We start from the raw sequence: 112025 nt of genomic DNA on the forward strand, positions 1-112025 counted from the left end.
GGGCATTGGCGTGATCCTGGCGGTCCTGAATCTGACCGGCATCGGACTGACCTTCGCCTCGCTGGTCAACGCCTTCGCCGGCGACAGCCTGCTGGTCGCGCTGCTGCTGACCGCGGCCGCGAGCCTGGTGCTCGGCATGGGGATGCCGACAGTGCCGGCCTATCTCGTGATCGTCCTGGTGCTCGGCCCGACCCTTCGCCAGCTGGGCGTCGAGATGATCGCGATGCATCTCTTCGTGCTCTACTTCGGCGTGATGTCGGCGCTGACGCCGCCGGTGGCGCTGGCCGCCTTCGCGGCGGCGCCGATCGCGGGGGCGAACCCCCTGCCCATCGCGGTGCGCGCCATGCGCCTGGCGCTGGTCGGCTTCCTGATGCCCTTCGCCTTCGTCTTCGATCCCGCGCTCCTGTTGATCGGCGACTTCGACCTGCTCGCCTGGGCCTGGGCCGGGGCGAAGGTGACCGTCGCCACCTGGCTGGTGGCCTCGGCCGTGGCGGGCTGGGACGCGGCGAAGCTGGCGCCGCTGGACCGGATCGCGGCGCTTGTCTCGGCGCTCGCCATCATTTCGGCCGGGACCATCGCGGCCCCGGTCGGCCTCGCGGCGGGGCTGGCCCTGCTGGCCCGCCGCCGCGTGTTCCCCGGCGCATCCGTGCGCGCGGGCGCAAAGCAACCGTCGCCCCAGACCAACGAGCGGCGGACACCCGGACAGGAGAGGAAAGGAGAAGCGACATGAATCGCATCGTGAGAGGATTTGCGGCCGGCCTGGTCGGCGCGGCGTTCGCCGCAGGCGCGGGGTCCGCGCAGGAGACGGTTCTGCGCGCCGACACGTCGGGGCAGGGCTCGGTGCCCGCGATCATGATGGTCACGCTGGGCGAGGTTCTTCAGGACCAGACGCCCTATCGCCTGCAGATCTCGACCGGCAAGGCGGGCACCCGCTCGGCCGTCGACGGGGCGAAGGGGAACGTCGACGTGTTCTCCAGCGCGCCGACGATCACCCACTACATGAAGACCCAGACGCTGATGTTCGCCAAGATGGACGACGCGCCGGAGCTGGCCACGCACATCCGCTCGATCGTCAACTATCCGTTCGGCGCCTACCACGCGGTGACCTGGGCGGATTCGGGGATCGAGAGCCTGAAGGACGTGAAGGGCAAGCGGCTGTTCGTCGGGCCGCCGGGCGGGGCCGCCGTGCGCTCCTCCGTCTCGATGATCGAGGCGGAGACCGGCTACAAGATGGGCGAGGACTACGATACCGCCAAACTGGACTGGAACGCCGGCTTCCAGGCCTTCCAGGATCGCCAGGTCGACGTCTACTTCATGCCCTCCGCCGCGCCGGCCGCGCAGTTCCAGCAGCTCGCCGCGATGGGCGAGATCCGCTTCCTCGGCCTGTCGGACGAGGCGGCCAACAGCGATCTGATCAAGGAGGTGATCAGCGTCGTGGGCCGCACGATCGAGGAGCTGCCGCCCGGCATCTACGGGCCCAACCAGGTCAACGAGACGCCCGTCAAGACGCTGGGCACCTGGGGCGTGCTGGACGTCGGCGCCCATGTCGACGAAGAGACCGCCTACCAGATCACCAAGGCGTTCTGGGACAACATCGACCGCTTCCACGAGGCCTCGGTCCCGCTGAAGTCGATCACGCGGGAGACCGGGATCAAGTATCTCGCCTCGCCCCTGCATCCCGGCGCCTACCGCTACTACAAGGAAGCGGGCTTCGACATTCCGCCCGGCGCGGTCCCGCCCGAGGTCAGCCAGTGAGCGCCGCGCTCGACGAAGCCGTCCGGACCCGGCCTGCGCCGGGTCCGCTGGCGGCGCTGCTGTCGCCGCGGTCGGTGGCGGTGGTGGGCGCATCCTCCGATCCGACGCGGATCGGCGGGCTGGTCGTCGACATCCTCAAGCGGCAGGGCTTCGCGGGGCCGATCCTTCCGATCAACCCGTCGCGCGACGAGATCCAGGGGCTGAAGGCCTGGCCCAGCGTCGCTGCGGCGCCGGGCGGCGCCGACCTGGCGGTGATCGCGGTGCCGGCGGCCGCCGCGATGCAGGCGCTGGACGACTGCGCGGCGGCCGGCGTCGGCGCGGCGGTGATGCTGACCGCCGGCCTCGCGGAAACCGGAGAGCCCGAGGGCGTCGCCGCGCAGGCGGCGCTGGTCGCCCGCGCGAGGGAGGCCGGCATTCGACTGCTGGGGCCGAACTGCGCAGGGCTCGCGAACTTCAACATCAACCTCGCGGCGAGCTTTCATCCCGCGTTCCGTCATGGCGGCGGCCGCGGCGGGCGCATCGCGCTGGCGGCGCAGAGCGGCGCCTTCGGCGGGCTCGCCCATCATGAAGCGACCCTGCGCGGCCTCAGCCTCGGCGCGATTGTTACAACCGGCAACGAGGCTGACGTGCAGATCTCGGACTGCATCGAGCACTTCGTTCGGGATCCCGCCATCGAGGTGATCCTGGCCTATGTCGAGAGCGTGCGGGACGGCCCCCGCTTCATCGCCGCGCTGGAGGCGGCGCGGGCGGCGCGCAAGCCCGTGGTGATGGTCAAGGTCGGCGACAGCGAGGCGGGGATGCGCGCCGCCGCCTCCCACACCGGGGCGCTTGCCGCGCCCTCGGCGGTGATGGCGGGCCTGCTTCGCCAGCATGGCGTGATCCGCGCCCGCTCGATCGAGGAGCTGTTCTCGCTCGGCTACGCGCTCGACCGGCTGCCCCTGCCGCGATCGCGCCGGCTGGGCGTCGTCACCGGCTCGGGCGGCGTGGGGGTGCTGCTGGCCGACGACGCCGCCTCGCGCGGGCTGGAGGTGGCGCCGCTCAGCGCCGAGGTCGGACGACGGATCAAGGAGATCGTGCCCTATGCCGGGGTTTCGAACCCGGTCGACGTCACCGGCCAGGTCCTGAACGACCCGGCGCTGTTCGAGCGGGTCATGAAGACCATCGCGGACGAGGACTTCGGCGCACTCGCCATCCACACCGGCATCTCGACCACGCTGCCGGCCTTCGGTCCGCCGGTGACGGCGATGGCCGAGGCTTTGCGCCTGCGACGGCCGGATCTGCCGCTCGCGTTCGTGGGTTACTTCACGGACGAATTGCGCGCAGCGCTGGAGGCGGCCGGCTGCGCCTGCTTCGCCGAGCCGACGCACGCCACCCGCGCCCTGGCCGCTCTCGCCGATGCGGCGGAGGTCTTCGCCCGCCCGGCCGCGGCTCCGCCGGCCCCGGCGGCGGTCGGGCCCCTGCCGTCCCGCCCGCGGGAGGCCGACGCGCTGCGCCTTGCCGCCGCCGCCGGGATTCCGGTCACCCCCTTCGCGGAGGCCGAGGGTCCCGACGAGGCCGCCGCCGCCGCGGCGCGGCTCGGCTTGCCGGCGGTCCTGAAGGTTCACGCCGCCTCCGTGGCGCACAAGTCCGACCTCGGGGGCGTGGCGCTCGGTCTGACATCGCCCGAGGCGGTGAGGGACGAGGCGACGGCGATGACCGCACGGCTGCGCGCGAACGGCGTGGCGGAAGCGGAAGCCTCGTCCTTCCTGGTCGCGCCGATGGCGCGCGGCGAGGTCGAGGTGATCGTCGGCATGCACCGCGACCCGGTGCTGGGGCCGGTGGTCATGGTCGGGCTGGGCGGCGTCGACGCAGAGGCGATGCGCGACGTCGCTTTCCGGGTCGGCGCCATCGGGCGGGACGAGGCGCGCCGCATGATCGCCGAGCTCGGCTCCTACCCCCGGCTGCTCCCGCACCGGACGCGGCCCGGGGTCGATCTCGATGCGCTCGCCAGTGCGGTTTCGGCCCTGTCGCGGCTCGCCGTCGGTCTGCCCGACCAATTCGACTCCTTCGAGATCAACCCGTTGTTCGTCGGGCCTGAAGGGGTTGTCGCCGTGGACGCGCTGCTGGGACTGGGCCGATCGGCGGATTGACGGCCGGGGTCCTGCCCGGCGCGACGACGGCGACCCCGCTGGGCGGGCCGTCGGCGACGCCGGCCCGGGGCAGGACCGACGCCGTTGCGACACGTGCGGGAGCGCCGGCCGGCCGCAATCGTCGCGCAGCCCGGCCCGATCGCGTCGCCTTGCGCGGTCGGGCGTCGCCCCTCGATCGACATCGTCCCCAGCGGACTGGGTCGTTGCGTCGCGCATCTCCGCGGTCGCGGGCGGGTCCGCGACGATCCGAGACCGGGGGGCGCCTCCTCCGGACCGCCGGTCGCGCGCATCCCGGCGCGCGCGGCCGCTCCGCGCGCGCCGGCGGCAGAGCGATATTGAAGTTCTTTCGGTCATCACCATTTCGCGCCGGAGCTGGACATGAGCCAGGGCTGAGAGGGCTGGAATGGTCGACACCTGGTTGCCGCTCGTCGCGGGGCTCGCGCTTCTCGTCGGCGGAGGAGACGTCCTTGTCCGCGGGGCGGTGAGGGCCGCCGAACGGATCGGCATCTCGCCGCTGGTGATCGGGCTCACCCTGGTCGGCTTCGGCACCTCCATGCCCGAGCTGGTGACCTCGGTGCAGGCCGGTCTGAACGGCTCGCCCGGGATCGCCTACGGCAATGTCGTGGGGTCCAACATCGCCAACATCCTGCTCATCGCCGGCGTATCCGCCCTGATCTGCCCCATCGTCGTGGCCCGTTCCGCATTGCGCCGAGACGCGGTCGTGATGCTCCTGGCCGCCGGGGCCTTCCTCGGCCTTGCGGCGCTGGCGCCGATGGGGCGGCCGACGGGCGCGGCGCTGGTCGTCGCCCTGGTCGGCTACATCTGGTTCGTGATCCGGCAGGAGCGTGCGGCCGCCGATGGCGGCGCGATCCATGACAAGAGCCTGGCCTTGTCGGAAACGGAGCCGGGCCTCGCCCCCGCGCACGGCGGCGGGAGCCTCGGCGTCTCCCTGCTGACCGCCGTGGCGGGGCTTGCGCTGGTCGTGGCGGGCGGGTCGCTGCTCGTCGACGGCGCCGTCGCCCTGGCGCGTGGCTTTGGCGTCTCGGAAACCGTGATCGGACTGACCATCGTGGCGATCGGAACCTCGATGCCGGAGCTGGTCACCTCGGTGATCGCCGCGCTGAAACGGCAGGGCGACGTTGCGTTCGGCAATATCGTCGGATCCAACATCTACAACGTTCTCGGCATTGGCGGCACGACCGCGCTGATCGCCCCCTCCGTCGTGCCGGAGGAGCTTGTCCGGTTCGACGCGCCGATCATGATCGGCGTCTCGGCCCTGCTGGTGCTGTTCGCGGCGACGGGACTGCGCATCGCGCGTCGCGAAGGCGCCGTCCTGGTCGCGGGCTATGCCTCCTACGTCTGGATCCTCTGGCCCTGAGCGCGACCGTCCGCACTCGACCTCTCGTCGTCCTGCTTCTGGCTGCGGCGTTGCCGGCCTCGGCCGAGACCGGCGGCTGGCTGCGGACGGTGCACGGCCTGTCGCGGGTCGGGGTTTCGCGGATCGAGATCTGCGGCGGTCACGGGCCTGAGGTCGTGACCCTTGATCGGGAGGGGCCACGGGTGGATCCCGCGCAGGCCCACTGCGGTCATTGCCCGGACTGCATGCAGCTCCCGCTCGCCCAGCCGCCGATCCCCGCCGCGCCGCCCATGCATGACGGGGTCGCGCATCGTTCACCGCAGCCGATCTCTGCCAGGAGGGCGGCGAGGTCGATGCGCCGCCCCACCGCCGTCCGATCGGGGGCCGCGCCCGCTTGCCAGGCGGCCAGCGCCTCTGGATCGGGAGCCTGATGCTCGAACCGGAAGCGGCGGCGCAGGGCGGTGCCGAGCGGCGCGATCGAGCGATCGGCCGTGTTCATCGTGCCGATGATGTGCAGGTTCGCCGGAAGCGTGAAGGCCTCGCCCGAATGGGGCAGCGTGACCGAGACGACGTTCGGCGCGCCTGTCTTCCTCTATCAGGGTGATCAGCTCGCCCATCACCTTGGAGATTCTGGCGCGGTCTATCTCGTCGATGATCAGGACATGGGGCGGGGGCGGACCGTCGCCGGGCGGGCACGCCGGCTTCCTGTGCGGCGAGGCCCACCTTTGAGCCGATCTGGGAGAATTCGTTGCGAGCCAAGGCATCGCGCCATCGGATCAGGTCTTCTTCATGCCGGCGACAGGCCTCTGCCGCGGCCAGCGCATTCTGCGCCAGCCGGGTCAGCATCGCCTGAACCTGCACCCTGTGGACCATCGTCATCCCGAGCTCGATCCTCACCAGAGCGAAGACTCGGTCTAGCGCGGCGCGCACGTGTGCGGCGACCCGCGAGGCTTCTGAGAAGCAGCGGGTGCGAGTCGAGACTCGAAAAAAATCTTTGTAGCGAAGTCTTCTTGGGTTCGAGCGCGGCGGGGGTGCGGATGCGCACTCGCCAGATCCTGTTTCGCAGGCAGAGCCCACAGCCCGGAGGGGCCGTCGCCGGCGTCGCCATGTGGGTCACATCCTGCGCCAAAGTCGGCGCCACAAGGAGGACGAGCGGAAAGGACGATCTTGCGATCGTCTTTTCAGGTCAACGGCTTGTCGGAGGTGTGGCTGGGGAACCTGGATTCGAACCAGGACCGACGGAGTCAGAGTCCGCTGTTCTACCGTTAAACTATTCCCCAACGGCGACGGGCGCTGAACTACCCTCGGCGGCGGGGCGGGTCAAGGGGCGACGGAGGGATTCCGCTGCGCAATCGGGCGAGGGAGGCCGAGGCGAGCGGCATTCGGGGAATCTCCGCGCATGCGGGGGCTTCTCAAGGCAGGGCGGGCGCACTATTTCAACGGTCAGGCGGGTGCTGTCCTTCTCGTCATGGGCCCAAATCCTGGTGGCCTATTCATTCTCGCGGGAGCTGGCTCTGCTTCGGGTCGTGGCCTGTGGCACCCGGCGCCCACCTGGTTATCCAGGCTCGCGAGGATTGGACGCCCGAACGGCCGCGACGGGCCCGCCGCCTTGAATTCCGCCTCCGGAACGGATGCGCCGCGCGACGACGCGCGGGCGATGGCCGGGAAGGCGGGTCCTGCGAGGCCGCCTTGCGGATTGCAGTTCGCGATCGCAGGATGCGGACCCGGCGCCTCGATGCGGGCTCGAAATCCGCGGATGAGGGCCGCACGTCAGGTTGCGGAACGGCCGCAGGCGCGGCCGGCGACTTGCGCCCGGGCGCGCGGCGGTGCATCGTTCGCGCGGTCGCGAAACGTGCGAAGCGGTGCGCGCCGCCCGCGTCCCGCCCGCCGGAACCGGCCGTCCCGAAACCGGGCCGGCCTCGCCCTCCGACCCCCGCCGCCCTTCCCGATCCCTGCCCGGAGCCCCTGCATGTCCGCCCCTCTCGACGGCATTCGCGTCCTCGATCTGTCCCGTATCCTCGCCGGCCCCTGGTGCACCCAGATGCTGGCCGACTTCGGCGCGGACGTGATCAAGATCGAGAACCCGGACGGGGGCGACGACACCCGTTCGTGGGGGCCGCCGTTCCTCAAGGACAAGGACGGCAACGACACCAACGAAGCCGCCTATTACATGTCGGCCAACCGCAACAAGCGCTCGGTCACCGTCAACCTCCGCTCGGAGGAGGGCAAGGAGGTGATCCGGGAGCTCGCCAAGACCGCGGACGTGGTGGTCGAGAACTTCAAGGTCGGCGGGCTGGCGAAGCTCGGCCTGGGCCATGAGGACCTGATGGCGCTGAACCCGCGGCTGATCTACTGCTCGATCACCGGGTTCGGGCAGACCGGGCCCAAGGCGCCGGAGCCGGGTTACGATTACCTGATCCAGGGGCTGGGGGGGATCATGTCGATCACCGGCAACCCCGACGGGACGCCCGGCGCGGGGCCCCAGCGGGTCGGCATCGCGATCTGCGACCTGACCACGGGGATGTATTCGACCACCGCCATCCTCGCCGCCCTCCAGCACCGCGAGCGGACCGGGCGGGGGCAGCACATCGACATGGCGCTGCTCGACGTCCACGTGGGGTGGCTGGCGAACCAGGCGATGAACTACTTCATCGGCGGCCAGGTGCCCGAGCGCACCGGCGCCTGGCACCCCAACCTCTCGCCTTACCAGCCCTTCCCCTGCTCGGACGGCGAGGTGATCGTGGCGTGCGGGAACGACCGCCAGTTCCGGATCCTCGCCCGCGAGCTCGGCGTGCCGGAGCTTGCCGAGGATCAGCGGTTCGTCACCGTGCCCGACCGCAACGCCAACCGCGTGGCGCTGGCCGAGATCATCTCGGAGCGGATGCGCCTCAAGCCGCGCGAGCACTGGCTGACCGGGCTGCCGGCGGCGGGAGTGCCGTGCTCGGGCCTCAACACCATCGACAAGACCTTCGAGGAGCCGCAGGTGATCGCCCGCGGCATGAAGGTCGAGGTGCCCCATCCGTTGTCGCCGACCGGCACCGTTCCCAATGTGGCGAACCCGATCAAGTTCTCGGACTCGAAGATCGCCTACCGCCGCGCCGCCCCGATGCTGGGCGAGCACACCGACGAGGTTCTCTCGGACGTGCTCGGCCTGGACGCGGAGCGGATCGCGGCCCTGAAGGAGGCGGGCGCGCTCTGAAGGCGCGCCGCCGTCGGACCCCGGGGGGGGACCATTCGAACGACGACCGGAGGGCGGAAGGGCCGCCCTTCGGCGCCCCGACCGCGACGGACAGGCCGATGGCGCCGCCGCGCGGATCGGGCGAAAGTCGATGACCGCTCTGGAGACCGCTGATGCCCCCCCATGCCGACGCGCCGGCCCTCGTGCTGGCAGGCCCGATCGCCCAGTTCAACATCGCCCGAATGCGCTGGCCCCGCGAGGACCGGCGGATGTCGGGGTTTGTGGACAACATCGACCGGCTGAACCTGCTGGCCGAGCGCTCGCCCGGGTTCCTGTGGCGCGAGACGGCGACGCCGGAGCTGTTTCCGGGCGATCGGCGGATGACCTGGACCCTGTCGGTCTGGGAGAGCCCGGACGCGCTGGCCGATTTCACCTTCCGAACCGTGCACGCCCGCTTCCACGCGCGCCGGCGCGAGTGGTTCGAGGAGCTGGGCGAGGCGTTCATGGCGCTGTGGCCGGTGCACTACGAGCAGTGGCCTGCGCCGCTCGAGGCGCTGGAACGGCTGGAACGGCTGCGTCGCGAGGGGCCGACCGAGCACGCCTTTGGCTGGGAATCGCTGCCCGCCGTGCGTCGGGCGCGCAAGGTCTCGCCCGAGGTGGCGCTGGTGGGGACCGGCGGGACGCCGGTCGAGCCCGAGGCGGAGGAAGAGGCCGAAGCCCGGGCCCGCAGCACCGGCCGCTCCGGCTCCGGCGGCGCGCCGGGCGATCTGCACGTGCACTGAGCTCGCGGCGGGAGCGTCTGGGGGGCGTCGGGCCGGATGCGGGGATCGCGGCGTCCTCGTTCGCGCGAGCGCCGGGGACGCGTGCGCCCCGGCGCCGCCGCTGCGCGTCGGCGACCGCCCCGCCCTGCGTCCCCGCCGAGGCGTCTCCTTCACGGCGGGCGGGCCTCAGGGGAGGGGGCGGCTTTTGCCCTCCTCGTCGATGGCGACGTAGATGAAAACCGCCTCGGTGACCTTGTGCCGCTCGCCCGAGGGCATGCGGGTGATCCAGGCCTCGACGCCGTAGCGCATCGAGGAGCGGCCCTGTTTCTGCAGGTCGGCGAAGATCGTGACCATGTCGCCCACCTGCACGGCGCGGTGGAAGGTCATCGCCTCGACATGCACCGTCGCCACCCGCCCGCGGGAGCGGGCGCGGGCGGGGATCGAGGCGCCGAGGTCCATCTGGCCCATCAGCCAGCCGCCGAAGATGTCGCCGTTGGCGTTGGTGTCGGCCGGCATCGCCAGCGTCTGCAGGGCGAGGTCGCCCTTGGGTTCGGTTGCGTCGGACATCGCTCTTCCCCGGTCTTTTCTGGTTTTCTCGGTTACAGGCCCGGGCCGCGCGGGCCGGGGTCGAGATCCTGGGCAAAGCACAGGACGTGGCCCTCGGGGCTCGCGACCTCGACCTCGCGGCAGGCGTAGGGGGTGTCCTCCGGCCCCCTGCGGATCGTCACGCCGTTGGCGGCGGCGAGCGTGGCGAAGTCGCGCGCGTCCTCGACGTAGATGCAGGCCGCCCAGGCGGTGGGGCCCTCGGCCCCGTTCGGCGCCGCGGGCGGGCCCTCGGCCCGGCGCAGGGCCAGGGTCGCGTCGCCCAGGCGCGCCACCCCGAAGCTGGGCGCGCCGGCCTCGTCGCGCCACCAGCCGGCAAGCGTGAAGCCCAGGCCCGCGGTCAGGAACGCGGCCACCGCCTGCGGATCGGCGCAGGCGAGCACCGGCATCGCTCGGATCCCCCCCATGACCGGCTCAGTAGAGGGTCTTGGAGAGGGCGCCGTGGATCTCCTCGGTCGACTGCGCGGGGCCGTCGAGCCTGAGGTGATCCTTGAACATTTCGCCGGGCTTGGGCAGCGCGGCCTTCTCGGGCCAGGTGTCCGCATCCCACAGGCCCGAGCGCAGGAAGGCCTTGGCGCAGTGCAGGTAGACCTCGCGCGCCTCGACCCGCATCACGGTGATCGGCAGGCGTCCCTTGTGCTCGAACGGGGCCAGGATCTCGGGCTCCTCGTGGATCGTGGCCGGGCCGTTGACGCGCAGGGTCTCGCGCAGACCGGGGATCAGGAAGATCAGGCCGACGTGGGGGTTCTTGAGCACGTTGCGATAGCCGTCCAGCCGCTTGTTGCCCGGCCAGTCGGGCAGCAGCACCGCGGCCGAGCCCTCGGCCTGCGCGAAGCCCGGCTGGTCGCCCTTGGGCGAGACGTCGAGCGTGGTCCCGTCGGAGGTGGCCACGAAGCAGAACGGGCTGAGCTCGAGGAACCGCAGGCAGTGGCGGTCGAGGTGGTTCAGCTCCTTGTCCAGGACGCGTTGCGAGGGCTCTCCGTAGACGTCGCGAAGGTGCTGGAGGTCGGTGATCATGGCGGGCTCCGGCCGGGGGCGAGGTGGCCGCCAGGGGCGGTCGGGGCAAGACTAGACCCGGTTTCCGTAGGGCGCCAGCGTCGGGAGGCGGGATGCGGCGGGCGGGCGCGGCCCTGCGCCGCTCCGCGTCCGCCGCGTCGCCGCGACTTCGAAACCCGGCGCCCGCGCCACGTCCCGCGCCAGCCCGGTCTGCATTGGGAAACCCCGCAGGGGATCGCGCCAGGGCCGGAACGGCCCTGGGCGGCCGAGGGGGCTCGATGCCCCCGAGGACGCCACCCGGCCCTGGGCGCGGCGGGGCCGGTTGTGCGGCGCCGTCAGAAACGAAGAACGGGCCCGAAGGCCCGTCCAGCGCGGTTCGCGATGGTCTCGCCTCAGGCGGGGGCGGCGGCGGCGACGCCGACCATGGCCGGGCGCAGCAGGCGGCCGGCGATGGTGAAGCCGGTCTGCATCACCTGGATCACCGTGCCGGGCTCGGCGTTGGGCACGGGCGCCTCGAACATCGCCTGGTGCACCTTGGGGTCGAACTTGTCGCCGACCTCGGGCGCCACCGCCTCGATCCTGTGCTTCTCGAAGGCGGCGAGCAGCGCCCGGCGGGTCAGGTCGATGCCCTCCATCACCGGCCCCGCAGCTTCCCTGGCCCCGTCGTCGGCGGCATCGAGCGCCCGGCCGAGGTTGTCGTAGACGTCCAGCACGTCGCGGGCGAGCTTCGTGCCCCCGTAGGCCTGCGCGTCCTTCACGTCGCGCTCGGCGCGCTTGCGCACGTTCTCGGTCTCGGCCAGCGCCCGCATCAGACGGTCGCGCAGCTCGTCCCGCTCGGCCAGCGCCTGGGTCAGCGAGGCCTCGAGGTCGTCCTGGGGATCCTCCTCGACCACGCCCGCGGCCTCGGCGTCCGAGACATGCATCGCGGCGTCCTCGGCCCAGGCCTCCTCGGTGTCGCCCGCGCCTTCGCTCACGGCATGCTCGCTCCAGGTCTCGCCCTGGTCCTCGGCGCGGTCCTCGGCGGTTTCGGTTTCGGTCTCGACCCGGCGGCCGCCCTGTTCCTGTGCGCTCATCGTCTCCGTTCCATGCGTTCAGCCGCGGCGCCGGTCGGTGACCATCCGCCCCATGAGGCGGGCGGTATAGTCCACGATAGGCACCACGCGGCCATAGTTGAGGCGCGTCGGGCCGATGACTCCGAGCGCGCCGATGATCCTGCGTTCCGCGTCCATATAAGGAGCGATCACCAGAGAGGAACCCGAAAGCGAGAAGAGCTTGTTCTCCGAGCCGATGAAGATCCGCACCCCCTCGCCGTCGTCGGCGAGCTCGAGCAGGTCCAGCAGGTCCTTCTTGCGCTCCAGATCGTCGAACAGTCGGCGCATCCGCTCGAGCTCGGCCTCGCCCTCCATGCCCTCGAGCAGGTTGGACTGGCCCCGGATCAGCAGCCGCTCGGGTCCGACCGTGCTGGCCTCGCCCGACCATACCGCGATGCCCTGCTCGACGAGCCCGGCGGCCAGCGCGTCCAGCTCCTGCCGGCGCAGGGCGATCTGGTCGGAGACGGCGCGCGCCGCGTCCGTCAGCGTGCGCCCGCGCAGCATGGCGTTGAGGAAGTTCGCCGCCTCCCGCATCGCCGAGGGGGTGACGCCGGGCGGCGGGGTGATCACCCGGTTCTCGACCGCGCCGTCCTCGGTGACCAGAACCACCAGGGCGGCGCCGTCGGACAGCGTCACGAATTCCAGGTGCTTGACCGCGGCCTCGGTCTTGGGCGCGAGCACCAGGCTCGCGGAATGCGTCAGCCCCGAGAGCAGCGCGCCGGCGCGGGCGACGATGCCAGCGACGTCGGAATGCTCCTCGCCCATGCCGCGCTCGATCCGCTGACGCTCCTCCTGGGGGACGTCGCCGATCTCGAGCAACCCGTCCACGAACATGCGCAGCCCGTGCTGGGTGGGAATGCGCCCGGCGGAGACATGCGGCGAGCCCAGCAGGCCGAGCTCCTCCAGGTCCTGCATCACGTTGCGGACGGTCGCGGCGGACAGCGGCTGCTCCAGCGCCTTGGACAGCGTGCGCGAGCCCACCGGGTCGCCGGTTTCCAGATAGGTCTCGACGAGCTGGCGGAAGATCGCCCGGCTGCGCTCGTTGAGGTCGCCAAGCGTCACGCTGTGCGTGGTCATGTCGGCGTCATGCTTCCTTTCCTGGCGCGCACATGTCGCGGCGCGCCGTCGAACGGGACTGTCAGAGAGGTATGGCGCAGGGGGGGCGAGGTCAATTCGCCTTGCGGTCGCCCTCGAGGGCCCCGGCCGCGACCCGCATGCCGGCGCCCCACATCAGGCCCAGTCCGCTCGCCGCCAACGGGGCGACGTCGAACGCCATGGTCCTGCCCGCCCTCAGCCCCCAGAGCCAGGTGAGCGCGCCGGCGACGAGCAGGGGCAGCGCCGCGGGACGCGAGCGACCAGCGCCAGCCTCCCGCAGCGGCGGACGAAGCGGGGGCGGGCATCGGGCGGCGCGCCCCGCAGGCATAGGCGTCCTGCGGGTTCATGGTCATGCCTCGGCCCTCGTCCGGCCTTTCGCGCCGGGCCCTCAGGATATCGCCGCTCGCGCGGGCGTTCGCAACGAAACCACGCGCTGGACCGCGTCGGCCGGGTTGCTCCCGCCCCGGCCGCAGCGGTAAGAGACGCGCCAGCAGATCGCTCCCTCCGGGGCGCCCACGACAACGAGGTCCCGACATGCGCCCATCCGGCCGCGCCCCCGACCAGCTCCGCTCCGTCGTCATCGAGACCGGCGCGACCAAGCACGCCGAGGGCTCCTGCCTGATCCGCATGGGCGACACCCATGTGCTGTGCACCGCCTCGATCGAGGGGCGCACGCCGCCGTGGATGCGCAACTCGGGCCTCGGCTGGGTCACGGCCGAGTACGGGATGCTGCCGCGCGCCACCCACACCCGCAACCGGCGCGAGGCCTCGGCGGGCAAGATCACCGGCCGCACGCAGGAGATCCAGCGTCTGATCGGCCGCTCGCTGCGCGCCGGGACCGACCGGGTGATGTTGGGCGAGCGCCAGATCACCATCGACTGCGACGTGATCCAGGCCGACGGCGGCACCCGCTGCGCCTCGATCACCGGCGGCTGGGTGGCGCTGCGCCTCGCAGCCCAGAAGCTGGTCGACGCGGGCGAGCTGAAGGAGAACCCGATCACCCAGCACGTCGCCGCGATCTCCTGCGGCGTCTACGAGGGCAAGCCGGTGCTGGACCTTGATTACGCCGAGGACTCCGAAGCCGGCACCGACGCCAATGTGGTGATGACCGGCGCCGGCGGGCTGGTCGAGGTGCAGGGCTCGGCCGAGGGCGCGACCTTCTCGCGCGCCGAGCTCGACACGCTTCTGAACCTGGCCGAGGCCGGGATCGCGCAGCTGGTCGCGGCCCAGAAAACCGCGGTCGGGGGCTGAGCCCATGACCCGCCGGCTGGACGCGAAGAAGATCGTCGTCGCCTCGCACAACGCCGGCAAGGTGGCCGAGATCCGCGCCCTGCTGGCCCCCTGGGGGATCGAGACGGTCTCGGCCGCGGAGCTGGACTTCCCCATTCCCGACGAGACCGAGGACAGCTTCGAGGGCAACGCCGCGATCAAGGCGCTGGCCTCGGCGAAGGCCGCCGACCTGCCCGCCCTGGCCGACGACAGCGGCATCGAGGTCGACGCGCTGGGCGGCGCCCCCGGCGTGCACACCGCCGACTGGGCCGAGACGCCCCAGGGCCGCGACTTCGGCCGCGCCATGGCCCGCACCCATGCGGCCCTGCTGGAGGTCAACGCCTCGCCCCCCTGGCACGCCCGCTTCGTCTGCGTGCTGGCGGTGGCCTGGCCCGACGGGCATGTCGAGCATGTGCGCGGCTCCGCCGAGGGCCGCGTCACCTGGCCCGCCCGCGGCGCGCAGGGCCACGGCTACGACCCGATCTTCGAGCCCGCCGCCGGCGACGGCCGCACCTTCGCCGAGATGACCGAGGACGAGAAGAACCTGATCTCGCACCGGGCCGAGGCCTTCGCGAAGCTCGCCTCCGAGATCCTGCCCGAGCAGGGCTGAAGCCCCGCGCCTCGCCTTTCACTGGCCGGGGAGCCGGACGCCCGATACGCGACGCGCCCCGGACTTGATCCGGGGCCTCCCGCGGCCGATGTGGGAGAGGCCCCGGATCAGGTCCGGGGCGCCCCCAGGAGATCCGTTTGCGCATGACCCCCAGCCCGGTTCCCGCCCGAAGCCCGGACGCGGCGACCCCCGCCGCCCCCGACTGGCAGGCGGGTGGCTTTGGCGTCTACGTGCACTGGCCCTTCTGCCTGGCCAAGTGCCCCTACTGCGACTTCAACTCCCACGTCAGCCGCGAGGTCGACCAGGACGCCTGGCGCAAGGCCCTGCTGTCGGAGATGCGCGCGGCGCGCGAGCTGACCGGACCGCGTCGGGCCCGCTCGATGTTCTTCGGGGGCGGCACGCCCTCGCTGATGCCCCCCGCAACGGTGGCCGCCCTGATCGAGGAGGCCGACCGCCTCTGGGGCTTCGAGCCGGACGCCGAGGTGACGCTGGAGGCCAACCCCACCTCGATCGAGGCCGGGAACTTCCGCGGCTACGCCTCGGGCGGGGTGAACCGGGTGTCGATGGGCGCGCAGGCGCTGAACGACGCGGACCTGAAGAAGCTCGGCCGGATGCACACCGCCGCCGAGGCGCGCGCGGCCTTCGACGTCGCGCGCGCCGCCTTCGCCCGCGTCAGCTTCGACCTGATCTACGCCCGCCAGGACCAGACCCCCGCCCAGTGGGAGGCCGAGCTGACCGAGGCGCTGGCGATGGCCATCGACCACCTCTCGCTCTACCAGCTGACCATCGAGGCCGGCACCCGCTTCGGCGACCTGCACGCCCGCGGCCGCCTGCGCGGCCTGCCCAGCGACGACCGCGCCGCGACCATGTACGAGATCACGCAGGGGCTGACCGAGGCCGCCGGCCTGCCCGCCTACGAGATCTCCAACCACGCCCGTCCGGGCGCCGAGAGCCGCCACAACCTCGTCTACTGGCGCTATGGCGACTATGCGGGCATCGGGCCGGGCGCCCACGGCCGGGTCACCACCCCGCAGGGGCGGCTCGCGACCGAGACCCGCCGCGCGCCGACCGCCTGGCTGTCGCAGATCGACGCCGCGGGCCAGGACCTCGCGACCGAGCCCGTCGCCTCCGAGGACCAGGCCACCGAATACCTGATGATGTGCCTGCGGCTGGTCGAGGGCGCCGACCTCGCCCGCCACGCCCGCCTCGCCGGGGCGCCCATCGCGCGGGACCGCATCGCCGCGCTCGAGGCGCAGGGTCTGGTGCTGCGTGAGGGCGAGCGCCTGCGCGCCACCGCCCGCGGCCGGGCGCTGCTCGACCACGTGCTGCGCGAGCTGCTGGTCTGACCCCGCGCGCCGGACGTCCCGCCGCATGACGCGATATGGCGGGGCGGCGGCCAAGTCCTTATGATCCGCCCCGGCCGCGCCCGCCGGGCGTGGCCCGCAGCAGCCGCAGCCTCAGGGGGAGCGCCGCGCCCATGACCATCGTCACCGACGAGACGGCTTCCGCGCCGCGCGCCGACCTGTCGGTCGACCCGCTCGCCGCGCGCATCGTCGTCGCGACCGTCAACTACCGCGCGGGCGATCTCGTGCTGCAGGGCCTGCCGGCGCTGATCGAGGAGCTGTCGCGCTTTGCGCAGGGCGTGGCGGTGGTGGTCGACAACGCCTCGCCCAACGGCGACGGCGAGCGGCTGGCCGAGGGGCTGGCGGCGATGGGCTCGCCCGCGGCCGTGCGCCTCGTCCGCTCCCCGCTCAACGGCGGCTTCGCGGCGGGTAACAACCTCGCCTTTGCCGAGGCCAAGGCGCTCGGCTGGATCCCCGACGCGATCCTGCTGCTGAACCCCGACGCCGAGATGCGTCCCGGCGCCATCGAGGAGATGGTGCGCGTCATGTTCTCCCGCCCCAGGGTCGGCGTGGTCGGCGCGCGGCTCGAGAACGAGGACGGCTCCACCTGGATCGCCGCCTTCCACTTCCCCACCCCGATGCGGGAGTTTGCCGGAGAGCTGGGGCTGGGCGCCCTCGTCCGCCGCTGGCCGACCCTGATCGAGGAGACCGGGACCCCGGCCGAGGCCGACTGGGTCTCGGGCGCCTGCATGATGATCAACACCCGCCTGATCGACGAGCTGGGCCCGCTGGACGAGACCTATTTCCTCTATTTCGAGGAGGTCGACTACCAGCTCCAGGCCCACCGCGCGGGGTGGGAAGTCTGGCATGTGCCCGACGCGCTGGTGATGCACATCGCCGGCGCCTCGACCGGGATCGTCGAGGGCGTGGCGAAGGAGGGGCCGATGCCGGCCTACTGGTTCGCCTCCTGGCGGCGCTATTACGTGAAGAACCACGGGCCGGTGCAGGCGCGTCTGGCGGCGGCGGCGAAGCTTGCGGGGATCTGGCTGGGCGATCTGCAGCGCCGCCTGCGCGGCAAGCCGCCGGTGCACCGCCCGCCCCGCTTCGCGCCCGATTTCGCGCGCGCCTGCCTTCTGGGGCGCGCGCGCGCCTCCTCCGACTCCTGACCGCGAGCCCGAACGCCATGCCCGCAGCGCCCTGTCCCGACGGCTCCCGCAACGCCAACCCGCCCGGGATCTCGTTCTGGGCGCTGGTGCGGGAGGATCTGGCGACGCATGGGGGAGACCTCTTCGCGCAGGGCTTCTGGGCGGTGTTCTGGCACCGCTTCGGCAACTGGCGCATGTCGGTGCGCCCCAAGCCGCTGCGCGCGCCGCTGAGCGTGGTCTACAAGACGATGCACAAGCTCTCGCAGGTGATCGGGGGGATCGAGGCGCCCTACTCGATCCCCCTCGGCCGCCGGGTGAAGATCGAGCATTTCGGCGGCATCGTCATCTCGGCCCGCGGCATCGGCGACGATGTGATCCTGCGCCAGAACACGACGCTGGGGATCGCCGACCTCGAAGACCTGAACGCCCGCCCGACGCTGGGCGACCGGGTGCAGGTGGGCGTCGGCGCCGTGATCCTGGGCGACATCGTCGTGGGCGACGACGCCGTCATCGGCGCCAACGCCGTGGTGGTCCGCGACGTCCCCCCGGGCCACGTCGCCGTCGGCGTCCCCGCCCGCAGCCGCCCGCGCAAGGGGTTCGAGGGCGCCTGAGCGCCGCTCAGCGCCCCTCCGCCTCCACCCTGTCCAGCAGCCCCGCCACCGAGGGCTCGAGCAGGTCGAGCACGTGCTCGAAGCCTCCCGGACCGCCGTAGTAGGGGTCGGGGACCTCCCGCTCGGGCAGGGCGGGGGCGTGGGAGAGCATCAGGCTCAGCGTGGCGCGGGCGTCGGCGGGGCGGGCGCGCTCGAGCGTCGCAAGATTGTCCTTGTCCATCGCCAGCAGGTGGTCGAAGTCGGCGAAGTCGGCGCGCCGCAGCTGGCGGGCGCGCAGGGACGCGAGGTCATAGCCCCGCCGGGCGGCGGCCTCGCGCATCCGCGGATCGGGGGGCTCTCCCGCGTGCCAGCCGCCCGTGCCGGCGCTGTCGATCTCGACCTTCAGGCCGCGCGCCTCGGCCATCGCGCGGGCCACGCCCTCGGCGGCGGGGGAGCGGCAGATGTTGCCGAGGCAGACGAAGAGCAGGCGGGTCATGGGACCTCCGGTCGTCGGTCGGATCGTGGCGCGGCGCAGGGTTCCGCCGGCCCATCGGGTCGTGCCAGTGTCCCAGCCTGAGGGTGGAAACGAAAGGCCCGGCTCGAGGGCTGAAACGGAAGGCCCGGCCCGAGGGCTGAAACTGAAGGGAAGACGCCGATGATGACGCCGCGAATCGTGGTCCTGACGGGGGCCGGCATCTCGGCCGAGAGCGGCATGGGCACTTTCCGCGACGTGGGCGGGCTGTGGACCCAGGTGCGGCTCGAGGATGTGGCGACCCCCGAGGCCTTCGCCCGCGACCCCGTCATGGTGCTCGACTTCTACGACATGCGCCGCGAGCGGGCCGAGGCCGCGGAGCCCAACGCCGCCCATTTCGCGCTGGCCCGCCTGCAGGCCGCGCGGCCGGGCGAGGTGCTGATCATCACCCAGAACGTCGACGGCCTGCACGAGAAGGCGGCCGGGGCCGAGGGCGCCGACCCCGCCGAACTGATCCACATGCACGGAGAGTTCGCCAACGGCCTCTGCGCCGGCTGCGGGCACCGCTGGCGGTGGCCGGGCGGCAAGATGACGGTCGAGAGCCTGTGCCCCGCCTGCGCCAGGCCCCGCGTGCGCCCCGACGTGGTCTGGTTCGGCGAGATGCCCTACCGGATGGACGAGTGCTTCGCCGCGCTCGCGATGTGCGAGACGTTCGTCTCGATCGGCACCTCCGGCGCGGTCTACCCCGCCGCAGGCTTCGTGGCCGAGGCGCGCGAGAACGGCGCCCGGACGCTGGAGCTGAACCTCGAGCCCTCGGAGGGCGCGCACCACTTCCACGAGGCGCGCAACGGGCTCGCCTCCGAGGTCGTGCCGGCCTGGGTCGAGGAGGTCCTGGCAGGCTGAGCGCCTGCGCCCCCGGGTCCCGTCCGCCGCGCGGGCGGACGGGCGCGGGCGGCGCCTCAGTCGGCGGGCGCCATGCCCTTCATGTCGCCGTGCCCGGACTTGCCGTGGTCCATGCCGCTCATGTCCTGGCGCTCGTTGTCCACGGGGATCTCGACCGCGATCTCCTCGCCGTCGTCGAACACCAGAGTGACGGCGATGGCGTCGCCCTGCGCGAGGGGCGCGTGCAGGCCCATCATCATCACGTGGTCGCCGCCGCGCTTGAGCTCGTGCTCGCCGTGGGCGGGGACCTCCATCGAGTCGACGGGCCGCATCTTGGCGACGCCGTCCTCCATGATGTGGGTGTGCAGCTCGACCTTCGCGGCGACGTCGGAGCGGACACCGACCAGCCTGGCGGGCGAATCGCCCTCGTTGGTCAGCACCATGAAGGCGCCGGCCACCTTGGGGTTGGAGGAGCGCGCGTAGGCGTCGCGCACCGAAACGTCGGCGGCGAGGGCGGGCAGGGCGACGAGGGCGGCGAGGGCCGCCGCGGAAAGGGTGCGGATCATGTCTGTCTCCTGGTCTCGGATCTGCGGAATCTGGGGCTCAGGAGGCGTCGGGCGGATCCCTTGCGCAGGCGAGCGGCGCGTCGTGGCCGTCGAGACGGGGCGCCTCGGGCAGGGCTCCGGCGCGCCCGGGCGCATCGCCGCGGGCGGGGGCCTGGAGCGAGGAGGCGGGCAGCGCGATCGGGGCGAGGCAGCAGTCGAGGCAGCCGAGGTGGGAGGCCTCCTCGCGCGTCGGCGCGTCGGCGCGCGGCGCGCCGTCCGGGCCGATGTCGATGACGCCGCCCGAGCACAGGTGCAGCCGGATCCCGCCGGCGGCCTCGCCGGCATCGACGAAGGGCGCGGCCCGCAGGGCGACGCCCTGCAGCGTCAGCAAGACGGCCAGAAGGCCGATGAGCGCGCCCCGGATCATGCCGGCTGTCTATCGCGAATGACGACCGGTCCCAAGGGCTTTCGCGCCGCACGCGGCCCACACCGAGCAGGCGCCGCGTCACGCGCCCGCCCGGGCCCGAGGGTCCGCCCGCGGCGCGCGGCGGGCGGGGCGCCGGAGGCGACCGTCGCCCGCGAGGGGCGGCGCGCGATCCTCCGCGGGAGGGCGCGCCCATCGCAGGCAAGCGCCAACGCGGAAAGGCCGGTCCCCGTCGAGGGGGACCGGCCTTTTCAGACGTGACGGACCCGCGTCCGACCCGGCGGATCGCCGGGCGAGAGAGATCAGGCCGCGGCCTGCGCCTTCTCGATGTCGCGCTTGACCTTGAGGGCCTTGGGCGACAGCTCGGTGTCGCGGGACTTCGCCAGGTAGGCGTCAAGGCCGCCACGGTGATCCACCGTGCGCATGGCCGAGGCCGAGACCCGGAACCGGAAGGACCGGCCGAGCGTCTCGCTCTGCAGGGTCACCTGGTTCAGGTTCGGCAGGAAGCGCCGGTTCGTCTTGATGTTGGAATGGCTCACGTTGTGGCCAGTCAGCACGCCCTTGCCGGACAGCTCGCAGCGACGGGACATCGGTTTCGCCCTTGTTTCAGTGCACGCAGGGGCGCGCGGACCTATCCCGCGCCGCGCCCGAATTCGAGGCGCGTTCCATATCGAGTCGCAGGGGAGGCGTCAACCGGCGCCGGTCGAATGATCGCGATCCCGACGCATCGGCGCAGCGCCCCCGGGGCCGCGCCGGACCAGCGTGACGCCCGCACCACGCCGTGCCGAAACCGTTCATCAACCCGCGCGTGTCACTTGTTCGCAAACGCCTTTCCGGTCAAGCCGGGGACCAGCAGCCCGTCCGCGCGCGCGTGCCCGGACCCTCCCAGCCCGAAGACCCGGACCCGCTCATGCCGAAGCTCGGACGCTTCCACGACAACGCGCTCGATTCGATCGACTGGGGCACGCGGGTGCGCAGCAACGACGTGACGGTCTATTTCGCCGACCGCGGCGAGACCTTCGCGCGCGAGACCTCCGAGGGCTGGTCGTCCTACGAGAAGAGCCGCGCGATGGCCGCGCTCGACACCTATGCGGAAGTCACCGACCTGACGTTCCGCGAGGTCTCAAGCCCCGGCCGGGCCGACTTCAAGCTGGTGCTCAACGACTTCGGCAGCCGCAACCAGCTGGGCTTCTTCTACCCGCCCAGGGAGCAGCACGGCGGCGTCGGAGTCCTGAACTCCGGCGGCGCCGGCTGGACGCCGGAGAACGGCGACCGCGGCGGGCTGGCGGACGGCGGCCTCGGGTTCTCGACCCTGGTGCATGAGTTCGGCCACGGCCTGGGCCTCGCCCATCCCCACGACCGGGGCGGCCGCTCGGAGGTGATGCGGGGCGTGCGCACGCCCTTCGACGACTATGGCCGCGACGGGCTGAACAAGGCCGTGTTCACGGTGATGAGCTACAACCAGGGCGGGCCGGGGGGCGACGGCGGCGTCGGCTCGACCAACGCCTGGGGGGCGCAGGCGGGCCCCGGCGCGCTCGACATCACCGTGCTGCAGGCCAAATACGGCGCCAACCGGGACTTCGCCGCGGGCGACGACGTCTATGTGCTGCCCACCGGCGACCGGCGCGGAACCTTCTTCCGCACGATCTGGGACACCGAAGGCGTGGACGAGATCCGCCACCAGGGCGAGCTGGGCGCCGTGATCGACCTGCGCCCGGCGGCCGAGCGGGGCGAGACCGCGGGCGGTTTCGTCTCCTCGGCGCGCAAGAGCCCGGGCGGCTTCACGATCGCGGCGGGGGTCGAAATCGAGAACGCCCGCGGCGGGCGCGGCCGAGACGTGATCATCGGCAACGACGCCGACAACCGCCTGCGCGGAGGCGAGGGGCGCGACGCGATGGACGGCGATTCGGGGCGCGACGCGCTGCTGGGCGGCGCGGGGGGCGACACGCTCTACGGCGGTCGCGGCGGCGACCGGCTCGACGGCGGCGCGGGGACCGACTCGGTGCAGGCCGGCGAGGGACGGGACCTGGTTCAGGGCCGCGCCGGGCGCGACGAGATCGCGGGCGACGCCGGCGACGACGACCTGCGCGGCGGCGCCGGCCGCGACCGGCTGTTCGGAGGCGAGGGCGACGACAGGCTTTCGGGCGGCGACCGCGCGGACCTGCTGCATGGCGATGCGGGGCGCGACTCGCTGCAGGGCGGCGGCGGCGCCGACCGGCTGCACGGCGGCGGCGGGGCGGACGTGATCGACGGCGGCGCCGGCAGGGACCGGATGTGGGGCGACGCGGGCGCCGACCGTTTCGTGTTCCACCGCGCCCCCGAGGCCGACCGGATCCTCGACTTCGAGCCTGGCCGCGACGTGATCGACGTTTCCGGCGCCGGCTACGTCGCCGCCGACCTGAAGCTGGTCGACCTCGGCGACGGCCGCGTTCGCGCCCGCTTCGACGACGGCGCGCACCTGGTCATCCAGGGCGACGACGGCGCGCCGAGCCCGGACGATTTCCTCTTCGCCTGACCCGACCGTCGCCGGGCGCGCCCAGGGCCGCCCCGGCGGACGCCCTCGCCGGCACGCCTCCCCTCGGCCACGCGCGGCCCCGGGTCGGACCGGAGCCCCGGCCTGCCGCAGGGGCTGACGCGCGACCCGGGCGCGCCGCGCGACCTCGCCCCCCGCGCCCCGATCGCCAGCCGGGAGACGCCCGATCCCCCTCGTCCCCGCCGGGCCGCGCCCGCGGGCGCGCCGGCCTGCCGCCGGAGACCGCGCGGCGCGGGCGCCTTCAGTCCTCGTCGCCCAGCCCGAAGGCCGCAAGCGCCCTGGCCGCAGCCAGTTGCGGGGGCGTCTCGCCCGCCGCCACCCGCTCCTCCAGCCGCGGCCACAGGTCGGCGACCGCGGGGCGGGTGCGGAAGCGGCGCAGCAGCGATTCCTCGACCTCGGCGCGGAACCAGGCCACCGCCTGCTGGCGCCGACGCGCCTCGAGCACCCCGGTCTCGCGCCGCCACTCGGCCAGGCCCGCGATCTCCTCCCAGGCCTTGTCGAGCCCCGCCTGGCTGACCGCCGAGACCGCGGCCGCCTTGGGAAAGCCGCCCGGATCCTGCGGCCGCCCGCGCAGCAGGCGCAGCGCCGAGGCGTAATCGGCCCGGGTCCGCTCGGCCGTGGTCTTCAGGTCGCCGTCCGCCTTGTTGACCAGGATCATGTCGCAGATCTCCATGATCCCGCGCTTGACCCCCTGCAGCTCGTCGCCGCCGGCGGGCGCCATCAGCAGCAGGAAGATGTCGGTCATGTCCGCGACCATCGTCTCGGACTGGCCCACGCCCACCGTCTCGACCATCACCAGATCGAAGCCGGCGGCCTCGCACAAAAGGATCGCCTCGCGCGTGCGGCGGGCCACGCCGCCCAGCGCAGCCCCCGAGGGCGAGGGGCGGATGAAGGCGTTGGGGTGGCGCGAGAGCTGCTCCATCCGCGTCTTGTCGCCCAGGATCGAGCCGCCGGTGCGGGTCGAGGACGGGTCCACCGCCAGCACCGCCAGCTTGTGGCCCTGCTCGGCCAGCTTCAGGCCGAAGGCCTCGATGAAGGTCGACTTGCCCACGCCCGGCGTGCCCGACAGGCCCAGCCGCAGGGTGTTGCGGGGCAGGGCGTGCAGGCGGCGGACCAGCGCGGCGGCGGCGCGGCGATGGTCGGGGCGGGTCGACTCGATCAGGGTCACGCCGCGGGCCAGCGCCCGACGGTCGCCGGCGGCCAGCCGCTCGGCCAGCGCGTCGGCCGTGGCCTCGGCCCTGGGGTCGGTTCTGGCCTCGTCCAGCGGGTCGGTGGGCGGGTCCGAGGCAAGGGGGGCGGGATCGGAAGAGGTCACGCGGCGGAGGCTCCTCGCGTCATTGTGACGAAATCGGCGCCGGCGCGCCTAGCTTCCGCCCGTGTCTAGCGCATGGATGGGGACCGTCGGAAGCCCTCCGGCCAAGGCCGGGCCCCGCCGCATGCTCCGCCCCTGCCAGCCGCGCCCCTTCGGCGCGCCAGCCCGGCGGAGCGAAGGGGCCGCAGAAGGCCAGGGATGACGAGGAGACGAGCCATGACGCGCGAACCCGCGCCCCGAGAATCCGTCCCGCGCGCAGGCCAGGGCGACCGCCCCGACCGCGCAGGGCCCCGCAAGCCCGCGCGCCGGCTGCCGATCCGCTCGCGCGCCAGCGGCATGGCGGTGACGGCGCTGTGCCTGTCGGCGCTGGCCGCCCTGGGCATGCCGCTGGCCGAGCGCTACGGCCCGCCCTCCTCGACGGTTGCCGCCGTCGCCGAGACCGTGGCAGACGCCGGCCGCTTCGAGGTCTGGTTCGGCGGCCTGCCCATCGGCTCGCTGGACTTCGCCCTCTCGGTGGACGAGCAGCGCTATTCCGCCCAGGCCGAGGCGCGCCCGACGCGCGCCATCGACACGCTGTTCGGAGCCCGGCTGGCCGCGGAGGGCGAGGGGCTGAACGACCCCGCGCTGCCCCGCGCCACCCGCTTCGAGCTCGCCACCCGCTTTGGCGGCGACCGCCAGAACGTGAGCGTGACCTACTCGCCCCCCGGCCGTCCGCAGGCGGTGCAGGCGAGCCCCGAGTGGAAGCCCCGCGACTGGGAGATCGACCCGACCGCCCAGCGGGACGTCACCGATCCGATCGGCGCCGCCGCCCTGTTCCTGACCCCGACGCCTCCCGCCGCCCTGTGCAACGGCGCGGTCGAGGTGTTCGACGGGCGCCGCCGCTCGCGCATCGAGCTCGACGAGCCGAGCGCGCGGGAGGACGGCTGGCGCTGCGAGGGTCGCTGGATGCGGGTCGCGGGCTTCCGCCCGCGGGACCTGGAGAAGGAGCCGGTTGAGGTGTCGGTCGACTTCGCCGCCTCGCCCGACGGGCTGGCGCGGGTGATGCGGCTCGAGGCCCGCACCGGCTACGGCCTGGCGGTGGCGACCCGCGTCGTGGCCAACTGAGGCGCCTGCGGCGGGCCGGGGAAGCGCCTGCGGCGGGCCGGGGAAGCGTCCGCGCCGCGCGGTCTCCTGGCGCGGACCGGCGCGCTCGCGGGCGCGAGGCGGGCCGGGCGCGGGGGTGCGGGCGACGCCTGGCCGGCGCCGTGGCGCGGGGTGACCGCGGTTGCGGGCGTCGCGCGCGGGCCGGATCGAGGATCCCGGGATCGATGGGGCGCCAGGGGGCGCATGGCCCGCGCGGGCGGCGCCCGCGGCAAGCCGCGGCGTCGCGCATGGCCGGCGGCCAGGCGCGCGGGTGGTCAGGCGGCCGGGCGCGCGGGTGACACGGACGCGCGCGGGCGCTAGGCAGGGCGCCCGCGCCCCTCGCCGCCGAGGCCCGCCTCTCGCCCCATGACCGACCCCTCCGCTCCTGACATCGCCCCCGGCGTGCCCTCCCAGGGGCTGCCGGCGGAGGCCGCGTTGCCGGCCCTGCGCGCCGCGCTCCGCGATCCCGGCGAGACCGGGGCCCGCGCCGTCCTGCAGGCCCCGCCCGGCGCCGGCAAGACCACGCTGGTCCCCCTGGCGCTGGCCGCCGAGCCCTGGGCCGCCGCCGGCCGCATCCTGGTGCTGGAGCCCCGGCGCGTCGCCGCCCGCGCCGCAGCCGAGCGCATGGCCGAGCTGCTGGGCGAGACCCCCGGCGCCTCGGTCGGCTACCGCATCCGCGGCGAGTCCCGCCCCGGCGCCCGCATCGAGGTGGTCACCGAGGGCGTCCTGACCCGCATGCTGCAGACCGATCCGGAGCTGAGCGGCGTCGCCGCGGTGATCTTCGACGAGATCCATGAGCGCGCCCTGACCGCCGATCTCGGCCTCGCCCTGACGCTCGAGGCGCAGGCGGCCCTGCGCCCCGACCTGCGCATCGTGGCGATGTCGGCCACGCTCGAGACCGGGCGCCTTGCCGCCGTGATGCAGGCCGCCGCGATCACCTCGGAGGGGCGCGCCCACCCGGTCGAAACCCGCTGGCTGGAGAAGCCCTGGCGGGCGCCGGCCGGCCGCCGCGGCCCGCGGGTCGAGGACGCCATGGCCGACCTGATCGCCGAGGCGATGGCGGCGGAGCCGGGCTCGGCGCTGGCCTTCCTGCCGGGGGTGGGGGAGATCGAGCGCACCGCCGCCCGGCTGTCGGGACGCCTGCCGCCCGATGTGGACCTTCGCAAGATCCACGGGGCGATGCCGCTCTCGGCCCAGCGGGCGGCGCTGGCCCCGTCGCCGAAGGGGCGGCGCAAGCTGGTGCTGGCGACCGCCATCGCCGAGACCTCGCTGACCGTCGAAGGGGTGCGGGTGGTGGTCGACGCGGGCCTCGCGCGTCGGGCCCGCTTCGACCCCGCCTCGGGCATGTCGCGGCTGGTCACCACGCCTGTCACCCGCGCCGAGGCCGAGCAGCGTCGCGGCCGCGCCGGCCGGCTGGAGCCGGGCGTCTGCTACCGCCTGTGGACCCGTGGCGAGGAGGGCGCGCTGCCCGCCCATCCCCCGCCCGAGATCCTCGAAGCCGACCTCGCCGCGCTCGCCCTCGAGCTCGCGGTCTGGGGCGCCGCGCCCGAGGACCTGCCGTTCCTCGACCCGCCCCCGGCCCCTGCAATGGCCGAGGCGCGCGCCCTGCTGCAGGGGCTCGACGCGCTCGACGCGGCCGGCCTGCCCACCGCCCACGGCCGGCGCATGGCCGCGCTGCCGGCTCATCCGCGACTCGCCCACATGGTGCTGACAGCCGACGACCTCGGCCTCGCCGCCGAACTCGCCGCCGCGCTGGAGGAGCGGGACCCGCTCCCGGTCTCGGCGCCCGCGGACCTCGTCCTGCGCATCGAGGCGCTGCGCGACCCCTCCCGCCTGTCGCGCGAGCGGGGGATCGAGGCCGACCGCGGCCGCGTCCACGCCCTGCGCGAAGGGGCCCTGCGCCTTGCCCGCGCCGCCGCCCGCGCCCTGGGCGTCCCGGCCCCGCGCACCGGCCGCGGCGCTCCTCCGGATGCGAGCGCAGTGGCCCGGCTCGCCGCCCGCGCCTACCCCGACCGCGTGGCGATGAAGCGGCCCGAGCGCAAGCCTGGCGAGGCGCCGCGCTACCTGATGGCCGGGGGCAAGGGGGCGGTGCTGCCGCCCGACTCCGGGCTGGGCGCCCCGACGTTCCTCGCCATCGCCGACACTGACGGCGACCCGCGCGAGGCAAAGATCCGCCGCGCCGCGCCCCTGACCCTCTCGGACCTCGAGGCGCTGTTCCCCGCCCGCATTCGCGAGGTGGAGATCTGCGAGTGGTCTCCGCGCGACCGCGCCGTGCTGGCCCGGCGGCGGCGGATGCTGGGGGCGCTGGCGCTCTCCGACCGTCCCTGGCGCGAGGCCCCGCCCGAGGCCCGCGCGGAGGCCATGGCCGAGGGGGTGCGCGCGCTGGGCCTCGACGCGCTGCCGTGGAGCGAGGCCGCCCGCCGTTTCCGCGCCCGCGTCGCCTTCGCGCGCGCCCATGGCGCCGATCTGCCGGAGGTCTCGGACGCCGCTCTGCTGGAGACGCTGGACGACTGGCTGACGCCTCTCATGGGCCGGATGCGGCGGGCCGACGACCTGGCCTCGCTGGATCTCGTCTCGGCGCTGGAGGCGCGGCTGGACTGGCCGGCGCGCCAGGCGCTCGACGCCGCCGCGCCGGCGGCCTGGACGGCCCCGACCGGCACGCGCTGCCCCATTGACTACGGGCGCGAGCCGCCGGCCGTCGCGGTGCGGGTGCAGGAGGTCTTCGGCCTCGACACCCACCCGTGCATCGGCACCGCGGCGGGGCGCGCGCCGCTGCTGATGGACCTGCTGTCGCCGGCCCGCCGCCCGGCCGCGACCACCCGGGACCTGCCCGGCTTCTGGCGCGGCGCCTGGTCCGACGTGCGCCGCGACCTGCGCGGCCAGTACCTGCGCCACCCGTGGCCCGAAAGACCCTGGGAAGCCGACGCCACCTCCCGCGCCAAGCCGCGGGGGAGCTGAGGACCGGGCTTCGCCGCCGCGCGGCGGGTCCGTGCTCCGGCCGCACCGGCGGAGGCGTGGCATCCTTGACGTAACGTCGAGCGCGGCGCTTGCGATGTCCGCCTTGATCGGGTCCGCCAGGCGGCCCGGCTCCCCCAGGACCCGCCGGATCTCGATCAGCGGCGCCTCGAACCCGTCGCGGGCGGCCGCCTCCATCGGCAGCGAGCTGCAGCCGGACGTCCCTTGCACGCCCCCCGTTCCGGGCGCCGATCGATGATCCCGCCGCATCCGCAAGACGCCGTCTTCACCGCCAACGGCGGCGATGTGGAGCGCCACGTCGGACAGGCCTCCAACGGCTGCCGTCAGGCGTTCGAAAGTCCAGGGGTCAGGGTCGAGAAGGCGCGCCCCATCCCCGGCCTCCCCTTGCGCGCCGACCGATGGAAACGCGTCGGGGCGAGCGGGTCGAGGACAAGGGCCGGACAGAAGCCGGCCGCCCGGCGCGACCGGGTCTGACGGACTTTGCGGGGCGACCGTCGGCCGGCCTGCGGATCAGCCCTCGACCTTGGGCAGGTTCTCGAGGTGGGGCATGCCGATGGCGTGGTAGCCGCCGTCGACGAAGATCACCTCGCCGGTGGTCGAGGCGCCGTAGTCCGAGCAGAGCCACATGGCGGTGCCGCCGATATGGTCGAGCGTGGCGTTGGCCCGCATCGGCGAGTTGTCGGCGACCGTCTTGTAGACCCGCCGCGCGCCCCCCACGGCCGAGCCCGCCAGCGTGCGCATCGGCCCCGGCGACAGCGCGTTGACCCGGATCCCCTCGGGGCCGAGGTCGTTGGCCAGATAGCGCACCGACGCCTCCAGCGCCGCCTTGGCCACGCCCATCACATTGTAGTTCGGCATGATCCGCTGCGCGCCGAGGTAGGACATGGTCACGATGGAGCCGCCGTCGGACATCAGCGGCAGGATCCGCCGGCTCATGTCCACCAGCGAATAGCAGGAGATGTCCAGCGACTTCAGGAAGTTCGAGCGGGTGGTGTCGGCGAAGCGGCCCTGCAGCTCGTTCTTGTCCGAGAAGGCGATGGCGTGGATCAGGAAATCCACCTTGCCCCAGGACTTGTCCAGCGCCTCGCAGACCGACTCGAGGCTCGCCTCGTCCTGCACGTCGGCGGGCAGCAGCAGCGCGGCGTCCACGCTGTCGGCCAGCGGCTTCACCCGGCGGCCGAAATTCTCGCCCTGGTAGGTGAAGGCGAGCTCGGCGCCGTGTTCGTGCAGGGCCCGCGCCACGCCCCAGGCGATGGAGTGGTCGTTGGCGACCCCCATCACCAGGCCGCGCTTGCCGGCCATCAGGCTGCTCTGCGAGCCTCGCGGCCCCACCGTGCTGTCGCTCCTGGCCATCGCTTGTCCGTCCTCAGCCGTGGTACCGGCTGAGGGCGAGCGTCGCGTTGGTGCCCCCGAAGCCGAAGGAGTTCGACAGCACCGTGTCGAGCCCCGCGTTGTCGATGCGCTCCATCGCGATCTCGGCCGGGTCCAGCTCGGGGTCGAGCTGGGTGATGTTGGCCGAGGCGGCGACAAAGTCGTTCTGCAGCATCAGCAGGCAGTAGATCGCCTCCTGAACGCCGGTCGCGCCCAGGCTGTGCCCGGTCAGCGACTTGGTCGAGGAGGTCACCGGCATCTCGTCGCCGAACACCCGGCGCATGGCCTTGATCTCGGTGACGTCGCCGGCGGGCGTCGAGGTGCCGTGCGCGTTGACGTACTGCACCTTGCGGTCGCCCAGGGTCTCGAGCGCCAGCTTCATGCAGCGCTCGGCCCCCTCGCCCGAGGGCGCGACCATGTCGTAGCCGTCCGAAGTCGCGCCGTAGCCCGTCACCTCGGCGTAGATCTTGGCGCCGCGGGCCTTGGCGTGCTCCAGCTCCTCGAGCACCACGACCCCGGCGCCGCCGGCGATCACGAACCCGTCGCGGGTGGCGTCGAAGGGGCGCGAGGCCGTCGAGGGGGTGTCGTTGTACTTCGAGCTCATCGCGCCCATGGCGTCGAAGAGGCACGACAGCGTCCAGTCCAGCTCCTCGCCGCCGCCGGCGAAGACGATGTCCTGCTTGCCCCACTGGATCTGCTCGGCGCCGTTGCCGATGCAATGGGCCGAGGTCGAGCAGGCCGAGGTGATCGAGTAGTTCACGCCCTTGATCTTGAAGGGCGTCGCCAGGCACGCGGAGTTGGTCGAGCTCATCCCGCGGGTGACCATGAACGGCCCCATCCGCTTGGGGGAGCCCTTCTCGACCACGATGTTGTGCGCGGCAAAGAGGTTCTTGGTCGACGGCCCGCCCGAGCCCATCACCAGACCGGTGCGGGGGTTGGAGACGTCGCTCTCCTCCAGCCCGCTGTCGGCGATGGCCTGCTGCATGGCGACGAAGTTGAACGCCGCCCCGTCGCCCATGAAGCGCAGGTTGCGCTTGTCGACGGCGGCGGCCAGGTCGATCTGCGGGGCCCCGTGCACCTGGCTGCGAAAGCCGTGCTCGGCGTAGTCGTCGGCCTTGACGATGCCGGACCTGCTTTCGCGCAGGCTGGCGAGAACCTCCTGCGCGCTGTTGCCGATGGAGGAGACGATCCCCAGTCCGGTGATCACGACGCGGCGCATATTCAGCGGCCTCCCTGTGCCTCGATCCTCGCGCGCGGCGCGGTCCTGGCGGGGGGCCCCCGCCACCGCGCCCCGAGGGCCCTTCAGGCCCCGGCGGCGTCCGGACTCAGCTGTCCTGAAACAGTCCCACGCGCATGTCGCTCACCGCGTAGGTGGGGTTTCCGTCCGCGAGAACCACCCCGTCGGCGATGCCCATCTTCAGACGGCGGTCGATCACGCGCTTCATGTTCACTTCGTAGCGAAGGCGCTTGGTTTCCGGCGTGACCATGTGGGTCAGCTTGACCTCGCCCACGCCCAGCGCGCGGCCGCGGCCCAGCATCCCGCGCCAGCCCAGGTAGAAGCCGGTCAGCTGCCACAGGGCGTCGAGGCCGAGACAGCCGGGCATCACCGGGTCGCCGAGGAAGTGGCACTGGAAGAACCACAGGTCCGGCGTCACGTCGAACTCGGCGACCACCTGGCCCTTGCCATGCTCTCCGCCGTCTTCGGTGATCGAGGTGATGCGCGAGATCATCAGCATCGGCGGCGCGGGAAGCTGCGCGTTGCCGGCGCCGAAGAGTTCGCCGCGCGCACAGGCCATCAGGCCGTCGTAATCGTAGCTGTTCGCCCGTTCGTCGCTCATGCCCTGGTCCTGCGCCCCCTGCGCGAGCCTCTCGCCATTGTCGCGCTCCCCTAGCACCGGGTTGGAGCGGGAAGCAAGCGCCGGGGCGGGGAGAACGGGGGGCTGCGACGTGTTCCGCGGCCATGACGCTCTTGAAATCAGGCGCTTTCGCCCTGTATGCAACGCGGTCATGGACAGTTTATCGACCGCAAGCGGACCCGAGGCGCGCACTCGGGCAGCCAGCTGGCTGGCGAAGGCCGGGCTTCGCCCGACCCGCCAGCGGCGGACGCTCGCGTTGCTGCTGAAGGGTGACGGGGGGGACCGCCACGTCACCGCCGAAAGCCTTCACGACGCCGCGCGCTCCGCCGGGGACCCTGTCAGCCTCGCGACCGTCTACAACACGCTGCGCAGCTTCACCGACGCCGGCCTGATGGCCGAGATCACCGTGGACGGCGCGCGCAGCTATTACGACACCCGGGTCGAGGATCATCCCCATTTCTACTGGGAGGCCGACGGCCGCCTGACCGACGCGCCCCGCGACTCGGTGCGCATCGAACAGCTGCCCGACGCCCCCGAGGGCACCGAGATCTGCAAGGTCGACGTGGTGATCCGCCTCCGCGCCCGCTGAGGGCCGCGGGGGACCGAGAGCGTGCGGACCCCGCGCCCCGTCTTCTGCAAACGGTCTGCAAACGGTCTGCAGGCGCCCTGCGGGCGGGCCTGGCTGGGACGGCGCCCGGGACGGGGGCCGGCGAGGCCCCCCCCGGGCCGGGCCTGCGGCGGGCGGGCCGGGGCTCAGGCGCGGCGCCGAAGGTCCTCCCACAGCGGGCCGGCCGCGAAGGCGCCGGCGATCGCGGCCAGCGGCAGCGCCGCCGCCACGCCGAAACGCTGGAAGGCCAGCGCCCCGGCCAGGCCCGAGCCGAAGAACAGCCCGATCAGCTCGCCATGGGTGCGCAGTTTCTCGAGGTCCGGGCGCACCGGCGGGGGGTCGGAAGGCGTTGCGGCCGGCGCAGGCCGGCCCAGCAGCGCGGCCAGTCTCCAGGCGGCCTTGCCGAGCTCGATCCCCAGGTCGGTGGCCATGCCGGTGACATGGGTGGTGCGGATGCGCGCGCCCGACAGCTTGCTGATCACCGCGTTCTGAAGCCCCATCACGAAGCACAGCAGCGCCACGGTCGCCGCCGCCGTCGCTCCGGGCGCCGCGGCCGCCAGCGGCCCGCTGGCCGCGAACCCCGCCAGCAGCAGCGACTCGAGCGCGAGCGGCAGGGCGTATTCCCCCTGCATCCCGCGCCGCCGCGCCAGGTTCACCAGGATCGCCGAGACCCCCGCCCCGGCCAGGAACGCGCCCAGCGAACCCAGCCCCGCCAGGAACGCCGTTCCCGCCGCCAGCGCCACGTCGTCGGCCATCGCCGAGACGATCCCCGTCATGTGCGAGGTGTAGCGCCCCACCGCCATGAATCCGCCGGCGTTGGCCGCCCCCGCGACCACCACCAGCCAGCGCGCCAGCTGCCGGTCCGAGACCGCATCCCGCCGCCGCCCCGTCGCCCGGCGCAGCCAGTGGCCCATGGCCGTCTCCTCAGGGTCGAGCGCCCCCGCCGGCCCTCCCGGCAGGACTCCGGGACCGGGCCGCGAGGCGCGTTTGCGGGAGGGCGCGGCGGGGAAGGTCGGGTCGAGGGAGGGCGGATCGGAGGTCAGTCGAAGACCTCCTCGGGGCCCACGCCCCAGAGGTCGGCCTTGGCGGCCCAGCCGTCGACGCCGTCCTTCTCGACCTCGCACCAGTCGCGCTGGCAGGCCTCGATCTCGAACACCACGCCCCGCTCGGCGCGGGCCGAGACCGCGGCGCCGGGCGTGGGCTCGAGCCGGAGGTCGGTGGTCTCGGCCGTCACCAGCGCCGTGCGGTTGCCGCGGATCATCGAGTAGTGCAGCCAGCCCGAGGCCCCCTCGGGGTCGCGCACGCGCCGCCAGTGGCCATACTCGGCGATCACCTCCAGCGGCATGCCCTGGCGCACGAACACCCAGTCGACGCGATGAGTCATGCCCGGGCCCCGCCGCACGTTGGCCTTGGTGGCCTTCAGCGAGACATAGCGCGGCATCGGCAGGCCGGTGATCGGCCCGGCGCCGTCCTCGCCGACGCGGATCGCCGAGACGGTCTGCGTCGCCTCGGCCTCCGATTCCTCGGCCGCCGCGGTGGCGTCGAGGGGCGCCAGCGCCGCCAGCGCCGCAGACAGCGCCAGGGTTAGCGCCGCAAGGCGCCGGGCCGCCGGGCGCGCGCAGAGGGCCCGGCGGCCGTCTCCGGCCCCGGTCCTGTCGGTAACCCGCGCGCCATGGCGCGCCCGCCGTGTCGTCGTCATCGGAAGCCTGCTCCGCCCCCGTTCCTCGTGGGCCGCGCCTGATCCGCCGGGCCCGGTCCGGACCTCGGCGTCCACCGGAACGCTTGCGACAGATCGTTGCGCCATCGCCGCGCGTTCCGCATTTTCTTTTCGCGGACGCGTTTCGGCGCCCGTGGACCCCGGGGGTCCTTTTCGCTAAGGCTACCGCATCCTCGCGGCCAGGAGAAGCCTTCGCCCATGCCCACTGACGCCCGTCCCTCCCCGTTTTCCGGCGGCCGCCCGAAGGTCGTCGTGACCCGCAAGCTTCCCGACGCCGTCGAGGCGCGGATGGGCGAGCTCTTCGACGTGGAACTGAACCTCGAGGACGCGCCCCTCCCGCGCGAGGCGCTGGTCGAGGCCGTGCGCCGCGCCGACGTGCTGGTCCCCACGCTGGGCGACAGGATCGACGCCGGCCTGCTGGGCCAGGCCGGGCCGAACCTGCGCCTGATCGCCAACTACGGGGCGGGCGTCGACAACATCGACGTCGAGACGGCGCGGCGGCGGGGGATCCAGGTCTCGAACACGCCCGGCGTGCTCTCGGACGACACCGCCGACATGACCATGGCGATGCTGCTGGCGGTGCCTCGGCGCCTGCAGGAAGGCGCCCGCCTGATGGAGGACGAGAGCGCCTGGAGCGGCTGGTCCCCCACCTGGATGCTGGGCCGCCGGATCACCGGCAAGCGTCTGGGGATCCTCGGGATGGGACGCATCGGCCAGGCGGTGGCGCGGCGCGCCTCGGCGTTCGGCCTCGAGGTCCACTACTCCAACCGTCGCCGCCTGCACCAGCAGACCGAGGGCGAGCTGCGCGCCCGCTGGTGGGAGAGCCTCGACCAGATGCTGGCGCGGGTCGACTTCCTCTCGATCCACTGCCCGCACACGCCCGCCACCTACCACCTGCTCAACGCCCGCCGGCTGAAGCTGATGAAGCCCGAGGCGGTGATCGTGAACACCTCCCGCGGGGAGGTGATCGACGAGAACGCGCTGGCCCGGATGCTGCAGGCCGGAGAGCTCGCCGGCGCCGCGCTGGACGTGTTCGAGCGGGAGCCGGCGGTGAATCCCAGGCTCCGCGGTCTGTCGAACGTGCTGCTGCTGCCCCACATGGGCTCAGCCACGCAGGAGGGGCGCGTCGAGATGGGCGAGAAGGTGATCATCAACATCAAGACCTTCGCCGACGGGCACCGGCCGCCGGACCTGGTGGTCCCCGCGATGCTCTGATCCGGGGTCGAGGCCCCCTCGGCCCCCGGCCGATCCGACCGATGCAGCGGCCCGTCCCGGCGACCCCGGGGCGGGCCGCGCGCGTTTCGCAGCCGGCGTCAGCGGCGCGGAGACCTCCGCGGATCGTCGTCTGCCGGGCGAACCTCCGGGCCCGGCCGCAACCCTGGCGGACGTTGCGGAAGGTCGGCGCGGGCGCCCTGTGATCGCCAAGTGATTGAATATGAACTCGTTGTCCCATTCAGAAACAGTTTATTTCTGATCGCTTGACTGTTCGGATTATCGATCAATACTGGAGACCACTGCATCTCCGCCGCGCGACTCGGCGGAAGCCGAGGGGCACGACCATGGCGTCGTCGCTGTCGCAACTGACGGGAGGGGGCGTTCGCGCCGCGCCGGGAGGCGGCGGCGGGTCGTTTCTCGACGGCGCAATGGCCACGGTCTACACCGGGGAAGTCGGGCTGATCCTCAGCGGCATCGCGGTGGTGTTCTGCCTCTACGTGATGGTCAGCGGCCGGGGCGCGACGAGCCGCGGCGCCGCGCGGCGGGCGCCGGAACTGCAGCGTCGCCGCAAGCTCGACGTCGCGAAACTCCGCCGCGCGCGGATGTCGTCGCCCGATCCGGACCTCGATCACTTCAGCTGAGGCGGGGAACCTTGGGCTGAGGCTCGGGGCGACGACGGGACGGAGGCCGGTTGTTGCGCGCGGCGCCGCGTCGCGGACCGCGCGGACAGGCCTCAGGCGGCGGCGCAGACCGGGCAGCCGGGGCGCTTCTTCACGCCGATGGTTCGCGCCTGCGCGTCCAGCGCGTCCCACAGCAGCAGGCGACCGTCGAGCGGCTCGCCCGCCCCCACGATCAGCTTCACCGCCTCGGAGGCCATCAGCGAACCGATCATGCCGGCCAGCGCGCCCAGCACGCCCGCCTCGGAGCAGGCGGGGACGAGGTCGGGGTCGGGGGCTTCCGGAAACAGGCAGGCGTAGCACGGGCCGCCGAGCCAGGGGCGGAAGACCGAGACCTGGCCCTCCCATCGGCCGATGGCGCCCGAGATCAGGGGGATGCGCAGGGCGGCGCAGGTCCGGTTGACCAGGCGGCGGGTCTCGAACGAGTCGCAGCCGTCCAGCACCAGGTCATGGCCTGCCAGCGCCTCGGTCGCGGTGTGGGGGAGGAGGCGCAGGTCGCGCGGGACGACCTTGACCGAGGGGTTGAGGGCGCCGAGCGTCTCGACGGCGCTGTCGGTCTTGGGGCGGCCGACGTCGCGGTCGCGGTGCAGGACCTGGCGCTGCAGGTTGGACAGGCTGACCCGGTCGTCGTCGATGACGGTGATCGTCCCCACGCCGGCGGCGGCGAGGTAGAGCAGGGCCGGCGAGCCCAGCCCACCGGCCCCGACCACCGCCACCCGGGCGGAGACGAGGGCCTGTTGGCCCGGGCCGCCGATCTCGCGCAGCACGATGTGGCGGGCGTAGCGCTCGAGGTCGTCGTCGGCCAGCGGCATGGGCGGTCCTCCATTGCGGAGGCAAGGACTAGAGCGACGCGGCCCCGATGCCAAGCGGCGCGCCTCCCCGCCGGCGGGGCGCCCCGAGCGGCCGTCGACCAACGCCTGTTGCGGACCCCGCGGTCCCGCGCGCCAAGGGCGCGCCCGGAGGCCGGGGGCCTCCGGCGCCGCGCAGGCGCGGCGGGGACCGCTTCGCGCGCCGATCCCGGGAGGGCGCCCGGTGGCCCGCGGGGGCGCGCGGGACGGATCGCGCGGGGAAACTCGGACCGGCCCGCGGGTGGCGGGCGGCGCAGGCGCGCGCGGCGGCGATCCGCGGGATCGGTCGAGGCGGGCGCGGATGCCCGGCGCCGGACGCTCACGTCCCGGCGAGGCGCCGCAGGGGCGCCGGCCCCGCGCCGACCGCGCCCGTTGCGCATCCGCGCGCGCCTCCGCTAGGGTCCGGGCGCAGCGCATCCGCCCAAGGCCCCCCATGCTCGACGTCGAGGCTCTCGAGACCTTCTACGGCCCCTCTCAGGCCCTGTTCGGCGTCGACCTCTCGGTGGCGGCGGGCGAGGCCGTGGCGCTGATGGGGCGCAACGGCATGGGCAAGACCACCACCCTCCGCTCGATCTGCCGGCTGACGCCGCCGACGCGGGGACGGGTGCGGCTGGACGGGCGCGACCTGGCGGGCCTGCCGGCGCATCGCGCGGCCCGCCTCGGTCTGGGTCTCGCGCCCGAGGGGCGGCGGTGCTTCCCCAATCTTTCGGTCGCGGAGAACCTCACGGCAACGGCGCGGCCCGGACCCTGGGACCGGGCGCGGGTCGAGGGACTGTTTCCGCGCCTCGCCGAGCGTCGCCGCCAGTCGGCGCGCACCCTCTCGGGGGGCGAGCAGCAGATGCTGGCCATCGGCCGGGCGCTGATGACCAACCCGCGCCTGCTGATCCTGGACGAGGCGACCGAGGGCCTCGCGCCGGTCATCCGCCAGGAGATCTGGGCCGCCGTCCACGCCCTCAAGCAGGCCGGGCAGGCGCTGCTGGTGGTCGACAAGAGCCTGAAGGAACTGCTGCCCGTCGCCGACCGCTGCGTGATCCTCGAGAAGGGCCGCAGCGTATGGACGGGCGGACCCGACCAGCTGACGCCCGCCCTGCGGGACCGCTGGCTGGGCGTCTGAGCCAAGGCCGGGGGCGGACGCCCCCGGCCCCGCCAAGCCGACCGCGGCCACGCCGCACTTGCCAGCCGCGGCCACGCCGCACTTGCCAGCCGCGGCCAAGCCGCGAGGGAGCCAGCCATGACGCTACTGATCCTCGGCCTGATCCTGTGGTGGATCGTCCACACCTATCCCCTGGTCGCCAGACCCTCGCGCGACGCGCTGGTCGCGAAGCTGGGGGAGAACCCCTACAAGGGCCTTTACTCCCTGGCGGTGCTGGTCTCGCTGGCGCTGATGGTGATCGGCTACCGCGGGGCGGAGTTCGTGAACGTCTGGTTCCCGCCGGCCTGGGGGATCCACCTGACCGACCTGCTGATGGTGGTCGCGGTGTTCCTGTTCGGCGCCTCGCACTCCAAGGGCAACGTGAAGCGCTTCGTGCGCCACCCGATGCTGCTGGGCACGATCGTCTGGGCGGGCGCGCACCTGCTGGTCAACGGCGACCTCGCCTCGCTGGCGCTGTTCGGGGGGCTGGGCCTGTGGGCGATCGTGGCGATCTTCGCGACCAACGCCCGGGACGGCGCCTGGGTCAAGCCCGCGCCGGCGCCGGCGAAGAAGGACCTGATCCTGGTTGGCATCACCGTGGTCGTCTACCTGGTCATCGGCCTGATCCACGGGCTGATCGGCCCCTCGCCCTTCCCCGGCGGCTGACGCGGCCGCGATGAGCGCGGAACGGCCCGCCCAGCCCTCCCCTGCGGCGCTGGTGGCGCTGGGCGCGGCCCTGCGTCCCGGCGGCCGGCCGAGCCCCGCGCTGACCCGCCGGATCGAGACGGCGGCCCGCCTCTTCGCCGCCGGCCGCGCGCCCCTGGTGCTGGTGACCGGCGGCGCGACCGGCGCAGGGCCGCTGAGCGAGGCCGAGGCGATGCGTCGGGCGCTGGCGGCGCTGGGCGTGCCCGAGGCGGCGATCCTGGTCGAGGACCGCGCCCGCGACACGCTCGAGAACGCGCGCCTCTCGATCCCGATCCTGCGCCGCGCGGGGGTCGAGCGCGCGGTGCTGGTCACCGACCGGATCCACATGCCTCGGGCTCTGGTCCTGTTCCGCCTGCTGGGGATGCCCGCCGAGCCTGCCGCCTGCGAGGCGCCCGCCGGCTGGCGCGGCGCGATCTACCGGGCGCGCGAGGCCGTCTCCCTGCCGCTGCACGCCGTCCGCGCCGTGGGGCTGCGCCTGCGCGACGGCAGGGGTTGAGCGAGCCCGCGCCCACCGTCTTGCAGATCGCCCACAGGAGGCCCCGGGTCAATGCCGGCGCGCGCCTGGCCGCACCGTTCGCGACAGCCGGCGGGCCCGCGCGCAAGCGGCCGATCAGGTCCCGGACGGCGTCTCCAGCCGGAACTTTCGGAAGGCCGCGCCCTCATGCTCGACCACGCCCAGCGGATGGGCGCCGAGCCGGGCCAGCGCGCCCAGCCGGCGTCGCGACAGGGGCAGCAGGAAGGTGACGCGGGGGATGCGCGGGTCGGCGCGGGCGAAGGCCAGCGCGCGGGCGGCGATGCGCAGGCCAAGGCCGAAGGCCTCGGGGGTCAGCACCAGGCCGAAGTCCCAGTCCTCGCCCTCCTTCTGGAACCCGCCCCAGCCGACATAGGCGCCGTTCGCCAGGATCGCCCAGTGGCCCAGCCCGTCGCGCCGCCAGCAGGCCTCCTTGGCGGCCACCAGCGCCTCGACCGCGGCGAGGTCCCAAGAGGCGGACGCCAGCGGCATGTGCGCCCTCACCCGCGGGTCGGCCATCTGCGCGAGGATCGCGGCCGGCGGAACCTCGGTCAGGCGCAGGAAGGCAATGCTGGAGGCGGCGGGTCTTGCAGGCATGGGCGGGCTCCGGCGGGCGAGACGGCCCCGGGGGTCTATCGCGCGCGCCGCGCCGCGGCCCTCACGTTGCGGAGAGCGCCGGGGAACGCGAAACGGACGGCCGCGGGCGGCCGTCCGTCGAGGTCTCGTCCCGGCGCCCGGGGGCGCCCGCGCGGGGGCTCAGTAGAGGGCCACCGGGTTGATGATCATCTGCACCGCGCCGCGGACGCGGGCCTGGCCTAGGACGAACATGAACTCGTTCACCCCGTTGTCCAGCACCGGGCCGACGTTCATCGTCTCGAGGATGTAGATCCCGTTGTCCTTCAGCAGCACGGCATGGGCGAAGAACAGCTTGCCGCCCTCGGGCGCGGGAACCACGTCGAGGCCCCAGGTGTCGGCGCCCACGGCCATCACGTTCTGCTCGGCCAGGAACTCGGCCACGTCGGGGAGGATGCCCGGCTCGGTCGAGCCCCACTCCTGCGGGGCGCTCTCGAGCTTGGCCTCGGTCCAGCCGGTGTGGAACAGGACGATGTCGCCCTCGCGGATCTCGACGCCCTGCTGCTCGATGGCCTCCTGCACGTCGGAGAGGGGGATGGCGTGGCCGCCCTCGAGGAACTCGACGCCCGCATGGGCGGCCATGTCGATGATCACCGCCCGCCCGACCAGCGGCGGCACGTTGTGGGTGCCCATCTTGGTCAGGCCGGTGATCGGGGCGAAGTCGGCCCAGTCGTTGCAGTTGTAGAAGGCGCCGCCGACGCCGAAATGCCCCAGCCCGTCGAGTTGGCTGCCGACGCCGAACCAGATCTGCGCCAGGTCGTCGTTGGCCGTCGCCTCGTAGCCCAGATCGATGGCCCGCCCGCCGGTGTGGTTGGGCTGCACCACCTGCAGGTTCACGCCGCGGGGCGGATAGGCGGGGGTGTTGGCGTCGATGACGATGCCGAGCGGGGTGGTCTTGCCCTGCTTGATCAGCTGGGCTGCCATCTTCACCCGCTCTGCGGTGACGAGGTTCGCCGAGCCGATCTCGTCCTCCGCGCCCCACTGCGAGGGCGCGCAATCCTGGGCGAGCGCGGGGGCGGCTGCGGCGGCAAGGCCAAGCGTAATCAGCGCGCCGGCGGCGCGGATCGATCTGAACATCGGGTCCTCCCTGCGGGGCCGCATCGGGGCGACTCCCTTAATTAAGCAGTGAGTTAAGGTTAACGCAGCGTCTGGCGCCGATCAACCGTGACGTGCGCCCTCCGCGCCGCCGCTTGCCCCGGCGCGAAACGGCCGCTGGACCCGGAACGAAAAACGGACGGCCGAGGCCGTCCGTTTCCCTGTCCTGCGTCCGCCCCGCCGGTCGGCGGGGCGTCGCCGCGATCAGTAGAGGGCCACCGGGTTGACGATCATCTGCACCGTGCCGCGGATCCGCGCCTGGCCCAGGACGAACATGAACTCGGTCACGTCGGCCTCGACCAGCGGCTTGGTCTCCATCGTCTCGAGGATGTAGATGCCGTTCTCCTGCAGCAGCACGACATGGCCATAGAAGGCGCCCTCGCCTTCCTTGGGGGGCACCGGCTCGACGCCCCAGGTGTCGGCGCCGACGGCCATCACGTTCAGCCCGGCGAGGTAGCGCGCGCCCGAGACCGACAGCCCCGGCTCGCCCGAGACCCAGGCCTGCGGATCGCTCTCGAGCATCGCCGAGGTCCAGCCGGTGTAGAACAGGACCACGTCGCCCTCGCGGATCTCGACGCCCTGGGCTTCGGCGGCGGCCTTGACCTCCTCCTCGCCGAAGCTCTCGCCGGCGTCGAGATGGGCCTTGCCGAAGTGCTCGGTCATGTCGATCACCACGCCGCGGCCGACCAGCGGCGGGATGTCGTGCACCCCCAGCTTGGTCAGGCCGGTGATCGCGCTGATCTCCTTCTCGTCGAGGCAGTTGTAGTAGTAGCCGTGCTCGCCGAGATGCCCCAGCCCGTCGATCTGGCTGCCGATGCCCACCCAGGTCTGCAGGATGTCGTCGTTGTAGTTGCCCTCATAGCCGAAGGCCGACAGCTTCTGGCCGCCCTGCTGGTTGGGCTGCACCACCTGCAGCGACAGCGAGCGGGGGGCGAAGGCGGGCGTGTCCGGCCCGATGACGATGCCCAGCGGCACCGAGACGCCCTGCTTGACCAGTTTCAGCGCCTCGAGCGTGCGCTCGGGGGTCACGAGGTTGGCCGAGCCGTGGGTGTCGTCCTTGCCCCATTGTTCGGAGTGCACGCACTCTCCAGCCACGGCGCCGCCCGCAAAGGCGAGCGAGGCCAGCGCGACGACCGCGCCTCGGGCGTGAGTTGTCAGCGACATTCTTGTCCTCCCTGGTCCGGGGGCGACTGCGACGCGCCCCTCGTTGGTGAGCGAACAGTGTCGGGGCGGCCCGCGCCGATCAAGGAAAGATTTCGCAACGTAAGCTGAACGGGGCGGGGCCGCCGGGACGGGCGCGGCGCGGCGCCCCGCGATCGCCGCGATCGGCCATGGCCTTGCCGCGATCGCCCCCCACTTGATGCGGCGACCCTCCGACGCTCGCCCCGCGCGGCGCCGCTTCCCCGATCGCGTCTGTCCGCGCGGTCCCGACTTCAGACCGGAGCGCGACCCATGTCCGCCACCGCCCCCCTCGCCGCGGCCCGTCCCGGCGCCCTGCCGATCCTGTTGCCGGGCCTGCTCCTGGCCGCCGCGCTGGCCGCGTCCGGCCCCGCGCGGGCGCAGGAGTCGGGTCCGGCCTTTGCCGGGCCGCGGGTGGAAGCGGCGGGGCCGCGGGCGGTGGGCGCCGGGCCGCGGGCGGAGGGAGCCGAGCCTCTCGGGGCGGCCATGGGCCTTGCCGCCGCGCCGCTCGACCCTGCGCGCGAGGCCGGCGCGACGGCGGCGGCGGAGGCCTCCGAGATCCCGCCCGGCCCCGACGGCTCGCAGGAGCCGCCGGCCGAGGATCTGCCCCCCCAGGCCGACGCCGACGCGCGCGGCACCCTCTCGGTCACCTTCGAGAACGACATCTTCGGCGACGACGACAAGGACTACACCAACGGCGTGCGTTTCGACTACGTGACGCCGCGCAACAACCTGACGGGGGCGGGGCGACTGGCCAAGCGGGGGCTGTTCGGCTGGTTCTCGGACGCCGACGACTGGTACGAGTTCTACACGCTGGGCCAGAACATCTACACGCCCTCGGACATCTCGCGGCGCAATCCGCCGCCGGGGGACCGGCCCTATGCGGGGTTCCTCTACGGGGGCTTCGGCGTCTCGGCCGACCGGGGCGACCGGCTGGACACGATCGCGCTCGAGGTCGGGGTGGTCGGCCCCTCTTCGCAGGCGGACCGGACCCAGACGCTGGTGCATGACGTGATCGGCGCCCAGAAGCCGCGGGGCTGGCGCACCCAGCTCGAGGACGAGCCCGGCGTGCGGCTGGTCTACGAGCGCAAATGGCGTTTCGGCGCGGATCTGCCGCTGCCGGCGCTGGACCTGTCGGTGGACTGGGCGCCCTCGATCACCGCGAGCCTCGGCAATGTCGAGACCTCGATCGCCGCGGGCGGCATACTGCGGCTGGGCCAGGACCTGGCGGACGGCTATGGGCCGCCGCGGGTGCGGCCGGCGGTGGCCTCGCCTGGCTTCTTCCGCAACCAGGACGATTTCGGCTGGTATGTCTTTGCGGGCGTCGAGGGCCGCGTCGTGGGCCGCAACATCTTCATCGAGGGCAACACCTGGGGCGGCGTCGACGGGGTCGAACCGAACCGCCTGGTGGCCGACGTGCAGGCCGGCGTGGCGGTGCAGGTGGGCCGGGTGGAGCTGAGCTTCACCCAGGTCCTGCGCACCGAGGAATACGCCGCCCAGGACGGCCCGGCCGTGTTCGGCTCGATCAACCTGCGCACGAGGTTCTGAAGGACGGGGGTCCTGAGGGACGGGGTTCCGACAGGCGGGTGCGGCGCGTCCCTGCGCGGGGGGCGCCGTTTCGGCGATCTCCCCCCTTTCAACAATCGGTCTACAGGCGCCCTGCGGGCGGGCTTGGCTGGACCTGCGCGGGGGGTGGGGGAGGCGCGCCGCCCTGAGGGCCGCCTCCGGACGTCGCCTGCGGGGCCTCCGGACGTCGCCTGCGGGAGGGTGTGCTCGGACGTGGTCCCCGGAGCTCGCCCCCGGAGCCCGCCCGAGATCGTCCCCGGAGCTTAACCCCCGACCTCGCCCGCGCCGCGGCCTCTGCGCGCACGCATCGGCGCGGGTTGCGCCCTTGCCGCGCAAGATTATTGTGCGCCCCCGACAGGGCGCCCCAGCGACGCCGCCCCCTTTCCCCCAGCGACGGAGCCCGCGCATGACCGCCTCCAAGACCAACCCCGGGTATTTCTTCGAGGATTTCACGGTCGGGCAGGTGATCCGCCATGCCACGCCCCGCACGCTGACGGAGGGGGATCGCGCGCTCTATACCGCGCTCTATCCCACCCGCTTCGCGCTGCCCTCCTCGGACGCCTTCGCGCAGGCCTGCGGGCTGCCGCGCTCGCCGCTCGAGGATCTGGTCGGCTTCCATGTGGCCTTCGGCAAGACCGTGCCCGACATCTCTCTGAACGCGGTCGCGAACCTCGGCTATGCCGAGTGCCGGTTCCTCAAGCCGCTCTATCCCGGCGACACGCTCTCGACGCAGACCGAGATCATCGGGCTCAGGCAGAATTCCAACGGCAAGTCCGGCGTGGTCTGGGTGCGTTCGGTCGCGCGCACCGCCGAGGGCGAGGCGGCGCTGGAGTGGGTGCGCTGGGTGATGGTGCGCAAGAACGACCTCGACGCCCCGGCGCCCGAGCCGGTGGTCCCCGAGCTCCGCGCGGTCGTGCCCGCCTCTGAGCTGGCGATCCCCGCCGGGCTCGACTTCTCGCGCTACGACTTCCCCGCGGCGGGCGAGCCGCACCGCTTTGGCGACTACACGGTGGGCGAGCGCATCGACCATGTCGACGGCGTGACCATCGAGGAGGCCGAGCACATGATGGCCACCCGCCTGTGGCAGAACACGGCCAAGGTGCACTTCAACGCCCAGTTCCGCGAGGACGGCCGCCGCCTGATCTACGGCGGCCACGTCATCAGCCTGGCGCGCGCGCTGTCGTTCAACGGGCTGGCCAACGCCCAGACGATCGTGGCGATCAACGCCGGCTCCCACGCCAACCCCTGCTTTGCGGGCGACACCGTCTACGCCTGGTCGGAGGTGCTCGAGAAGGCCGAGACCACGGCGCCGGGCGTCGGCGCCCTGCGCCTGCGTCTCGCCGCGGTCAAGGACGACCCGACCCCCGCCCCCCTGCGCGGCGAGGACGGCAAGTATGCCGGGAACGTCCTGCTGGACCTCGACGTCTGGGCGCTCTGCCCGATGTGATCGCGGGGCGGCGGACGGGTTGCCGCAACCGGCGCCCTCTGGTGAAGTGGTCGGGTCGCCGTCCTGCGCAGGGCGCCCCCCGACCCCGCAGCCATGGAGGCCGCGATGCCCCGCCGCGCCCCGCCTCGCCTCGCTCTGATCCTCGTCGCGGGGCTGGCCGCCGCGCCCGCGGCCGCGCAGGAGGACGCGCCGACCCTCGATCTCGGCGTCGGCTTCACCAGCAACTACCTGTTCCGCGGCGTAACGCAGAGCGACGACAAGCCGGCCGTGCAGCCCTGGGCCGAGCTCGGCTGGCGCGGCGTCTACGGCAGCGTCTCCGCTTCGAACGTCGATTTCGGGACCCGCGCGGTGGAGATCGACCTCGCGGCCGGCTACCGCTTCGCCCTCGGCCCCGTCGACTGGGAGCTGCGCGCCGCCCGCTTCTTCTACACCGACACCGGCGACTGCTGCGGCGAGCTGGTGATCAAGGGCTACGCCTCGCCGCTCGAGCGTCTGCGCCTGGGGGCCGAATTCCACTATGACCGCGGCGACGCCGACCGCTACGGGATGCTGGCCGCCTCGGTGTCGCTGGGCGATGGCTTCTACGTCTCGGGCGTGGCGGGGGCCTATCTCGAGGACGACGGCGACGCGGACTGGAACCTCGGGGTCGGGCGGGCGTTCGAGGGCGGGGTCGCGGCCGATCTGCGGGTCCACGACACCACCGCGGGGGACCTCCGGGTCAACGCCACCCTCAGCTTCGCCACCGACTGGGAGAGCCTTCGCGGACGCTGACCGGCGGGAGAGGGCGCGAGGGGCGCGACCTGTGCGCGCGGCCGCCCCGGGGGTCGCCGCAGGGGGGTGTCGCGCGCGGGACGCGGAGGCTACGGTCCCGCGGACCCGGTGGTTGGAGCCTGTAACGTGTCGATCGATTTCCGCGCGCCCCTTCGCGGCGCGTTCCTCGCCCTCGCGACGCTCGCGGCCCTGGCGGGCCAGGGCGCGCCCGCCCGCGCCGACGGCCCGTTCACCGTGCTGCCCGCCAACGTCACGCCGCTCGCCGAGCGCCGCGCGGACGGCTACGCGCCGACCAGCTGGCTGAGCTTCTCGCAGGTCGACAGCGTCTGCGGCGGCGAATGCGCGGTGACCCTCTCGGTCGGCAAGTTCGTCGAGACCAACATGTCCGACATCTTCCTCTATGGCGAGCCGACCGGCCCCTGGGAGTACGAGTTCGCCGAGGACTACATCATCACGCTGGCCGGCTCGCGCCGGGTGGCGACGCTGTTCGACGTCATCGACCTCGAGGCCGAGGTCGGCGTCGCCCAGCGCTTCGGGCTGGAATCCACGGTGGAGTTCTGGGTCGGCGGCTATGCCCGCTGGACCGCGTTCCCCTGGAACGACCATGTGCGCACCTCGATCGCGATCAACACCGGGCTGAACTACGCCACCGACGTCACCGCGCTGGAGCTCAAGCGCGGCGACACCACCAACGGCAACAACCTGCTGCACTACCTCGCGCCCGAGATCACGCTGGCCCATCCCGAGTGGAAGCGCTCGGAGGTGGTGGTGCGCTTCCACCACCGTTCGGGCGGCGAGATGCTGTGGGGCGACAGCTGGCTGTTCAACGGCGTCTCGGGCGGGGCGCAGTATTTCACCGTGGGCCTGCGGCAGCGATTCTGAGCTGGCCGCCGGTCAGTCGACAATGCTCCTGGAATTTGTGATCACAACCGGAAATCCGTGATCACAAAACCCCGGGGAACCCCGGTCGCGACATATTTTTTCGTCCGCCAGCGACGTCGGGACGCTTTCATGCCGGGAAGCGACGCGGTATGCAGACGCCAGCCAGGGGTTGCGCGCCGTCGAACCGATGCCGTCCGCGCCCCCGCGCCGGGAGAAACGAAAGGGGTCGCAATGGCCGACGTGAACCGGGGCAACCGCCCGCTTTCCCCCTTCATGATCGGGCCGTACTATCGGCCGCAATGGACCTCGATGCTGTCCATCGTGCACCGCATCACCGGTTGCGCGATGGCGATCGGCGCCATCCTGATCGTGTGGTGGCTGCTCGGAGCAGCCACGGGACCCGAAGCCTTCGCCAGCGCCGACTGGGTCGTCACCTCCTGGCTCGGCCAGCTGGTGCTGTTCGGCTGCCTGTGGGCGCTGCTCTACCATTTCTGCAACGGCATCCGTCACCTGATCTGGGACACGGGCTACATGCTCGAGGTCGATCGGGCCGAGCTTGCCGGGAAGGTCACCGTCGCCGCCTCGGTGGTGCTGACGCTGATCGTCTGGATCTTCTGAGGGAAGGGGACGTCATGAGCTACAAGACCGACTTCGGCCGCGTCCTCGGCCTCGGCTCCGCCAAGGAGGGCACCGGCCACTTCTGGACCCAGCGCGTCACCGCGGTGGCGCTGATCCCGATCCTGATCCTGGCGATCTGGCCGCTCGACGCCGCCATCGGCTCCTCCTGGGAGGAGGTGCGCGCCATCTACGCCAGCCCGTTCAACGCGATCATGCTGATCCTGCTGATCGCGGTGGGGTTCCGCCACATGCAGCTGGGTCTGCAGGTGGTGATCGAGGACTACGTCTCGAACTCCGGCGTCCGCACGGCCGCGCTGCTCGCGAACACCCTGTTCTGCGCGCTGTTCGGCCTGATCGGCGTGTTCGCCGTCGCCAAGATCGCCTTCGCCGGCTGACGCCCGCCGCGCCTCCCGCAGCGGAGGCGCGCGCGCAGCTCGGCAAGCGCCAAAGCAGAGGACCAGCCATGGCCGCTTACGAATATGTCGATCACGCCTATGACGTCGTGGTGGTGGGGGCCGGCGGCGCCGGGCTCCGCGCAACGCTGGGCATGGCCGAGCAGGGGCTCAAGACCGCCTGCATCACCAAGGTGTTCCCCACCCGCTCGCACACCGTGGCGGCGCAGGGCGGCATCGCGGCCAGCCTGCAGAACATGGGTCCCGACCACTGGCAGTGGCACATGTACGACACGGTGAAGGGCTCCGACTGGCTCGGCGACACCGACGCCATGGAGTACCTCGCCCGCGAGGCGCCCAAGGCGGTCTACGAGCTCGAGCACTACGGCGTGCCGTTCTCGCGCACCGAAGAGGGCAAGATCTACCAGCGCCCGTTCGGCGGCCACACGACCGAGTTCGGCGAGGGTCCGCCCGTGCAGCGCACTTGCGCCGCGGCCGACCGCACCGGCCACGCGATCCTGCACACGCTGTATGGGCAGAGCCTGAAGAACAAGGCCGAGTTCTACATCGAGTATTTCGCGACCGACCTCATCATGTCCGAGGACGGGCGCTGCACGGGCGTCATCGCCTGGAAGCTCGACGACGGCACGATCCACCGGTTCCGCGCCAAGATGGTGGTGCTCGCGACCGGCGGCTACGGGCGCGCCTACTTCTCGGCGACCTCGGCCCACACCTGCACCGGCGACGGCGGCGGCATGGTGGCCCGCGCCGGCCTGCCGCTCCAGGACATGGAGTTCGTGCAGTTCCACCCGACCGGCATTTACGGCTCGGGCTGCCTGATCACGGAAGGCGCCCGCGGCGAGGGCGGCTACCTGACCAACTCCGAGGGCGAGCGCTTCATGGAGCGTTACGCGCCGACCTATAAGGATCTCGCGTCCCGCGACGTGGTCAGCCGCTGCATGACCATCGAGATCCGCGAGGGCCGCGGCGTGGGGCCGAACAAGGACCACATCCACCTGCACCTCGACCACCTGCCGCCCGAGACCCTGGCGCTTCGCCTGCCGGGCATCTCGGAGTCGGCGCGGATCTTCGCGGGCGTGGACCTGACCAAGGAGCCGATCCCGGTGCTGCCGACCGTGCACTACAACATGGGCGGCATCCCCACGAACTATTACGGCGAGGTCCTGACCAAGGGTCCCGACGGCGGCGACAGCATCGTCCCCGGCCTGATGGCCGTCGGCGAGGCCGGCTGCGCCTCGGTCCACGGCGCCAACCGCCTGGGCTCGAACTCGCTGATCGACCTGGTGGTCTTCGGCCGCGCCGCCGCGATCCGGGCGCGCGAGGTGGTGGATCCCAAGTCGGCGGTGCCCGAGCTGGACATGGCGTCCTGCGAGAAGTCGATGGCCCGCTTCGACCACCTGCGCAACGCCTCCGGTTCCCGTCCCACGGCGGATCTGCGCGACGACATGCAGCGCGCCATGCAGTCCGACGCCGCCGTCTTCCGCACCGAGGAGACGCTGCAGGACGGCTGCCGCAAGATGGCCGAGATCCGCACGGCGTTCTCGGACGTGAAGGTCTCGGACCGCTCGCTGATCTGGAACTCCGACCTGATGGAGACGCTGGAGCTCGACAACCTGATGCCCAACGCGCTCGCCACCGTGGTCGGCGCCGAGGCCCGCAAGGAAAGCCGCGGCGCCCACGCCCGCGAGGACTACGCGGACCGCGACGACACCGAATGGCGCAAGCACACGCTGGCCTGGGTCGCCGACGACGGCGCGGTGACGCTCGACTATCGCTCGGTGGTGCTCGACCCGCTGACCACCCTCGACGAGGGGGGCATCGACCTCAAGAAGATCGCGCCCAAGGCGCGGGTCTACTGAGGAAAGCTGACGTGGAAGCCTGGCGCGTGTCCCCCTCGAATCCGCCTGGAGTTGCGCGCCGCTTGCGCCGTCTCGCCGGACGCTTGGCCCGGGAAGCCGCGCTCTATCCGCATATGGTTCAGACTGGTGTGAAGGGCAGAGTGCTGTTCCTCCCGTCTGATGCTCCCGTGCAGTCGTCGCTCCTGCGAGCATACGAAGTTGCGAAGAGCCTCCGTCCAATGGGATGGAGCGTGCTGGTCGTGCCCAAACATCTGTCGCTCGCCCAACGCCGCCGCGTAATCGGGGCCTGGCGGCCAGATGTGCTCTTTGTTCAACAGTCGCGCCATCCGCTGAACAGAGTGGAATACCTGGGAGATATTCCGTTTCTCTACGATCTGGATGATGCGGACTTTGTTGACCCTGAATTTGAGGCTTCCATGCAGGCCTTGGCTCGGCAGGCAGACGCAGTCATTTGCGGGAGCCGCCACATCAGGGACTGGGCGGCGCAGTACAGCTCCAGAACAGAAGTCGTTTGGACGGGAACGCCGTTACCCCCCGATAGCCGGTTCATTCCAGCTCATACCGAGAGGAAGCCGCTTGTCGTCTGGGCGCAAACAAATCCAGCAAAATACTTGGCGGAACTTGCCTTTGTGACGGAGGTAATGGAGCAGGTGGCGGCTTCGCGGCCCGGGACTGCTCTTCGCCTCTATGACTGGCGAGAGGCTGAAGATGACCCCCGACTAGAACGGTTGCGACGTGCGGGCGTATCTCTAGAGTTATTGCCAGCTATGCCCTATGACTTGTTTCTTGAGTCTCTAGGCGATACTGCGGTTGGTCTATCCGCGATCCGTACTGTAACCCCGTTCAGCCGTGGCAAGTCGTTCGGCAAGGTGTTGGGCTATCTCTCGGCGCGGACTCCCGTGATTTGCAGCGATGAGGCGGATCACGCTTGCCTCTTTGACAATTCGTCAGGTGTCGTATCCAACGACGCTGCTGTTTGGGTAGCTGCGATCCTGAGACTGATTGACGATCCGGCTGCTCGCGAGGCGATTGCAGATGCCGCCGATGTCAAGTTCCGCGCGAATTTGACGACCGAGGTTGCGGCGCAATCAATCTCGTCGATCCTCGAGACAGTGCTCGCCTCGCGCAGGCCGAAGCCGGATGTGGCTCGCGCAGCGAGTTCTTTAGGCAGTCAAGAGGGCACGTAATTTCCATGGAAAGAGCCCAGCCCCTTGGACGCAGCCAGGCGGAGATCGACGAGAAGCTGGACCTTCGGGCCCGGCTCGCGGTCGAGCACCTGGCGCGTCTCGCGGCGCAGGGTCCGTCCCGGGACTGCTGCCTGTGCGGCTACCAGGGCCGGTTCAGCCCGGTGCGGACCAAGCCCGGCAATTGGTGCCCGTCCTGCGACAGCCGGCCCCGTCACCGGCTGTTCAAGCTGTGGCTCGACCGCGGCGGGGCGGCGGCGATCGAGGGCCGGCGCGTCCTCCACTTCGCCTCCGAGCCGGTCCTGACCGCGGTGGTCCGCCCGCTCGCCGGCGCCTACGCCACGGCGGACATCCTGCCCGGCCATGACCTGCATCTCGACATGGAGTCGATCGACCAGCCCGACGCGAGCTGGGACGTCGCCATCGCCAACCACGTGCTCGAGCATCTCGACGACCGCAAGGCGCTGTCAGAGCTGCGCCGCGTGCTGGCGCCAGGGGGCCTGTTCCTGGTGACCGTGCCGCTGGTCGAGGGCTGGGCCGAGACGCTGGAGAACCCCGCCTGGACCTCGGACGAGGACCGGCGCGCCTACTACACCGACCCGCTCCACCTGCGCTTCTACGGCCGCGACTTCCGCGACCGCCTCGCGCAGGCCGGCTTCGCGGTCGAGGATTTCACGGCGGTCGAACCGGACGTGCTCCGCTTCGGCCTTCAGCGCGGCGAGACGCTGTTCGTCGCGCGCAAGGGCGGGGCCGGGTCATGACCGCTCGTGGTCATGCCAGGGAGCTTCGGGACCGGTTGATGGAAAGCTATTTTGACGGAGTTCCACCCAGAAAATGACCGTGCCGTCTGAAGCTCAAGGGCCCGCGCTTGCCCACCCGGTGAATTTTGTGTGCGCATGGGATCGCGTCTGGCCAGAGATCCGGGAGAATCCGGACGCGAGGCTCGACGAGGCGACAATCGCCAGGCGCTGCATCAACTGCACCGACACCTGGGTGCTGCGCACCTTTTGCGTGATGCGCGCCGCCGGCTACCCGGTGACGCTGTCCGATCGCGTTGAGCCGAACCGTATCAACATCAGCTCGGTGCAGGTGATCGGCCGCAGGAACCGGTCCTTCGACGCCTTCGTCGTGCTGGCTCGCTGCGATCACCATGAATCCCGGCTTGCGAACATCGTCATTCGCCACAACGACCGCTGCGAGCCCGGAGCCGGCGGCATCTACCTGCCCACCTGGCTTCAACCGGGAATCATTCCGCGCGATCCTGCCCGCGGCACGGACATCAAGGTGCTGGGCTACAAGGGCCTGCTGCCGAACCTGGACCCGGATTTCCGCTCAGACGCCTTCCGCGAGGCGCTGGCCCGACGCAATGTCGTCCTGGATGCGAGCGAGGCCATGCCCTCCGGTGGCGGCGAGGACGACTGGGCGGACTATTCAGCCTGCGACGTCACCATCGCGGTGCGCAATATCTCGGTCAACTTCGCGAGGGCCAAGCCCGGCAGCAAGTTGGTCAACGCCTGGTGGGGCGACTCGCCTGCCCTGCTCGGCCCGGAGCCTGCGTTCCAGGAGATGCGGGAAAGCGAGCTCGACTATGTCGAGACGACCACGCCTCAGGATGCGCTGGACGCGATAGACCGCCTGCAGGCGGATCCCGCCCTGTACCTAGCTATGATAGAGAACGGCCGCCGTCGGCGCGAAGCCTACAGCGAGGCCGCGATGCTAGATCAGTGGATCCAGGCGATCGACGGCCCCATTCGCGAGGCGTTCGAGGCCTGGCGCGGGAAGCCGAAGCCTTTGCGCGCCCTTCAGGTCGCTGCTTGGATGGCCCAGGAGCCGGGCGAAAGCCGACGGTACCTGGAAAGCATAAAGTCGGGGCCCAAGATACTCGAGTGACCCGGAACCCTTCGAGCGACCCATCGAATCGAAAAGGCTGAGGAGCCACACGCCATGGTTCAGTTCAATCTGCCCAAGAATTCCCGCGTCACGGTGGGCAAGACCTGGCCGCGGCCCGAGGGCGCGACCAATGTTCGGGCGTTCAAGATCTACCGCTGGTCTCCGGACGACGATGCCAACCCGCGGGTGGACACGTATTTCGTGGACATGGATACCTGCGGGCCGATGATCCTGGACGCGCTGATCAAGATCAAGAACGAGATCGATCCGACGCTGACCTTCCGCCGCTCCTGCCGCGAGGGGATCTGCGGCTCCTGCGCGATGAACATCGACGGGATCAACACGCTGGCCTGCATCTACGGGCTGGACGAGGTGAAGGGCGACGTGAAGATCTACCCGCTGCCGCACATGCCGGTGGTCAAGGATCTGATCCCCGACCTGACCCACTTCTACGCCCAGCATGCCGCGATCATGCCGTGGCTCGAGACCCACACGACGGCCCCCGAGAAGGAGTGGCGTCAGTCGATCGAGGACCGCAAGAAGCTCGACGGGCTCTATGAGTGCGTGATGTGCGCCTCCTGCTCCACCGCCTGCCCCAGCTACTGGTGGAACGGCGACCGCTACCTCGGCCCGGCCGCGCTGCTGCACGCCTACCGCTGGCTGATCGACAGCCGGGACGAGGCCACGCAGGAGCGGCTCGACTTCCTCGAGGATCCGTTCCGCCTCTACCGCTGCCACACGATCATGAACTGCGCCAAGACCTGCCCCAAGGGCCTGAACCCGGCGAAGTCCATCGCCGAGATCAAGAAGATGATGGTCGAGCGCACCATGTAAGCGTCGCGGCCCCGGCCGGACCTGCGAAACCCCGCCCCCTTCGGGCGGGGTTTTTCGTGCGGGAAGCGCCGCGGCGACGGGCGCGTCCGTGGGGGGCGTTCGGACCGCGGCGCGGGGCGGAGGTCGGCGCGGGGGCGCGAGGCGGGCAGGGGCCGCTAGCGGGGCGGGATTCGTTCCAGCACCTCCACCTCGCCCTCGGGGCCGACGGCGAGGGACAGGATCTCGCCCGAGCGGGGGACGACGCCGGTCAGGGCGGTGATGTTGACCTGGTGGGTGACCAGCATCACGCGGTGGTCGGGAGGCAGGTCGGCCAGGAAATGTCGCAGGTCCTCGGTCTGCTCGGCGCGGCGCTCGCGCCGGCCGAAGAAGGAATCGAGGGCGGGGAAGGGCTCGACCGGGCCGAGGTCCAGAAGCTCGGCGGTCTCCGAGCAGCGGCGCCAGCGGCTGGTCAGGACGCGGTCGGGGTCGAAGCCCGCCGCGCGCAGCCGTTCGCCGATGGCGCGGGCCTGGGCGCGGCCCGCCGCGTCGAGGTTGCGCTGGGTGGAGGGGTCGTCGAGGCGGAAGCCGGACGGATCGCCGACCCCGGGCGCCAGGGCGTGACGCATGATCAGGATCGTGCCGGGACGGTCCAGCGCCTGCGCGACGAGCGGCGAAACCGGCGCGGCGACGGCGAGGGCCGCCAGCGCGACGAGGGTGCGGAGCAGGGTCATCTCCGCCAAGCTAGCGCGCCTCGTCCGGCGGCGAGCGCGGCGACGATCACGAGCCCGTCAGGCCCGCAATACAACTTCCCCGCTTGCAGAGCCGCGCCATTGGCCGGACAATCCTTTTGCATGTGATCGATGCCGGTCTATATTAGTCAGCATCCACGACCTAAATAGGGAGGAGGCGCGGATGGCTCCGCTGGACGCCCAGGTCGCCCTTACCGACAAGTATCGTGTCTCGAAGGGCGCGGCCCTGATGAACGGCATGCAGGCGCTGGTGCGCCTGGCGCTGGAACAGGCGGACGTCGATAAAGACGCCGGCCTGAAGACGGGGGGCTACATCTCCGGCTATCGCGGCTCGCCCATCGGCGGCTTCGACCAGGAGCTGGTCCGCGCGACCGAGGAGCTGTCGGCGCGCAACATCGTTTTCAACCCCGGCCTGAACGAGGACCTGGCGGCCACCGCCATCTCGGGCACGCAGAGCCTGGGCCCGACCGAGGATCCCTCCGTCGAGGGCGTGTTCTCGATCTGGTACGGCAAGGGGCCGGGGGTCGACCGCAGCCTCGATGCGATGAAGCACGGGGCGCTGGCCGGCGCGCATCCCAAGGGCGGGACGATCTACCTGCTGGGCGACGACCCGGTGTCGAAAAGCTCGACCACCGCGCACCAGTCCGAGCAGGCGATGATCCATGTCTCGGTGCCGGTTCTGTATCCGGCCTCGGTGCACGAGATCGTGCCGCTGGGCCTGCACGCCTTCGCCATGTCGCGGCACACCGGGGCCGTGACCTCGATGAAGATCGTCACCGACGTGGCCGACAGCGCCGCGACCGTGGCGCTGGATCGGCTGCGCCCGACCCCGGTGCTGCCGCCGCTGCCGGGCTTCGAGGTTCCGCTGCACAACACCGGCGGTTTCCTGCCCTACGTGGTTCAGGAGCGCCGCATGGCTGTGCGGATGCAGGCCGTGAAGGACTACGCCCGCGCCAACCGGCTCAATGAGCCGGTGTTCGAGCCGACGGGGAACAAGCGCCTCGGCATCGTCGCCGTCGGCAAGGCCTTTGGCGACGCCATGGCGGGGCTGAAGCTGCTGGATCTCGATCCGGAGCGGGCGGCGGCCTCGGGCATCGGCCTGTTCCGCATGCGCATGGTCTGGCCGGTCGAACCCGCGAGCCTGCTCGAATTCGTGCAGGGCTACGACCAGATCCTGGTGATCGAGGAGAAGCGCGCGATCGTCGAGACGGAGCTCGCGCACCTGCTGGTCAACGCCCCCGGCCCGCGCCCGATCCTGACCGGCAAGCGCGACGCCGGCGGCTCTCCCCTGGTGCAGGACTTCGGCGAGCTGAGCCCCGAGCATGTGGCCGAGGTGATCAGCCGGGAGGCCTCGGACCTCGGCGTCTCCGAGACCCGGCCGCCGGCCCCGCCGAAGCTGACCGGCAATGCGCCCGCGATGCCGCGCACGCCGTGGTATTGCGCGGGCTGCCCGCACAACCGCTCGACCAAGCTGCCCGACGGAAGCCTCGCGGGCGGGGGCATCGGCTGCCACGCCATGTCGGTGCTGCATTCCCCCGAGACCACGCAGCTCTTCACCCAGATGGGCGGCGAGGGCATGCACTGGGTCGGGCGGGCGAATTTCGCCGGCCGCCAGCACATGTTCCAGAACCTGGGCGACGGGACCTACACCCACTCCGGGATGCTCGCGATCAAGGCGGCGGCGGCGGCCTCGGGCGTGAACATCACCTACAAGATCCTCTACAACGACGCCGTGGCGATGACCGGCGGCCAGCCGATCGAGGGCCAGCCCCTGCCGGCCGAGATCGCGGCCCAGGTGCTGTCCATCGGCGCGCGCAAGGTGGTCGTGGTCTCCGACGACATCGAGGCGACGAAGGAGACCGGGACCTGGCCCTCGGGCAACGTCTCGTTCCGGGACCGCTCCGAGAACCTGCTGGTGCAGACCGAGCTGCGCGAGGTCGAGGGGACCACGGTCCTCCTCTACGTGCAGACCTGCGCCGCCGAGAAGCGCCGCCGCCGCAAGCGGGGCAAGTTCCCCGATCCGCCCAAGCGCGCGGTGATCAACCCGCTGGTCTGCGAGGGCTGCGGGGATTGCGGCATCCAGTCGAACTGCGTGGCGATCAAGCCGCTGGACACCCCCTTCGGCACCAAGCGGCGCATCGACCAGACGGCGTGCAACAAGGACTACTCCTGCCTCGAGGGGTTCTGCCCGTCATTCGTGACGGTGGAAGGCGTCGAATCCGACCCCCTGCTGGGCAAGAAGGGCATCCGCCACGACCCGCCCGAAGGGCTGCCCGAGGCGCAGACCACCCCCTCGCTGGACTACGCCGCCGTGATCACCGGCATCGGCGGCACCGGCGTGGTCACCGTGGCCGCGGTCCTGTCGATGGCCGCGCGGCTCGAGGGGCTGCATGCCCTGACGCTCGACCAGACCGGCCTGTCCCAGAAGAACGGCGCGGTGCAGTCGCATCTGCAGATCGGCCCGCAGCCGATCGACGACCGCCCCGCCCGTGTGGCTCGGGGCAAGGGGCGCCTGCTGCTCGCCTGCGACATGCTGGTGGGCGCGGGGGACGAGGCCATGGGCCTGATCGACCCCGCCCAGGGCCAGGCCATCGCCAATGGCCAGGTCGAGCCGCTGCCCGCCTTCGCCCGCAACCCCGAGGCCCGCGCCGACGAGGGCGCGCTGGAGGGTCGCCTGAAGGGTCAGCTCGGCGACGACCGGGTGCTGGTCAAGGATGTGGCCTATCTCGCCACCCAGCTCGTCGGCGACGGTATGGGCGCGAACCTGATGCTGGTGGGCGTCGCCTGCCAGGCCGGCGCCCTGCCGGTGACGTCCGAGGCCATCGAGCGGGCCATTCGCCTCAACGGGGCCGCGGTCGAGATGAACCTCGCCGCCTTCCGCTGGGGCCGCTGGCTGGTCGCCCAGCCGGGGCTCGCCGAGGAGAAGGCCGGCGAGAAGACCCTGCCGGCGTGGCAGACCGAGGACTACGACGCCCTGGTCGCCCGCTTCGAGCGGTTCCTGACCGACTACCAGTCCGCGCGCTACGCCCGCCGTTTCCGCGAGGAACTGGCCAAGGTGGAGGCGGCGGAGGAGGCGCATTGGCCCGGGCGCCGGGACCTCTCGCGCCTCGCCGCGCGGGCGCTGCACAAGTCGATGGCGATCAAGGACGAGTACGAGGTCGCCCGCCTGCATCGCCACCCCGACTGGAAGGCCCAGCTCGCCCGCGACTTCGCGCCGGACGCCAAGGTCAGCTACCACCTCGCGCCCCCGGTCACGGCCAAGATCGACCCGGTCACCGGGCGTCCGCGCAAGCAGAAGTTCGGGCCGTGGATGGAGAAGGGTTTTGCTATCCTGGCCGGGATGAAGTCCCTGCGCGGCACCCCCCTCGACGTCTTCGGGCGGACCGAGGAGCGGAAGATGGAGCATGCGCTGGTCGGCGAGACCGAGCAGCTCGTCGATCTCGTCGCCGCGAAACTGTCTCCGGCCACCGAAACCCTGTGCCGGGAGGCGCTGCTCCAGCCCCTCGCGATCAAGGGATTCGGGCCGGTGAAACAGGCGAATCTCGAGAAGACCAAGCCGGAATGGGATCGACTGGTCTCGGATTTGTCTAAGATTGCATGAACTTGGCGACGCCGCGGCGCGACAGCCGCGGCGTCCCGCCGCGGATCCCCGTTTGTGACGGCGGTTTTCGGGGATAACCTGCAACCCCTCCTATTATCCGTTTCGAATCAGCCTCTTGGGCTGTCATAAAACCTTGGGCGTTTTGCGAATAAACAGCGCGCAGGCCGGTGGTACCCAGCATCGGCCGACCCGGTGCGCATCGCAGCAGACGCGCGGGTCGCTTGACGAATTCGGAGGACACCCGTGAAAGCCACCAACCTGATCTCGCTGGCCGTGGCCGGCATCATGGCCGCCGGCGCGGCCGCCGCTCAGTCCCGCGACCAGATCCAGGTCGCCGGCTCCTCGACCGTGCTGCCCTACGCCTCGATCGTCGCCGAGGCCTTCGGCGAGAACTTCGACTTCCCGACCCCCGTGGTCGAGTCGGGCGGCTCCTCGGCCGGCCTGAAGAAGTTCTGCGAGGGCGTGGGCCTGAACACGATCGACATCGCCAACGCCTCGCGCCAGATCCGCGAGAAGGAGATCGCCGCCTGCGCCGAGAACGGCGTCGAGGAGATCATCGAGGTCCGCATCGGCTACGACGGCATCGTCTTCGCCAGCCAGATCGACGGCCCCGAGTTCACCGAGTTCACCCCCGACCAGTGGTACAAGGCCATGGCCGCAAAGGTGGTCGTGGACGGCGAGCTGGTCGACAACCCCTACGCCAAGTGGTCGGACGTCGACTCCGCGCTTCCCGACGTCGAGATCCAGGCCTTCATCCCCGGCACCAAGCACGGCACCCGTGAAGTGTTCGAGGAGAAGGTGATCCTCTCGGGCTGCGAAGAGAGCGGCGCGATGGAGACCATGACCGGCGCGCTCGGCATGTCCGAGGACGACGCCGAGGACGCCTGCATGGCGGTCCGCACCGACGGCGTGTCGGTCGACATCGACGGCGACTACACCGAGACGCTGGCCCGCATCGACGCCAACCCCAACGGCGTGGGCGTGTTCGGCCTCGCGTTCTACGAGAACAACACCGACAAGCTGAAGGTCGCGACCATGGGCGGCGTCGCGCCCTCCACCGAGACCATCTCCTCGGGCGAGTATCCCGTCTCGCGTCCGCTGTTCTTCTACGTGAAGAAGGCGCACCTGGGCGAGGTTCCCGGCCTGAAGGAGTTCGCCTCCTTCTTCGTCTCCGACGCGGTGGCCGGCCCGAACGGCCCGCTGGCCAACTACGGCCTGGTCTCCGACCCCGAGCTCGCCGACACCCAGGCGATGATCGCCGACGAGAAGTCGATGTAAGACCCGCCGGGTCTTGCACGACCTGACGAAACCACAGAGGCGGCCCGGCGGGGCCGCCTCATCGTCTCCCGAGGGGTCGAGAGGGTCATGATCGCCACGCTATTCTTCGTCCTGCTGGCCGCTGCGGTCGTGGGCGGTTACTTCCTCGGCCGCCGGAAAGCGTCCGACGCGTCGGGCGGGGACATCCGCGCCCTGCACTCGCTGCTCAACTACCACGGCTGGAACGTGGCGCTGGCCACCGGCCTGACCGGCCTCGGCGTGCTGCTGGTGGGCTCCTTCGCCTCCAGCTTCATCGGCCTGCCGCCGGCGGTCGTCTACGCGGTCGCGGCCCTCGCCGCCGCCGCCGGGTTCGTCCTCTCCCTGAAGCGCATCGACCGCGACTTCCGCGCCCGCAACGCCGTCGAGTCGATGGTGATGGGCCTGCTGATCGTCGCCTCCTCGATCGCGATCCTGACCACCGTGGGCATCGTGATGTCGATGCTGCTCGAGACCGGGCGCTTCTTCTCGCAATACGAGTGGACCGAGTTCTTCTTCGGGACCACCTGGTCGCCGAACTTCCGCGGCAACTCCGATCTCGGCATCCTGCCGCTGTTGTGGGGCACGCTCTACATCAGCTTCATCGCGCTGGCGGTGGCGGTGCCGATCGGGCTGTTCGCCGCGATCTACCTCAGCGAATACGCCGGACCCAGGACCCGCGGCGTCGCCAAGCCGCTGATCGAGGTGCTGGCCGGCATTCCGACCATCGTCTACGGCCTGTTCGCGCTGATCACCGTGGGCCCGATGCTGCGCGACTACTTCGCCCAGCCGCTGGGGCTGGGGGACAGCTCGTCCTCGGTGATGACCGCCGGGCTGGTGATGGGGATCATGCTGATCCCGTTCGTCTCCTCGCTCTCGGACGACATCATCAACGCGGTGCCCCAGTCGATGCGCGACGGCTCGCTGGGTCTCGGCGCCACGCCCTCGGAGACGATCCGCGCGGTGATCATCCCCGCCGCCCTGCCGGGCATCGTCGGCGCGATCCTGCTCGCCGCCTCCCGCGCCATCGGCGAGACGATGATCGTGGTGCTTGGCGCCGGCGCCGCGGCCACCCTCTCGCTGAACCCGTTCGAGGCGATGACCACCGTGACGGTGAAGATCGTCTCCCAGCTGACCGGCGACACCGACTTCGCCTCCCCCGAGACGCTGGTCGCCTTCGCGCTGGGGATCACGCTTTTCGTCCTGACGCTCGGGCTGAACGTCCTGGCGCTCTACATCGTGCGGAAGTACCGGGAGCAGTACGAATGACCGACGCCGCCATCCCCCCCTCGGGCTACGCCGGCGGGCAGGCCAAGTCGCTGCACTCGCCCGACGCCCGCACCCGCAAGCGCAACGCCGCCGAGCGTCGCTTCCGCCTCTACGGCCTCGCCGCCGTCTCGGCGGGCCTGCTGGCGCTGGTGGTGCTGCTGACCTCGATCCTGTCGCAGGGTCTGCCGGCCTTCCAGCAGACCTTCATCAAGGCCGAGATCTTCCTGACGCCCGAGCAGCTCGACCCCTCGGGCAATCGCGACCCCGAGGAGATCGCGAAGGTCCTGACCTTCAGCTACAGCCCGATCATCAAGGGCTCGCTGACGGCGCTCGCCGAGGATCTGCAGCAGTCGGGCGCCCCGGACATCACGCCCGACATGCTGGCGGGCATGGTCTCGGGCGCGGCCAACGCGCAGCTTCGCGACTACGTCATCGCCAACCCCGACGAGATCGGCCAGACCGTCGCGTTCGAGTTCCTGACCAACGCCCGCATCGACCAGTACCTCAAGGGCAAGGTCACGCGCGAGAGCGCGGCGCTCGACAGCAAGGTCGACGTGGCCCAGCTCAACGCCGCCGACGAGCTGGTGAACCGCGGCGTGATGGAGCAGCGCTTCAACTGGGACTTCATCACCGCCCCCGACGCCTCCGAGAACCGGCCCGAGGCCGCGGGCCTGGGGGTGGCGCTGCTCGGCTCGCTCTACATGATGCTGATCGTGCTGTTCCTGGCGCTGCCGATCGGGGTGGCCGCCTCGATCTACCTCGAGGAGTTCGCCAAGAAGAACTTCTGGACCGACGTGATCGAGGTGAACATCTCCAACCTCGCCGCGGTGCCCTCCATCGTCTTCGGCATCCTCGGCCTCGCGATCTTCATCAACTGGATGCATCTGCCGAACTCCGCCCCCATCGTCGGCGGGCTGGTGCTGACGCTGATGACCCTGCCCACGATCATCATCGCCACCCGCGCCTCGCTGAAGGCGGTGCCGCCCTCGATCCGCGACGCGGCGCTCGGCGTCGGGGCCTCGAAGATGCAGGCGACCTTCCACCATGTGCTGCCGCTGGCCGCGCCGGGGATCCTGACCGGCACGATCATCGGCCTCGCCCAGGCGCTCGGCGAGACCGCGCCCCTGCTGCTGATCGGCATGGTCGCCTTCGTGCGCGACTATCCCGACGCGCCGCCCGAGGGCTTCTTCGAGCCGGCGACCGGCCTGCCGGTCCAGGTCTACAACTTCACCCAGCGGGCCGATCCGGCCTTTGTCGAGCGCGCCTCCGGCGCCATCATCGTCCTGCTGGTCTTCCTGGTGGTCATGAACCTGATCGCCATCGTCCTGCGCCGTCGCTTCGAGCGTCGCTGGTGAGCCCGGAGGCCATGAACATGTACGATAGCAACGAGGCGAAGACCGCCGTGCAGAACGATGCGAAGTTCCACTGCTCCGACGTGCAGGTCTATTACGGCGACACTCACGCCATCAAGGACGTGAACATCGCGCTGCTGGACAACACCGTCACCGCCTTCATCGGCCCCTCGGGCTGCGGGAAGTCGACCTTCCTGCGCTGCCTGAACCGGATGAACGACACCATCGACATCTGCCGGGTGGAGGGGTCGATCAACCTCGACGGCGAGGACATCTACGACGCCCGCGTCGACCCGGTGCAGCTGCGCGCCCGCGTCGGCATGGTGTTCCAGAAGCCCAACCCGTTCCCCAAGTCGATCTACGACAACGTGGCCTACGGGCCCCGCATCCACGGCCTGACCAAGAACAAGGCCGAGCTCGACGAGGTGGTCGAGAGCTCGCTGCGCAAGGCCGCGATCTGGAACGAGGTGAAGGACCGGCTGCACGCGCCGGGCACCGGCCTCTCGGGCGGTCAGCAGCAGCGCCTGTGCATCGCGCGCGCCATCGCGACCGCGCCCGAGGTGCTGCTGATGGACGAGCCGTGCTCGGCCCTCGACCCCATCGCCACCGCCCAGGTCGAGGAGCTGATCGACGAGCTGCGCGAGAGCTACTCGGTCGTCATCGTCACCCACTCGATGCAGCAGGCGGCGCGCGTCTCCCAGAAGACCGCGTTCTTCCACCTGGGCGTGATGGTCGAATACGACGAGACCACCAAGATCTTCACCAATCCGTCCGACCAGCGGACGCAGGATTACATCACCGGCCGCTTCGGCTGACCCGACCCCGCAAGGCAGGAACAAAGACATGTCCACCATGGGAACCGGTCGCCACACCGTCTCCGCGTTCGACGAGGAGCTGATGGGCGTCCGCGCCAAGGTCGCCGAGATGGGCGGCCTGGCCGAAGAGCTTCTGAGCGAGGCGCTCGAGGCGCTCGACCGCCGCGACGTCGCGCAGGCCGAGCGGGTGATCGCCTCGGACCGCCGGCTCGACAAGCTCGAGCATGAGACCGAGGAGCTGGTGATCCGCACCATCGCCCTGCGCGCGCCGGTCGCCACCGACCTGCGCCTGCTGGTGGCGGCGATGAAGGCCTCCTCGACGCTGGAGCGGATCGGCGATCTCGCCAAGTCGACCGCCCGCCGCTCCATCGATCTGGCGCATGAGCGGCCGATGCGGGTCGCCGGCTCGCTGGTGCGGATGGGGCGCACGGTGCAGCGGCAGCTCTCGGACGCGCTCAACGCCTACGCCGCGCGCGACAGCCAGGCGGCGCTGGCCGTGTGGCGGCGCGACGTGGAGGTCGATGAGCTCTACAACGCCCTGTTCCGCGAGATGGTCACCTACATGATGGAGGACCCGCGCACGATCACGCTCGGCTCCCACTGTCTGTTCATGGCCAAGAACCTCGAGCGGATCGGCGACCACGCCACCCATCTTGCCGAGATGACCTGGTATGTGGTCGAGGGCGAGCCCCTCACCGCCGAGCGTCCCCGCGCCCCCCGCGGCTACGGCAACGAGCCGATCGTGGACGAGGCCGACGGCGCCTCGGACGAGCAGGCCTGAGCGCGCCGCGCCAGGACGCGATCCGGGGAGGGCGGCCGCCGCCCTCCGCCGCCGGCGGCCCGGTCGCGGCCGCTCAACAAGGAGACGACGCGCCATGACGGCCCGCGTGATGGTCATCGAGGACGACGAGGCGCTCTGCGCCCTGCTCGAGTACAATCTGGTCCGCGAGGGCCACAAGGTCAGCCTGGTTTCCGACGGCGAAGAGGCCCTGATCGCGATCGAGGAGGAACGCCCCGACCTCATCGTGCTCGACTGGATGCTGCCCCACGTCTCGGGCATCGAGATCTGCCGCCAGATCCGCGCCCGCGCCGAGATCAAGGACACGCCCGTCATCATGCTGACGGCCCGCGGCGAGGAGGAGGACCGGATCCGCGGTCTCGAGACCGGGGCCGACGACTACCTCACCAAGCCCTTCTCGACCTCCGAGCTGCTGGCCCGCATCCGCGCGGTGCTGCGCCGCTCGCGCCCCACGCTGGCGGGCGACGTGGCGACCTTCGCGGACATCATCCTCGACCGCCAGGCCCACCGGGTGCGCCGGGGCGAGCGGGACCTGCACCTCGGCCCGACCGAGTTCAAGCTGCTCGACGTCCTCATGCAGCGCCCCGGCCGCGTGTTCTCGCGCGAGCAGCTGCTGGACCTGGTCTGGGGGCGGGACGTCTATGTCGAGATCCGCACCGTGGACGTGCACGTCGGCCGCCTGCGCAAGGCGATCAACCGGCGCGGCGACCGCGACCCGATCCGCACCGTCCGCTCGGCCGGCTACGCGCTGGACGAGACCTACGCCCCCGCCTCCGCCCCCATGCGCCGCGAAGCCCGGGCGTAGAGGCGCCCGTCTCCCTCCCCGCTCGGGGGGGGGGAGGACGGGGGCTAGGCCTGCCCACGGCTTCGGGCGGCCCTCGCGGTCTTTCGTTCTCTCTGCAGGGCCTGGCAGGACCGACCGATGGACCACCCCGGCCACCCTGCTGTCGATATCGGGCGGCCAGGAGCTCCTCGACCGGTTCGGCTATCCGACGCTCTCCCATGACGGGAGGCTGCTTGACTTTGCGGTGGCCGGCGGCGGCGAGGGGCGGCTCGAGATCCATACGTGCGACATGCTCCCGGAGACGGACGAGAAAGGCTTTTCCCTCAGCGACCGCCACGCCGTCGCGGGTGACGGCGCCGAGGAAGGCGAGCGCGGGGGGCGTTGAGATAACTGGCACACATCCGTCGATCGACGCCGGTCTTTCTCCGAAACGGAAACGACGTTGCCCTCTTGAGAGGCAAGCGCTAGGCTTTCTGCGCCCGCACCTGGGGCGCTCGGGAGCCTTCAGCCATGCCCAGTCTCGCATTCGACGCCGCCGATCGTCTTGACGTTGCGGCGGTGCTGGACGTCCTGCGCGGCATCGCCCGCGACGGCGCCGAGCTTGGCCCGTTCGAGGTCATCGCCCCCCGCCAGCGCCGGCAGGAGGCCACGCACGCCGAGGGCGGCGCGGTCGAGGTCGTCTGGCGCGTCCCCGACGACGGCCCCGCCACGCTGATCTCGGCGACGGTCCACGACGCGCAGGGCCGCGGGCCCACGCGCCTCTCGGGCGACCGGCTCGACGCGCTGCTGGTCCCGCTGGGCCTCCTGCCCCCCGACGCCGAGGCTCCCGGCGCCGATCCCGGGCCCGAGCGTCTGGCCCTGCTCGACCACCGCCTTTCCCTGCGCGAGTTCCGGGTCGAGGGCTCGCATTTCGGCGACCCGATGCTGTCGGGCGGGCCGAACGACGACGTGATCCTGGGCGGCCAGTTCCGCGACCGGATCTTCGCCACCGCCGGCGGCGACGACGAGATCGACGGCGGCGAGCACCTCGACCGGCTGTTCTACGAGGGCGGGCTCGACCCCGTGCGCGGCCCGGTCGAGGTCGAGCTGCGCGGCCGCTTCGTGACCAAGCCCGGCGGCGACGTCGACCACTTCACCCAGATCGAGACCCTGCACCTGACCGAGCACGGCGACCGCGTCTTCGACGGGCCGCGCAAGGGCGAGGTGACGGTGTTCATGCTGGGGGGCAACGACCTCTACCGCGACCGCGAGGACACCGACTCCTCGATCTTCGCCGGCCAGAGCGCCGACGTCCTGCGCATGGGCGGCGGCCGCGACTACGGCTACGGCGAGGACGGGCGCGACCTGATCTTCGGCGGCTTCGGCCAGGACCACCTGCGCGGCGGCGGGCGCGAGGACCGGCTCTACGGCGGCCCCGACGCCGACGCGCTGTTCGGCGAGGGAGGGGCGGACCTGATCGAGGGCGGGGGCTGCGACGACCTGCGCCTCGACGGCGGCCGGGGCGACGACCGCATCTCCGGGGGCGGGGGCGCAGACAGCCTTCAGGGCCGCGGCGGCGACGACCTCCTGTTCGGCGGCCAGGGCGCCGACGTGATCGCGGGCGGCGGCGGGGCCGACCGGTTCGACGGCGGCGGCGGCGCGGACCTTCTGCGGCTCGGCCCCAAGGCCGGCGGCGGCGACGGCGCCCTCGACGTGGTGGTCCTGCGCGCAGGCGAGGGCGCGGACCGCGTGACCGCCTTCCAGCTCGGCGAGGACCTGGTCGAGCTCTCGGGTCTCGGCTTCGCGGACCTGACCTTCGTGGACGAGGCCGAGGGCGCCGCGATCTACGCGCCGGGCGGCCGCCTCGCGGTGTTCGCGGGCCTCACCGCGCTGCAGCTCGACGACGCCGACAACTTCGTCTGAGCGGGCGCGCCTCAGCGCAGGTTCACCCGCAGCGCCGCGGCGGCGGCGAAGGGCGAGATGCCGGCGGCGAGCGCGGTGACCGCGCCCAGGAAGGCCAGCGCCGGCGTCGGGTCGAGGCCTGTGGCCGCCCGGTCCGCCGCCTGCGCTCCGAAGATCAGCGTCGGCACATAGAGCGGCAGCACCAGCACCGACAGCAGCAGCCCGCCGCGCCGCACGCCCGCCGTCAGCGCCGCGCCGACGGCGCCTGCCAGGCTCAGCGCCGGGGCGCCGATCAGCAGCGCCGCGAGCAGGGGAAGGAAGGCCTCGGGCGCCAGGTTCAGCATCACCCCGATCACCGGCGCGGCCAGCGTCAGCGGCAGCCCGGTCGCGATCCAGTGCGCCCCCGCCTTGGCCAGCACGATCGCCTCGAGCGGCAGCGGCCCCAGCGCCAGCTGATCGAGCGAGCCGTCCTCGAGATCGGCCTGGAACAGCCGGTCGAGCGACAGCAGGCACGCCAGCAGCGCGCAGACCCAGACCACGCCGGCCGCGATCCGGGCGAGCGCCGCCCCCTCGGGCCCCACGCCCAGCGGGATCAGCAGGGCGGCGAGCAGGAAGAATCCCAGGCTCAGCAGTCCCCCGCCGCCGATCCGGAAGGCCAGCGCCAGGTCGCGGCGGATCAGGGCGAGGAAGGCGCTCATCGCCAGTCTCCCGAAAGAAACGGGTCGTCGAGATCGGGTCGGGCGGGCGCGCCGGCCGGCGCCGCGCCGAGAGGATGACGCGGCCCGGCCTCGGCGGCCCCGCGCGCAGGCATCGTCACCACCGTGTCGCCAAACCCGAGGTCCACGTGGGTCGCGGCCAGCGCCACGCCGCCCGCCGCGCAGTGTTCGCGCACCACCTCGGCGAACACGGCGGTTGCGCCCGCGTCGAGCGACACCGTCGGCTCGTCCAGCAGCCACACCGGCCGTGCGGTGACCAGCAGCCGCGCCAGCCCCAGCCGCCGCTTCTGCCCGGCCGAGCACCAGTGCGCGGGATCCTCGGCCAGCCGCTCGAGCCCGAAGCGCTCCAGCGCCGCGTCGACGCGGGCGGGCGGCGCGCCGTGGAAGGCGGCCCAGGCGGCGAGGTTGCCGCGCACCGTGAAGGCGGGCTTGACCGCATCGAGATGCCCGGCCAGCGCCACCCGCTCGCGCCAGGCCTCGCCGTCGCGCGCAAGCGTCAGCCCGTCCAGCGAGGCCGCCCCCGCCGCAGCCGGCGCCAGCCCCGCCAGGATCCGCAGCAGCGAGGACTTGCCCGAGCCGTTCGGCCCCCGCAGCGCCGCCGCCTGGCCCGAGACCAGCGCAAACGACAGCCCCTCGAACACGAGGCGCCCGGCGCGGCGGCAGGCGAGGGATCGGGCGCGGAATTCCATGGCTCTCCCCTTAACGGGGCGGGGCGGCGGGGGGAAGCGGGCGGGGGCGGCGCCGGCCCCGGGCGCCGACCGCAAGCGCGGCGCAGACCGTGCGTCGCCCGCGCCTCGCGCGCGGGATCAAGGCGCGGCGATCAGCGGGGACGGCGCAGGAGGCGGGCGAGATACTCGCCATAGCCGCTCTTTTTCAGGGGGGCGGCCAGCGCCTCGAGCTGGGCGTCGTCGATCCAGCCGGCGGTCCAGGCGATCTCCTCGGGGCAGGCGACCTTCAGGCCCTGGCGCTCCTCGATCACCTGCACGAACTGGCCGGCCTGCAGCATCGAGGCGTGGGTGCCGGTGTCGAGCCAGGCGTAGCCCCGCCCCATGATCTCGACGAACATGTCCCCGCGCTGGAGATAGGCGTTGTTGACGTCGGTGATCTCCAGCTCGCCGCGGGGCGAGGGGGCGACGTTGGCCGCGATGTCCAGCACGTCGTTGTCGTAGAAATACAGGCCCGTCACCGCGTAGGAGCTTTTCGGCTCGGCCGGCTTCTCCTCGATCGACAGCGCCTTGCCGCTGCGGTCGAACTCGACCACGCCGTAGCGCTGCGGATCGTGGACGTGGTAGCCGAAGATGGTGCCGCCGGTCTTGCGCGTCAGCGCCGCCTTGAGCAGCTCGGGCAGGCCGTGGCCGTAGAAGATGTTGTCGCCCAGCACCAGGCAGACGTTGTCGGTCCCCACGAACTCGCGCCCGATGACGAAGGCCTGGGCCAGGCCGTCGGGGCTGGGCTGCACCGCGTATTGCAGGTTCAGCCCCCACTGGGATCCGTCGCCCAGCGCGCGGTGGAACTGCGCGGCGTCATGGGGGGTGGTGATCACCAGCACGTCGCGGATGCCCGCCAGCATCAGCACCGACAGCGGATAGTAGATCATCGGCTTGTCGTAGACCGGCAGAAGCTGCTTGGAGACCCCCAGCGTGATCGGATGCAGCCGGGTGCCGGAGCCGCCGGCGAGGATGATGCCCTTCATCGGGAAGTCTCCTTGGCGCGCCGCGCCCGCGCCGCCCGACGGGGCGGCGGTTCAGGGCAGCAGCGTGAAAGCGTGGGTCAGGGTCAGGCCGACGCGATGCGAATCGTCCTCGTCGTCGATGTCGCCCAGCGGCATGCGGAAGTCGTAGGCCAGCCGCAGCCCGGTGTCCTCGGTCAGGCGATAGCTGTAGCCGGCCCCGGTCGAGATCACCACGTCGGCGTCCGCCCCGTCGTCGCGATAGCCGCTGCCCAGCGAGAAATCGATCGTCGAGAAGGTGTTGACCTGCTGCCGGAACGCAGCCCTGTAGTCGACGGCCAGCGTTTCCTCCGAGGCGCCCGTCGACCCGGAATCGAGCGGCGTCTCGATCCCCGCGCGGATGGAGGAGGTCAGCGAGCTGGTCGCAGAGATCCGCTGCGTCAGCGAAGCGCTGATCGAGGTGCGGTTGACCGCGTCGCCGTCGTCGTTGGGCGACACGTCCTGGCTCAGCGAGAACGCGGTCCGCACGTTGTCGTAGGCGTAGCTCATCCCCGCCGCCACGCGCAGCCCCAGGCTGTAGCCGACGTCGGGCGCGAGCCCCCCGCCCGGCAGCCGCTGCTTGCGGTCGGAGATCGAGTACTGCGGGCCCACCGACAGGTTGAAGGTGCGGTTCGGCGTGGCCGCGTAGGTCAGGTTCGGCGACAGGCTGATCGTGTAGGTCTCGGTGTCGAGCTCGCCCTCGGCCTTCAGCAGGCTGCCGTTGAAGCTCAGCCCGGCCGCGAGGCGCGACGAGATCTGCCGCTGCCATCCCGTCGCCATCGAGAACTGGTTCGAGGGGGTCTGGCTCCGCCCGCCATCGACGAAGTCGCGCCGCTGCACGGTGAAGCCGACGTTGGAGGTGTCGCGGGAGTTTATCCGCTCGTTGTAGGAGAAGCTGACCCCGTAGATCGTGCGGATCGCGTCGAGACTGTCGACCGAGGCGTTGGGCGTGCCCGGGTCGGGATCGGTCGGGTCGATCGGCGTCGGCTCGGCGCCCGGATCGAAGAAGGACCCCCCGTTGAAGTCCAGCGTGTCGACGGGCTGGGCCGAGCCGAAGGCGGTCAGCTGGATCGCGCTGCGCCGCCCGTTCAGCTGGTAGCCGGCCGTCAGGTCCGGAAACAGCCCGCTGATGTTGTCGTTGTCCGAGCCGGTGTAGGCGTCATAGTCGATGTTGCCGCCGAAACTGAGCAGCGAGGTCGAGGTCTCGTCGGTGTAGTTGATCGCAAGCCGCGAGCGCGATCCCAGCGCCGCCTCGCCGTCATTGCCCCCGCCGACGCCATTGTTGCGGTCGACCTGCAGGTTGGTGTCGCCGAGGAAGGTCTGGCTCAGCGTCCCGGTCAGCGTGCGGTCGCCGGCGCCCGAGGGCGCGGCCGCCAGCGCCGCCGCCGCGGCGACGCCGAACGCCGCCCCGCCCTGCGCGAGGCGACGCGCCCGGCGGCGGCGGTCGGCGGTGGATTGCCCCGTCATGGCGCGTCGCACCTCGCTGGTCTCCGGCTCGGGCTTTGGGCTGGAGGGCGGTCGCCTCAGTCCCACAGGCCGCGCTCGGGGGCGAAGATCACGTCGCCTTCCTCGATGACCTCGTTGTTGGTCACGGGCAGCCCGTCCTCGACCCGCTCGAAGTTGAACAGGATCACCGATTCCACCCCGTTCTCGTCGCGACGGCGCAGCTGGATGCGGTCGGTGGCGGCGAAGGGGCTGGGTCCGCCGGCCATGGCCAGCGCCTCGATCAGGGTGATCTCGCGGTCCGATTCGATCGGACCGGGGCGGGTCACCGCGCCCATCGCGTAGAATCGCACCGGCTCGTCCAGCGCGTTGTCCCCGGCCAACGGCGCCAGGCCCGCCACCGCGACGGTGATCGTGGGTTCGACCGCAAAGCCCGAGGCGAAGGCCCGGGTCAGCTGGGCCTCGACATCCGCGGTGGAGCGGCCGGAGACGAAGACCGAGCCCGCGATCGGCAGCGAGATCCGCCCGTCGGGCAGCACCAGCACCTGGGTGCTGAGGCTCGGGTCCTCGAGCACCGAGATCGCCAGGCGGTCGCCGACCCGAATCTGGTAGGGCTGGCCTTCCTCGACGATGCCGGCCTCGGACTCGGGCAGGCCCATGTTGGCGCGCACCGTGGATGCGTCCGTGGTCGGCGCCGGCGTGGCGGCGGACGGCGTCTGGCTGAGCGGCGCGCCGACCTGGGCCGACGCCGGAACCGCGAGCAGGAGAACACCTGCAATCAGAAAAGCCTGCTTGAACAAGACCTCGCCCCTCGTTGTTCCTCTCGTGCTTTAACAAGGCGTTCTGACGCGAATCGGGGCGGGTTTCCATTCAAATCTATGGCGAAAGGATGGGATTCGGCCTGCGAGGGTCCCGGCGTGACCCTCGCGCCGCACTTTCGCCCCGTTCATCCTGCGTTTCGTGCGGAACCGGCCTGGCGCAGAAGCGCGCAGGCGTCGCCATCGGGGCGCCAATCGACCGCAGAGCACGGAGGTTTCACCACTTTTTGGGATGAATACACCGTTAACAGCGGGAATATGCGTTGTGCGGGGCGGCATTTTATGGAAACGTTCATCTAACGCCGCCGCGTATGGGGATGCGGCGATCGCCCGGGCTTTGGGCGAGCGGCGCTGCAAGGGTTTGCATGGCCGAAGCGTTGGGGTATCTGGGGGTTATCATCGGTGCTGCACCACGCTGCTTTCCACCAATCGGGCGAGACCGGATCCGTGTCGGCACGTGATCTGATGAACGCGGGAACCCGGGAAGGGTTCTACGTTCGGCACGGCAAGCGGGCGCTTGATCTGTTTCTGTGCCTGCTGGCGATGCCGGTGGCGGGTCCGCTGATCCTGCTGTTCTCGCTGCTGGCGCGGATCGACGGCGGCCCGGGCTTCTACGGGCAGGCGCGCGTCGGCCGGGGCGGCCGACTGTTCAAGTGCTGGAAGATCCGCACCATGGTCGTGGGCGCGGACGAACGGCTCGAGGCCTATCTCGCCGAGAACGCCGACGCCCGTCGCGAGTGGGACGTCAGCCAGAAGCTGCGCCAGGATCCCCGCATCACCGCCTTCGGTGGCTTCCTGCGGACCACCTCGCTCGACGAGCTGCCGCAGCTGTGGAACATTTTCGTCGGCGACATGTCCTTCGTCGGCCCGCGCCCGTTCACCCCGGTGCAGACCGACATCTACAACGGCATGAGCTACTATGCGCTGCGCCCGGGGCTCACCGGCTCCTGGCAGGTCGGCGCGCGCAACGACTCCAGCTTCGCCACCCGCGCGATCCACGACAGCACCTACGCCCGCCGCGTCTCGCTGTGGCTGGACCTCGGCATCTTGGTGCGCACCGCCCGCGTGGTGCTGGAGCGCACGGGCCGCTGAACCCGCGCTCCAACGACGTCGTCCAGACGCCGCCGAGGCTCTCGCCCGGCGGCGTTTTCCGTTGCATTGCAGCGATCTGGCCCCTGCGCCCGCCTGTCGCAACCCGAGCCGCGAAGATGACGCCACGCCGGGGTCCGACCCCTCTTGCACCCTCCAGCGAATCTCTGTAGATCACCGCTCACCCAAGGACGCGGGCGTAGCTCAGGGGTAGAGCACAACCTTGCCAAGGTTGGGGTCGTGAGTTCGAATCTCATCGCCCGCTCCAATATCTCTCCGTTTCGGGGAGGGTGGGACACGAAAAGGCCGGTCGGCGACGACCGGCCTTTTTCGTTGCGACCTCTCTCTTCGCCGCGCTGAACTTCGCGTGACCTCGCTGGCCCCGGCGCCGGGGCGCCGCACCTCTCCTCTCGACCGCGACAGCCGAGAGGGAGCGCTCGATGCCCAAAGCCTCCGTTGATCCCCGCCGCCGCGCCGCCCTGGGCGGGCGGCTCTGCGCCGGTCTCGCCTTGGCGCTGGCCCTCGCGCCCGTCGCGCGGGCCGAGCCGGTCGAGCCGGCCGATCCGCGCCCGATGCCCGCCGACCTCGACGCCCTGCGTCGGGAAGCGCGACCGGTGCTGGTGTTTGCGGACTCGCCGCGCGATCCGGACTACCTCGGCCAGATCGAGGCGCTGCAGGCCGCGGCCCCAGGTCTGGCCGAGCGCGACATGGTCGTGCTGGTCGACGCCGATCCCGCGGCGGGCGGGCCCCTGCGCAAGGCGATGGAGGTGGAGGGGTTCGCCACGGTGCTCGTGGGCAAGGACGGCGGCGTGAAGCTGCGCGAGCCGCATCCCGTGGCGCCGCTGGAGCTGTTTGCTCTCGTCGACCGGATGCCGATGCGGCGCCGCGAGATGCAGGCCGACTGACCGGCTGCCCGCCGGGGAAGCGCCGCGCGACGCGCGCGCCCGGGACAGACCGGACGCTCGCGGCGCGGGCCCGGCCGGCCGCCGCCTTGCGGGCGACCCGGGACCCCGCCCGAGGCGCGACCGGACTTCGGGCTCGCGCACGGGGCCCGGGCCCGACCCGGGGCCCTGCCACGGCAGCCGACGGCGCCGGGCAGAGAGGCGGGCGCCGGGCGCGCGTGGCGGTCTTGCGCCACCCACGGGCGTCCGGGCGGCGCCGCCTGCCACAGGCCGCAACACCGCGCCCGGCCGGGACCGCGCCGCGAGCGCAGGGCCGGCCACGCGGCGCCCGCGTCGCGCGGCGCTTCCAGAGGGTCGGATCAGTAGGCGAGGTCCGCCGGGGGGGCGAGGCCGGCCTGGCGGCTCGCCGCGATCACCGTGTTGGCCAGCAGGCAGGCGATGGTCATCGGCCCGACGCCGCCCGGCACCGGGGTGATCGCGCCCGCAACCTTCGCGGCCGAGTCGAAGTCGACGTCGCCGACCAGCCGCACGCGGCCCTCGCCGCGCTCGGGCGCCGGGATGCGGTTGATGCCCACGTCGATCACCGTCGCGCCCGGCTTGACCCAGTCGCCCTGCACCATTCGCGGCCGGCCCACCGCCGCCACCAGGATGTCCGCCCGCCTGCACACCTCCGCGAGGTCCCTGGTGCGCGAGTGGGCGAGCGTGACCGTGCAGTTCTCCCGCAGCAGCAGTTGCGCCATGGGCTTGCCCACGATGTTCGAGCGGCCGACCACCACCGCCTCGAGCCCCGAGAGGTCGCCCAGCGCCTCGCGCAGCATCATCAGGCAGCCGAGCGGCGTGCACGAGACCATCGCGTCCATCCCCGTCGCCAGCCGGCCCACGTTCTGCACGTGGAAGCCGTCGACGTCCTTCTCTGGCGCGATGGCGTCGATCACCTTGTCGGCGTCCATGTGCGCGGGCAGGGGCAGCTGCACCAGGATGCCGTGCACCGCGGGGTCGGCGTTCAGCCGCGCCACCAGGGCCAGCAGATCGGCCTCGGGCGTTTCCGCGGGCAGCTTGTGCTCGACCCCCTGCATTCCCGCCTCGGCCGTCGCCACCCCCTTGTTGCGCACGTAGACCTCGGAGGCCGGGTCCTCGCCCACCAGCACCACCGCCAGGCCCGGGGTCACGCCCTGCGCCTTCAGCGCGGTCACGTGGCCGGCGATGCGCGCGCGCAGGCTCGCGGCGAAGGCCTTGCCGTCGATGATGCGGGCCGGGGCGCGGGCGGAGGTCTGCTGATCCATGAAGCTCTCCTGGAGGATGCGGGAGCGGGAGGGCGCGGGCGAGGCTCAGCCCCGGCCGCGATAGGGGGGAACGCCCTGGTCGGGCAGCCACAGGCCCTCGGGGGGGCTGCCGGTCTGCCAGAACACGTCGATCGGGATGCCGCCGCGGGGATACCAGTAGCCGCCGATGCGAAGCCACAGGGGCTTCGCCGCCTCGGCCAGCCGCCGGCCGATGCCCACGGTGCAATCCTCGTGGAAGGCGCCGTGGTTGCGGAAGCTGGTCAGGAACAGCTTCAGCGACTTCGATTCGATCAGGCTCGCGTCCGGGACGTAGTCGATCACCAGGTGGCCGAAGTCCGGCTGGCCGGTGACCGGGCACAGCGAGGTGAACTCGGGCGCCGCGAAGCGCGCCGCGAACAGCGTGCCCTGCTGGGGGTTGGGGACCACGTCGATGACCGCCGCCTCGGGGGAGGCGGGGGTCTCGACCGTGCGGCCCAGGGAGGTGATCTCGCTCAGCTCGGGCATCGGGGCCTCCGGATCGGGGCGCGCTGGAAGGGGGACTACTTGAAGTAGACGCGGTGGGACCAGGTCTCGCCGTCGGTGAGGGTCAGCGACTCGAAGTCCATCAGCTGCAGGACGTCGAACAGGGTGGCCGTCGCCTCGATCCCCTGGTCCTTGAAGAAGGGCGAGTTGCGCAGCGAATAGGTCATCTGCGCCAGGATCGCGCGGGCGCGGAACAGCGTCTTGAACGCCCCGTCGTCGAGCCCGACCATGATCAGCCGGCGCGAGCCTTCGCCCTTGGCGAAGATCGCGAAACGGGGGTTGGCCGGCGCCTCGAGCTGGGCGGTGGTGATCATGGTCACGAAGGTCTCGCGGGTCAGGGGATCGGCGGCGGGGCCGTCGATCATCTCGCGGTCGAACTCCTCCTCGGAGGTGACCGGGGGGTAGTAGTAGCCCTCCTGAGAGTCGGCGCGCGTCGGGGCGGAGAGGCCCAGCGCCAGCACGGCGACGGCCACCAGGGGGCAGGCGAGGGGGAGGCGGGGGAGGCGGTGAGGCATCTGCGATCTCCAGGACGCGCGGCGGGGCAGGCGGGACGGGTTCGGCGGACGACGTCTTTCTACGCCGGTCGGGCCGCCGCGGAAAGCCGCGAGCGCCGGGGGACGGCGCGGGGAGCCTGCGCCGGAGCGGGTTGGGGCGCGAGGCCGAATCCGACGCGATGGCGCGAACCGGCGACGGTCGCGCCGCCCCCGGACGCGCCTCCCGCCCGCCCACCCCGGCGCGCCCGGGGGCGGCGCGCCCGGCGCCTGCAATGCGCGGGCGGCCAGGGTCGGAGGGCGCAGGCGTCAGAGCCGGGCGCGGACCCCTGCGCGGATCCCCAGGCTGGCCCGGCGCGGATCGAGGGCGCCCCCGCTCGGCCCCCGCGGCATCGTCGCAGGACCCGCGACGTTGACCCCGCCGGGCCCCGCGTCGAGAGTCCCTCCCGACCGGCCGGTCGACAACCGGCCAAAGCAACCCCCCCGCAGGAGGATCCCCCGAATGGCGCCGACGATGCCCGCCGTGATCTGCGAAAGCTGGCGGCCCTACGACGAGATGGAGCTGAAGCAGGTCCCGGTCCCCGGCCCGCTCGCCCCTGGCGAACTGCGCATCGGCGTCTCCCACGCCGCCGTCTCCTGGGCCACGACGCTGGTGGTCGAGGGCAAGTACCAGCGCAAGCCGACGTTGCCGTTCTCGCCCGGCGCCGAGGTCTCGGGCACGGTGCTCGAACTCGGCGAGGGGCCCCTCGACACCCCCCTCCAGGTTGGCGACCGGGTCTGCGCGGCGCTCGACTGGGGCGGCTATGCGGGCCAGGTCGTGGTCCACTCGCGCCACGCCTACGCGATCCCCGAGGGGCTCGACGCCGGCGCGGCGGCCGGCGTCCCGATCTCCTGGATGACGGCCTATGGCGGGCTGGTCTGGCGGGCGAAACTACAGCCCGGAGAGAAGGTGCTGGTCCACGGCGCCTGCGGCGGCGTCGGCCTGCCCGCGGTCGACATCGCCCGCGCCATGGGAGCCGAGCCCTTCGCCGTGGTCCGGGGCGAGGCCAAGGCCGAGTTCCTGCGCAAGCGCGGGGTCGAGCATGTGATCGACTCGACCACGACCTCCTTCCGCGACTATGTGGCCGAGGCCACCGACGGCCGCGGCGTGAACGTCGTCTACGACACCGTGGGCGAGAAGGTGTTCCACGACTCGCTGCGCTGCCTGGACGTGGGCGGGCGCCACATCGTGATCGGCTTCGTGGGGGGCGGCATTCCCTCGGTCCCCGCCAACATCCTGCTGCTGAAGAACATTCACGTGGCCGGCTTCAACATGGGCCAGCACGTCGGCTGGGGCGTGAAGGACGAACGCGAGCGCTGGGCCGGCGACTACCGCGCCGGGGTCGAGCAGCTGATGACCTGGTGGTCGGCCGGCAAGATCCAGCCGGAGGTCTACGCCACCCTCCCCCTCTCGCAGTTCCGCGAGGGCATGAAAATGGTCACCGACCGCGACGCCATCGGCCGGGTCCTGCTGACCCTCTGAGCGCCGGGGAGACCTGGGGCGAGCGCGCCCCGGCCTGGCGGAGATCCGACCGCGCGAGGGCGCCCCGGCGGCGGCCGGGGCTAGCCCCGCCCCCGCATCAGCGCCAGCAGCCGCGGCGGGGTCAGGGGCAGGCTCGCGACGGCCGCGCCGGTGGCGTTGGCCACCGCGCAGGCGATGGCGGCCGGCACATTGAGGATCGGCGCCTCGCCCGCCCCCTTGATGCCCAGCGGACCCAGCGAGGGGCCGCCCTCGTGCAGGATCGTCTCGACCGCGGGCGCGTCCAGCGCGCCGGGGATGCGATAGGTTTCGAACCCGGTCTGGAGGATCGCGCCGCGCGCGTCGAGGCTCGCCTCCTCGTGCAGCGCATAGCCCAGGCCCTGCACCACGCCCCCCTGGACCTGGCCGCGCACCGCGCGCGGGTTCAGGGCGAGGCCGACGTCCTGCGCCGCGCGATAGGCCAGCACCTCGACATGGCCGGTGTCGGGATCGACGGCGACCTCGGCCTCGTGGACCGCGTGGACGGGGATGTCGATCGCCTCGATGAAATGGCCCGCGGCGCAGCCGGGCAGGGAGGGCTCGCCCGGCGCGGTGAAGGCGCCGTGGCCCGCGACCGGGCCGCGGGTGGACTGCAGGCGGGCGACCACCTCGGGCAACCCCACGCCGGCGCCGGGAGAGGCGGCGATCTCGACCCGGCCGCCGCGCAGGACCAGCCCCTCGGCCGGGGTCTGCAGCATCTCCGAGGCGGCCTCCAGCAGCTGCCCGCGCACCGCCGCGCAGGCCTCGAGACTGGCCGCGCCGAGCGAGACCGTGGTCCGACCCCCGCCCACGCCCATGTCGAGCCCGCTGGCGTCGGTGTCGGCCTGGCGCACCACCACCTTCCCCGGCGGGATGCCAAGCTGGGCGGCCACGATCTGGGGCAACCCCTGGGCCATGGAGCCCGAGCCGATCTCGACCCCCGCCGTGACCAGCGTGGCCGAGCCGTCGTCATGCAGATGCACCGTGGCCGAGGACGGCCCCACGAAGACGAACCACGTCCCCACCGTCCGCGCCCGGCCATAGAGCCGCCCGTCGGGCAGCCGCCCCGACAGCCCCACAGGCGCGCCGGGCGCGCGGGAGGCGGCCGAGGCCCCCTCCATCCGGTCGAGCATGTCGCCCAGCACGTTGCCGCGGAACACCTGGCCGGTGGCGCCGATGTCGCCCTCGCCCACCACGTTGGCCCGGCGGAAGGCGATGGGGTCCAGACCCAGCTCGGCGCAGATCTCGTCGGTGTGCCGCTCGAGCGCGAAGGTGCAGTAGACGCCGTTGCAGGCCCGGAAGGCGCCGTTGGGGGGCGTGTTGGTGTAGACCGCTTTCGTGACCAGCCGGGCCGCGCCCAGCCGGTAGTTCCCGCCCAGCGTGTGGGCGGTCATCGTGGTCAGGAACACCTGCTCGCCGCCATAGGCGCCGCAGTCCATCAGCACCTCGGCCTCGCGCGCGGCGATGGCGCCCGAGGGGTCGATGGCCGAGCGGATGCGGATCTCGGCGTTCTCGCGGCAGAGGCAGGTCGCGGCCTCCTCGGGGCGCGAGAGCTCGAGGGCCACCGCGCGGCCGGTCCTGCGGGCGAGGATCGCGGCGATCGGCTCGACGGTGCAGTCGAACTTCAGGCCGAAGCCTCCGCCCACGGGCGGAACCGTCACCCGCACGGCCGAGGGGGCGAGGCCCATCACCGTGGCGGTGACCCGGCGCACGGTCCAGGGCGCCTGGGTCGAGCATTCCAGGTGCACGCGCCCGTCCTCCCACCGCGCGATCGCCGCCCGCGGCTCGAACGGCACGTGGGACTGGCGGCCGACGCTGTAGCGGCTTTCGACGATGCGCACGTCGGGGCGGGCGAAGGCCGCGTCGACCTCGCCGCGGTCGACGCGGGCCTCCCAGGCGATGTTGTCGCGGCGGTTGCCGCCCTCGGCCAGGGTCTCGTAGCTGCGCCAGTCGGGGTGGACGAGGCGGGCGCCGGGGGCGATGGCCTCGGCCAGAGTCAGCGCGGCGGGGTCGGGGGCGATCTCGACCTCGATGACCGCAAGCGCGGCGCGCGCCTGCTCGAGGGTGTCTGCGGCGACGGCGGCCAGCGCCTCGCCGGGGTGGCGGACGTGGCCGCGGGCGAACAGCGGGTGGTCGGCGACGCCGATCCCGTGCAGGCCGGGCGCGTCCCGGGGGCCGACGACGCCGCGCACGCCGGGCATGGCGCGGGCGGGGGCGAGGTCGAGCTTCACGATCCGCCCCGCCGGCCCCTCGGCCCGCAGGATCGCGGCGTGCAGCATCCCCGCCCCGATCCGGTCGATGGTGTAGCGGGTCCGCCCCAGCAGCTTGTCGCGCGCGTCGCGGCGCGGCAGGTCCATCACGGTCGCCGAGGCGACGGCGTCGGCAGACGCGGCGCCAGACACGGCGTCGCCAGACACAGCGGCGCCAGACGGGGCGGCGTCGGGAGCGGCGGGGGGCGCCGAGGCGTCGGGGGCGGTCATCGGGCGGCCTCCTTCCGGTCGGCTTCGGGGCGCAGCGCGCGCAGGGCGGCGTCCAGGATCCGCTCGTAGCCGGTGCAGCGGCACAGGTTTCCGGTCATCGCCTCGCGGATCGCCTGGCGATCCATCCCGGGGGCGGCTTCCAGCACCGGGGCCAGCGCCATCACCATGCCGGGAAAGCACATGCCGCACTGGACCGCGTCCTCCTCCAGCATCGCGCGCTGGAGAGGGGTGGGCAGCGCCTCGCCCGGCCCCTCGGCCAGGTCGTCGGAGGAGGTCGCGTTGCGCCCCAGCCCCTCGATGGTGGTGATCTCGGCGCCCTCCAGCAGGCCCACCGGGGTCAGGCACGAGAGGCGCGGCTCGCCGTCCACATGCACGGTGCAGGCGCCGCAGAACCCCTCGCGGCAGACGGCCTTGGCGCCGGTCAGGCCCAGGTCGCGGCGCAGCAGGTCCACCAGCGGCGTCATCGGGTCGAGGTCGAGGGCGAGCGGTTCGCCGTTCACGCGAAGGCGGGTCATGGCGCGCCCTCCGGGGCGAGGGCTGCAAGGGCTGCGAGGGCGCGGCGGACCAGGGCGGGCAGCACCTCGACCCGGTACCAGCCCGGCGCGTCGACCCCCTCGCGCGGGGAGAAGCCGTCGAGCAGCCCGCGGGCGATCTCCGCGCCCGCGGCGGGGTCGAGCGGGGCGCCCTCCAGCGCCGCCTCCAGCTCCGGCCAGCGGCGGGCGACCGGTTCGACCGAGCCGACGGCGATGACGGGGCGGAGCAGGCGGCCGTCCGCGACCCCCGCGGCCAGCGAGACGATGGCGACGGGGTAGTCGCCGGCCGCGCGCAGGGGCAGGCGGGCGTGGGCGCCGACCCGCCCGGGCCGGCGCGCGATGCGCACGCCCGCGACCAGCGCGCCGGGCAGCAGCGCCTCGCGCCGCGCCAGGAATTCGGCCAGCGGCAGCCGGCCGGGGCCCGACAGACGCTCGAGGTCCACGTCCGCCTCCAGCGCCAGCAGGGCGCAGGCGAGGTCGGCGGCCGGGAACGCCTGCGCGCAGAGGTTGCCGCCCAGGCTCGCCGCCCGGCGCACGCCGGGGTTGGCCGAGGCCCCGGCGGCCAGCGCCAGGGGGGCCAGGTCGGGGATCCCCGCCAGCGCCTGGGCCAGGCGCGTGTGGCTGACCGCGGCGCCGATCTCGGCGGCCTCGGGCGTCAGGTCCAGCCGCTGCAGCGCGGCGATGCCGTGAAGCGAGGCGAAGGCGCCCGACAGCGTCTCGCCCCGCAGCGGCGCGCGCATCAGCCAGGTGCCGCCCGCCAGCAGCCGCGCGCCCGCGGCCTGCGCCTCGAGCGCCGCGGGGATCGTGGCGGGGGTCAGCAGCGTTCGCGGCTCGGCCGCGCGGGAGAGGGCCTGGGGCATCCGGCGTCCTTCAACGAGGGGGCGAAGGGCGCCCCCCTCGGGGGGCGCGCGTGTCAGGGGCGCGGCGCAGGTCCGACGCCCCGGCGCAGGGCCGGGACGCCGGGCCCAGGGCTCAGGCCGCGGCGGCCTCGGGCCAGTGGGCCACGGTCCGCTTCTCGAAGCTCTCGCGGAACTGGGCGGTGGTCTTGGGCAGCAGCTCGCCGGTGTTCCAGTCGAGGATCACGGCGTAGCGGCGCAGCACGTCCATCGCGTCGATCTCGCCGGCCTGGTAGCGGGCCGCGACCTCGGCCGGCTCGCTGCGGGCCCAGGCGACGCGGTTGGCGCGGATCTCGGCGCGGGCCGCCTCGGTCGCGGCCTCGTCCACCTCGAACGCGCACAGGTCCGCGTCGACCTCCCGGATCACCACCCCATAGTCCAGCGCCGCCCGGCGGATCGAGACATAGTCGTCGATCACGTCCACCAGCACCCTTTCGGGATCCCGCTCCAGCGGATCGCCGAAGCCGCCGCCGCCGGCGGTGGGCCTCGCGAACACGTCCCCCGTCTTGACCGTGTAGTTCGAGAACACCGAGCCGAGCCAGACGTCCTCGCCCGTCTCGGCCGGCGTCAGGGTCAGCCCGTGGGGGATCGAGGGCAGGCCCCCCTCCACCCCCCAGACCACCGCCCGCTCGCGGTCGCAGATGTAGGACATCACCGCGGAGTCGCTCTGCAGCAGGGTCGAGGTCTTCTGCACTCCGGCGCCGCCGCGCCACTTGCCGGGTCCCGCCGAGTCGCGGAGGATGTCGAACCGCTCGGTCCGGGTGGGGTTCACCCGCTCGTTGCCCTCGTTGGGCTGGGACATCAGGCCGGTGCCGAAACAGGCGGTGGTGGTGTCCGAGCCGTCCTTGCCGTTGCGCCCGCCCCAGCCGCCGGGCAGCCACTCGTAGAACATGAACATCGGCTTCTCGGGCTTGCGCAGGTCGCGCCCGCCGCACAGCAGATATTCGAGGTTGAAGGCGCAGGCGATGGCGCGCTCGGGCATGATCTGGGACCACATCTCGAAGATCGCGTTCATGATCTTCTCGAACGGCATCAGGAAGCCGGTGACGGCCGTCGGCCACTCGGCCGCGACGATGGACCCCGGAGGCGCCTTGACCGAGATCGCCCGGTAGAAGCCCGAGTTCAGCGGCAGGTCGGGGAAGAAGGTCTTGGTCCCGGCCACCACCGCCGAGAAGGTCGCGCCGGGCGCGGAGTTGTACATCGAGGCGATGGTCGGGTGGGACCCCTCGAAATCAAAGAGGATCTCGTCGCCCTTGATCGTCATCTTGATGCGGATCGGGATCATCCCCTCGCCCTGCGACAGGTCCCGGTCGATGTAGTCCACCGTCTCCCAGGTCCCGTCGGGCAGGGCGGCGATCCGCTGGCGCATGGCCCGCTCGACGTAATCCTGCACCTCGGCCATGCCCTGGGTGACCTGGTCGCGCCCGTACTTGCGCACCAGCCGCAGCACGTCGCGCTCGGCCACCTGGGTCGCCTGCGCCTGGGAGTGGATGTCCCCGATGATCGAGGCCGGGTCGCGGGTGTTGTTGGCGATCAGGTCCGCCACGTCCCGGCAGAACCGCCCGCCGTGGAACAGGCGCACGGGAGTGATCCGCACCGCCTCGCCGAACATCTCGCGCGACATCACGTCGAACGAGCCCGGCACCGTGCCGCCGAGGTCCGACCAGTGGCCGTTGGACTGCGAGAAGCCGATCAGCGCGTCGTCGTCGAAGATCGGCCGCACCAGCCGCACGTCCGAGAAGTGGGTGCCGCCCGCGTAGGGGTCGTTGATCGCGTAGACGTCGCCGGGCAGCATCTCGCCCTCGAAATACCGCAGCACGTCCTTGCAGGTGTAGTGCAGGGTGCCGACGTGCACCGCAATGTCCTGGTTGCCCTGCGCGACCGAGTTCCCCTCGGCGTCATGCAGACCGTTCGAGAAATCGCGGTTGTAGATCACGAAGGAATAGCAGGTGCGCAGCATCCGCTCGGCCATCTGGTCGACCGAGGTGATGAAACTGTTCTTGAGCACCTCGAACGTGACCGGGTCGAGGCTCTGGGTCTTGAGGTCGTCCATGGGTCAGCCCTTCATCCGGATCAGCAGGTTGGCGTAGCGGTCGACCTCGGCGGTCGAGCCGGGCGGCACCACGATGGTCGAGTCGAACTGCTCGACCACCGCCGGGCCGTCGAAGCTGGCCCCCGCGCTGAGGTCGTCGCGCCAGTAGAGGGCGGCGTCGCATTTCTCGCCCTCGAACCAGGCCGGGCGGGTTCCCGTGGGTTCGGGCGTGTGGGGCCGCGGCTCGGACGAGGGCAGGTCCGCCTTGGGCACCACGCCGGTGGCCTTGACCGCCACGCGGAAGATCGACACCGGCGCGTCGTCGCGGCGGAAGTTGTATTCGCGCGCATGTTCGGCGTGGAAGGCGTCGATCAGGTCGCCGACATTGTCGATCTTCGCCGGCGCGTTGACGCCGAGCGAGCGCCACTGCCCGGCGTACATCATCTCGACCGTGCGCTGCAGGACCATGTCCCCGGGCGCGACCCCCTCGTGGGCCAGCCGCTCGGCGGCCTCGGCTTCGATGGCGGCGAAGGCGGCCTCCATGTCGGCGGGGTCGGTCGAGCCGGCGTCGGCCATGAAGTTGTCCGAGTAGTCGTGCTGCACGTCCACCAGCAGGCAGCCCAGCGCCGATGTGACGCCCGGGTTCGGCGGCACGATCACGGTGGGGATCGACAGCTCCCTCGCCACCGCCGCCCCGTGCAGGGCCCCGGCGCCGCCGAAGGCCACCAGCGCGAAGTCGCGCGGGTCGTAGCCGCGGGCGATGGACAGCAGCCGCACGGCGTTGGCCATGTTGGCGTTGGCGACCTGGACGACGGCCTCGGCGGCCTCGTGCAATTCCATCCCGAAGGGCTCGGCGACCGTCTCGCGCACCGCCGCCTCGGCCTTCGCGGCGTCGAGCGTGATCTTGCCCCCCGCCAGCGACGTGCCCAGCCGCCCCAGCACCACGTTGGCGTCGGTGTTGGTGGCGGTCTCGCCGCCCTGGCCATAGCAGGCCGGGCCCGGAACCGCGCCGGCCGACTGCGGGCCGTTGCGCAAGCTGCCGCCCTCGTCCTTCCAGGCCATCGAGCCGCCGCCGGCGCCGATGGTCAGCACCTCGATCGAGGGGAAGCGAATCGGGTAGCCGTATTCGACATACCAGTCCTTGGTGATCCGCGGCTCGCCCTCATAGACCAGCGAGACGTCGGTCGAGGTCCCGCCCATGTCGAAGCCGATGGAGTTCTGGTAGCCGCACAGCCCCGCGATGTAGCGCGAGGCGATGGCCCCCGCCGCGATCCCCGATCCCGCCAGCCGGGCCGAGAAATCCTTCACCGAGCTGGGCGTCATCACGCCCCCCCCGGTGTGCAGCAGCAACAGGTCGCGGTCGTAGCCGCCCTCGGCCAGCTTCTGCCCCAGCCGGTCGACGTAGGAGACCACGACCGGCGCCACCACCGCGTTGGCCATGGTGGTCGAGAACCGCTCATGCTCGAAGATCTCGGGCATCACCTGGCTCGAGATCGAGACGGCGACCTCGGGCATCGCCGCTTTCAGGATGGCGGCCATCTTCTGCTCGTTCTCGCCGTTGACGTAGGAGTTCATGAAGCACACCGCGATCGAGGCGACGCCGCGCTTGCGCAGCACCTCGGCGACGCGGCGGGCGTCGTCCTCGTTCAGCTCGACCAGCACCTTGCCGTCGGCGTCCACCCGCTCGCGCACCGTCAGGCGGTCGCGGCGCGCGATGTAGGGCTTGGCGACGTCCTTGTAGGTGTCCCAGAGGTCCTCCTTGTTGGCGCGCCGGATCTCGACCACGTCGCGGAACCCCTCGGTGCAGACCATCGCCGCGCGCGGCAGGCGCCGGGTGATCAGCGCGTTGGTCGCGACCGTGGTCCCGTGGGAGAACATCGACACGTCCGAGAGGTCGACCTCGGCCTGGCCGATGCCGTCCATGATCGCCTGCATCGGATCGTCGGGGGTCGAGGCGATCTTCTCGATGCGGATCGCGCCCGAGGTCTCGTCCATGATGCAGATGTCGGTGAATGTGCCGCCGACGTCGACGGCCACGCGGGTGGTCTTCATCGTCCCTCCTGGGGTCTGTGCGGCCGGCGCGCGGACGCGCGCGGGCCCTGCCGCCGGCGCGGGGGCGCTGGCGGAGCGATCGGAATTCGTGTCCGGGATGACGCCGGCCGGCCCGTCAGGCGGGACGGCCGGCGGGTGTCAGGCCGCGCCTCCGCCGCCCGCCTCGCGTTCGGCGGCGGCCGCGCGCCGCGTCTCGGTCGGGGTGCAGCCAAAGCGCGTGCGATAGAGGCGCGAGAACCGCGACTGGTCCGAGAAGCCCCAGCGGTAGGCGATCTCGGCGACCGAGACGGCGCGCGCGGCGCGCAGCTCCTCGGCGCAGCGGTTCAGGCGCTTGTCGCGGATGAAGCCGATGATCGACTGCTCCCGCTCCGAAAACAGCCGCTGCAGGTAGCGCAGCGAGATCCCGCAGGCCTCGGCGACCTGCGCCGGGCCCAGATCGGGGTCCTTGAGGTTGTCGCGGATATACTGCTCGGCCCGGTGCAGATGCGCCGCCCGGATCGAGGAGACGTTGGAATCCAGCACCCGCTCGTCCGAGCGGATCGACAGGCACAGAAGCTCGAGCAGGTGCAGCCCCGCGGCCTCGCGCGCCGAGGGGCTCAGGTGGTCGACATGCGCCCCGGTGGTGCGGACCATGTCCACGAAGTAGCTCGCCACGCCCGAGGTCGCATCGAAGTTCAGCGCCGCGATCCGGTCGGTCGGCCCGATGCGCGAGCGCACCAGCGCCGAGGGCGCCTTGAGCACCCACAACGAATTCGGCTTGCCGTGCCAGAACTCGTAAGGCGCGTCGCCCCGCTCCACCAGGAAGCCGCCCGGCGCGCAGCTGGTCGAGCGCGAGCCCTGGGAGAACCCCACCTCGGCCAGCTCGGGGATGGTGATCAGCAGGCTCGAGTCGGTCTCCTGCAGGAAGTGCCGCCGGTGGCGGCGATACAGCAGCCCGTCGCAGCTGTTGCGCGAGATGGCGATGTCGCCCAGCGACCAGCCCTCGAGCGTGCCGCGGAAGCTGTTGGTGTTGCGGAATTCCACGTCGAGCGGAAAGTAGGTCGTCGAGACGGCGCGGCGCCAGTCGCTGGCCGCGCTCCCCGATCCGTCTTGCTGCACCGTGTACTTCATGGGCGATCCCTGTCGGCGGCGGGCCTGTCCGCCAGCTCCAACCCTAAAGGTCCGTATCACGGACTCGGCTCTCGGGGCCGTTGGTCCGGACGTTAAGTCTGGGCCGCGCCGCCCCGGATGGGAAGCGCGATCCGCCTTGTCGAGGATCACGATACGCCCATTTCACGCCTGTTCTTGGTCGAAAGCGCCCAAAAAGATGACCGTGGCCGGCCCGGCGCCCACGGACAGGGCGCGCTGGGCCGGGCGGGCGCGATCAGGCGCTCCGCAGACGGGCGGTCTCCGCGGCGTCCACGCGCCAGACGTCGGCCTCCTCGCCCGGCGTCAGGGCCACGCGGTAGACCGTGCGCGCGGTCTCGCGGTCCAGCCAGCCGCGGTTGACCGAGCCCGCCACCCGTGCGGGGTCGCGCGCCAGCGGGTCGCCGTAGCCGCCGCCCCCGCAAGCGGCGAACTCGATCTTCTGGCCGGCGGCGATCACCTCCTCGGCGAAGGCGGGCAGGACTTCCCGGTCCTCGCCTGCGACGCGGATCGAGGCGCTGGCCCCGCCCGGGCCGCCGCCCAGCACGCCCTTGGGGGGCGTGTGGGTGCCGTCGGCCGCGTAGATGATCGTCATGTCGTGGTCGAGCGGGTAGAACACGCCCCCCATCGCCGGCGCGCCTTCGAACTCCCCGAACCCCTGGGAGCCGGGGATCACGCCGCGCCGCTCGATGACGATGGGATACATGCTCTCGTCCATCTCGACGCTGTCGAGCTGGATCAGCCCCGCATTGGCCGAGCCGCAGAAGGTCAGCCAGCCGTCGTGGCCGTGCACCGCGCCGCCGCCGCCGTAGCCCACGAAGATCTGGTTCACGTAGCCCTTGCCGTTCTTCCACGGGTCCGCGCCCGAGATCACGCCGACGCCCGCCGGCAGGTGGCCCGCGCTCTCGGCCCGCCCGTAGGGCGCGCCCATGCCTGAGAACACCGCGTCGCCCGCCACCATCAGCCGGTCGTTGACGTTGGTGGTCGCGACCGAGGTCCCCACCGGGTATTTCGGCTTGCCCACGACCGAGCCCTCGCGCATCCGCACCCGCACGCGGGACTTGGCGCCCTCGTTATGCGGCACGCTTTCGGGCAGGTTGTTGAACACCCCGATGCGGCAGGAGCCGGTGCAGGTGTTCTCGCTGAGGTTCAGGCCGCCGGGGACGCAGTCGACGTTGTCGGTGACGTCGACCAGGATCTCGCCGGCCTCGGGATCGACCTCGATGGCCACCCGCACGGGGATGCCCTCGTCGGCGACGCCGGGGACGGGGTCGTGGCGGGTCTCGTAGGTGTAGCGGCCCGCGGGCAGCTTCGAGATCGCGGCCTTGGCCGAGCGCGCGCCGTAGTCGAACCAGTCCTGGATGAAGCCCAGCACGGTGTCGGTCCCGTAGCGCTCGCACAGGTCCATGATCCGACGCTCGCCGGTGCGGCAGGCGCCGATCTGGGCGCGCACGTCGCCCATCCACAGGTCCGGCACCCGGTTGCGCATCGCCCCGATCCGCAGGATGTCGGCTTTTTCCTTGTAGTTCCGGGCCATGCGGACCGCGGGGAAGTGCATCCCCTCCTCGAAGATGGTCTTGGCGAAGGGCAGGTAGGTGGACGGCGCCGGCGCGCCGGTGTCGGCGTGGTGGCTCAGCGCCACCACCCAGAACAGCGGGCGGCCGGCGACGAAGACCGGCATCGCCATGATCAGGTCGGCGTGGTGGGTGCCGCCGGTGTAGGGGCAGTTGTTGATGTAGATGTCGCCCTGTTCGATGTCGTCGAAGAGCTCGGTCAGCGGCCGGGTCGCGAGGTCCATGGACATCACGTGGATCGGCAGCGCGTCCTCGACCGTGACCAGCTCATGCTCCCAGGTCAGGATCGCGCAGGAGAAGTCGCGGGCGTTCTTGATCACCGCCGAGCGGGAGGCGCGCATGACCACCAGGGTCATCTCGCGCACGATCGCCTCGAACCGGCTTTTCAGCACCGACATCATGAAGGCGTCGATGCGCCGGGTCTCGCGCTCGGCGTCGCCGGAGAGGGAGTGGGTCTCGATATATCCGTCCATGGGGGGTCCTCCGGGGGTCAGGCGACGGCGACGACGAGGTTGCCGTGGGCGTCCACGCGGCCGTCGTGGCCGGCCTTGAGGTAGGCGGTGAAGGTGGCGGCCTCGAGCAGGGCCGGGCCGCAGATTTCCGCGTCAGCGCCTAGGCTTGCGAGGTCGAAGACCGGCAGCTCGCGCGGCCCGCCGGCGGCGTGGTCGTAGACCGGGCGGGAGGCTTTGGGCGCGGGCGCGCCCTGCTGGGGGGCGAGCGTGGCCTCCTTCCACTGGTCGCGTCCCCGGCGCAGGCCGATGGCGCGCAGCTTGAAGGCGGTGAACTCGACCACGTCGCCGTCCGAGCGGATCGAGTAGATGCGCTCGTGCATCCTGTGGAAGGCTTCGACCAGGGCGGGGAGGTCGGCGGCCGAGATGCGGCCGCCCGGCGCCTCGAACGGGGTCTCGATCTCGAAGCTCTGGAACTCGTAGCGGCCCATGAAGACGAACTCGTAGACGCGGTCTTCTTCAGGGATTCCCGCGGCTTCGAGGAAGCCGGCGCCCTGGGCGCGCAGCCTGGCGAGGGTGGCGTTGACCGCGTCCGCGTCGAAGGCCGCGTCGGAGGTCAGGCACACCGCCGCGTCCTCGCGCCGGATGTCCGAGATCAGGCCCCCGAAGGCCGAGAGGCCGGCCATGAAGCGGGGGACGACGTAGCGTTTCAGCTCGAGGATGTCGGCCATCTCGGCCATGTGGATGGCGGTGGCGCCGCCGCCGCAGACGAAGACCGAGTCGCGCGGGTTGATGCCCTCGCGCACCGTGATCTCCTCGATGGCGGCGACCATGTTGTGGTTCGAGGTGGTGTAGATCGCGTAGGCGGCCTCGGGGACGGTGACGCCCAGGCGGTCGGCGACCCGGGCGACGGCTTTCTCGGCCAGGTCTTTGCGAAGCTTCATCTTTCCGCCGAGGAAATAGTCCGGGTCGACGATGCCGAGCACCACGTTGGCGTCGGTGACGGTGGGCTCGGTCCCGCCCGCGTCGTAGCAGGCGGGCCCCGGCCGGGCTCCGGCCGAGCGGGGACCGACCCGCAGCAACCCGCCCTCGTCCACCCAGGCGATCGAGCCGCCGCCGGCCCCGACCGAGCGGACGTCGACCTTGGGAATCCCGAGGCTGTCGTCGTGGATCATGCCGTCAGGGGTGACGATGATCTTGTGGTCGCGCAGCGCCGAGACGTCGAAGGTGGTGCCGCCCATGTCGCCGACGATGATGTCGGCCTCTTCGCGCAGCGCCAGCGCGGCCATCGGGGCGAGGGTGGGGCCGGACATCACCGAGTAGATCGGTTTCGCCATCATCTCCGGGACCGGCATCATGCCGCCGACGCAGTTGGCGAGCAGGAGGTCGCCGGCGAAGCCTTCGGAGAGGAGGGCGGCGTTCAGCTTCTCGACGTAGGCGCGCACGATGGGGGCGATGGAGGCGTCGATGGCTGCCGCAATGGTGCGCTTGTATTCGCGCGGCATAGGGTTGATTTCATGGGACAAAGTGATGGGGATGCCGGGGAGCTCCTCCTCCAGCACCGCCTTCACGGCGAGCTCGTGGGCGGGGTTCACGACGGACCACAGCAGGCCCACGGCGACGGCCTCGACGCCCATCGAGCGGAACGCGCGTCCAGCCTCGCGGGCGTCGTCGAGGGACAGGGGGACCAGCTCGCGGCCGCGGGCGTCGATGCGGCCGGCGACGGAGCGGGTGAGGCGGCGGGGGACGTAGGGGTCCGGGTAATCGAGGCGGTATTGGAAGGCGCCTTTGCGGGGGCCCTCTCGCAGGACAAGGATGTCCTCGTGGCCCTTCGTCAGCAGCAGGCCGACCTTGACCGTCTTGCGCTCGACCAGGGCGTTGGTCGAGACGGTCGATCCGTGGACGATTAAATCAACTCGGTTGATAAAGTCGCCGAACGATTCTCCGTAGCCCTCGGCGGCGACTTTCAGAACGTTGAGAAATCCTTTCTCGAACTCGCCGGGGGTGGTCGGCGACTTGAAGATCGAGATCTCGCCGCCGCCGTCGGAGATGAGGCAGTCGGTGAAGGTGCCGCCGATGTCGATGCAGGCCTGGTAGGTCATGGGGGGTCCGGTCGCAGGGAGGAGAGCACGCAGGGCCGGCGGTCCGGCCCCATCGGGTGGGCGATTGGTCCGGACATGCGGGGACCGTCCCGTCGCGACAGGCGACAGGGGACGCGCCGGCGCGGGCGCGCGGTCGGTCAGGTCCGGAGAGATCCGGGGGGCCGGGGAGGACGGCCCGTCCGGGGATCGTCAGGCGGAGCCGGGGCTCGGCCGCGGGCGTCTCGGGGCCGGGGGCGCCGGCCGGGTCGGTCAGGGGCCGGGGGCGTCCCGGCGGGGGGCGGAGGGGCCGGGGGCCGGCCCCTCCGCGGAACTCGGGCGCAAGCCGGAGGGCTTACTTGCCGATGGTCTTGCGCACGTCCTCGAGGGCGCGGCCGAAGCGGGCGACGATGTCGATCGCCTGCTCCTCGGTGGTGATCAGGGGCGGGCAGAAGCAGACGCTGTCGCCCGAGGCGCGCAGGATCACGCCGTGGTCGTGGCCGGCCTTGAACACCGCCATGCCGACCTTGCCGTAGGGGTCGAACTTCGCCTTGGTGGCCTTGTTGTCGACCAGCTCGACGGCGGCGATCAGGCCGACGCCGCGGACCTCGCCCACCATCGGGTGATCGGCGAACTTCGCGAGCTCGCCGCGCATCGCCGCGCCGACGCGGGCGGCGTTGTCGACCAGGTTGCGCTCCTGGATCACCTTGATGTTCTCGACCCCGACCGCGGTCGCCACCGGGTGGCCCGAGGTGGTGAAGCCGTGGCCGAAGGTGCCGAGCTGCTCGGTCCCGTCGGCGATGCCCTGGTAGATCTTGTCGGAGAACACGATCGCGGCCAGCGGCTGGTAGGACGAGGTGATCTGCTTGGAGAGCACCAGCACGTCGGGCTGGATGTCGTAGGTCTCGCAGGCGAACATCTTGCCGGTGCGCCCGAAGCCGTTGATGACCTCGTCGGCGACCACGAGGATGTCGTACTTGCGGCAGACGGCCTGGACCTTCTGCCAGTAGCCCGCGGGCGGGACCAGCACGCCGCCGGCGCCGATCACCGGCTCGCCGATGAAGGCGGCGACGGTCTCGGGGCCTTCCTCGAGGATCTTGGCCTCCAGCTCCTCGGCGAGGCGGGTGGAGAACTCCTCCTCGGTCTCGCCTTCCTCGGCGAAGCGGTAGTGGTGCGGGGTCGAGACGTGCTTCATCTGCGGCAGCGGCAGGTCGAAGCCGCGGTGGTTCGCCGGCAGGCCGGTCAGCGAGCCCGAGGCGATGGTGATGCCGTGGTAGCCGTTGATCCGCGAGATGAACTTCTTCTTCTCGGGCCGCCCGATGGCGTTGTTGTAGAACCAGACCATCTTGACGACGGTGTCGTTGGCCTCGGAGCCGGAGTTGGTGAAATGCACCCGGTCGAGGCCGTCGGGGGTCATCTTCACCAGCATCTCGGCCAGCTCGACCGCGGGCTCATGAGTCTTGTGGGTGAAGGAGTGGCTGTAGGGCAGGACCTTGAGCTGTGCGATGGCCGCGTCGACCAGCCGCTTCTCGGAAAAGCCCAGGCCCACGGACCACAGGCCCGACATCGCCTCGATATACTTGTTGCCGGAGTCATCCCACAGGTGGATGCCCTCGCCCTTCGAGATCACGATCGGTCCGTCGCGCTCATGCGCGCGGGCGTTCGTGTAGGGGTGCAGCAGGTAGGCCAGGTCGCGCGCGGCGGTGGAGTTCGGCAGCATGTCCATCGGTTTCGTCCATTCAGCTTGGGACCCGCGCGGGCCGAGCCGGCGCGGAAATCGGACAGGGCGGGAGGACCCTCTCCAGGGGCACCCTAGTCACGCAGACGCCGCGGCGACAGGGTCGAGGCGCACGCCGTAGGTGCGTTCGGCCTCCTCGGGGGTGATCCAGCCGTCGAGGATGTCGTCGATCACCGCCTGGCGGTCGCGCTCGGCCGGGTCGCCCCAGCCGCCGCCGCCGGGCGAGGAGATGCGGATCCGGTCGCCGCTCGCGATCGGCACGTTGGCGAATTTCGAGGGGCTGGGCTTGCCGTAGAGCTCGCTGACCGTCTTCCAGTCGCCGCCCGAGGCGGGGGTGACCATCAGCAGTTCGGCCCGCCCCCCTTCCTTGCCGCCGTGGATGCCCCAGGGGGACATCTTCTGGCGGTCGGACATGTAGGAATAGGTCATCGGCGTCTGCGCGGTCAGGGTCTTGGAGATCGAGTGCCCGCCGCGGTGCTTGCCGGCGCCGCCCGATCCCTCGACGAGCTTGAATTCCTCGACGTGGAAGGGGAAGCGGTATTCGAAGACCTCGACGGGGATGTGGGGGCAGTTGCCGTTGATCCCGCCGACCGCGTCGTTGCCGTCGGCGAAGGCCCGCCCGCCCCAGCCCACCGGGGTCAGGTCGTAGCAGCAGAAGAACTCTCCGGTCTCGGGGTCGGTCCCGCCGAACAGGAAGTTGGAGTGCGAGGCCCCGTCGGTGGCCGCCGAGCGGGATTTCAGCGCCGGCGCGAGCGCCCCCATCACGGTGTTGGCGATCCGGCAGTGAGTCTCGGTGTTGCCGCCCACGCAGGGGGCGGGATAGTCGACGTTGACCACGGTCGAGGGCGGCGCGATCACCTTGATCGGGCGGAAACAGCCGGAGTTCTTGGGGATCGAGGCGTCGGTCAGCTGCAGGATGGCGTTGTAGGCCGCGCCCCAGGCGACGCCGAGCGTGGCGTTCACCGGGCCTTTCGCCTGCGGGTCCGAGCCGTGGTAGTCGACAATCAGCCCGTCGCCCTTCACGTGGACGGTGACGTTGATCTTGTAGGGTTTGTCCTCGATCCCGTCGTCTTCCATCCAGTCGTGGAAGGTGTAGGTCCCGTCGGGGATCTCGGCGATCTCGGCGCGCATCCGGCGTTCGGAGTAGTCCATCAGGGCGGCGACATGCTCGCGGAAGCCTTCGACGCCGTGCTTGCGGGCGAGCGCCTCCATCCGCCGCTCGCCGAGGTCGACCGAGGCGATCATGGCGCGGTAGTCGCCGTAGTTGAACCGCGGGGTGCGCACGTTGGCGAGCATCAGGCGCCAGACGTCGTCGTTGTCCTTGCCGGCGCGCTTGATCTTCACGGGGGGGACGCGGAGGCCCTCGTGGAAGATCTCGGTCGCCTCGCCGGGGAAGCCCGCGGGGGCCATGCCGCCGACTTCGGCGACGTGGCCGATGGCGACGGAGAAGCCGATGAGCGCGCCGTCCACAAACACCGGCTTGAAGAACGTGTGCTCGGGCGTGTGCAGGCCGCCGCGGTAGGGGTCGTTGTGGACGATGACGTCGCCGGGCTCGAGATCCTCGATGTCGATCTCCTGCACGCAGGAGCGGAGCAGCAGCGGCATGCCGCCGATCATCGAGGGGCAGAAGTCGCCGGTGGCCACCAGCTCTCCGGTCGGCAGCGCCAGGCCGCAGGTGAAGTCGAGGCTCTCGGAGAAGATGGTGGAATAGGAGGTGCGCATCAGCGTCACCCCCATGTCGCGGCAGATCGAGACCAGGATGCCGCCCACGATGTTGAGGGAAACCATGTCCATGGGGATCACTCCTTGGCGGTGACGATGAGGTTGCCGTAGGCGTCGACCTCGAGGCGCTTGCCCGGGTCGACGACGGTGACGGAGGCGTCCTCCTCGACCAGCGCGGGGCCGTCGAGGGTCTGGCCGGCCTTCAGCGCGGCGCGGGTGTAGACCGCCGAGTCCGCCCAGCCGTCGCGGAAGTAGACGGGGCGGGAGGAGGCGGCGACGGGGGCCTCGGTCGAGGCCTCGATCTGCGGCAGCGTCAGCTCTCCGGTCGAGGCGACGCCGGTGACCATGAAGTTCACGATCTCCATTTGGTCGTCGAGGCGGAAGCCGAAGCGGGCCTCGTGCAGCTCGTGGAACTCGGCGTAGATCTGGGCGACCTCGGCCTCGGTGAAGTCGCGGGCGCGGATCGGCAGCTCCAGCTCGTAGTTCTGGCCGAGGTAGCGCATGTCGATGGCGCAGGAGATCGAGGGGTTTTCATGCCCCTGGGCGGCGAGTTCGGCCTGGCATTCGGCGATCAGGGTGGCCAGCGCCTCCTTCGCTCGCGCCGCGTCGAAGGCGCGGGAGTTGAGCTGCACGGTCCGGTAGCGGTCCACCCGGGCGTCGGCCATGGTGAAGCCGAAGGCGGAGAACTGGCCGGGGAAGTTGGGCGAGAGGCCGCGGGGGATCGAGGCGTCGTCCATCAGGTCGGAGATGTGCAGCGGCCCCGCGCCGCCGAAGGCGACCAGCGTGAAGTCGCGGGGGTCGAGGCCCTGTTCCGTCAGCACCGTGTGCAGCGCGCCGACCATGTTGTTGTTGGCGATGCGCAGGATCGAGAGGGCGGCGTCCTCGAGCCCCACCCCCAGCGTCTCGGCGATGGGCTGGACGGCGGCGCGGGCGGCGGCCTCGTCGAGCTTCATCTCGCCGCCGAGGAAGTTCGAGGCGGAGATGCGGCCCAGCACCAGGTTCGCGTCGGTGACGGTCGGCAGGGTTCCGCCCTGGCCGTAGCAGGCGGGGCCGGGGGTGGCGCCGGCCGATTCCGGGCCCACCACCAGCATCCCGCCCGCGTCGATGCGCGCGATCGAGCCGCCGCCGGCGCCGATGGTGCGGATGTCGATCATCGGGACCTGGATGGGGCGGCCCCACTCGATCTCGAAGTCGGTGGTGAAGCGCTCCTTGCCGTTGACCACAGTGGACACGTCGGTCGACGTGCCGCCCATGTCGAAGGTCACGAGGTTGTCCATGCCCAGAAGCTGGGCGATGCGCTTGGCCGCGATCACCCCGCCGGTGGGGCCGGACATGGCGATCTGGATGGGGCTGTCGGCGACCTGCCGGGCCTCCATCTCGCCGCCGTTCGAGCGCATGACCACGAGGCGGGCGTCGACGCCCTCGGCCTCGAGGCGGGACTTCATCGAGCCGATGCGGTCCTTCACGACCGGCTTGATGAAGGCGTCGCAGATGGTGGTGGAGGAGCGGAAGTGCTCCTTCCACTTGGGCAGGACCTCGTAGGAGATCGAGACGGGCAGGTCGGGGGCCTCTTCGGCGAAGATCGCCTTGATGCGCTGCTCGTGGTCGGGGGTGAGGTAGGAGTGCAGGGTCATCACCGCGACCGCGCCGATCTCGGGCTCGGCGGCGATCTTGCGGGCGACCTCGCGGACCTGGTCCTCGTCGAGCGGGCTCAGGATCTCGCCCGAGGGGCCGACGCGCTCGGACACCTCGTAGGCGTCGCGGCGCTTGAGGAAGGGTTTCGGCTTGATCCAGCCGAGGTCGTAGTGGTGGCGGCGGTCGCCGCGCATGATGAAGGGGATGTCGCGGAAGCCGGCGGTGGTGACGTAGGCCACCCGGGCGCCCTTGCCTTCCAGCAGCGCGTTGGTGGCGACCGTGGTGCCCAGCCGGATGCCCGAGATCTCGGACTGCTTGCCGAAGCTGCGCAGGCCGGTCATCACGCCCTCGGACGGGTCCGCGGGGGTGGAGAGGTTCTTCCAGGCGCGCAGCTCGCCGGAGGCCTCGTCGTAGACGACGAAGTCCGTGAACGTGCCGCCGATGTCGACGCCGAGACGGTAGGACATGGGGGGACTCCTTGGCGGATCAGGCGGGGGTGGGCTCGGCCGCGGCCGAGTAGTCGACGGGGGTGGCGTGCCAGCCCTCGGCGCGCTTCTCCCAGAAGCGGTCGAGCAGGCGGCGCGAGATCGGGCCGGGGCGGTCGTTGGCCATGATCCGCCCGTCGATGCGGCTGGCGGGCATGATCCCGCCGGCGGTGGTGCAGGTGAAGATCTCGTCGGCCTCGCGGAATTCCTCGGCCGGGATCTCGCGGACCTCCAGTTTCAGGCCGGCCTCCTCGCACAGCTCCATGACCGAGAGGCGGGTAATGCCGTCGAGCCCGCCGCGGACCGGGGTCGAGACGACGCCGTCGGTCACCGAGAAGACGTTGAAGCCCGGCCCTTCGGTGATGTTGCCGGCGAGGTCGGGGAGGATGGCGAAGTCGGCCTCGACCTCGAGCGCCTCGAACTGGGCGCGGGTGAGGTCGCCCCAATGAAAATTCTTGGCCCGGGGCTCGACGCATTCGGGGGGGATGCGGGGGGTTTTCGAGATCATCAGGTGCATGCCCCGCTCGATCATCTCGGGGGGCGCGACCCAGACCCAGGGGATCGCCATGGCGATGGTGTAGGCGGGCACGAAGGCGGGGTGGCGGGGCTGGCCGGGGACGGGGACGCCACGCAGGCACTCCATCGACACGTAGGCCGAGCGCAGGCCGGAGAGGGCGACGACGCGGTGGAGGATGGCGCGCAGGTCCTCGTCGGTTTCCTTCGGGGTCATGTGCAGCTCGGCGCGGGAGGCGCGGAAGCGGGTCAGGTGGTCGTCGAGGCGGAAGAAGTTCCCCTCCCACACGCCGACCACGTCGTAGGTGACGTCGGAGCGGCGGTAGCCCCAGTGGGTGATCGGGACCGAGGCCTCGGCGACGGGCATGTAGCGCCCGTCGACATAGGCGGCGCCGGCGGAGAAGTCGGGCATGGGGGCGTCCTGGGTCATCGGGGGTGTCATTCAGCGGGGGCGGTCCGGGCCGCCTCTGGCGCGGCGGGGGCGGGGGCGGGGCGGCGGCCGAACAGCTTCAGCTCTCGCCCGCCCGCCAGGCCCGTGGGGCGCAGCACCAGGATCAGGGCCATCAGGATGCCGAGCCCCAGCTCCTGGCTGCCGGGGGGGAGGGTGAGGGGGCCCATCTCGCCCCGCTCGAACATGCGCAGGAACTCGACGATCACGGTGACGCCGATCACGCCGATGACCGCGCCGGTCAGCGAGGACATGCCGCCGACCACCAGCATCGCCAGCGTGATGAAGGTCAGCCCGAGGTAGAACGGGTCCACCGTCAGGATGCCGAGGAACTGGGCGTAGAGCCCGCCGCCCAGCCCCACGAGCGCCGCCGACAGCACGAAGGCCCCCAGCCGCGCCTTGACCAGCCCGATGCCCGAGGCCTGCGCCGCGACCGGATCGTCGCGCGTGGCCCGCAGCATCAGCCCGTGGCGCGAGATCTGGTAGAGCCAGGCCGCCACCACCGCGACGGCGGCGAAGGCCCAGGCGACCCAGGGGCCGACCACGGTGGGAATGCCGATGATCGAGCTGACGCCCGCCGTCCAGCTGTCCCAGTTGGCGTAGACCGAGTTGGTGATCATCAGGACGGCGAAGGTGGCGATCGAGCAGGCGATGCCCCCCAGCCGGGTGATCGCTCCGCCCAGCAGCAGGCCCACGAAGGCCGGCAGGATCGCCGAGCCGGCCATCGCGACCAGGAACGGATACTGCGTCCCCTGCAGCCAGCCCGGCAGGCCCGAGAGCATGATCTGCTTGAACGTCGGCTCGGCGGTCATCCAGGCCGCGGCGTAGGCGCCGATGCACATGAACGAGATGTGGCCGAAGCTGATGATGCCCGAGTTGCCGATGAACACGTAGAGGCCCACGACGACGACCACGCGGATCATCATCTCGGCGATGGTGGTGGCCATCGCGTCCGAGCCGGTCAGCGCGGCCAGCCCCGCCACGGCGGCCAGAAGCGCGATCAGCAGCGCCGGGGTCTGCATCTGTCGGAGGTTGAGGAGGATGCGGTCCATGGGTGTCTCCTTCCCGCTCAGACGCGTTCGACGACGTTGCGCGCGGGGATCAGGCCCTGGGGCCGGAACAGCAGCACCAGGATCACGATCGCGAAGGCGAAGGCGTCGCGGAACACGCGCAGGTCGGGGGGCAGGTAGGCCTGGAGCATGGTGACGATGAAGCCGATGGCGAAGCCGCCGGCCACCGCGCCGGGCAGCGAGCCCATGCCGCCGACCACCACCGCCACGAAGGCGAAGAGCGCCAGCGGCACGCCCATGGTGTGGCTGAGCGAGCCGGACTGGGTGACGTAGAGAAGCCCCACCGCCGCGGCGAGGATGCCCGAGATCGCGAACGCGATGCCGATCACGAAGTTGCCCTTCACGCCGAGATACTGGGCCATGCGGAAGTCCTCGGCCGCCGCGCGCATCTGCACGCCGTAGCGGGTTCGCGAGAGGAACAGGCTCAGCCCGACCATCAGCGCGAGGGTGACCGCCACCGTGATCACCTGCAGCAGCGGCACCCGCAGGTCGCCGACCTGGATCTGCTGGTTGGCCGCCCCCCACAGGTTGATCGCCTTGGGCCGCGAGCCGTAGATCATCAGGATGCCGTTCTGGATGATGTAGCTGACCGCGAACGAGGCGATCATCAGCGTCGGCGTGGTGGCCTTGCGCAGCGGGCGGAAGGCCGCGAAGTCGGTGACCAGCGCCAGCACGATCACGATCACCGCGATCGAGGGCAGCAGGAACAGGATGTTGAAATCGCCGATGAACATCCGCGCGGTGACGTCGACCGAGGGCACGATCAGCGCGTAGGCCGCCACCGAGATCAGGTCCCCGTGCGCGAGGTTGATCAGCCGCAGGATGCCGAACAGCAGCCCGATGCCGAGCGCGGTCAGCGCATAGAGCCCGCCCAGCGACAGCGCGTCGATGAGGTTCTGGATGAAGCCGATCATGCCGCGCCTCCCTGTGACTGGGCCTGGGTCTGGATGGGGGCGGCCGCGGCGGGCGCGGCCTTCTCGAAGCCGAAATAGGCGTGGCGGATGGCCTCGCCGTCGGCGAGCTCGGCCGCGGTTCCCGCGAGGCGGATCTCTCCGGCGCGCAGCACGTTCACCCGGTCGGCGAACTTCAGCACCCGGTTCGAGGACTGCTCGTTGATCACCAGGGTCAGGCCCTCGGTCTTCCGCAGCTCGAGCAGGATCTCGTAGATCTGGTCGACGATCCTGGGGGCGAGGCCCAGGCTCGGCTCATCGACCAGCAGCAGGCGGGGGCGGGTCATCACCGCGCGGGCGACGGCGAGCATCTGCTGCTCCCCGCCCGAGAGGCGGCCGGCGGGGAAGTCGATGCGCTCCGCGAGGCGCGGCAGGAGGGCGAGGATCCGCTCGCGGTCGCGGGCGATCTCGGCCCTGTCGCTGCGCATGTAGGCGCCGAGCACCAGGTTCTCGGCCACGGTGAGGGAGCCGAAGATGTGCCGGCCCTCGGGCACCAGGCTGACGCCGAGCGCCGCGATCCTGTCGGGGGGCATGCCCAGGATCGGCTTGCCGTCGTAGCGGACCTCGCCCTTGTAGGGGCGCACGCCGCCGGCGACGGCCGCGAGCGTGGTCGACTTGCCTGCGCCGTTGGGGCCGATGATGCAGACGACCTCGCCTTCCTCGACAGTCAGGTCGAGGCCGCGCAGGGCCACCATGTCGCCGTAGCGGACGTGGATGTCCTCGATCTCGAGAAGCGCCATCTCAGGCCTCCATTCCAAGGTAGGCGGCCATCACCTCCTCGTGGCGCTGGATCGCCGCGGGGACGTCCTCGGCGAGCGTCCTGCCGCCGTCGAGCACGTGGATCCGGTCGCAGATGCCCATCACCACGCGCATGTTGTGTTCGATCAGCAGGACGCCGCAGACGAAGGCCTTGGGGATCGCGGCGACGATCTCCATCAGGTCCTCGCACTCGCTGTCGGACATGCCCGCGGCGGGCTCGTCGAGCAGCACGAAGGCGGGCGAGAGCATCATCGCCCGGGCGATGCCCAGCCGGCGCTGGTCGGTGTAGGCGAGCGCCGAGGCGGGGGCGCCGGCCTTGTCGCCGAGGCCGATCCAGTCCAGCAGCTCGCGCGCGTCGGCCTGGGCGGCGCGGCGCGACTGGCCAAGGCCCACGCCGGTGACCTCGACGTTGTCGAGCACCGACATCTCGGCGAACAGGCGCCCGGCCTGGAAGGTGCGGGCGATGCCGTGGCGGCGAAACTCGGGCGGGGACCAGGCCGAGGCGTCGGCGTCGCCGACCAGCACCCGCCCCTCGGTCGGTTTCTGAAAGCCGGTCAGGCAGTTGACGAGCGTGGTCTTGCCCGCGCCGTTGGGGCCGATCAGGCCGAAGATCTCATGGCGCTGCATCGCCAGCGAAACCTCGGAGATCGCGGCGAGACCCTGGAAGCGGACGGTCAGCGACTCGACGGCCAGGGTGGCGTCGTCGGTGGCGCCGGGCCGGTCGAGCGGCGGCGCATGTCGGGCGGGGGGGGCCTTCATGACCATCTCCTGCGGGGCGCGGCCGGTCCGCGGGGCGCCGGCGGGGGCGCGCGGCCGGGACGCGGAGGGCGCGGGGGGGCGCGGGGGGGCGCCGGGGGGGGGCGCCGGGGGGGCGTCTGGGGCGGCGATGTCGGGGCCGCCGGTCCGGGGAGAGCCCCGTCGAGGCGGCGAATGGGGTCGGCGCGCGAAGCCGGGAGAGGGGGGCGGCGGACGGGGAGGGAGGGGCCTCGTCCGCCGCTGGCGTCCCGGATCGGACCGATGGGCGCCGGGCGCCGGTCCGGGACGCAGGGCCCGCCTCGGGGTCCGGGCCGGGCGGCCCGATCCCTAGGGCCGGGCTTACTTCGCCAGGCGGTAGAGCACTTCACGCGGGATCGGCATGCCCACGTCCCACTCGGTGACCAGCGTCTGCTCGCCGTCGGCGTAGGAGGTGACCAGCATCGGGATCTCGGTCTGGATGTGCAGCTCGGGCGTCAGCTTGCGCAGGCCGACGGTGGTCTCGAAGCTGTCGAAGCCGTTCATCACCTCGACCACGGCGGCGGCGTCGGTGGTCCCGGCCTCCTTCACCGCGGCGACCCACATGTCGAGCTGGCCGTAGATCAGGTAGGCGTATTGCGAGGCGGGGCCGGCGCCGTATTTCTCGGCATAGGCGGCGGTGACCTCGTTCACGCTCTCGCGCGGGTCGTCGGCGGTCAGGGCGTTGGAGGGGACGTAGAAGTCCTTCAGGCCGGGCACCGCCTCGGTCCAGTAGGAGCCGTCCATCGAGGTGCCGCCGAACACCGGCAGGTCGATGCCCGCCGCCCGGATCTGGCGCAGCGCCGAGGCGGCGCCGGGGTTGGTCGAGCACAGCATGATGTGGTCGACGTCGCCCGAGGCGATGGCGTCGGACATGCGGGTGATCTGGGTCGAGATCACCGGGTCGAGGCCCTTGAACGTGTCGGTCCCCACGATCGTGGCGTCGGGCTTCTCGGCCATGATCCAGTCGTAGCCGGCGCAGATCGACTTGTTGTACTCGATCGACTCGTCGACCAGCGAGTAGCCGTTGCGGAAGCCCTTCTCCTCATAGCCCCAGTCGGCCATGGTCGCGCCCTCGAGCTGGGCGGCGTTGGCGGAGGTGAACGAGAACGGCCCGACGCCGAGCACGCCGGCCTTGGGGTCCGAGGCGCCGAGGAAGAACGAGATCACGCCGGCTTTCTGGGCCTGCAGGGCGGCGGGCGCGCCGTAGTCGTAGTCGGCCGAGACCAGCAGCAGGTCGGCGCCCTGCTGGATCATCGACTGGCCGATCTTGGCCCCCTCGACGCGGTCGGTCTTGGTGTCGGCGAGCAGCACCTTGATCTGCTTGCCCAGCAGACCGCCCTCGGCGTTGAGCTTCTCGAAATACAGCTGGGCCATCTTGGCGCCCTCGCCGTCGTAGGCCTCCATCCAGCCCGTCTGGGCCACGGCCATGCCGACGACGATCTCCTCCTGCGCCGCGGCGGGGCCGCCGGCTATGAGGCCGAGCGCCGAGGCGCCGGCAAGGACCGATTTGAGGGTCGCGGTTTTCATCCACCTCTCCTGTCTGTTGGTGCGCGCGGGGTCCGGTGCGGGCCGCGGGCGGGTGTGGTCCGGGGCGCGGCGATCTGCGCCGCCTGCGCCATGACGTCGGGGTCCGGCGGCCGAGGCCGCCGGGTCCGTCCCCCCCTCGCGGAGGGCGTTCCGCCCCCCGAGGGGGCGCGGGCGTCGTGTGGAGGCCTCAGGCGGCCGGGGCCGGGTCGGCGGCGCGGGCCGCCTCCCAGTCGACGCACCAGGTCGAGCAGAACAGCTTGCCGTCCTTCTCGACCGCGTCGGCGCGGCCGGCGTCGTAGATCAGGATTCCGCAGCAGCGGCATTTCACGTAGCTCTCGACGTAGAGCTTCGTGGCGGACAGCTTCATGTCGTCCTCCAGTCGTCCGGGCGCCAATCGCGCGGGTCGGGGGTCGGCGCGAGGCGGATGCCGCGGCCAAGCGGGGGCGGCGCCGCGGCGCCGGGCGCCTCGGGCCGGAGCATGACGTTGCTCCGGCTGCGGCGGATGTGGGCGGCGAGCAGGCCCTCGGCGCGATCGCCCTGGCGGGAGGCGACGGCCTCGGCGATCTGCAGATGCTCGCGGGCCGACAGCTCGAGCGGGTCCTCGCGCAGGTCGACGGTGGCGATCATCATCCGCACCGAGGCGTCCATCGCCTCATGCGCGCGCAGGGCCGCGCGGTTGTCGGAGAACAGGCAGATCGTGCGGTGAAACCGGATGTCGAGCTCGTGCATGCGGCCGACCTCGCCGGCGCTGGCGACCGCGCCCATGTCGGCCGCGATCATCCGCAGGCGCGGGCCGAAGCCGGGCTCGGCCAGGTGCAGGGCCTGGCGCAGGGCGAAGGTCTCGATCGCGATGCGGAACGAGAAGATGTCGTCCACGTCCTTGCGCGTGAAGGTGCGCAGGAAGGCGCCGCGGCGCGGGCGGGCGACGAGGAAGCCCTGGCGGACCAGCCCCGCGACGGCCTCGCGGACGGGATTGCGGGAGATGCCGAGGAGGCGGGCGAGCTCGGCCTCGTTGATGCGCTCGCCGGGGGCGAGCTCGCCCTTGGTCAGTTGCGCCAGCAGGTAGGCCCGCACCCGGTCGGACAGGTTGCCGAGCTCGGCCAGCGGCGAGTGCTGCGATGCGGCATCGACAGGGTCTGATCCGAGGTCGAGGGGGTGGACCACTGTGGACAGTTCTCCAACTCGGGGGTGCGGGAGCCTCTCGGGCGCCCAACAATCGGGCGGTGTCGGCTGGAGGTCAGGATGAGGGCGCAAGCATTGTGCAGTCTTGTCGCCTTGCGAACGAAGTTTGGTTGCTTCGCGTCCATGTTGCGCTGCACCCGTCCTCCGACGCATCCGGAGCGTGAATCCGCTCGGCGGAGCGCCCGGATCGGATACGAAACGCGCCGGCGGAGCGGGCTCCGCCGGCGCGCGGCCGGACGCGATTCCCCCCGGCCCGCCGTGTCCGGGGGGGCGGGGGCGGCGATCGAGGTCCCCGCCCTCAGGCGCGCAGCTCGGCGCGCAGCGCCTGGGTTGCGGGCAGGTCCAGCGCCCAGCCGTAGCCGTCGTCGACCTCGACCAGCGCCACGCCATAGTCGGCGCGCGCGCTCTCGGGGCGGATGAACCCGTCGAGCACGTCGTCGAGCACCTTCTGGGGCGCCCGCTCGAGCGGATCGCCGTAGCCCCCGCCCGAGGGCGAGTAGTAGGAGATCACGTCCCCCTCCCTGGTCGGCATGCCCGACAGCTTGGCGTGCAGGGACTTCGTCTCGCCGCTGTGGATGTTGTGCAGCTCGAGCTTGCCGGTGGCCCCGGGCTTGCCGCCGAAGACGCCCCAGGGGACGTCGTGGTGGCGGTCGTTCTCGTGGGTGGTCTGGCCGGGGGTGAGGTAGCGCTGGGATTTGACCACCCCCTGGCCACCGCGGAACTTGCCTGCGCCGGGCTCGACGTCGTCGCGCACCTCGTAGCGGTCGCAGATCAGGGGCAGGTGCATCCCGAGGTCTTCCAGCGGGTTGTTGCGGGTGTTGCGCATCAGCTCCTCGACCGTGTCGGGGCCGTCCGACAGGGGGCGGCCGCCCATCGCGGCCTCGTTCACCTCGAGGAACACCCAGTATTCGCCGTTCTCCTTCACGCCCGAATAGGCCGCGAAGTCGAGGGTGGCGGCGTTGCCCGCGGTGCAGCGGTCGGGGATCACCGGGGCGAGGGCCTTGATGACGAGGTCGGCCATGCGCTGGATCTGGCAGAAGCGGGCCTCGGCCGCCGCGGGCATGTTGGGGTTGAAGATGCAGCCCTTGGGCGCGATCACCGAGATCGGGCGGAACGAGCCCTCGTTGGCGGGGATGTCGTCCTGGGTCGTGTAGGCGTCCAGCAGCATGGCGCGGAACACGAAGAAGGCCGCCACCATGGTCGAGCCGTCGAAGGGCACGTTGAAGGCGGTCGGGGTCTGCGGGGCGGAGCCCGTCAGGTCGATGGTGGCGGAGTCGCCCGCGATGATGACCTTCACCTTGATCGCCAGGTGCTCGCCGTAGTTGCGGCCGTCGTCGTCGAGAAACCCTTCGGCGAAGTATTCGCCGTCGGGGATCTTGGCGATCTCGGCGCGCATGCGTCGCTCGGTGTAGTCCATCAGCTGCTGGGTGGCCTGGATGACGGTGGCCTTGCCGTAGCGGGCCATCAGCTCCTGGAACCGTCGCACGCCGAGCTCGGCGGAGGCGATCTGGGCCTCGAGGTCGCCCATCACCAGGCCCGGGACGCGGGTGTTGTTGCGGATGTGGCGCCACAGGGTCTCGTTGCGCACGCCCTCGTCGTAGAGCTTCTCGGCGTCGAGGATCATGCCCTCGGCCCACATGTCCGAGACGTCCATGATCAGGCCCGGGGTGGCGGCGCCGATGTCGACGTGGTGGGCGGTGTTGGCCGAGAAGCCGACCAGCTCGCCCTCGAAGAACACCGGCATGACGACGGCGATGTCGGGGGAGTGCGAGCAGCCCTTGTAGGGGTGGTTGTGCAGCACCAGGTCGCCCGGCTTCCACGCCTCGAGCGGGATGGTCTGGGCGATGCCGCGCAGGTAGCCGGGCAGCGAGCCGATGTGCATGGGCGTCGAGTCGGACTCGCACAGCGTGTTGTAATCGGTGTCGAACAGGCCGGCGCCGAGGTCCTGGCTTTCGCGGATGATCGACGAATAGCTCATGCGATAGAGCACGTTGCCCATCTGGTCGGCGATGGAATGCAGGGCGCCGCCGACGACCTGAAGGGTGATGGGATCGAGATCCTGGGTCATGGGGTCCTCCCTCAGGCGCGGGCGATGCGGATGTCGCCGTGGCTCAGCACGGTGGCGACATAGCCGGGCGGCAGGATGGTGGTGGAGTTGTGCTGGGTGATGATCGCGGGGCCGGCGACGGTGTCCTCGGCGAGCAGTTTCTCGCGGTCGTAGCGCGGGGTCGGGGTGGGGACGCCGTCGTCGAAGACCGTGTCGGCGGTGTAGAGGACCGCCGCCTCGGGGTTCGCCCGCCCGCCGGTTTCCAGCGTCTTCAGCCGCAGGGTCTCGACCGCGGCCGAGGCGATGACGCGCAGGGTCACGCCCTCGGTCACCTGGTCGCGGAAGGCGTGGCCGTAGGTTTCCTTGTGGACGTCGAAGAAGGCGTCGATCACCGCCTGCTTGTTGGTCTGGGTCAGGGCGCCTTCGGGCATGGCGGCGCGAAGCTCGAAGCCCTGGCCGACGTAGCGACACTCCATCACCCGGGTGAACTGGCGCCGTTCGGGGGCGATGCCGTCGGCGTCGAGCTGGGCCGTCGCCTCGGCGGTCAGCGCGTCGGCGATGGCGTTGATCGAGGCCAGCGTCTCGTCGCCGGCGTCGTCGAGCGTGGCGAGCACCGACTGGGTGTATTCGTACTTCAGGTCGCCCACCAGCAGGCCGGTGGCCGCCGTGATGCCGGGCTGGAGGGGGGAGATCATGTCGCGCGCCTGGATCATCTCGCCCAGCGCCACGACATGCAGCGGGCCGGCGCCGCCAAAGCCCATCAGCGAGAAGCCGCGCGGGTCGATGCCCTTGGCGACCGAGTTGGCGTTGATCGCCAGCGCCATGTTGTTGTTGATGATCTTCAGGATGCCGAGCGCCGCGTCGGTGACCGACAGGCCCAGCGGCTCGGCGATGTGGGTGCGGATGGCCTCTTCGGCGAGGCTGCGGTCGATCGAGAGGTCGCCGCCCAGGAACCGGTCGGGGTCGAGCCGGCCCAGCGCCACCTGCGCGTCGGTGACCGTGGGCTCGGCGCCGCCGCGCCCGTAGCAGGCCGGGCCGGGGGCCGCGCCGGCCGAGCGGGGACCGACCCGGAAGGCGCCGCCCGCGTCGACATAGGCGATCGAGCCGCCGCCCGCGCCGATGGCGTCGATGTCGATCATCGGGGCCAGCACCGGCAGCTCGGCCACCGTGGTGTCGCGCGGGTTCTTGATGCGCAGCTCGCCGTTCTGGATCACCGAGATGTCGGCCGAGGTGCCGCCGATGTCGATGGTGATCACGTCGGCCGAGCCGCAGTGCTCGCCCGTCCAGCGCCCGCCCATCACGCCGCCCGCAGGCCCCGAAAGCAGCAGCCCGATGGGCCGCGCGGCCGAGTTCTCGATGGTCGAGATGCCGCCGTTGGACTGCATGATCCGCACGATGGCCTCGATGCCGTTCTCCTTGAGGCGGGATTCCAGTCGGCGGAGATAGAGGGCCGTGCGCGGCCCGATGTAGGCGTTCATGGCGGTCGAGGAGAACCGCTCGTACTCGCGGATCACGTTCACCACGTCCGAGGAGGCGCAGATGTAGGCGTCGGGCATCACCTCGGCCACGATCTCGCGGGCCCGCTTTTCGTGCGCGTCGTTGAGGAACGAGAACAGGAAGCCGATGGCCACCGCCTCGACGCCGCGCTTCTTGAGCAGCTCGGCGGCGGCGCGGACCTCGTCCTCGTCGAGCGGCACGGTGATCTCGCCGGTGGGGGGCATCACCCGCTCGGTGATCGTCAGGCGGTCGCGGCGCCTGACCAGGGGGGCCGACTGCCAGGGCACGTCGAACTGGAGGGAGAAGTTGTGCGGCCGCTTGTGGCGGGCGATGTGGAGGATGTCGCGGAAGCCTTTGGTGGTCAGCATTCCGACATGGGCGCCGTCCCGCTCGATCACCATGTTGGTGGCGACCGTGGTGCCGTGGAACAGCATGTCGATGGCGCCCGGCTCGACGCCGGCCATGGCGCAGACCTTCAGCACGCCCGCGACCACGCCCTGGGACTGGTCCTGGGGGGTGGAGGGAACCTTGGTGACGACCACCTCCGGATCGGCCCCGGCCTCTCGGCGCTCGAGGACGATGTCGGTGAAGGTGCCGCCGACGTCGACGCCTACTCGTATCATGTCGCCGTTCCTTTCGTGTCAGTCGTTTCGGATGATCGGCTCGAGGGCGAGCCCCGCGCGCAGCAGCGCCAGGTCTCCGCCGGACGGCGCCGAGAGGAGGAAGGAGGTGGGCAGGCCCGCCCGGTCGCGCCCCGAGGGGATCGCGAGGCCGGGGAGGTCGAGGAAGCTGCCGAGCCCGGTGTTGCGGTTCGCAAGGCCGGTGAGGCGGCGGAAGGCGTCCTCGTCCTTCATCTCCGAGAGGCGGGGCGCGGTGATCGCGGTGGTGGGCATCGCCAGCAGGGCTCCGTCGAGGGTCGCCGCGACCTCGGCCATCGCCTCGGCGCGCAGGCGGTGCAGGCCGATCAGGTCGGCGGCCGACATCTCGCGCCCGATGCGGATGCGGGCGGCGACGCGGGGGTCGATGCGCGCCAGCTCCGGGCCCTCCAGCGCGAAGCGGTGCAGGGCCCAGGCCTCGGCCGCGACGATGGAGTGCGCCGTTAGCGCCTCGGCCGCGCGGTCGAGGGCGGGCAGCGGCTCGCGCCGGATCCAGGCGCCGGCCTGGCGCAGGCGGGCCAGCGCGTCCTCGAAATTGGTGGCGACGTCGGGGGCGAGGTCGCGCAGCGCCACGCCCTCGGGGACCAGCAGGGTCAGCCAGGCGGGGTCGAGGGGGGGGGGCGCGGGCCGGGGCGCGCCGCGCAGGATGGCGTCGAGGAGCGCGGCGTCCTCGACCGAGCGGCACAGCGGGCCGACGGTGTCCTGCGTGCCCGAGAGGGGGAAGATCCCCCCCATCGGCAGCCGCCCGCCCGAGGATCTGGCGCCGACGATCCCGCAGAAGGCCGCGGGAATGCGGATCGAGCCGCCGGTGTCCGAGCCCAGCGCGCAGGGAACCAGCCCCCCCGCCACCGCCGCGCCGGACCCCGAGGAGGAGCCGCCGGGCGCGTGCGCCGCGCCGGGGGCGGCGGGGTTGCGGGGGGTTCCGAAGTGCGGGTTCTGGCCGAGCGCGGAATAGGCGAACTCGGCGAGGTTCAGCTTGCCGAGCGAGACCATGCCGGCCCGCGCCGCGTGGCTGACCACGGCCGCGTCGCGCACCGCGGGGATCGCGTCGGCATGCAGGGCCGAGCCGGCGGTGGTCCGCTCGCCGGCCATGTCGGCGAGGTCCTTCCAGGCGATGGGCACCCCGTCGAGGGGCGAGAGCGGCCGGCCGGCGGCGAGGCGCACGTCGGCGGCGGCGGCCTCGGCCCGCGCGCGTTCCGGCGTCTGGCGCAGGAAGACGGCCGGGTCGCCGGCCGCGATGCGGTCGAGCAGAAGCTCGGTCAGGGCGAGCGCCGAGGTTTCGCCGGTGGCCAGCGCCCGGCCGATCTGGGCGGCGGTGGCGTCGGCGATCCGCTCGAGGCGCCCGCCCGGCCCCCCGGCGGCGGCGGCGGCCGATCGTGCGGTGGCGGGCCTGCCGCCCGACTTTCCCGAGGCGGAGGCGCCGCGCGACTTTCCGGCGCCGGCGGTGGCGCGCGATGCGGCGCGCAGGGGGGACCGGCGAGGGGCGGCGAAACGGTCTGGGGCGTCCATCGGACACGTCCTCTTCCCCCGCGCGCGAAGGGGTGCGCGCGGCGCCTGGCGTGGGGGCCCAGGTCGGTTGCGTCTGCGGGCCGGTCGTCCGGCCCGCCTCTCGGTCGGCGGGGCGCGCGCGGGCGCGTTCCCGTGTCTGGCCTTTGGGGCGCGCGGCGCGCCCGGCGCAGTCTCAGGCGGCGTCGAGCACCACGCTCGCCTGCTCGGGCCGCCAGCGCAGGTCGACGGGCGAGCCGGGGGCGAGGCCGCGGCCCTCGAACCGCTCCCGGTGGGTTTCGAGGCGCACGCTGAGCGCGTCGTCGAGCTCCACCGTCGCGAAGATCACGTGGCCGACGGGGTCGAGCGCCGAGATCCGGCCGCTGAGCCCTTCGCTCGCCCGGGGGTCGAAACCCGCGGCGCCCGGCGCGCGCAGCTCGACGAACTCGGAGGGGGCGACGACGGTGGCGCCGGCGCCGGGGGCGGCGCCCTCGAACACCGGCGCGCCCCGGAGCGGGCCAAAGCGGGTCGAGACCACGGCGCGGCCGCCCTCCGATCCGGAGATCCGCCCGGGGATCAGGATGTTGCGGCCGATGAAGCGGGCCACGAAGGGGGTGCGGGGGCGGGTGTAGAGCTCGAACGGGGCCGAGATCTGCTCGACCCGGCCGGCGTTCATCACCACCACGCGGTCGCCCATCGACAGGGCCTCGGACTGGGCGTGGGTGACGAAGATGAAGGTGATCCCGACCTCGCGCTGGAGGATCTTGAGCTCCTCCTGGATCGACTTGCGCAGGTTGGCGTCGAGCGCGCCCAGCGGCTCGTCGAGTAGCAGGATCTCGGGCTCGACCGCGAGGCCCCGGGCGAGCGCCACGCGCTGCTTCTGGCCGCCCGAGAGCGCGCTTTCCTTCGCGCCGGCGACGTCGCCCAGCTCGAGCTTGTCGATGATCGCCGAGGTGCGCCGGGTCACGTCGCCCGACGAGAGGCCGCGGACCTTCAGCCCGAAGGCGATGTTCTCGCGCACGCTCATGTGGGGGAACAGGGCGTAGTTCTGGAAGATCGTGGCGGTGGGGCGCTGCTCGGCCTGCACATGGGTGAAGTTGCGCCCGCGGATCAGCAGGTCGCCCGAGGTGATCTCCTCGAGCCCCGCGATCATGCGCAGCGTCGTGGTCTTGCCGCAGCCCGAGGGGCCGACGAAGGAGATGAACTCGCCCCTGGTCACGCGCAGGTCGAAATCCTCGACCGCGACGGTCTGGCCGCCGTAGACCTTGCGCAGCTTGACCAGCTCGAGGTCGAATTCGGACATCGGGGGGCGCTCCGGGAACAGGAGGGGCCCCCGCCCGCCGGGCGGGCGAGGACGGGAGGGATCAGGCCGAGAGGAACTCGTCCCACTTCATCATCAGGTGGTCGTACTCGTCGGGCCACTGGTGCCAGTAGGCGACGTGGGAGGCGCGCTCCTCGAGCGAGCCGCCGTCGCGCAGGTCGCCCTCGGCGATGCCGCGCTCGGGCGCGCCGGTCCAGGGCTGGCCCTCGTACCAGAAGGCATATTTCGCCGGGTCCATGACCTCCTTGATCTTGGTGGTCGGCGAGTAATAGCCCTGCTCGGAGACCGTGATCGCGGGGGGGCCCGAGAGCCAGTAGTCGGCGTAGGCCTTCACCGCCTCGGCGTTGGGGGTGCCGTCGACCATCGAGATGCCGATGGCCCAGCCGCGGTAGCCTTCCTTGGGCACCGCGTAGGCGCAGGGGATGCCCTGGGCCTTGACCGCCATCACCGCGGGCTGCCAGGCGTCGGCGACGACCATCTCGCCCGAGGCGAGCAGGTTCACCAGCTCTCCGAAGTCGCCCCAGAGCGCGCGGAACTGGCCGCCCTTCTTCTTGGAGATCAGGAAGGCCGCGGCCTCGTCGATCTCCTCGATCGAGGGGTTGCCGGGGTTGGGAACCTCGAGCAGGCCGAGGCTGTTCATGGCCAGGATCGCCTGGCCGAAGGCGATCAGCGGGTCGACGTTGAGGCCCGACTTGCCCTTGAACTTGTCGTCGAACAGGCACGTCCAGGAGTTCGCCTCCTCGGCCTCGACCAGGTCGGGGCGGTAGCCGATGGAGTCGAAGTTGAAGACGGTGGGGACCATCCACAGCTGCGTCTTGGCCTCGTCGGCCCAGATCTGGCCGGCGATATGGGCCTGGGGCGTCATGCCCTCGGCCACCTCGGAGAAGATCGGCCGGATGTCGCCCCAGTTCGACAGGTCCGAGGTGGCGATGGGGGCGATGGTGTTGGTGATGGTCATCGCGGGCAGACGCTCGCCGATGGTCTCCCAGCAGTCGTAGGCGGTGGAGCCCGACAGAAGCTCGGTCTGGGTGTTGGGGAAGATGTCGGCCTTGCCCGACACCGAGCCGACGCCCGAGGTCTGCTGGAACTCCTGAAGGATGCGCTCCTGCACCGTGACCGAGAGGCCGACGGTGCGCAGCTCCTGATCCGCGAGGCTCTGGGCCCAGAGGCGGTTCGGCCGGATCAGCGAGGTCGAGCCGGCCAGCGCGCCGGCGCCCGCGATGAAGCCGCGGCGAGAGGGGTGGAAGGGTCTCATGGTCGTCTCCCTGTTGACGATCTGTCGAGGTCGTGTCGCACGCGCCGGCAGGATCAGTAGCGGCCCACCAGCAGGCCCCCGTCGACGGTCAGCACCTGTCCGGCGAGATACCGGGCCTGATCCGAGACGAGGAAAAGGATGACGTCGGCGATGTCCTCGGGTTCTCCGACCCGTCCCATCGGAATGAACTCCGCCGCCTTCTCGAGGCCCTCGGGTCCCAGCGAGTGCTGCTCGGACAGGGCCTGGGCGGTGCGGATGTAGCCGGGCGCGACGCCGTTCACCCGGATGCCGGAGCGCGCCAGCTCGACCGCCAGCGCGCGGACCATGCCCACCACGCCCGACTTGGCCGCAGAGTAGGCGACATGCTCGTCCCAGCCGTAGGCGACGCCCATGATCGAGGAGAGGCAGACGATGGCGCCGGCGCCTTTGGCCTTCATGCCGGGGACGGCGGGGCGGATCAGGCGGATCATGCCCTTGAGGTCCACCTCCATCGTGTGGTCCCATTTCGCGTCGGTCAGCTCTGCCAGCGGGACCTTGTGGGCGATGCCCGCGTTGCAGACCAGCGCGTCAAGCGCGCCGTGGGCGGACTCGATCCTCGCGACCAGCGCCTCGGCCGCGGGGGTGGAGGTGACGTCGAGGGGGTGGAACTCGGCGGCGCCGCCCGTGGCCTCGATGTCGGCGACGACGGCGGCGCCCTCGGTCTCGAGCACGTCGGTGACGATCACGCGCCAGCCGGCGGCGGCGAAGGTCTTCGCGGTGGCGCGGCCGATGCCGATGCCCGCGCCGGTGATCAGGACGGTCTTCATGGGGGCCCCCTCGCTCACAGCATCACGTCGCCGGAATTGGGGCCAAGCGTCTGGCCCACATAGATTTTCGCGTCGTCCGAGGCGAGGAAGGCGACGGTCGCCGCCACGTCCTCGGGGGCGCCGAAACGGCCCAGCGGCAGCTCGGCCGTCTTGGCGGCGCGCCAGTCGTCCGAGAGGGCCATCACCAGCTCGGTCGCGATGGGGCCGGGGGCGACGGCGTTGACGCGCACGCCGCGGGAGGAGACCTCGCGGGCGAGGCTCTTGGTCAGGCCGATGATGCCGGCCTTGGCGGCGGAATAGTGCGAGAGTTCGATCCCCCCGATCTGGCCGAGCTGGGAGGCGATGTTGACGATCACGCCCTGCCCGGCGGCCAGCATCGGGTTGATCGCCCGGCGGCAGCCGAGGAAGCAGCCGCGCAGGTGCACCGCGATCATCCGGTCGAAATCCTCGACGCGGAGGTCCTCGAGCTTCGCCTGGTGGACGATGCCGGCGTTGTTGACCGCGAGCGTGACGCGGCCCCAGGCGGCTTCCGCGGTCGAATACATGGCCTCGACGGCCTCGGGGGAGGAGACGTCGCCGGGGGCGGGGAGGGCCTCGCCCCCGGCCGCGCGGATGGCGGCGACGGTTTCCTCCGCGCGGTCGGGCGAGAGGTCGTTGACGGCGACGCGGGCGCCCTCGGCGGCGAGGCGCAGGGCGATGGCCTTCCC

Annotated in this window: 98 protein-coding genes, 2 tRNA genes and 1 pseudogene (2 of these 101 only partly in view); 44 read left to right on the plus strand and 57 right to left on the minus strand. The window is 71.9% G+C overall.

From position 1 onward, the window contains the following. The 4 genes from AAC134_RS00800 to AAC134_RS00815 form a co-directional block, all read left to right on the plus strand. A protein-coding gene (locus AAC134_RS00800) for a TRAP transporter fused permease subunit (protein WP_339947134.1) crosses the window boundary here: on the plus strand, positions 1–730 show its end. Its footprint begins 1196 nt before the window's first position; 730 of the gene's 1926 nt are visible here — the last part of the coding sequence; the start codon falls outside the window, past its left edge; the stop codon is at positions 728–730. Continuing rightward, positions 727–1755 carry a TAXI family TRAP transporter solute-binding subunit gene (locus tag AAC134_RS00805; RefSeq protein ID WP_339947135.1) on the plus strand — a complete coding sequence of 343 codons (1029 nt, stop codon included), beginning with the start codon at positions 727–729 and terminating at the stop codon, positions 1753–1755. Before AAC134_RS00800 ends, AAC134_RS00805 begins: the two co-directional genes overlap by 4 nt. After that, a complete protein-coding gene (locus AAC134_RS00810; protein ID WP_339947136.1) occupies positions 1752–3884 on the plus strand; it encodes an acetate--CoA ligase family protein in 2133 nt (710 codons plus the stop codon). The genes AAC134_RS00805 and AAC134_RS00810 overlap by 4 nt, the downstream gene beginning before the upstream one ends. Positions 3885–4287: 403 nt before the next feature. After that, positions 4288–5262: a calcium/sodium antiporter gene (locus tag AAC134_RS00815; RefSeq protein WP_339947137.1), complete on the plus strand. Its 975-nt coding sequence runs from the start codon at positions 4288–4290 to the stop codon at positions 5260–5262. A 208-nt stretch (positions 5263–5470) separates the two neighbouring features. On the opposite strand, the gene AAC134_RS00820 is transcribed toward AAC134_RS00815, so the two are convergent. The 3 genes and pseudogenes from AAC134_RS00820 to AAC134_RS00830 all read right to left on the minus strand — a co-directional run bounded on the left by AAC134_RS00820 (position 5471) and on the right by AAC134_RS00830 (position 6521). Beyond that, positions 5471–5740 carry a hypothetical protein gene (locus AAC134_RS00820; RefSeq protein ID WP_339947443.1) on the minus strand — a complete coding sequence of 90 codons (270 nt, stop codon included), beginning with the start codon at positions 5738–5740 and terminating at the stop codon, positions 5471–5473. A 109-nt stretch (positions 5741–5849) separates the two neighbouring features. Then, a pseudogene (locus tag AAC134_RS00825) lies at positions 5850–6005 on the minus strand (hypothetical protein); the annotation flags it as partial. Between the two features lie 442 nt (positions 6006–6447). After that, positions 6448–6521: transfer RNA gene (locus AAC134_RS00830), tRNA-Gln, on the minus strand. A 689-nt stretch (positions 6522–7210) separates the two neighbouring features. On the opposite strand from AAC134_RS00830, the gene AAC134_RS00835 reads away from it, so the two are divergent. Both AAC134_RS00835 and AAC134_RS00840 read left to right on the plus strand, forming a co-directional pair. Beyond that, entirely contained in the window at positions 7211–8440 is a 1230-nt protein-coding gene (locus AAC134_RS00835; protein ID WP_339947138.1) for a CaiB/BaiF CoA-transferase family protein, read from the plus strand. A 152-nt stretch (positions 8441–8592) separates the two neighbouring features. Continuing rightward, positions 8593–9201, plus strand: a complete 609-nt coding sequence (locus tag AAC134_RS00840; protein ID WP_339947139.1) for a DUF3291 domain-containing protein — start codon at positions 8593–8595, stop codon at positions 9199–9201. Positions 9202–9366: 165 nt separating this feature from the next. Here AAC134_RS00840 and AAC134_RS00845 read toward each other — a convergent pair whose 3' ends face one another. The 5 genes from AAC134_RS00845 to hrcA form a co-directional block, all read right to left on the minus strand. Further along, complete coding sequence (locus AAC134_RS00845) at positions 9367–9747, minus strand: hotdog domain-containing protein (protein ID WP_339947140.1); 381 nt, start codon at positions 9745–9747, stop codon at positions 9367–9369. A gap of 32 nt (positions 9748–9779) precedes the next feature. Next, positions 9780–10172 (minus strand): VOC family protein, encoded by a 393-nt coding sequence (locus AAC134_RS00850; RefSeq protein ID WP_339947141.1) that lies wholly within the window; start codon positions 10170–10172, stop codon positions 9780–9782. A gap of 25 nt (positions 10173–10197) precedes the next feature. After that, positions 10198–10800 (minus strand): pyridoxamine 5'-phosphate oxidase family protein, encoded by a 603-nt coding sequence (locus AAC134_RS00855; RefSeq protein ID WP_339947142.1) that lies wholly within the window; start codon positions 10798–10800, stop codon positions 10198–10200. Positions 10801–11171: 371 nt separating this feature from the next. Continuing rightward, a complete protein-coding gene (gene grpE / locus AAC134_RS00860; protein ID WP_339947143.1) occupies positions 11172–11852 on the minus strand; it encodes a nucleotide exchange factor GrpE in 681 nt (226 codons plus the stop codon). Between the two features lie 18 nt (positions 11853–11870). Further along, positions 11871–12947 carry a heat-inducible transcriptional repressor HrcA gene (gene hrcA / locus AAC134_RS00865; RefSeq protein ID WP_339947144.1) on the minus strand — a complete coding sequence of 359 codons (1077 nt, stop codon included), beginning with the start codon at positions 12945–12947 and terminating at the stop codon, positions 11871–11873. A 552-nt stretch (positions 12948–13499) separates the two neighbouring features. Between hrcA and rph the strand changes: the two genes are divergently transcribed. The 5 genes from rph (at position 13500) to AAC134_RS00890 (ending at position 17943) form a co-directional block, all read left to right on the plus strand. Next, the gene (gene rph, locus AAC134_RS00870) at positions 13500–14216 is read left to right on the plus strand and encodes a ribonuclease PH (protein WP_339947145.1); all 717 of its coding nucleotides are present in this window, start codon (positions 13500–13502) and stop codon (positions 14214–14216) included. A 4-nt stretch (positions 14217–14220) separates the two neighbouring features. Then, positions 14221–14844, plus strand: coding sequence for a non-canonical purine NTP pyrophosphatase (locus AAC134_RS00875; RefSeq protein WP_339947146.1), 624 nt, complete (start codon positions 14221–14223; stop codon positions 14842–14844). A 143-nt stretch (positions 14845–14987) separates the two neighbouring features. After that, a complete protein-coding gene (gene hemW, locus AAC134_RS00880; protein WP_339947147.1) occupies positions 14988–16190 on the plus strand; it encodes a radical SAM family heme chaperone HemW in 1203 nt (400 codons plus the stop codon). Positions 16191–16321: 131 nt separating this feature from the next. Beyond that, the gene (locus AAC134_RS00885; protein ID WP_339947148.1) at positions 16322–17353 is read left to right on the plus strand and encodes a glycosyltransferase family 2 protein; all 1032 of its coding nucleotides are present in this window, start codon (positions 16322–16324) and stop codon (positions 17351–17353) included. 17 nt (positions 17354–17370) lie between these two features. Next, a complete protein-coding gene (locus tag AAC134_RS00890) occupies positions 17371–17943 on the plus strand; it encodes a hypothetical protein (RefSeq protein WP_339947149.1) in 573 nt (190 codons plus the stop codon). A gap of 7 nt (positions 17944–17950) precedes the next feature. Here AAC134_RS00890 and AAC134_RS00895 read toward each other — a convergent pair whose 3' ends face one another. Further along, positions 17951–18418 carry a low molecular weight protein-tyrosine-phosphatase gene (locus tag AAC134_RS00895; RefSeq protein ID WP_339947150.1) on the minus strand — a complete coding sequence of 156 codons (468 nt, stop codon included), beginning with the start codon at positions 18416–18418 and terminating at the stop codon, positions 17951–17953. Positions 18419–18580: 162 nt separating this feature from the next. Between AAC134_RS00895 and AAC134_RS00900 the strand changes: the two genes are divergently transcribed. Beyond that, the gene (locus tag AAC134_RS00900) at positions 18581–19297 is read left to right on the plus strand and encodes an NAD-dependent deacylase (RefSeq protein ID WP_339947432.1); all 717 of its coding nucleotides are present in this window, start codon (positions 18581–18583) and stop codon (positions 19295–19297) included. 56 nt (positions 19298–19353) lie between these two features. Here AAC134_RS00900 and AAC134_RS00905 read toward each other — a convergent pair whose 3' ends face one another. The 3 genes from AAC134_RS00905 to rpmB form a co-directional block, all read right to left on the minus strand. After that, positions 19354–19842, minus strand: coding sequence for a copper chaperone PCu(A)C (locus AAC134_RS00905; protein WP_339947151.1), 489 nt, complete (start codon positions 19840–19842; stop codon positions 19354–19356). Positions 19843–19879: 37 nt separating this feature from the next. After that, on the minus strand, positions 19880–20248 hold the full coding sequence (locus tag AAC134_RS00910) for a hypothetical protein (protein ID WP_339947152.1): 369 nt from the start codon (positions 20246–20248) through the stop codon (positions 19880–19882). Between the two features lie 299 nt (positions 20249–20547). Continuing rightward, positions 20548–20835: a 50S ribosomal protein L28 gene (gene rpmB, locus AAC134_RS00915; protein ID WP_339947153.1), complete on the minus strand. Its 288-nt coding sequence runs from the start codon at positions 20833–20835 to the stop codon at positions 20548–20550. A 320-nt stretch (positions 20836–21155) separates the two neighbouring features. On the opposite strand from rpmB, the gene AAC134_RS00920 reads away from it, so the two are divergent. After that, positions 21156–22760: a M10 family metallopeptidase C-terminal domain-containing protein gene (locus AAC134_RS00920; protein ID WP_339947154.1), complete on the plus strand. Its 1605-nt coding sequence runs from the start codon at positions 21156–21158 to the stop codon at positions 22758–22760. A 259-nt stretch (positions 22761–23019) separates the two neighbouring features. On the opposite strand, the gene meaB is transcribed toward AAC134_RS00920, so the two are convergent. Then, a complete protein-coding gene (gene meaB / locus AAC134_RS00925) occupies positions 23020–24042 on the minus strand; it encodes a methylmalonyl Co-A mutase-associated GTPase MeaB (RefSeq protein WP_339947433.1) in 1023 nt (340 codons plus the stop codon). Between the two features lie 264 nt (positions 24043–24306). Here meaB and AAC134_RS00930 point away from each other — a divergent pair, with 264 nt between their 5' ends. Together AAC134_RS00930 and hrpB are read left to right on the plus strand one after the other, a co-directional pair. After that, positions 24307–25194 (plus strand): DUF3108 domain-containing protein, encoded by an 888-nt coding sequence (locus AAC134_RS00930; RefSeq protein WP_339947155.1) that lies wholly within the window; start codon positions 24307–24309, stop codon positions 25192–25194. Between the two features lie 384 nt (positions 25195–25578). Then, positions 25579–28170 carry an ATP-dependent helicase HrpB gene (hrpB, locus tag AAC134_RS00935; RefSeq protein ID WP_339947156.1) on the plus strand — a complete coding sequence of 864 codons (2592 nt, stop codon included), beginning with the start codon at positions 25579–25581 and terminating at the stop codon, positions 28168–28170. 528 nt (positions 28171–28698) lie between these two features. On the opposite strand, the gene AAC134_RS00940 is transcribed toward hrpB, so the two are convergent. The 3 genes from AAC134_RS00940 to fabA all read right to left on the minus strand — a co-directional run bounded on the left by AAC134_RS00940 (position 28699) and on the right by fabA (position 31397). After that, a complete protein-coding gene (locus tag AAC134_RS00940) occupies positions 28699–29541 on the minus strand; it encodes an enoyl-ACP reductase (RefSeq protein ID WP_339947157.1) in 843 nt (280 codons plus the stop codon). A 13-nt stretch (positions 29542–29554) separates the two neighbouring features. Then, positions 29555–30778 (minus strand): beta-ketoacyl-ACP synthase I, encoded by a 1224-nt coding sequence (gene fabB, locus AAC134_RS00945; RefSeq protein WP_339947158.1) that lies wholly within the window; start codon positions 30776–30778, stop codon positions 29555–29557. A gap of 106 nt (positions 30779–30884) precedes the next feature. Beyond that, positions 30885–31397, minus strand: a complete 513-nt coding sequence (fabA, locus tag AAC134_RS00950; protein ID WP_339947159.1) for a bifunctional 3-hydroxydecanoyl-ACP dehydratase/trans-2-decenoyl-ACP isomerase — start codon at positions 31395–31397, stop codon at positions 30885–30887. A gap of 169 nt (positions 31398–31566) precedes the next feature. On the opposite strand from fabA, the gene irrA reads away from it, so the two are divergent. Continuing rightward, entirely contained in the window at positions 31567–32004 is a 438-nt protein-coding gene (gene irrA, locus AAC134_RS00955) for an iron response transcriptional regulator IrrA (protein WP_339947160.1), read from the plus strand. A 164-nt stretch (positions 32005–32168) separates the two neighbouring features. On the opposite strand, the gene AAC134_RS00960 is transcribed toward irrA, so the two are convergent. Continuing rightward, on the minus strand, positions 32169–32936 hold the full coding sequence (locus AAC134_RS00960) for a YoaK family protein (RefSeq protein ID WP_339947161.1): 768 nt from the start codon (positions 32934–32936) through the stop codon (positions 32169–32171). 125 nt (positions 32937–33061) lie between these two features. Further along, positions 33062–33721, minus strand: a complete 660-nt coding sequence (locus tag AAC134_RS00965) for an SH3 domain-containing protein (protein WP_339947162.1) — start codon at positions 33719–33721, stop codon at positions 33062–33064. Between the two features lie 216 nt (positions 33722–33937). On the opposite strand from AAC134_RS00965, the gene AAC134_RS00970 reads away from it, so the two are divergent. Both AAC134_RS00970 and AAC134_RS00975 read left to right on the plus strand, forming a co-directional pair. After that, positions 33938–34954 (plus strand): D-glycerate dehydrogenase, encoded by a 1017-nt coding sequence (locus AAC134_RS00970; RefSeq protein ID WP_339947163.1) that lies wholly within the window; start codon positions 33938–33940, stop codon positions 34952–34954. A 344-nt stretch (positions 34955–35298) separates the two neighbouring features. After that, positions 35299–35595, plus strand: a complete 297-nt coding sequence (locus AAC134_RS00975) for a hypothetical protein (protein WP_339947164.1) — start codon at positions 35299–35301, stop codon at positions 35593–35595. Between the two features lie 92 nt (positions 35596–35687). Here the strand turns inward: AAC134_RS00975 and moeB are convergent, their stop codons facing one another. After that, positions 35688–36443 (minus strand): molybdopterin-synthase adenylyltransferase MoeB, encoded by a 756-nt coding sequence (moeB, locus tag AAC134_RS00980; protein WP_339947165.1) that lies wholly within the window; start codon positions 36441–36443, stop codon positions 35688–35690. A 469-nt stretch (positions 36444–36912) separates the two neighbouring features. Here moeB and AAC134_RS00985 point away from each other — a divergent pair, with 469 nt between their 5' ends. The 3 genes from AAC134_RS00985 to AAC134_RS00995 all read left to right on the plus strand — a co-directional run bounded on the left by AAC134_RS00985 (position 36913) and on the right by AAC134_RS00995 (position 38812). Then, on the plus strand, positions 36913–37593 hold the full coding sequence (locus AAC134_RS00985; protein WP_339947166.1) for an ABC transporter ATP-binding protein: 681 nt from the start codon (positions 36913–36915) through the stop codon (positions 37591–37593). 117 nt (positions 37594–37710) lie between these two features. Then, positions 37711–38277, plus strand: coding sequence for an NnrU family protein (locus AAC134_RS00990; protein WP_339947167.1), 567 nt, complete (start codon positions 37711–37713; stop codon positions 38275–38277). A 10-nt stretch (positions 38278–38287) separates the two neighbouring features. Then, entirely contained in the window at positions 38288–38812 is a 525-nt protein-coding gene (locus AAC134_RS00995) for a YdcF family protein (protein WP_339947168.1), read from the plus strand. 114 nt (positions 38813–38926) lie between these two features. Here AAC134_RS00995 and AAC134_RS01000 read toward each other — a convergent pair whose 3' ends face one another. The 3 genes from AAC134_RS01000 to AAC134_RS01010 all read right to left on the minus strand — a co-directional run bounded on the left by AAC134_RS01000 (position 38927) and on the right by AAC134_RS01010 (position 41719). Further along, positions 38927–39424 (minus strand): GNAT family N-acetyltransferase, encoded by a 498-nt coding sequence (locus tag AAC134_RS01000; RefSeq protein WP_339947169.1) that lies wholly within the window; start codon positions 39422–39424, stop codon positions 38927–38929. A 159-nt stretch (positions 39425–39583) separates the two neighbouring features. Next, the gene (locus tag AAC134_RS01005; RefSeq protein WP_339947170.1) at positions 39584–40537 is read right to left on the minus strand and encodes a cyclase family protein; all 954 of its coding nucleotides are present in this window, start codon (positions 40535–40537) and stop codon (positions 39584–39586) included. A 222-nt stretch (positions 40538–40759) separates the two neighbouring features. After that, the gene (locus tag AAC134_RS01010; protein ID WP_339947171.1) at positions 40760–41719 is read right to left on the minus strand and encodes a cyclase family protein; all 960 of its coding nucleotides are present in this window, start codon (positions 41717–41719) and stop codon (positions 40760–40762) included. Between the two features lie 288 nt (positions 41720–42007). Here AAC134_RS01010 and AAC134_RS01015 point away from each other — a divergent pair, with 288 nt between their 5' ends. The 11 genes from AAC134_RS01015 (at position 42008) to AAC134_RS01065 (ending at position 53198) form a co-directional block, all read left to right on the plus strand. After that, complete coding sequence (locus tag AAC134_RS01015) at positions 42008–43282, plus strand: lipid A deacylase LpxR family protein (protein ID WP_339947172.1); 1275 nt, start codon at positions 42008–42010, stop codon at positions 43280–43282. A 424-nt stretch (positions 43283–43706) separates the two neighbouring features. Continuing rightward, positions 43707–44747 (plus strand): MaoC family dehydratase, encoded by a 1041-nt coding sequence (locus AAC134_RS01020; RefSeq protein ID WP_339947173.1) that lies wholly within the window; start codon positions 43707–43709, stop codon positions 44745–44747. Positions 44748–44852: 105 nt separating this feature from the next. Then, positions 44853–45518 (plus strand): TorF family putative porin, encoded by a 666-nt coding sequence (locus AAC134_RS01025; RefSeq protein ID WP_339947174.1) that lies wholly within the window; start codon positions 44853–44855, stop codon positions 45516–45518. Between the two features lie 126 nt (positions 45519–45644). Next, complete coding sequence (locus tag AAC134_RS01030) at positions 45645–46400, plus strand: hypothetical protein (protein WP_339947175.1); 756 nt, start codon at positions 45645–45647, stop codon at positions 46398–46400. Positions 46401–46631: 231 nt separating this feature from the next. Further along, positions 46632–47018 carry a succinate dehydrogenase, cytochrome b556 subunit gene (gene sdhC / locus AAC134_RS01035; RefSeq protein WP_339947176.1) on the plus strand — a complete coding sequence of 129 codons (387 nt, stop codon included), beginning with the start codon at positions 46632–46634 and terminating at the stop codon, positions 47016–47018. A gap of 14 nt (positions 47019–47032) precedes the next feature. Continuing rightward, entirely contained in the window at positions 47033–47413 is a 381-nt protein-coding gene (gene sdhD / locus AAC134_RS01040; RefSeq protein WP_339947177.1) for a succinate dehydrogenase, hydrophobic membrane anchor protein, read from the plus strand. A 68-nt stretch (positions 47414–47481) separates the two neighbouring features. Next, complete coding sequence (gene sdhA, locus AAC134_RS01045; protein ID WP_339947178.1) at positions 47482–49290, plus strand: succinate dehydrogenase flavoprotein subunit; 1809 nt, start codon at positions 47482–47484, stop codon at positions 49288–49290. 230 nt (positions 49291–49520) lie between these two features. Next, positions 49521–50477, plus strand: coding sequence for a glycosyltransferase (locus AAC134_RS01050; protein WP_339947179.1), 957 nt, complete (start codon positions 49521–49523; stop codon positions 50475–50477). Between the two features lie 5 nt (positions 50478–50482). Then, a complete protein-coding gene (locus tag AAC134_RS01055) occupies positions 50483–51235 on the plus strand; it encodes a class I SAM-dependent methyltransferase (RefSeq protein ID WP_339947180.1) in 753 nt (250 codons plus the stop codon). Between the two features lie 73 nt (positions 51236–51308). Continuing rightward, positions 51309–52364 carry a hypothetical protein gene (locus tag AAC134_RS01060; protein ID WP_339947181.1) on the plus strand — a complete coding sequence of 352 codons (1056 nt, stop codon included), beginning with the start codon at positions 51309–51311 and terminating at the stop codon, positions 52362–52364. 54 nt (positions 52365–52418) lie between these two features. After that, positions 52419–53198: a succinate dehydrogenase iron-sulfur subunit gene (locus tag AAC134_RS01065; RefSeq protein WP_339947182.1), complete on the plus strand. Its 780-nt coding sequence runs from the start codon at positions 52419–52421 to the stop codon at positions 53196–53198. Positions 53199–53353: 155 nt separating this feature from the next. Here the strand turns inward: AAC134_RS01065 and AAC134_RS01070 are convergent, their stop codons facing one another. Next, positions 53354–53908 (minus strand): histidine phosphatase family protein, encoded by a 555-nt coding sequence (locus tag AAC134_RS01070; protein ID WP_339947434.1) that lies wholly within the window; start codon positions 53906–53908, stop codon positions 53354–53356. A gap of 181 nt (positions 53909–54089) precedes the next feature. Between AAC134_RS01070 and AAC134_RS01075 the strand changes: the two genes are divergently transcribed. The 8 genes from AAC134_RS01075 to AAC134_RS01110 all read left to right on the plus strand — a co-directional run bounded on the left by AAC134_RS01075 (position 54090) and on the right by AAC134_RS01110 (position 65741). Next, positions 54090–57527, plus strand: a complete 3438-nt coding sequence (locus tag AAC134_RS01075) for an indolepyruvate ferredoxin oxidoreductase family protein (RefSeq protein WP_339947183.1) — start codon at positions 54090–54092, stop codon at positions 57525–57527. Positions 57528–57812: 285 nt separating this feature from the next. Continuing rightward, entirely contained in the window at positions 57813–58805 is a 993-nt protein-coding gene (locus AAC134_RS01080; RefSeq protein ID WP_339947435.1) for a substrate-binding domain-containing protein, read from the plus strand. Between the two features lie 87 nt (positions 58806–58892). Then, positions 58893–60089: a phosphate ABC transporter permease subunit PstC gene (pstC, locus tag AAC134_RS01085; RefSeq protein WP_339947184.1), complete on the plus strand. Its 1197-nt coding sequence runs from the start codon at positions 58893–58895 to the stop codon at positions 60087–60089. Further along, positions 60086–61444: a phosphate ABC transporter permease PstA gene (gene pstA, locus AAC134_RS01090; protein ID WP_339947185.1), complete on the plus strand. Its 1359-nt coding sequence runs from the start codon at positions 60086–60088 to the stop codon at positions 61442–61444. Before pstC ends, pstA begins: the two co-directional genes overlap by 4 nt. A gap of 17 nt (positions 61445–61461) precedes the next feature. After that, positions 61462–62256 carry a phosphate ABC transporter ATP-binding protein PstB gene (gene pstB / locus AAC134_RS01095; protein ID WP_339947186.1) on the plus strand — a complete coding sequence of 265 codons (795 nt, stop codon included), beginning with the start codon at positions 61462–61464 and terminating at the stop codon, positions 62254–62256. Between the two features lie 28 nt (positions 62257–62284). Further along, complete coding sequence (phoU, locus tag AAC134_RS01100; protein WP_339947187.1) at positions 62285–63037, plus strand: phosphate signaling complex protein PhoU; 753 nt, start codon at positions 62285–62287, stop codon at positions 63035–63037. A gap of 94 nt (positions 63038–63131) precedes the next feature. Next, positions 63132–63860 (plus strand): phosphate regulon transcriptional regulator PhoB, encoded by a 729-nt coding sequence (gene phoB, locus AAC134_RS01105; RefSeq protein WP_339947188.1) that lies wholly within the window; start codon positions 63132–63134, stop codon positions 63858–63860. A 489-nt stretch (positions 63861–64349) separates the two neighbouring features. Next, on the plus strand, positions 64350–65741 hold the full coding sequence (locus AAC134_RS01110) for a calcium-binding protein (RefSeq protein WP_339947189.1): 1392 nt from the start codon (positions 64350–64352) through the stop codon (positions 65739–65741). Between the two features lie 11 nt (positions 65742–65752). On the opposite strand, the gene ccmB is transcribed toward AAC134_RS01110, so the two are convergent. The 5 genes from ccmB to AAC134_RS01135 form a co-directional block, all read right to left on the minus strand. Next, positions 65753–66418: a heme exporter protein CcmB gene (ccmB, locus tag AAC134_RS01115; RefSeq protein WP_339947190.1), complete on the minus strand. Its 666-nt coding sequence runs from the start codon at positions 66416–66418 to the stop codon at positions 65753–65755. Continuing rightward, positions 66415–67125, minus strand: coding sequence for a heme ABC exporter ATP-binding protein CcmA (ccmA, locus tag AAC134_RS01120; RefSeq protein WP_339947191.1), 711 nt, complete (start codon positions 67123–67125; stop codon positions 66415–66417). Before ccmA ends, ccmB begins: the two co-directional genes overlap by 4 nt. A 131-nt stretch (positions 67126–67256) precedes the next feature. After that, positions 67257–68129, minus strand: coding sequence for a glucose-1-phosphate thymidylyltransferase RfbA (rfbA, locus tag AAC134_RS01125; protein ID WP_339947192.1), 873 nt, complete (start codon positions 68127–68129; stop codon positions 67257–67259). 51 nt (positions 68130–68180) lie between these two features. Continuing rightward, the gene (locus tag AAC134_RS01130) at positions 68181–69623 is read right to left on the minus strand and encodes a hypothetical protein (RefSeq protein WP_339947193.1); all 1443 of its coding nucleotides are present in this window, start codon (positions 69621–69623) and stop codon (positions 68181–68183) included. Between the two features lie 44 nt (positions 69624–69667). Beyond that, complete coding sequence (locus AAC134_RS01135; RefSeq protein ID WP_339947194.1) at positions 69668–70387, minus strand: polysaccharide biosynthesis/export family protein; 720 nt, start codon at positions 70385–70387, stop codon at positions 69668–69670. A gap of 465 nt (positions 70388–70852) precedes the next feature. Between AAC134_RS01135 and AAC134_RS01140 the strand changes: the two genes are divergently transcribed. From AAC134_RS01140 to AAC134_RS01150, 3 genes are all read left to right on the plus strand, one after another. Further along, a complete protein-coding gene (locus AAC134_RS01140) occupies positions 70853–71497 on the plus strand; it encodes a sugar transferase (protein WP_339947195.1) in 645 nt (214 codons plus the stop codon). Between the two features lie 190 nt (positions 71498–71687). Beyond that, positions 71688–71762: transfer RNA gene (locus tag AAC134_RS01145), tRNA-Gly, on the plus strand. A gap of 172 nt (positions 71763–71934) precedes the next feature. Then, complete coding sequence (locus AAC134_RS01150; protein WP_339947196.1) at positions 71935–72399, plus strand: DUF4174 domain-containing protein; 465 nt, start codon at positions 71935–71937, stop codon at positions 72397–72399. Positions 72400–72755: 356 nt separating this feature from the next. Here the strand turns inward: AAC134_RS01150 and folD are convergent, their stop codons facing one another. The 3 genes from folD to AAC134_RS01165 are packed head-to-tail and all read right to left on the minus strand — an operon-like array spanning position 72756 to position 74716. Further along, entirely contained in the window at positions 72756–73679 is a 924-nt protein-coding gene (gene folD, locus AAC134_RS01155; protein ID WP_339947197.1) for a bifunctional methylenetetrahydrofolate dehydrogenase/methenyltetrahydrofolate cyclohydrolase FolD, read from the minus strand. A 45-nt stretch (positions 73680–73724) separates the two neighbouring features. Beyond that, positions 73725–74183 (minus strand): preQ(1) synthase, encoded by a 459-nt coding sequence (gene queF / locus AAC134_RS01160; RefSeq protein WP_339947198.1) that lies wholly within the window; start codon positions 74181–74183, stop codon positions 73725–73727. Positions 74184–74218: 35 nt separating this feature from the next. Beyond that, the gene (locus AAC134_RS01165) at positions 74219–74716 is read right to left on the minus strand and encodes a hypothetical protein (protein ID WP_339947199.1); all 498 of its coding nucleotides are present in this window, start codon (positions 74714–74716) and stop codon (positions 74219–74221) included. Positions 74717–75194: 478 nt separating this feature from the next. On the opposite strand from AAC134_RS01165, the gene AAC134_RS01170 reads away from it, so the two are divergent. Then, the gene (locus AAC134_RS01170) at positions 75195–76214 is read left to right on the plus strand and encodes an NADPH:quinone oxidoreductase family protein (protein ID WP_339947200.1); all 1020 of its coding nucleotides are present in this window, start codon (positions 75195–75197) and stop codon (positions 76212–76214) included. An 80-nt stretch (positions 76215–76294) separates the two neighbouring features. On the opposite strand, the gene AAC134_RS01175 is transcribed toward AAC134_RS01170, so the two are convergent. The 26 genes from AAC134_RS01175 to fabG all read right to left on the minus strand — a co-directional run. Continuing rightward, positions 76295–78709 carry a xanthine dehydrogenase family protein molybdopterin-binding subunit gene (locus tag AAC134_RS01175; protein ID WP_339947201.1) on the minus strand — a complete coding sequence of 805 codons (2415 nt, stop codon included), beginning with the start codon at positions 78707–78709 and terminating at the stop codon, positions 76295–76297. Next, the gene (locus AAC134_RS01180; RefSeq protein ID WP_339947202.1) at positions 78706–79224 is read right to left on the minus strand and encodes a (2Fe-2S)-binding protein; all 519 of its coding nucleotides are present in this window, start codon (positions 79222–79224) and stop codon (positions 78706–78708) included. Before AAC134_RS01180 ends, AAC134_RS01175 begins: the two co-directional genes overlap by 4 nt. Continuing rightward, positions 79221–80102 carry an FAD binding domain-containing protein gene (locus AAC134_RS01185; protein WP_339947203.1) on the minus strand — a complete coding sequence of 294 codons (882 nt, stop codon included), beginning with the start codon at positions 80100–80102 and terminating at the stop codon, positions 79221–79223. Before AAC134_RS01185 ends, AAC134_RS01180 begins: the two co-directional genes overlap by 4 nt. Before the next feature lie 112 nt (positions 80103–80214). Further along, complete coding sequence (locus AAC134_RS01190; RefSeq protein ID WP_339947204.1) at positions 80215–82191, minus strand: hydantoinase B/oxoprolinase family protein; 1977 nt, start codon at positions 82189–82191, stop codon at positions 80215–80217. 3 nt (positions 82192–82194) lie between these two features. Further along, a complete protein-coding gene (locus tag AAC134_RS01195) occupies positions 82195–84222 on the minus strand; it encodes a hydantoinase/oxoprolinase family protein (RefSeq protein WP_339947205.1) in 2028 nt (675 codons plus the stop codon). Positions 84223–84360: 138 nt separating this feature from the next. Beyond that, a complete protein-coding gene (locus AAC134_RS01200) occupies positions 84361–85332 on the minus strand; it encodes a helix-turn-helix domain-containing protein (protein ID WP_339947206.1) in 972 nt (323 codons plus the stop codon). A gap of 253 nt (positions 85333–85585) precedes the next feature. Continuing rightward, the gene (locus AAC134_RS01205) at positions 85586–87394 is read right to left on the minus strand and encodes a hydantoinase B/oxoprolinase family protein (protein ID WP_339947207.1); all 1809 of its coding nucleotides are present in this window, start codon (positions 87392–87394) and stop codon (positions 85586–85588) included. Positions 87395–87411: 17 nt separating this feature from the next. Then, positions 87412–89472: a hydantoinase/oxoprolinase family protein gene (locus AAC134_RS01210; protein WP_339947208.1), complete on the minus strand. Its 2061-nt coding sequence runs from the start codon at positions 89470–89472 to the stop codon at positions 87412–87414. A 331-nt stretch (positions 89473–89803) separates the two neighbouring features. Beyond that, positions 89804–91174, minus strand: coding sequence for an aspartate aminotransferase family protein (locus tag AAC134_RS01215; RefSeq protein ID WP_339947209.1), 1371 nt, complete (start codon positions 91172–91174; stop codon positions 89804–89806). 90 nt (positions 91175–91264) lie between these two features. Then, entirely contained in the window at positions 91265–92980 is a 1716-nt protein-coding gene (locus tag AAC134_RS01220; RefSeq protein ID WP_339947210.1) for a hydantoinase B/oxoprolinase family protein, read from the minus strand. Between the two features lie 5 nt (positions 92981–92985). Continuing rightward, positions 92986–95010: a hydantoinase/oxoprolinase family protein gene (locus AAC134_RS01225; protein WP_339947211.1), complete on the minus strand. Its 2025-nt coding sequence runs from the start codon at positions 95008–95010 to the stop codon at positions 92986–92988. A gap of 19 nt (positions 95011–95029) precedes the next feature. Further along, positions 95030–95953 carry an aminotransferase class IV gene (locus AAC134_RS01230; protein WP_339947212.1) on the minus strand — a complete coding sequence of 308 codons (924 nt, stop codon included), beginning with the start codon at positions 95951–95953 and terminating at the stop codon, positions 95030–95032. Positions 95954–95979: 26 nt separating this feature from the next. Then, the gene (locus AAC134_RS01235) at positions 95980–97041 is read right to left on the minus strand and encodes a branched-chain amino acid ABC transporter permease (RefSeq protein ID WP_339947213.1); all 1062 of its coding nucleotides are present in this window, start codon (positions 97039–97041) and stop codon (positions 95980–95982) included. A 17-nt stretch (positions 97042–97058) separates the two neighbouring features. Next, on the minus strand, positions 97059–97973 hold the full coding sequence (locus tag AAC134_RS01240) for a branched-chain amino acid ABC transporter permease (protein ID WP_339947214.1): 915 nt from the start codon (positions 97971–97973) through the stop codon (positions 97059–97061). Continuing rightward, positions 97970–98749, minus strand: coding sequence for an ABC transporter ATP-binding protein (locus tag AAC134_RS01245; protein ID WP_339947215.1), 780 nt, complete (start codon positions 98747–98749; stop codon positions 97970–97972). Before AAC134_RS01245 ends, AAC134_RS01240 begins: the two co-directional genes overlap by 4 nt. 1 nt (position 98750) lies before the next feature. Next, the gene (locus AAC134_RS01250; RefSeq protein WP_339947216.1) at positions 98751–99527 is read right to left on the minus strand and encodes an ABC transporter ATP-binding protein; all 777 of its coding nucleotides are present in this window, start codon (positions 99525–99527) and stop codon (positions 98751–98753) included. Positions 99528–99863: 336 nt separating this feature from the next. Beyond that, positions 99864–101069, minus strand: coding sequence for an ABC transporter substrate-binding protein (locus tag AAC134_RS01255; RefSeq protein WP_339947217.1), 1206 nt, complete (start codon positions 101067–101069; stop codon positions 99864–99866). A 187-nt stretch (positions 101070–101256) separates the two neighbouring features. Next, a complete protein-coding gene (locus AAC134_RS01260) occupies positions 101257–101436 on the minus strand; it encodes a hypothetical protein (RefSeq protein ID WP_339947218.1) in 180 nt (59 codons plus the stop codon). Continuing rightward, on the minus strand, positions 101433–102233 hold the full coding sequence (locus AAC134_RS01265) for a GntR family transcriptional regulator (RefSeq protein ID WP_339947219.1): 801 nt from the start codon (positions 102231–102233) through the stop codon (positions 101433–101435). Before AAC134_RS01265 ends, AAC134_RS01260 begins: the two co-directional genes overlap by 4 nt. Before the next feature lie 316 nt (positions 102234–102549). Next, a complete protein-coding gene (locus AAC134_RS01270; RefSeq protein WP_339947220.1) occupies positions 102550–104319 on the minus strand; it encodes a hydantoinase B/oxoprolinase family protein in 1770 nt (589 codons plus the stop codon). 11 nt (positions 104320–104330) lie between these two features. Then, a complete protein-coding gene (locus tag AAC134_RS01275) occupies positions 104331–106418 on the minus strand; it encodes a hydantoinase/oxoprolinase family protein (RefSeq protein WP_339947221.1) in 2088 nt (695 codons plus the stop codon). Between the two features lie 18 nt (positions 106419–106436). Next, positions 106437–107960: an amidase family protein gene (locus AAC134_RS01280; RefSeq protein ID WP_339947222.1), complete on the minus strand. Its 1524-nt coding sequence runs from the start codon at positions 107958–107960 to the stop codon at positions 106437–106439. Positions 107961–108132: 172 nt separating this feature from the next. Beyond that, positions 108133–109239, minus strand: a complete 1107-nt coding sequence (locus AAC134_RS01285) for an ABC transporter ATP-binding protein (RefSeq protein WP_339947223.1) — start codon at positions 109237–109239, stop codon at positions 108133–108135. Between the two features lie 61 nt (positions 109240–109300). Beyond that, positions 109301–110512: an extracellular solute-binding protein gene (locus tag AAC134_RS01290; RefSeq protein WP_339947224.1), complete on the minus strand. Its 1212-nt coding sequence runs from the start codon at positions 110510–110512 to the stop codon at positions 109301–109303. A gap of 53 nt (positions 110513–110565) precedes the next feature. Then, on the minus strand, positions 110566–111318 hold the full coding sequence (locus tag AAC134_RS01295) for an SDR family NAD(P)-dependent oxidoreductase (protein WP_339947225.1): 753 nt from the start codon (positions 111316–111318) through the stop codon (positions 110566–110568). Positions 111319–111332: 14 nt separating this feature from the next. Beyond that, positions 111333–112025 carry the 3' portion of a 3-oxoacyl-ACP reductase FabG gene (gene fabG, locus AAC134_RS01300; RefSeq protein WP_339947226.1) on the minus strand. 54 nt of this gene lie beyond the right edge of the window, so the window shows 693 of its 747 coding nt (coding positions 55–747); its start codon lies beyond the right edge, outside the window; it ends in the stop codon at positions 111333–111335.

It is taken from the genome of uncultured Albimonas sp., from assembly GCF_963977235.1.
Taxonomy (GTDB): Bacteria; Pseudomonadota; Alphaproteobacteria; order Rhodobacterales; family Rhodobacteraceae; genus Albimonas.

Bases quoted from the DNA above. Each gene is read 5' to 3' on its own strand.
- pstA (WP_339947185.1), top strand. From the start codon at position 60,086: ATGACCGACGCCGCCATCCCCCCCTCGGGCTACGCCGGCGGGCAGGCC.
- AAC134_RS00920 (WP_339947154.1), top strand. From the start codon at position 21,156: ATGCCGAAGCTCGGACGCTTCCACGACAACGCGCTCGATTCGATCGAC.
- AAC134_RS01250 (WP_339947216.1), bottom strand. From the start codon at position 99,527: ATGAAGGCCCCCCCCGCCCGACATGCGCCGCCGCTCGACCGGCCCGGC.
- phoU (WP_339947187.1), top strand. From the start codon at position 62,285: ATGTCCACCATGGGAACCGGTCGCCACACCGTCTCCGCGTTCGACGAG.
- AAC134_RS01070 (WP_339947434.1), bottom strand. From the start codon at position 53,908: ATGACCCTGCTCCGCACCCTCGTCGCGCTGGCGGCCCTCGCCGTCGCC.
- sdhA (WP_339947178.1), top strand. From the start codon at position 47,482: ATGGCCGCTTACGAATATGTCGATCACGCCTATGACGTCGTGGTGGTG.
- AAC134_RS00820 (WP_339947443.1), bottom strand. From the start codon at position 5,740: ATGAACACGGCCGATCGCTCGATCGCGCCGCTCGGCACCGCCCTGCGC.
- hrpB (WP_339947156.1), top strand. From the start codon at position 25,579: ATGACCGACCCCTCCGCTCCTGACATCGCCCCCGGCGTGCCCTCCCAG.
- moeB (WP_339947165.1), bottom strand. From the start codon at position 36,443: ATGCCGCTGGCCGACGACGACCTCGAGCGCTACGCCCGCCACATCGTG.
- phoB (WP_339947188.1), top strand. From the start codon at position 63,132: ATGACGGCCCGCGTGATGGTCATCGAGGACGACGAGGCGCTCTGCGCC.
- AAC134_RS01170 (WP_339947200.1), top strand. From the start codon at position 75,195: ATGGCGCCGACGATGCCCGCCGTGATCTGCGAAAGCTGGCGGCCCTAC.
- AAC134_RS00905 (WP_339947151.1), bottom strand. From the start codon at position 19,842: ATGATCCGCACCCTTTCCGCGGCGGCCCTCGCCGCCCTCGTCGCCCTG.
- hemW (WP_339947147.1), top strand. From the start codon at position 14,988: ATGACCCCCAGCCCGGTTCCCGCCCGAAGCCCGGACGCGGCGACCCCC.
- AAC134_RS01020 (WP_339947173.1), top strand. From the start codon at position 43,707: ATGACCGCCTCCAAGACCAACCCCGGGTATTTCTTCGAGGATTTCACG.
- AAC134_RS01185 (WP_339947203.1), bottom strand. From the start codon at position 80,102: ATGCCCCAGGCCCTCTCCCGCGCGGCCGAGCCGCGAACGCTGCTGACC.
- AAC134_RS00960 (WP_339947161.1), bottom strand. From the start codon at position 32,936: ATGGGCCACTGGCTGCGCCGGGCGACGGGGCGGCGGCGGGATGCGGTC.
- AAC134_RS01225 (WP_339947211.1), bottom strand. From the start codon at position 95,010: ATGTCCTACCGTCTCGGCGTCGACATCGGCGGCACGTTCACGGACTTC.
- AAC134_RS00815 (WP_339947137.1), top strand. From the start codon at position 4,288: ATGGTCGACACCTGGTTGCCGCTCGTCGCGGGGCTCGCGCTTCTCGTC.
- ccmA (WP_339947191.1), bottom strand. From the start codon at position 67,125: ATGGAATTCCGCGCCCGATCCCTCGCCTGCCGCCGCGCCGGGCGCCTC.
- AAC134_RS01065 (WP_339947182.1), top strand. From the start codon at position 52,419: ATGGTTCAGTTCAATCTGCCCAAGAATTCCCGCGTCACGGTGGGCAAG.
- AAC134_RS00995 (WP_339947168.1), top strand. From the start codon at position 38,288: ATGAGCGCGGAACGGCCCGCCCAGCCCTCCCCTGCGGCGCTGGTGGCG.
- AAC134_RS01200 (WP_339947206.1), bottom strand. From the start codon at position 85,332: ATGAAGTACACGGTGCAGCAAGACGGATCGGGGAGCGCGGCCAGCGAC.
- AAC134_RS01165 (WP_339947199.1), bottom strand. From the start codon at position 74,716: ATGCCTCACCGCCTCCCCCGCCTCCCCCTCGCCTGCCCCCTGGTGGCC.
- AAC134_RS01220 (WP_339947210.1), bottom strand. From the start codon at position 92,980: ATGGACATGGTTTCCCTCAACATCGTGGGCGGCATCCTGGTCTCGATC.
- rph (WP_339947145.1), top strand. From the start codon at position 13,500: ATGCGCCCATCCGGCCGCGCCCCCGACCAGCTCCGCTCCGTCGTCATC.
- AAC134_RS01290 (WP_339947224.1), bottom strand. From the start codon at position 110,512: ATGAGACCCTTCCACCCCTCTCGCCGCGGCTTCATCGCGGGCGCCGGC.
- AAC134_RS00885 (WP_339947148.1), top strand. From the start codon at position 16,322: ATGACCATCGTCACCGACGAGACGGCTTCCGCGCCGCGCGCCGACCTG.
- AAC134_RS01205 (WP_339947207.1), bottom strand. From the start codon at position 87,394: ATGGACGGATATATCGAGACCCACTCCCTCTCCGGCGACGCCGAGCGC.
- AAC134_RS01270 (WP_339947220.1), bottom strand. From the start codon at position 104,319: ATGACCCAGGATCTCGATCCCATCACCCTTCAGGTCGTCGGCGGCGCC.
- sdhD (WP_339947177.1), top strand. From the start codon at position 47,033: ATGAGCTACAAGACCGACTTCGGCCGCGTCCTCGGCCTCGGCTCCGCC.
- AAC134_RS01195 (WP_339947205.1), bottom strand. From the start codon at position 84,222: ATGAAGACCACCCGCGTGGCCGTCGACGTCGGCGGCACATTCACCGAC.
- AAC134_RS00890 (WP_339947149.1), top strand. From the start codon at position 17,371: ATGCCCGCAGCGCCCTGTCCCGACGGCTCCCGCAACGCCAACCCGCCC.
- AAC134_RS01060 (WP_339947181.1), top strand. From the start codon at position 51,309: ATGACCGTGCCGTCTGAAGCTCAAGGGCCCGCGCTTGCCCACCCGGTG.
- AAC134_RS01000 (WP_339947169.1), bottom strand. From the start codon at position 39,424: ATGCCTGCAAGACCCGCCGCCTCCAGCATTGCCTTCCTGCGCCTGACC.
- AAC134_RS01025 (WP_339947174.1), top strand. From the start codon at position 44,853: ATGCCCCGCCGCGCCCCGCCTCGCCTCGCTCTGATCCTCGTCGCGGGG.
- AAC134_RS01010 (WP_339947171.1), bottom strand. From the start codon at position 41,719: ATGTCGCTGACAACTCACGCCCGAGGCGCGGTCGTCGCGCTGGCCTCG.
- AAC134_RS00990 (WP_339947167.1), top strand. From the start codon at position 37,711: ATGACGCTACTGATCCTCGGCCTGATCCTGTGGTGGATCGTCCACACC.
- AAC134_RS00965 (WP_339947162.1), bottom strand. From the start codon at position 33,721: ATGACGACGACACGGCGGGCGCGCCATGGCGCGCGGGTTACCGACAGG.
- AAC134_RS00975 (WP_339947164.1), top strand. From the start codon at position 35,299: ATGGCGTCGTCGCTGTCGCAACTGACGGGAGGGGGCGTTCGCGCCGCG.
- sdhC (WP_339947176.1), top strand. From the start codon at position 46,632: ATGGCCGACGTGAACCGGGGCAACCGCCCGCTTTCCCCCTTCATGATC.
- AAC134_RS01295 (WP_339947225.1), bottom strand. From the start codon at position 111,318: ATGAAGACCGTCCTGATCACCGGCGCGGGCATCGGCATCGGCCGCGCC.
- AAC134_RS01055 (WP_339947180.1), top strand. From the start codon at position 50,483: ATGGAAAGAGCCCAGCCCCTTGGACGCAGCCAGGCGGAGATCGACGAG.
- AAC134_RS01275 (WP_339947221.1), bottom strand. From the start codon at position 106,418: ATGATACGAGTAGGCGTCGACGTCGGCGGCACCTTCACCGACATCGTC.
- AAC134_RS01260 (WP_339947218.1), bottom strand. From the start codon at position 101,436: ATGAAGCTGTCCGCCACGAAGCTCTACGTCGAGAGCTACGTGAAATGC.
- AAC134_RS00940 (WP_339947157.1), bottom strand. From the start codon at position 29,541: ATGGCCAGGAGCGACAGCACGGTGGGGCCGCGAGGCTCGCAGAGCAGC.
- fabA (WP_339947159.1), bottom strand. From the start codon at position 31,397: ATGAGCGACGAACGGGCGAACAGCTACGATTACGACGGCCTGATGGCC.
- AAC134_RS01230 (WP_339947212.1), bottom strand. From the start codon at position 95,953: ATGCCCGACTTCTCCGCCGGCGCCGCCTATGTCGACGGGCGCTACATG.
- AAC134_RS00970 (WP_339947163.1), top strand. From the start codon at position 33,938: ATGCCCACTGACGCCCGTCCCTCCCCGTTTTCCGGCGGCCGCCCGAAG.
- AAC134_RS01110 (WP_339947189.1), top strand. From the start codon at position 64,350: ATGCCCAGTCTCGCATTCGACGCCGCCGATCGTCTTGACGTTGCGGCG.
- AAC134_RS00805 (WP_339947135.1), top strand. From the start codon at position 727: ATGAATCGCATCGTGAGAGGATTTGCGGCCGGCCTGGTCGGCGCGGCG.
- AAC134_RS01150 (WP_339947196.1), top strand. From the start codon at position 71,935: ATGCCCAAAGCCTCCGTTGATCCCCGCCGCCGCGCCGCCCTGGGCGGG.
- AAC134_RS00840 (WP_339947139.1), top strand. From the start codon at position 8,593: ATGCCCCCCCATGCCGACGCGCCGGCCCTCGTGCTGGCAGGCCCGATC.
- AAC134_RS00845 (WP_339947140.1), bottom strand. From the start codon at position 9,747: ATGTCCGACGCAACCGAACCCAAGGGCGACCTCGCCCTGCAGACGCTG.
- grpE (WP_339947143.1), bottom strand. From the start codon at position 11,852: ATGAGCGCACAGGAACAGGGCGGCCGCCGGGTCGAGACCGAAACCGAA.
- AAC134_RS01240 (WP_339947214.1), bottom strand. From the start codon at position 97,973: ATGATCGGCTTCATCCAGAACCTCATCGACGCGCTGTCGCTGGGCGGG.
- AAC134_RS01280 (WP_339947222.1), bottom strand. From the start codon at position 107,960: ATGGACGCCCCAGACCGTTTCGCCGCCCCTCGCCGGTCCCCCCTGCGC.
- pstB (WP_339947186.1), top strand. From the start codon at position 61,462: ATGTACGATAGCAACGAGGCGAAGACCGCCGTGCAGAACGATGCGAAG.
- AAC134_RS01285 (WP_339947223.1), bottom strand. From the start codon at position 109,239: ATGTCCGAATTCGACCTCGAGCTGGTCAAGCTGCGCAAGGTCTACGGC.
- queF (WP_339947198.1), bottom strand. From the start codon at position 74,183: ATGCCCGAGCTGAGCGAGATCACCTCCCTGGGCCGCACGGTCGAGACC.
- AAC134_RS01245 (WP_339947215.1), bottom strand. From the start codon at position 98,749: ATGGCGCTTCTCGAGATCGAGGACATCCACGTCCGCTACGGCGACATG.
- AAC134_RS01215 (WP_339947209.1), bottom strand. From the start codon at position 91,174: ATGGACATGCTGCCGAACTCCACCGCCGCGCGCGACCTGGCCTACCTG.
- AAC134_RS00895 (WP_339947150.1), bottom strand. From the start codon at position 18,418: ATGACCCGCCTGCTCTTCGTCTGCCTCGGCAACATCTGCCGCTCCCCC.
- AAC134_RS00850 (WP_339947141.1), bottom strand. From the start codon at position 10,172: ATGCCGGTGCTCGCCTGCGCCGATCCGCAGGCGGTGGCCGCGTTCCTG.
- AAC134_RS01075 (WP_339947183.1), top strand. From the start codon at position 54,090: ATGGCTCCGCTGGACGCCCAGGTCGCCCTTACCGACAAGTATCGTGTC.
- AAC134_RS00835 (WP_339947138.1), top strand. From the start codon at position 7,211: ATGTCCGCCCCTCTCGACGGCATTCGCGTCCTCGATCTGTCCCGTATC.
- hrcA (WP_339947144.1), bottom strand. From the start codon at position 12,947: ATGACCACGCACAGCGTGACGCTTGGCGACCTCAACGAGCGCAGCCGG.
- AAC134_RS00900 (WP_339947432.1), top strand. From the start codon at position 18,581: ATGACGCCGCGAATCGTGGTCCTGACGGGGGCCGGCATCTCGGCCGAG.
- AAC134_RS00985 (WP_339947166.1), top strand. From the start codon at position 36,913: ATGCTCGACGTCGAGGCTCTCGAGACCTTCTACGGCCCCTCTCAGGCC.
- ccmB (WP_339947190.1), bottom strand. From the start codon at position 66,418: ATGAGCGCCTTCCTCGCCCTGATCCGCCGCGACCTGGCGCTGGCCTTC.
- irrA (WP_339947160.1), top strand. From the start codon at position 31,567: ATGGACAGTTTATCGACCGCAAGCGGACCCGAGGCGCGCACTCGGGCA.
- folD (WP_339947197.1), bottom strand. From the start codon at position 73,679: ATGGATCAGCAGACCTCCGCCCGCGCCCCGGCCCGCATCATCGACGGC.
- AAC134_RS01015 (WP_339947172.1), top strand. From the start codon at position 42,008: ATGTCCGCCACCGCCCCCCTCGCCGCGGCCCGTCCCGGCGCCCTGCCG.
- AAC134_RS01080 (WP_339947435.1), top strand. From the start codon at position 57,813: ATGGCCGCCGGCGCGGCCGCCGCTCAGTCCCGCGACCAGATCCAGGTC.
- pstC (WP_339947184.1), top strand. From the start codon at position 58,893: ATGATCGCCACGCTATTCTTCGTCCTGCTGGCCGCTGCGGTCGTGGGC.
- AAC134_RS01190 (WP_339947204.1), bottom strand. From the start codon at position 82,191: ATGGACGACCTCAAGACCCAGAGCCTCGACCCGGTCACGTTCGAGGTG.
- fabB (WP_339947158.1), bottom strand. From the start codon at position 30,778: ATGCGCCGCGTCGTGATCACCGGACTGGGGATCGTCTCCTCCATCGGC.
- AAC134_RS01175 (WP_339947201.1), bottom strand. From the start codon at position 78,709: ATGACCGCCCCCGACGCCTCGGCGCCCCCCGCCGCTCCCGACGCCGCC.
- AAC134_RS00855 (WP_339947142.1), bottom strand. From the start codon at position 10,800: ATGATCACCGACCTCCAGCACCTTCGCGACGTCTACGGAGAGCCCTCG.
- AAC134_RS01180 (WP_339947202.1), bottom strand. From the start codon at position 79,224: ATGACCCGCCTTCGCGTGAACGGCGAACCGCTCGCCCTCGACCTCGAC.
- rpmB (WP_339947153.1), bottom strand. From the start codon at position 20,835: ATGTCCCGTCGCTGCGAGCTGTCCGGCAAGGGCGTGCTGACTGGCCAC.
- AAC134_RS00875 (WP_339947146.1), top strand. From the start codon at position 14,221: ATGACCCGCCGGCTGGACGCGAAGAAGATCGTCGTCGCCTCGCACAAC.
- AAC134_RS00910 (WP_339947152.1), bottom strand. From the start codon at position 20,248: ATGATCCGGGGCGCGCTCATCGGCCTTCTGGCCGTCTTGCTGACGCTG.
- AAC134_RS01235 (WP_339947213.1), bottom strand. From the start codon at position 97,041: ATGGACCGCATCCTCCTCAACCTCCGACAGATGCAGACCCCGGCGCTG.
- rfbA (WP_339947192.1), bottom strand. From the start codon at position 68,129: ATGAAGGGCATCATCCTCGCCGGCGGCTCCGGCACCCGGCTGCATCCG.
- AAC134_RS00930 (WP_339947155.1), top strand. From the start codon at position 24,307: ATGACGCGCGAACCCGCGCCCCGAGAATCCGTCCCGCGCGCAGGCCAG.
- AAC134_RS01255 (WP_339947217.1), bottom strand. From the start codon at position 101,069: ATGAAAACCGCGACCCTCAAATCGGTCCTTGCCGGCGCCTCGGCGCTC.
- AAC134_RS01210 (WP_339947208.1), bottom strand. From the start codon at position 89,472: ATGACCTACCAGGCCTGCATCGACATCGGCGGCACCTTCACCGACTGC.
- AAC134_RS01005 (WP_339947170.1), bottom strand. From the start codon at position 40,537: ATGTTCAGATCGATCCGCGCCGCCGGCGCGCTGATTACGCTTGGCCTT.